General features: G+C 63.9%; 116 protein-coding genes (2 of these 116 only partly in view). 46 read left to right on the forward strand and 70 right to left on the reverse strand.

Features of this window, described 5'->3' with window-relative positions; genetic code table 11:
- The 6 genes from ahcY to N7E70_RS03605 all read right to left on the reverse strand — a co-directional run.
- Window positions 1-1,006 carry the 5' portion of an adenosylhomocysteinase gene (ahcY, locus tag N7E70_RS03580; protein WP_067955742.1) on the reverse strand. Its footprint begins 395 nt before the window's first position, so the window shows 1,006 of its 1,401 coding nt (coding positions 1-1,006); it begins with the start codon at window positions 1,004-1,006; its stop codon lies beyond the left edge, outside the window.
- A 152-nt stretch (window positions 1,007-1,158) separates the two neighbouring features.
- Window positions 1,159-1,461: an HPr family phosphocarrier protein gene (locus N7E70_RS03585; RefSeq protein ID WP_067955743.1), complete on the reverse strand. Its 303-nt coding sequence runs from the start codon at window positions 1,459-1,461 to the stop codon at window positions 1,159-1,161.
- Complete coding sequence (locus tag N7E70_RS03590) at window positions 1,458-1,859, reverse strand: PTS sugar transporter subunit IIA (protein ID WP_067955745.1); 402 nt, start codon at window positions 1,857-1,859, stop codon at window positions 1,458-1,460. Before N7E70_RS03590 ends, N7E70_RS03585 begins: the two co-directional genes overlap by 4 nt.
- Before the next feature lie 159 nt (window positions 1,860-2,018).
- A complete protein-coding gene (locus N7E70_RS03595) occupies window positions 2,019-2,465 on the reverse strand; it encodes an HPr kinase/phosphorylase (RefSeq protein ID WP_263005559.1) in 447 nt (148 codons plus the stop codon).
- 3 nt (window positions 2,466-2,468) lie between these two features.
- Window positions 2,469-4,229: a sensor histidine kinase gene (locus N7E70_RS03600; RefSeq protein WP_182574514.1), complete on the reverse strand. Its 1,761-nt coding sequence runs from the start codon at window positions 4,227-4,229 to the stop codon at window positions 2,469-2,471.
- A 28-nt stretch (window positions 4,230-4,257) separates the two neighbouring features.
- Complete coding sequence (locus N7E70_RS03605; RefSeq protein ID WP_263005589.1) at window positions 4,258-4,959, reverse strand: response regulator transcription factor; 702 nt, start codon at window positions 4,957-4,959, stop codon at window positions 4,258-4,260.
- A 357-nt stretch (window positions 4,960-5,316) separates the two neighbouring features.
- Between N7E70_RS03605 and N7E70_RS03610 the strand changes: the two genes are divergently transcribed.
- The 4 genes from N7E70_RS03610 to N7E70_RS03625 all read left to right on the forward strand — a co-directional run bounded on the left by N7E70_RS03610 (window position 5,317) and on the right by N7E70_RS03625 (window position 8,791).
- Window positions 5,317-6,927, forward strand: coding sequence for a phosphoenolpyruvate carboxykinase (locus N7E70_RS03610; protein ID WP_263005560.1), 1,611 nt, complete (start codon window positions 5,317-5,319; stop codon window positions 6,925-6,927).
- Between the two features lie 86 nt (window positions 6,928-7,013).
- Window positions 7,014-7,451: an alternative ribosome rescue aminoacyl-tRNA hydrolase ArfB gene (gene arfB, locus N7E70_RS03615; protein WP_192312825.1), complete on the forward strand. Its 438-nt coding sequence runs from the start codon at window positions 7,014-7,016 to the stop codon at window positions 7,449-7,451.
- Window positions 7,452-7,552: 101 nt separating this feature from the next.
- Window positions 7,553-8,068, forward strand: a complete 516-nt coding sequence (gene lysM / locus N7E70_RS03620; protein WP_263005561.1) for a peptidoglycan-binding protein LysM — start codon at window positions 7,553-7,555, stop codon at window positions 8,066-8,068.
- A 99-nt stretch (window positions 8,069-8,167) separates the two neighbouring features.
- A complete protein-coding gene (locus N7E70_RS03625) occupies window positions 8,168-8,791 on the forward strand; it encodes an alpha-ketoglutarate-dependent dioxygenase AlkB family protein (RefSeq protein ID WP_263005562.1) in 624 nt (207 codons plus the stop codon).
- Between the two features lie 12 nt (window positions 8,792-8,803).
- Here the strand turns inward: N7E70_RS03625 and coaA are convergent, their stop codons facing one another.
- From coaA to hisB, 8 genes are read right to left on the reverse strand one after another with little or no spacing between them, the layout of a single operon-like run.
- A complete protein-coding gene (gene coaA, locus N7E70_RS03630; RefSeq protein ID WP_263005563.1) occupies window positions 8,804-9,766 on the reverse strand; it encodes a type I pantothenate kinase in 963 nt (320 codons plus the stop codon).
- Between the two features lie 29 nt (window positions 9,767-9,795).
- Window positions 9,796-10,122 carry a phosphoribosyl-ATP diphosphatase gene (locus tag N7E70_RS03635; RefSeq protein ID WP_263005564.1) on the reverse strand — a complete coding sequence of 109 codons (327 nt, stop codon included), beginning with the start codon at window positions 10,120-10,122 and terminating at the stop codon, window positions 9,796-9,798.
- Window positions 10,123-10,141: 19 nt separating this feature from the next.
- Complete coding sequence (hisF, locus tag N7E70_RS03640) at window positions 10,142-10,927, reverse strand: imidazole glycerol phosphate synthase subunit HisF (RefSeq protein WP_263005565.1); 786 nt, start codon at window positions 10,925-10,927, stop codon at window positions 10,142-10,144.
- Entirely contained in the window at window positions 10,924-11,688 is a 765-nt protein-coding gene (gene hisA / locus N7E70_RS03645; protein WP_263005566.1) for a 1-(5-phosphoribosyl)-5-[(5-phosphoribosylamino)methylideneamino]imidazole-4-carboxamide isomerase, read from the reverse strand. The genes hisF and hisA overlap by 4 nt, the downstream gene beginning before the upstream one ends.
- Window positions 11,689-11,690: 2 nt before the next feature.
- Window positions 11,691-11,984, reverse strand: coding sequence for a DUF1330 domain-containing protein (locus N7E70_RS03650; protein WP_263005567.1), 294 nt, complete (start codon window positions 11,982-11,984; stop codon window positions 11,691-11,693).
- Window positions 11,981-12,631, reverse strand: coding sequence for an imidazole glycerol phosphate synthase subunit HisH (gene hisH, locus N7E70_RS03655; protein ID WP_263005568.1), 651 nt, complete (start codon window positions 12,629-12,631; stop codon window positions 11,981-11,983). The genes N7E70_RS03650 and hisH overlap by 4 nt, the downstream gene beginning before the upstream one ends.
- A gap of 1 nt (window position 12,632) precedes the next feature.
- Window positions 12,633-13,115 carry a DUF2628 domain-containing protein gene (locus tag N7E70_RS03660; RefSeq protein ID WP_263005569.1) on the reverse strand — a complete coding sequence of 161 codons (483 nt, stop codon included), beginning with the start codon at window positions 13,113-13,115 and terminating at the stop codon, window positions 12,633-12,635.
- Window positions 13,116-13,117: 2 nt separating this feature from the next.
- Entirely contained in the window at window positions 13,118-13,717 is a 600-nt protein-coding gene (gene hisB / locus N7E70_RS03665) for an imidazoleglycerol-phosphate dehydratase HisB (RefSeq protein WP_067955771.1), read from the reverse strand.
- Window positions 13,718-13,909: 192 nt separating this feature from the next.
- Here hisB and hslV point away from each other — a divergent pair, with 192 nt between their 5' ends.
- From hslV to N7E70_RS03695, 6 genes are all read left to right on the forward strand, one after another.
- Window positions 13,910-14,458 (forward strand): ATP-dependent protease subunit HslV, encoded by a 549-nt coding sequence (gene hslV / locus N7E70_RS03670; protein WP_263005570.1) that lies wholly within the window; start codon window positions 13,910-13,912, stop codon window positions 14,456-14,458.
- Between the two features lie 2 nt (window positions 14,459-14,460).
- Entirely contained in the window at window positions 14,461-15,564 is a 1,104-nt protein-coding gene (locus N7E70_RS03675; protein ID WP_263005571.1) for a glycosyltransferase, read from the forward strand.
- 9 nt (window positions 15,565-15,573) lie between these two features.
- Window positions 15,574-16,080, forward strand: coding sequence for a GNAT family N-acetyltransferase (locus N7E70_RS03680; RefSeq protein ID WP_263005572.1), 507 nt, complete (start codon window positions 15,574-15,576; stop codon window positions 16,078-16,080).
- Complete coding sequence (locus tag N7E70_RS03685) at window positions 16,077-17,138, forward strand: hypothetical protein (protein WP_263005573.1); 1,062 nt, start codon at window positions 16,077-16,079, stop codon at window positions 17,136-17,138. The genes N7E70_RS03680 and N7E70_RS03685 overlap by 4 nt, the downstream gene beginning before the upstream one ends.
- A gap of 29 nt (window positions 17,139-17,167) precedes the next feature.
- Entirely contained in the window at window positions 17,168-18,475 is a 1,308-nt protein-coding gene (gene hslU, locus N7E70_RS03690) for an ATP-dependent protease ATPase subunit HslU (protein WP_263005574.1), read from the forward strand.
- A 173-nt stretch (window positions 18,476-18,648) separates the two neighbouring features.
- Window positions 18,649-19,608 carry a DUF1402 family protein gene (locus N7E70_RS03695; RefSeq protein WP_263005575.1) on the forward strand — a complete coding sequence of 320 codons (960 nt, stop codon included), beginning with the start codon at window positions 18,649-18,651 and terminating at the stop codon, window positions 19,606-19,608.
- Between the two features lie 7 nt (window positions 19,609-19,615).
- Here the strand turns inward: N7E70_RS03695 and N7E70_RS03700 are convergent, their stop codons facing one another.
- From N7E70_RS03700 to N7E70_RS03715, 4 genes are read right to left on the reverse strand one after another with little or no spacing between them, the layout of a single operon-like run.
- Window positions 19,616-19,990 carry a helix-turn-helix domain-containing protein gene (locus tag N7E70_RS03700; protein WP_263005576.1) on the reverse strand — a complete coding sequence of 125 codons (375 nt, stop codon included), beginning with the start codon at window positions 19,988-19,990 and terminating at the stop codon, window positions 19,616-19,618.
- Complete coding sequence (locus N7E70_RS03705; RefSeq protein WP_263005577.1) at window positions 19,987-20,535, reverse strand: Smr/MutS family protein; 549 nt, start codon at window positions 20,533-20,535, stop codon at window positions 19,987-19,989. Before N7E70_RS03705 ends, N7E70_RS03700 begins: the two co-directional genes overlap by 4 nt.
- A complete protein-coding gene (gene mltA, locus N7E70_RS03710; protein WP_263005578.1) occupies window positions 20,532-21,638 on the reverse strand; it encodes a murein transglycosylase A in 1,107 nt (368 codons plus the stop codon). Before mltA ends, N7E70_RS03705 begins: the two co-directional genes overlap by 4 nt.
- A gap of 22 nt (window positions 21,639-21,660) precedes the next feature.
- Window positions 21,661-22,371 (reverse strand): Tim44/TimA family putative adaptor protein, encoded by a 711-nt coding sequence (locus N7E70_RS03715; protein ID WP_067955788.1) that lies wholly within the window; start codon window positions 22,369-22,371, stop codon window positions 21,661-21,663.
- Between the two features lie 217 nt (window positions 22,372-22,588).
- On the opposite strand from N7E70_RS03715, the gene N7E70_RS03720 reads away from it, so the two are divergent.
- Both N7E70_RS03720 and secB read left to right on the forward strand, forming a co-directional pair.
- A complete protein-coding gene (locus N7E70_RS03720) occupies window positions 22,589-23,062 on the forward strand; it encodes an FxsA family protein (RefSeq protein WP_263005579.1) in 474 nt (157 codons plus the stop codon).
- 111 nt (window positions 23,063-23,173) lie between these two features.
- Window positions 23,174-23,668: a protein-export chaperone SecB gene (gene secB / locus N7E70_RS03725; RefSeq protein ID WP_067955790.1), complete on the forward strand. Its 495-nt coding sequence runs from the start codon at window positions 23,174-23,176 to the stop codon at window positions 23,666-23,668.
- 67 nt (window positions 23,669-23,735) lie between these two features.
- On the opposite strand, the gene dnaQ is transcribed toward secB, so the two are convergent.
- From dnaQ to N7E70_RS03750, 5 genes are all read right to left on the reverse strand, one after another.
- Entirely contained in the window at window positions 23,736-24,449 is a 714-nt protein-coding gene (gene dnaQ, locus N7E70_RS03730; protein WP_263005580.1) for a DNA polymerase III subunit epsilon, read from the reverse strand.
- A 70-nt stretch (window positions 24,450-24,519) separates the two neighbouring features.
- Window positions 24,520-25,110, reverse strand: coding sequence for a dephospho-CoA kinase (gene coaE / locus N7E70_RS03735; protein ID WP_263005581.1), 591 nt, complete (start codon window positions 25,108-25,110; stop codon window positions 24,520-24,522).
- Window positions 25,107-25,946 carry a shikimate dehydrogenase gene (locus tag N7E70_RS03740; RefSeq protein WP_263005582.1) on the reverse strand — a complete coding sequence of 280 codons (840 nt, stop codon included), beginning with the start codon at window positions 25,944-25,946 and terminating at the stop codon, window positions 25,107-25,109. Before N7E70_RS03740 ends, coaE begins: the two co-directional genes overlap by 4 nt.
- Window positions 25,939-26,538 (reverse strand): Maf-like protein, encoded by a 600-nt coding sequence (locus tag N7E70_RS03745; RefSeq protein ID WP_263005583.1) that lies wholly within the window; start codon window positions 26,536-26,538, stop codon window positions 25,939-25,941. The genes N7E70_RS03740 and N7E70_RS03745 overlap by 8 nt, the downstream gene beginning before the upstream one ends.
- A 53-nt stretch (window positions 26,539-26,591) precedes the next feature.
- Window positions 26,592-27,413, reverse strand: coding sequence for a pyruvate, water dikinase regulatory protein (locus N7E70_RS03750; RefSeq protein ID WP_067955797.1), 822 nt, complete (start codon window positions 27,411-27,413; stop codon window positions 26,592-26,594).
- A gap of 400 nt (window positions 27,414-27,813) precedes the next feature.
- On the opposite strand from N7E70_RS03750, the gene hemE reads away from it, so the two are divergent.
- The 3 genes from hemE (at window position 27,814) to rho (ending at window position 30,811) form a co-directional block, all read left to right on the forward strand.
- Entirely contained in the window at window positions 27,814-28,848 is a 1,035-nt protein-coding gene (hemE, locus tag N7E70_RS03755; protein ID WP_263005584.1) for a uroporphyrinogen decarboxylase, read from the forward strand.
- Window positions 28,845-29,384 (forward strand): protoporphyrinogen oxidase HemJ, encoded by a 540-nt coding sequence (gene hemJ, locus N7E70_RS03760; protein ID WP_263005585.1) that lies wholly within the window; start codon window positions 28,845-28,847, stop codon window positions 29,382-29,384. The genes hemE and hemJ overlap by 4 nt, the downstream gene beginning before the upstream one ends.
- 161 nt (window positions 29,385-29,545) lie before the next feature.
- Window positions 29,546-30,811, forward strand: coding sequence for a transcription termination factor Rho (gene rho / locus N7E70_RS03765; protein ID WP_018430513.1), 1,266 nt, complete (start codon window positions 29,546-29,548; stop codon window positions 30,809-30,811).
- A 96-nt stretch (window positions 30,812-30,907) separates the two neighbouring features.
- Here rho and N7E70_RS03770 read toward each other — a convergent pair whose 3' ends face one another.
- Entirely contained in the window at window positions 30,908-32,926 is a 2,019-nt protein-coding gene (locus N7E70_RS03770) for a thioredoxin domain-containing protein (RefSeq protein WP_269441442.1), read from the reverse strand.
- 61 nt (window positions 32,927-32,987) lie between these two features.
- Here N7E70_RS03770 and mnmE point away from each other — a divergent pair, with 61 nt between their 5' ends.
- From mnmE to N7E70_RS03795, 5 genes are all read left to right on the forward strand, one after another.
- Entirely contained in the window at window positions 32,988-34,307 is a 1,320-nt protein-coding gene (gene mnmE / locus N7E70_RS03775; protein ID WP_263005591.1) for a tRNA uridine-5-carboxymethylaminomethyl(34) synthesis GTPase MnmE, read from the forward strand.
- A gap of 169 nt (window positions 34,308-34,476) precedes the next feature.
- The gene (gene mnmG / locus N7E70_RS03780) at window positions 34,477-36,351 is read left to right on the forward strand and encodes a tRNA uridine-5-carboxymethylaminomethyl(34) synthesis enzyme MnmG (protein WP_263005592.1); all 1,875 of its coding nucleotides are present in this window, start codon (window positions 34,477-34,479) and stop codon (window positions 36,349-36,351) included.
- Window positions 36,348-36,980 (forward strand): 16S rRNA (guanine(527)-N(7))-methyltransferase RsmG, encoded by a 633-nt coding sequence (rsmG, locus tag N7E70_RS03785; protein ID WP_263005593.1) that lies wholly within the window; start codon window positions 36,348-36,350, stop codon window positions 36,978-36,980. Before mnmG ends, rsmG begins: the two co-directional genes overlap by 4 nt.
- Before the next feature lie 39 nt (window positions 36,981-37,019).
- Window positions 37,020-37,817: a ParA family protein gene (locus tag N7E70_RS03790; protein WP_067955810.1), complete on the forward strand. Its 798-nt coding sequence runs from the start codon at window positions 37,020-37,022 to the stop codon at window positions 37,815-37,817.
- A gap of 33 nt (window positions 37,818-37,850) precedes the next feature.
- A complete protein-coding gene (locus N7E70_RS03795; RefSeq protein WP_067955812.1) occupies window positions 37,851-38,732 on the forward strand; it encodes a ParB/RepB/Spo0J family partition protein in 882 nt (293 codons plus the stop codon).
- Between the two features lie 130 nt (window positions 38,733-38,862).
- On the opposite strand, the gene holA is transcribed toward N7E70_RS03795, so the two are convergent.
- From holA to ccoN, 9 genes are all read right to left on the reverse strand, one after another.
- Window positions 38,863-39,912 carry a DNA polymerase III subunit delta gene (gene holA / locus N7E70_RS03800; protein WP_067955814.1) on the reverse strand — a complete coding sequence of 350 codons (1,050 nt, stop codon included), beginning with the start codon at window positions 39,910-39,912 and terminating at the stop codon, window positions 38,863-38,865.
- Between the two features lie 52 nt (window positions 39,913-39,964).
- Window positions 39,965-40,105, reverse strand: a complete 141-nt coding sequence (gene ccoS, locus N7E70_RS03805) for a cbb3-type cytochrome oxidase assembly protein CcoS (protein ID WP_067955816.1) — start codon at window positions 40,103-40,105, stop codon at window positions 39,965-39,967.
- A complete protein-coding gene (locus N7E70_RS03810; protein WP_263005594.1) occupies window positions 40,102-42,375 on the reverse strand; it encodes a cation-translocating P-type ATPase in 2,274 nt (757 codons plus the stop codon). The genes ccoS and N7E70_RS03810 overlap by 4 nt, the downstream gene beginning before the upstream one ends.
- On the reverse strand, window positions 42,372-42,869 hold the full coding sequence (locus N7E70_RS03815) for a FixH family protein (RefSeq protein ID WP_263005595.1): 498 nt from the start codon (window positions 42,867-42,869) through the stop codon (window positions 42,372-42,374). Before N7E70_RS03815 ends, N7E70_RS03810 begins: the two co-directional genes overlap by 4 nt.
- Window positions 42,866-44,422 (reverse strand): cytochrome c oxidase accessory protein CcoG, encoded by a 1,557-nt coding sequence (gene ccoG, locus N7E70_RS03820; protein WP_263005596.1) that lies wholly within the window; start codon window positions 44,420-44,422, stop codon window positions 42,866-42,868. Before ccoG ends, N7E70_RS03815 begins: the two co-directional genes overlap by 4 nt.
- A 171-nt stretch (window positions 44,423-44,593) precedes the next feature.
- On the reverse strand, window positions 44,594-45,457 hold the full coding sequence (gene ccoP / locus N7E70_RS03825) for a cytochrome-c oxidase, cbb3-type subunit III (RefSeq protein WP_263005597.1): 864 nt from the start codon (window positions 45,455-45,457) through the stop codon (window positions 44,594-44,596).
- Between the two features lie 3 nt (window positions 45,458-45,460).
- A complete protein-coding gene (locus tag N7E70_RS03830; protein ID WP_067955824.1) occupies window positions 45,461-45,610 on the reverse strand; it encodes a CcoQ/FixQ family Cbb3-type cytochrome c oxidase assembly chaperone in 150 nt (49 codons plus the stop codon).
- A 10-nt stretch (window positions 45,611-45,620) separates the two neighbouring features.
- On the reverse strand, window positions 45,621-46,352 hold the full coding sequence (gene ccoO, locus N7E70_RS03835; RefSeq protein ID WP_067955826.1) for a cytochrome-c oxidase, cbb3-type subunit II: 732 nt from the start codon (window positions 46,350-46,352) through the stop codon (window positions 45,621-45,623).
- A gap of 10 nt (window positions 46,353-46,362) precedes the next feature.
- Entirely contained in the window at window positions 46,363-47,979 is a 1,617-nt protein-coding gene (gene ccoN, locus N7E70_RS03840) for a cytochrome-c oxidase, cbb3-type subunit I (RefSeq protein ID WP_067955827.1), read from the reverse strand.
- 83 nt (window positions 47,980-48,062) lie between these two features.
- Here ccoN and N7E70_RS03845 point away from each other — a divergent pair, with 83 nt between their 5' ends.
- Window positions 48,063-48,611, forward strand: coding sequence for a hemerythrin domain-containing protein (locus tag N7E70_RS03845; RefSeq protein ID WP_067955829.1), 549 nt, complete (start codon window positions 48,063-48,065; stop codon window positions 48,609-48,611).
- Window positions 48,612-48,619: 8 nt separating this feature from the next.
- Here the strand turns inward: N7E70_RS03845 and N7E70_RS03850 are convergent, their stop codons facing one another.
- A complete protein-coding gene (locus N7E70_RS03850; protein ID WP_154387416.1) occupies window positions 48,620-49,345 on the reverse strand; it encodes a Crp/Fnr family transcriptional regulator in 726 nt (241 codons plus the stop codon).
- Between the two features lie 187 nt (window positions 49,346-49,532).
- Here N7E70_RS03850 and hemN point away from each other — a divergent pair, with 187 nt between their 5' ends.
- The gene (hemN, locus tag N7E70_RS03855) at window positions 49,533-50,882 is read left to right on the forward strand and encodes an oxygen-independent coproporphyrinogen III oxidase (RefSeq protein WP_263005598.1); all 1,350 of its coding nucleotides are present in this window, start codon (window positions 49,533-49,535) and stop codon (window positions 50,880-50,882) included.
- A 70-nt stretch (window positions 50,883-50,952) separates the two neighbouring features.
- The gene (locus tag N7E70_RS03860) at window positions 50,953-52,284 is read left to right on the forward strand and encodes a UDP-glucose dehydrogenase family protein (protein ID WP_263005599.1); all 1,332 of its coding nucleotides are present in this window, start codon (window positions 50,953-50,955) and stop codon (window positions 52,282-52,284) included.
- A gap of 52 nt (window positions 52,285-52,336) precedes the next feature.
- Here N7E70_RS03860 and scpA read toward each other — a convergent pair whose 3' ends face one another.
- Genes scpA through N7E70_RS03885 form a run of 5 tightly spaced genes read right to left on the reverse strand, consistent with a single transcriptional unit; the run spans window position 52,337 to window position 59,067 of the window.
- The gene (gene scpA / locus N7E70_RS03865) at window positions 52,337-54,478 is read right to left on the reverse strand and encodes a methylmalonyl-CoA mutase (protein ID WP_263005600.1); all 2,142 of its coding nucleotides are present in this window, start codon (window positions 54,476-54,478) and stop codon (window positions 52,337-52,339) included.
- Window positions 54,475-54,942, reverse strand: a complete 468-nt coding sequence (locus N7E70_RS03870) for a hypothetical protein (RefSeq protein ID WP_263005601.1) — start codon at window positions 54,940-54,942, stop codon at window positions 54,475-54,477. Before N7E70_RS03870 ends, scpA begins: the two co-directional genes overlap by 4 nt.
- A complete protein-coding gene (locus N7E70_RS03875) occupies window positions 54,939-56,942 on the reverse strand; it encodes an acetyl-CoA carboxylase biotin carboxylase subunit (protein ID WP_154386246.1) in 2,004 nt (667 codons plus the stop codon). Before N7E70_RS03875 ends, N7E70_RS03870 begins: the two co-directional genes overlap by 4 nt.
- Before the next feature lie 11 nt (window positions 56,943-56,953).
- On the reverse strand, window positions 56,954-58,486 hold the full coding sequence (locus N7E70_RS03880) for an acyl-CoA carboxylase subunit beta (RefSeq protein WP_067955836.1): 1,533 nt from the start codon (window positions 58,484-58,486) through the stop codon (window positions 56,954-56,956).
- Window positions 58,486-59,067, reverse strand: coding sequence for a biotin transporter BioY (locus N7E70_RS03885; RefSeq protein WP_067955838.1), 582 nt, complete (start codon window positions 59,065-59,067; stop codon window positions 58,486-58,488). Before N7E70_RS03885 ends, N7E70_RS03880 begins: the two co-directional genes overlap by 1 nt.
- Before the next feature lie 167 nt (window positions 59,068-59,234).
- On the opposite strand from N7E70_RS03885, the gene N7E70_RS03890 reads away from it, so the two are divergent.
- Complete coding sequence (locus N7E70_RS03890) at window positions 59,235-60,647, forward strand: helix-turn-helix domain-containing protein (protein WP_067955840.1); 1,413 nt, start codon at window positions 59,235-59,237, stop codon at window positions 60,645-60,647.
- Window positions 60,648-60,650: 3 nt separating this feature from the next.
- Here the strand turns inward: N7E70_RS03890 and N7E70_RS03895 are convergent, their stop codons facing one another.
- Window positions 60,651-61,007: a DUF423 domain-containing protein gene (locus N7E70_RS03895; RefSeq protein WP_154386249.1), complete on the reverse strand. Its 357-nt coding sequence runs from the start codon at window positions 61,005-61,007 to the stop codon at window positions 60,651-60,653.
- Window positions 61,008-61,210: 203 nt separating this feature from the next.
- On the opposite strand from N7E70_RS03895, the gene N7E70_RS03900 reads away from it, so the two are divergent.
- Window positions 61,211-63,514 (forward strand): Tex family protein, encoded by a 2,304-nt coding sequence (locus N7E70_RS03900; RefSeq protein WP_263005602.1) that lies wholly within the window; start codon window positions 61,211-61,213, stop codon window positions 63,512-63,514.
- Window positions 63,515-63,639: 125 nt separating this feature from the next.
- Window positions 63,640-64,860 (forward strand): argininosuccinate synthase, encoded by a 1,221-nt coding sequence (locus tag N7E70_RS03905; RefSeq protein ID WP_067955844.1) that lies wholly within the window; start codon window positions 63,640-63,642, stop codon window positions 64,858-64,860.
- Between the two features lie 130 nt (window positions 64,861-64,990).
- Here the strand turns inward: N7E70_RS03905 and N7E70_RS03910 are convergent, their stop codons facing one another.
- Both N7E70_RS03910 and N7E70_RS03915 read right to left on the reverse strand, forming a co-directional pair.
- Entirely contained in the window at window positions 64,991-65,509 is a 519-nt protein-coding gene (locus N7E70_RS03910; protein ID WP_263005603.1) for a hypothetical protein, read from the reverse strand.
- A 130-nt stretch (window positions 65,510-65,639) separates the two neighbouring features.
- Complete coding sequence (locus N7E70_RS03915) at window positions 65,640-66,458, reverse strand: lytic murein transglycosylase (RefSeq protein ID WP_067955848.1); 819 nt, start codon at window positions 66,456-66,458, stop codon at window positions 65,640-65,642.
- Window positions 66,459-66,626: 168 nt separating this feature from the next.
- On the opposite strand from N7E70_RS03915, the gene N7E70_RS03920 reads away from it, so the two are divergent.
- Both N7E70_RS03920 and N7E70_RS03925 read left to right on the forward strand, forming a co-directional pair.
- On the forward strand, window positions 66,627-67,880 hold the full coding sequence (locus N7E70_RS03920; RefSeq protein WP_263005604.1) for a flavin monoamine oxidase family protein: 1,254 nt from the start codon (window positions 66,627-66,629) through the stop codon (window positions 67,878-67,880).
- 110 nt (window positions 67,881-67,990) lie between these two features.
- Entirely contained in the window at window positions 67,991-68,602 is a 612-nt protein-coding gene (locus N7E70_RS03925; protein ID WP_067955852.1) for a DUF1236 domain-containing protein, read from the forward strand.
- 38 nt (window positions 68,603-68,640) lie between these two features.
- Here N7E70_RS03925 and N7E70_RS03930 read toward each other — a convergent pair whose 3' ends face one another.
- Entirely contained in the window at window positions 68,641-70,341 is a 1,701-nt protein-coding gene (locus tag N7E70_RS03930) for a putative bifunctional diguanylate cyclase/phosphodiesterase (protein WP_067965902.1), read from the reverse strand.
- Between the two features lie 393 nt (window positions 70,342-70,734).
- Between N7E70_RS03930 and ffh the strand changes: the two genes are divergently transcribed.
- The 4 genes from ffh (at window position 70,735) to N7E70_RS03950 (ending at window position 75,968) form a co-directional block, all read left to right on the forward strand.
- The gene (gene ffh, locus N7E70_RS03935; protein ID WP_067955854.1) at window positions 70,735-72,318 is read left to right on the forward strand and encodes a signal recognition particle protein; all 1,584 of its coding nucleotides are present in this window, start codon (window positions 70,735-70,737) and stop codon (window positions 72,316-72,318) included.
- Between the two features lie 8 nt (window positions 72,319-72,326).
- Entirely contained in the window at window positions 72,327-72,653 is a 327-nt protein-coding gene (locus N7E70_RS03940; RefSeq protein ID WP_067955860.1) for a chorismate mutase, read from the forward strand.
- 59 nt (window positions 72,654-72,712) lie between these two features.
- On the forward strand, window positions 72,713-73,105 hold the full coding sequence (gene rpsP / locus N7E70_RS03945) for a 30S ribosomal protein S16 (protein ID WP_154386255.1): 393 nt from the start codon (window positions 72,713-72,715) through the stop codon (window positions 73,103-73,105).
- A 343-nt stretch (window positions 73,106-73,448) separates the two neighbouring features.
- On the forward strand, window positions 73,449-75,968 hold the full coding sequence (locus N7E70_RS03950) for a putative bifunctional diguanylate cyclase/phosphodiesterase (RefSeq protein ID WP_263005605.1): 2,520 nt from the start codon (window positions 73,449-73,451) through the stop codon (window positions 75,966-75,968).
- 34 nt (window positions 75,969-76,002) lie between these two features.
- Here the strand turns inward: N7E70_RS03950 and N7E70_RS03955 are convergent, their stop codons facing one another.
- Window positions 76,003-76,179, reverse strand: a complete 177-nt coding sequence (locus N7E70_RS03955) for a hypothetical protein (protein ID WP_246790361.1) — start codon at window positions 76,177-76,179, stop codon at window positions 76,003-76,005.
- A 58-nt stretch (window positions 76,180-76,237) separates the two neighbouring features.
- On the opposite strand from N7E70_RS03955, the gene N7E70_RS03960 reads away from it, so the two are divergent.
- Window positions 76,238-76,570 (forward strand): cupin domain-containing protein, encoded by a 333-nt coding sequence (locus N7E70_RS03960; RefSeq protein ID WP_263005606.1) that lies wholly within the window; start codon window positions 76,238-76,240, stop codon window positions 76,568-76,570.
- Here N7E70_RS03960 and N7E70_RS03965 read toward each other — a convergent pair.
- The 5 genes from N7E70_RS03965 to N7E70_RS03985 all read right to left on the reverse strand — a co-directional run bounded on the left by N7E70_RS03965 (window position 76,561) and on the right by N7E70_RS03985 (window position 80,673).
- Window positions 76,561-77,466, reverse strand: a complete 906-nt coding sequence (locus tag N7E70_RS03965) for a bestrophin family protein (RefSeq protein ID WP_067955866.1) — start codon at window positions 77,464-77,466, stop codon at window positions 76,561-76,563. The genes N7E70_RS03960 and N7E70_RS03965 overlap by 10 nt on opposite strands.
- A 143-nt stretch (window positions 77,467-77,609) precedes the next feature.
- Window positions 77,610-78,773, reverse strand: coding sequence for a glycosyltransferase (locus tag N7E70_RS03970; protein ID WP_263005607.1), 1,164 nt, complete (start codon window positions 78,771-78,773; stop codon window positions 77,610-77,612).
- Window positions 78,774-78,914: 141 nt separating this feature from the next.
- Complete coding sequence (locus N7E70_RS03975) at window positions 78,915-79,391, reverse strand: GNAT family N-acetyltransferase (protein WP_067955870.1); 477 nt, start codon at window positions 79,389-79,391, stop codon at window positions 78,915-78,917.
- Between the two features lie 5 nt (window positions 79,392-79,396).
- On the reverse strand, window positions 79,397-80,431 hold the full coding sequence (locus tag N7E70_RS03980) for an aspartate-semialdehyde dehydrogenase (protein WP_067955871.1): 1,035 nt from the start codon (window positions 80,429-80,431) through the stop codon (window positions 79,397-79,399).
- Window positions 80,432-80,541: 110 nt separating this feature from the next.
- A complete protein-coding gene (locus N7E70_RS03985) occupies window positions 80,542-80,673 on the reverse strand; it encodes a hypothetical protein (protein ID WP_256438667.1) in 132 nt (43 codons plus the stop codon).
- A gap of 143 nt (window positions 80,674-80,816) precedes the next feature.
- Between N7E70_RS03985 and N7E70_RS03990 the strand changes: the two genes are divergently transcribed.
- Together N7E70_RS03990 and N7E70_RS03995 are read left to right on the forward strand one after the other, a co-directional pair.
- On the forward strand, window positions 80,817-81,203 hold the full coding sequence (locus N7E70_RS03990; protein WP_067955873.1) for a DUF6152 family protein: 387 nt from the start codon (window positions 80,817-80,819) through the stop codon (window positions 81,201-81,203).
- A gap of 13 nt (window positions 81,204-81,216) precedes the next feature.
- Entirely contained in the window at window positions 81,217-81,675 is a 459-nt protein-coding gene (locus N7E70_RS03995) for a hypothetical protein (protein WP_067955875.1), read from the forward strand.
- 12 nt (window positions 81,676-81,687) lie between these two features.
- Here the strand turns inward: N7E70_RS03995 and N7E70_RS04000 are convergent, their stop codons facing one another.
- The gene (locus N7E70_RS04000) at window positions 81,688-83,592 is read right to left on the reverse strand and encodes an ABC transporter ATP-binding protein/permease (protein WP_067955877.1); all 1,905 of its coding nucleotides are present in this window, start codon (window positions 83,590-83,592) and stop codon (window positions 81,688-81,690) included.
- 303 nt (window positions 83,593-83,895) lie between these two features.
- Here N7E70_RS04000 and N7E70_RS04005 point away from each other — a divergent pair, with 303 nt between their 5' ends.
- Window positions 83,896-84,618, forward strand: a complete 723-nt coding sequence (locus tag N7E70_RS04005) for a DUF805 domain-containing protein (protein ID WP_067955879.1) — start codon at window positions 83,896-83,898, stop codon at window positions 84,616-84,618.
- 67 nt (window positions 84,619-84,685) lie between these two features.
- Here N7E70_RS04005 and leuB read toward each other — a convergent pair whose 3' ends face one another.
- The 5 genes from leuB to leuD all read right to left on the reverse strand — a co-directional run bounded on the left by leuB (window position 84,686) and on the right by leuD (window position 88,796).
- The gene (gene leuB / locus N7E70_RS04010; RefSeq protein WP_067955881.1) at window positions 84,686-85,789 is read right to left on the reverse strand and encodes a 3-isopropylmalate dehydrogenase; all 1,104 of its coding nucleotides are present in this window, start codon (window positions 85,787-85,789) and stop codon (window positions 84,686-84,688) included.
- Between the two features lie 137 nt (window positions 85,790-85,926).
- Complete coding sequence (locus N7E70_RS04015; protein ID WP_067965904.1) at window positions 85,927-86,730, reverse strand: endonuclease/exonuclease/phosphatase family protein; 804 nt, start codon at window positions 86,728-86,730, stop codon at window positions 85,927-85,929.
- Window positions 86,731-86,747: 17 nt separating this feature from the next.
- Window positions 86,748-87,128 (reverse strand): RidA family protein, encoded by a 381-nt coding sequence (locus N7E70_RS04020; protein ID WP_067955882.1) that lies wholly within the window; start codon window positions 87,126-87,128, stop codon window positions 86,748-86,750.
- Between the two features lie 13 nt (window positions 87,129-87,141).
- On the reverse strand, window positions 87,142-87,969 hold the full coding sequence (locus tag N7E70_RS04025) for a hypothetical protein (RefSeq protein ID WP_246670828.1): 828 nt from the start codon (window positions 87,967-87,969) through the stop codon (window positions 87,142-87,144).
- 221 nt (window positions 87,970-88,190) lie between these two features.
- Window positions 88,191-88,796, reverse strand: a complete 606-nt coding sequence (gene leuD / locus N7E70_RS04030) for a 3-isopropylmalate dehydratase small subunit (RefSeq protein ID WP_154386259.1) — start codon at window positions 88,794-88,796, stop codon at window positions 88,191-88,193.
- Here leuD and N7E70_RS04035 point away from each other — a divergent pair.
- Window positions 88,795-88,956, forward strand: coding sequence for a hypothetical protein (locus N7E70_RS04035; protein ID WP_154386260.1), 162 nt, complete (start codon window positions 88,795-88,797; stop codon window positions 88,954-88,956). The genes leuD and N7E70_RS04035 overlap by 2 nt on opposite strands.
- Here the strand turns inward: N7E70_RS04035 and N7E70_RS04040 are convergent.
- Window positions 88,932-89,852, reverse strand: coding sequence for an ABC transporter substrate-binding protein (locus tag N7E70_RS04040; RefSeq protein ID WP_331461880.1), 921 nt, complete (start codon window positions 89,850-89,852; stop codon window positions 88,932-88,934). The genes N7E70_RS04035 and N7E70_RS04040 overlap by 25 nt on opposite strands.
- A gap of 116 nt (window positions 89,853-89,968) precedes the next feature.
- Here N7E70_RS04040 and N7E70_RS04045 point away from each other — a divergent pair, with 116 nt between their 5' ends.
- The 5 genes from N7E70_RS04045 (at window position 89,969) to N7E70_RS04065 (ending at window position 95,735) form a co-directional block, all read left to right on the forward strand.
- Window positions 89,969-90,958 carry a FecCD family ABC transporter permease gene (locus tag N7E70_RS04045; protein WP_246787019.1) on the forward strand — a complete coding sequence of 330 codons (990 nt, stop codon included), beginning with the start codon at window positions 89,969-89,971 and terminating at the stop codon, window positions 90,956-90,958.
- Window positions 90,955-92,007 (forward strand): FecCD family ABC transporter permease, encoded by a 1,053-nt coding sequence (locus N7E70_RS04050; protein WP_067955886.1) that lies wholly within the window; start codon window positions 90,955-90,957, stop codon window positions 92,005-92,007. The genes N7E70_RS04045 and N7E70_RS04050 overlap by 4 nt, the downstream gene beginning before the upstream one ends.
- On the forward strand, window positions 92,000-92,815 hold the full coding sequence (locus N7E70_RS04055; protein ID WP_067955888.1) for an ABC transporter ATP-binding protein: 816 nt from the start codon (window positions 92,000-92,002) through the stop codon (window positions 92,813-92,815). The genes N7E70_RS04050 and N7E70_RS04055 overlap by 8 nt, the downstream gene beginning before the upstream one ends.
- 152 nt (window positions 92,816-92,967) lie before the next feature.
- Window positions 92,968-94,515, forward strand: a complete 1,548-nt coding sequence (locus N7E70_RS04060) for a phospholipase D family protein (RefSeq protein ID WP_263005608.1) — start codon at window positions 92,968-92,970, stop codon at window positions 94,513-94,515.
- A gap of 32 nt (window positions 94,516-94,547) precedes the next feature.
- Complete coding sequence (locus N7E70_RS04065) at window positions 94,548-95,735, forward strand: chloride channel protein (protein ID WP_263005609.1); 1,188 nt, start codon at window positions 94,548-94,550, stop codon at window positions 95,733-95,735.
- A 12-nt stretch (window positions 95,736-95,747) separates the two neighbouring features.
- Here the strand turns inward: N7E70_RS04065 and N7E70_RS04070 are convergent, their stop codons facing one another.
- The 7 genes from N7E70_RS04070 to N7E70_RS04100 all read right to left on the reverse strand — a co-directional run bounded on the left by N7E70_RS04070 (window position 95,748) and on the right by N7E70_RS04100 (window position 102,139).
- On the reverse strand, window positions 95,748-96,104 hold the full coding sequence (locus N7E70_RS04070) for a potassium channel family protein (protein ID WP_067955894.1): 357 nt from the start codon (window positions 96,102-96,104) through the stop codon (window positions 95,748-95,750).
- 65 nt (window positions 96,105-96,169) lie between these two features.
- A complete protein-coding gene (locus tag N7E70_RS04075; RefSeq protein WP_263005610.1) occupies window positions 96,170-97,300 on the reverse strand; it encodes an aminotransferase class V-fold PLP-dependent enzyme in 1,131 nt (376 codons plus the stop codon).
- A gap of 30 nt (window positions 97,301-97,330) precedes the next feature.
- Window positions 97,331-98,008: an amino acid ABC transporter permease gene (locus N7E70_RS04080; protein WP_067955897.1), complete on the reverse strand. Its 678-nt coding sequence runs from the start codon at window positions 98,006-98,008 to the stop codon at window positions 97,331-97,333.
- A gap of 79 nt (window positions 98,009-98,087) precedes the next feature.
- Window positions 98,088-98,849 carry an ABC transporter substrate-binding protein gene (locus tag N7E70_RS04085; RefSeq protein ID WP_246670830.1) on the reverse strand — a complete coding sequence of 254 codons (762 nt, stop codon included), beginning with the start codon at window positions 98,847-98,849 and terminating at the stop codon, window positions 98,088-98,090.
- Window positions 98,850-99,344: 495 nt separating this feature from the next.
- Window positions 99,345-99,785, reverse strand: coding sequence for a glyoxalase superfamily protein (locus N7E70_RS04090; RefSeq protein ID WP_067955901.1), 441 nt, complete (start codon window positions 99,783-99,785; stop codon window positions 99,345-99,347).
- Between the two features lie 244 nt (window positions 99,786-100,029).
- Window positions 100,030-100,863: an aldo/keto reductase gene (locus N7E70_RS04095; RefSeq protein ID WP_154386264.1), complete on the reverse strand. Its 834-nt coding sequence runs from the start codon at window positions 100,861-100,863 to the stop codon at window positions 100,030-100,032.
- Between the two features lie 94 nt (window positions 100,864-100,957).
- Window positions 100,958-102,139, reverse strand: a complete 1,182-nt coding sequence (locus N7E70_RS04100; protein ID WP_263005611.1) for an MFS transporter — start codon at window positions 102,137-102,139, stop codon at window positions 100,958-100,960.
- A gap of 137 nt (window positions 102,140-102,276) precedes the next feature.
- On the opposite strand from N7E70_RS04100, the gene N7E70_RS04105 reads away from it, so the two are divergent.
- Together N7E70_RS04105 and N7E70_RS04110 are read left to right on the forward strand one after the other, a co-directional pair.
- Window positions 102,277-103,179 (forward strand): LysR family transcriptional regulator, encoded by a 903-nt coding sequence (locus tag N7E70_RS04105; RefSeq protein WP_154386266.1) that lies wholly within the window; start codon window positions 102,277-102,279, stop codon window positions 103,177-103,179.
- A 78-nt stretch (window positions 103,180-103,257) separates the two neighbouring features.
- A complete protein-coding gene (locus N7E70_RS04110; protein ID WP_246790364.1) occupies window positions 103,258-103,563 on the forward strand; it encodes a hypothetical protein in 306 nt (101 codons plus the stop codon).
- A gap of 26 nt (window positions 103,564-103,589) precedes the next feature.
- Here the strand turns inward: N7E70_RS04110 and N7E70_RS04115 are convergent, their stop codons facing one another.
- The 4 genes from N7E70_RS04115 to N7E70_RS04130 all read right to left on the reverse strand — a co-directional run bounded on the left by N7E70_RS04115 (window position 103,590) and on the right by N7E70_RS04130 (window position 107,136).
- Window positions 103,590-104,078 (reverse strand): SRPBCC family protein, encoded by a 489-nt coding sequence (locus N7E70_RS04115; RefSeq protein ID WP_067955911.1) that lies wholly within the window; start codon window positions 104,076-104,078, stop codon window positions 103,590-103,592.
- Window positions 104,079-104,104: 26 nt separating this feature from the next.
- Window positions 104,105-104,446 (reverse strand): ArsR/SmtB family transcription factor, encoded by a 342-nt coding sequence (locus N7E70_RS04120; RefSeq protein WP_067955913.1) that lies wholly within the window; start codon window positions 104,444-104,446, stop codon window positions 104,105-104,107.
- 183 nt (window positions 104,447-104,629) lie between these two features.
- Window positions 104,630-106,069: an FAD-binding oxidoreductase gene (locus tag N7E70_RS04125; protein WP_067955915.1), complete on the reverse strand. Its 1,440-nt coding sequence runs from the start codon at window positions 106,067-106,069 to the stop codon at window positions 104,630-104,632.
- A 194-nt stretch (window positions 106,070-106,263) separates the two neighbouring features.
- Complete coding sequence (locus N7E70_RS04130; RefSeq protein WP_263005612.1) at window positions 106,264-107,136, reverse strand: sigma-70 family RNA polymerase sigma factor; 873 nt, start codon at window positions 107,134-107,136, stop codon at window positions 106,264-106,266.
- 127 nt (window positions 107,137-107,263) lie between these two features.
- On the opposite strand from N7E70_RS04130, the gene N7E70_RS04135 reads away from it, so the two are divergent.
- Window positions 107,264-107,722, forward strand: a complete 459-nt coding sequence (locus N7E70_RS04135) for a carboxymuconolactone decarboxylase family protein (RefSeq protein ID WP_067955917.1) — start codon at window positions 107,264-107,266, stop codon at window positions 107,720-107,722.
- Between the two features lie 58 nt (window positions 107,723-107,780).
- Here N7E70_RS04135 and N7E70_RS04140 read toward each other — a convergent pair whose 3' ends face one another.
- Complete coding sequence (locus N7E70_RS04140) at window positions 107,781-108,566, reverse strand: DUF2189 domain-containing protein (protein ID WP_067955918.1); 786 nt, start codon at window positions 108,564-108,566, stop codon at window positions 107,781-107,783.
- Window positions 108,567-108,753: 187 nt separating this feature from the next.
- On the opposite strand from N7E70_RS04140, the gene N7E70_RS04145 reads away from it, so the two are divergent.
- The gene (locus N7E70_RS04145; protein WP_182574047.1) at window positions 108,754-108,996 is read left to right on the forward strand and encodes a DUF1127 domain-containing protein; all 243 of its coding nucleotides are present in this window, start codon (window positions 108,754-108,756) and stop codon (window positions 108,994-108,996) included.
- A gap of 71 nt (window positions 108,997-109,067) precedes the next feature.
- On the opposite strand, the gene N7E70_RS04150 is transcribed toward N7E70_RS04145, so the two are convergent.
- Window positions 109,068-109,742, reverse strand: a complete 675-nt coding sequence (locus tag N7E70_RS04150; RefSeq protein WP_263005613.1) for a permease — start codon at window positions 109,740-109,742, stop codon at window positions 109,068-109,070.
- Between the two features lie 75 nt (window positions 109,743-109,817).
- On the reverse strand, window positions 109,818-110,240 hold the final stretch of the coding sequence (locus N7E70_RS04155; protein WP_263005614.1) for a GlxA family transcriptional regulator. Its footprint extends 594 nt past the window's final position; 423 of the gene's 1,017 nt are visible here — the last part of the coding sequence; its start codon lies off the right edge, out of view; its stop codon occupies window positions 109,818-109,820.

Consider the following 110,240-nt stretch of genomic DNA (forward strand, 5'->3'; position numbering starts at 1 on the left):
CGATGTTGCCGACGATGACCATGTCCTTCATCAGGCGCATGTGATCGAGGGTGATGACGTCCTTGTTGCCGGTCGTGGTGATGACGATGTCGGCGGTCGGAGCGGCATCCTCGAGGGTTACGACTTCAAAGCCGTCCATCGCCGCCTGCAGCGCGCAGATCGGATCGACTTCCGTGACCTTGACGCGGGCGCCGGCGCCCTGGAGCGAGGCGGCCGAACCCTTGCCGACGTCGCCGTAGCCGCAGACGACGGCGACCTTGCCGGCCATCATGACGTCGGTGCCGCGGCGGATGCCGTCGACCAGCGATTCCTTGCAGCCATACTTGTTGTCGAACTTCGACTTGGTGACCGAGTCGTTGACGTTGATCGCCGGGAAGGGCAGCAGGCCCTTCTTCTGCAGCTGGTAGAGACGATTGACGCCGGTCGTGGTCTCTTCGGTGACGCCGCGGATCGCAGCCTTGTGCTTGGCGAAGAAGCCCGGCGTCTCGGCCATGCGCTTCTTGATTTGGGCGAAAAGGATTTCTTCCTCTTCGCTGCCCGGATTGGACAGCACGTTTTCGCCTGCTTCAGCGCGAGCGCCGATCAGGATGTACATGGTGGCGTCGCCGCCATCATCGAGGATCATGTTGGTGGCGCCACCATCGGTCCACTGGAAGATCTGGTCGGTGTACTGCCAGTATTCCTCGAGCGTCTCGCCCTTGACTGCGAAGACCGGGATACCAGATTCGGCGATCGCCGCAGCGGCGTGGTCCTGCGTCGAAAAGATGTTGCACGAGGCCCAGCGGATGTCGGCGCCGAGAGCCTTCAGCGTCTCGATCAGCACCGCGGTCTGGATGGTCATGTGCAGCGAGCCGGAAATGCGTGCGCCCTTGAGCGGCTGTGCTTCACCGAACTCCTCGCGGCAGGCCATCAGGCCCGGCATTTCGGTTTCGGCGATCTCGATTTCCTTGCGACCCCAGCCGGCGAGCGAAATGTCGGCGACCAGATAATCCTTGCTACCCGTCATGGCTTGCTCCGATTCCTGTTTGCTGCGCGCCGAAGCGGGAGGCTTGAGAGGGCGCGCGAAAGATCGGCCTGACTACCAGATCAGGCCGTCATCGACAATGGGACATAAAGAAATCTTTATTCGTGCATGTCACTGGGCAGATAACCCGGCGATCAGCACTCCTCGCCAAAACGCGCGGCAACGAGTGTCGCAAGCGCTTCCATCGCCTGGTCGGCCTCGGGGCCGCTTGCGGTCACCCGGATCGTGCAGCCGGGACTGGCGGCCAGCATCATCAGGCCCATGATCGAGGTGCCGCCAACGGAAATGCCGTCCTTCTCGACGCTGATCGAGGCTTCGAACTCGCCGGCGATCTGCACGAACTTCGCCGAAGCGCGCGCATGCAGGCCCCTCTGGTTGACGATGGCGAGGTCGCGGACGACGTGGCCCTTCTCGGGCGAGTAGGGCATGCCGCTCATTTGCCGCTCAGCACCTGGCTTGCAACGTTGATGTATTTGCGTCCTGCCGCCTGCGCTTCGTCGAGCGCGCCGGACATGTTGTCGGCCTTGCGAACGCTGGTCAGCTTGATCAGCATTGGCAGGTTCATGCCGGCGATGACCTCGACACGGCCGGCCTCCATCACCGAGATGGCGAGATTCGACGGCGTGCCCCCGAACATGTCGGTCAGGACGACGACGCCGGCACCGGTGTCGGCGCGGGCGACGGCGTTGATGATGTCGCTGCGGCGCTGCGCCATATCATCGTCGGCGCCGATTGAGACGGTCTCGAAATTCTCCTGCGGTCCGACGACGTGTTCCACGGCATGGCGGAACTCCTCAGCCAGTTGACCGTGCGTCACAAGCACGAGTCCGATCATTCTGTCATGGCTCCCGTCATGGCCCTTTCACAGCCGCGCAGTATTTTTGCCGCCTTGCGGGCGGGAGCGCTATCTTGTCGACGGCGAGGGCGTTTACAAGCCCCAATTTACGGCAAGACATGCCATTTTGACGCAATGCAGCAAAAATGTTGGGCAGCCTCAGGCTGGAAACCGGGCGCCGAGCAGCGCCAGCAGCGCGGGTGTGGCCACTGCGATTTCGCGCTCCGCGAGCATCAGTTTTGGCACTTTGCAACCCAAGAGAAGCTCACTTGCGTCCTCGGGCAGCCGCTCCACCGCGCCGGCCGGAACCAGCCTGACAAGCAGGTCGACCGTTGTCGCGGCCTCATGTTCGACGGGGATTGGGCCGCCGCCTCTGACTTCAACGAGACCGGCGATCGTTGACGGCGCATGGCAGACGAGCCGACCCTGATGGGCCGACAGGAAAACCTGATCGTCGGATACCAGCCGGGCAAAACGGTTGCCGGCGCGAAATTTTTCGACAAGCGCAAGAGCCAGTGACGATTTGCCTGAGCCCGACGGTCCGGCAATCAGCACGCCGCGATCGCCGAGTACTATCGCCGTCGCATGCATGTTGGTCGGCGCCACGGATCAGCTTTCGGCCGGGAAGGCGACAATGAAACGCGCACCCTTGAGTTCGCCCGGCTTGGTGCCGGTGATGTTCTCGGCCGTCAGCGTGCCGCCATGGGCTTCGACGATCTGGCGGCTGATCGAGAGGCCGAGGCCGGAGTTCTGGCCGAAGGCTTCGCTGGCGGGCCGGTCGGTGTAGAAGCGCTCGAAGATGCGGTCGATGTTTTCGGCGCGGATGCCGGGACCGTTGTCCTCGACAGTGATGACGTTGAACTTGCCGACGCGTGCAAGCGAAATGGCGATGTGGCCATGCTCGTCGGGCACGAAGGAGCGGGCATTCTCGATCAGGTTGGTGATGACCTGGCCGATGCGCAGATCGTGGCCGGCGACATTGTAGTTCTTCACGCCGGCCGGCAACTTGGCAGGGGTGAATTCGATCTCGACCGGCTTCTTGTGGCGGCCGCTCTCCCGCGACACCGAGACTAGGTCGCCGATGAACTTCTTGAGATCGACCCTGCTGGCGTCCTCGCGGGCCAGTTCGGCATCGAGGCGCGAAGCGTCGGAAATGTCGGTGATCAGCCGGTCAAGCCGGCGCACGTCGTGCTGGATGACCTCCATCAGGCGCGCCCGCGAACTTTCATTCTTGGCCAGCGGCAAGGTCTCGACGGCGCTGCGCAGCGAGGTCAGCGGGTTCTTGAGCTCGTGGCTGACGTCGGCAGCAAAGCTCTCGATCGCTTCGATACGGTTGTAGAGCGCGTTGGTCATGTCGCGCACGGCGACCGACAGGTTGCCGATCTCGTCCTGGCGATCCGAGAAATCGGGAATCTCGTCGCGGTTCTTGCTACCGCGCCGGACGCGATTGGCTGCAGCCGAGAGGCGGCGCAGGGGCGTGGCGATCGTCGAGGCCAGAACCATCGAAAGGATGGCGGTGACCAGTGCCGCGACACCGAAGACGCGCAGAATGGCCTTTTGCTCGGCCGCCACGATCTTGTCGATGTCGCCGCCTTCGGTCGACAGCATCAACACGCCGAGAACAGCGCGGAAACGCTGGATCGGAACGGCGACGGAGACGATCTGCTCGCCCTGCTCGCTGACGCGCACGATGGTCGCGGGACCGCCGGTCAGAGCCTGGACGACTTCCGGGAAGGCAGCGCCATTGCCGCCCGGCTGCTCCTTGTAGACCGGCAGGGAGCTGTCGACGAAGAAGTCGAAGATGAATTTCTGCGCCCGCTCGATCAGCGTCGGCTCTTCTTCCTCCACCGGCGGCAGGTCGTAGCGCAGGATCTGGTGGCGCGAGTCGAGCAAAAGGTTGGCGTCGCGGTCGTAGATGCGGGCGCGGGTGCGGGTCGGCGAGATGACCCGCCGCAGCAGCGGCGCGACACGCTCCGGATTGATCGGGAAATCGAGGCTGTCGAGCTGGTCGGTGCCGGGGCCAAGGCTTTCGCCGGCCTGCAGCTCGAGCAGCTTTTCCGGATCGATCCTGATGGCATCGGTTTCGACCGTTGCCGACGAGGCGATGGCGCCGGCAATGATGCCGCCCTGCGTCATCAGGCTTTCGACGCGTGCCTCGATCAACGCGCCGCGGAACGCGTTGAGATAGAAGATGCCCGCCACCAGCACCGCCAGTCCGGCGAGGTTGAGGAACAGGATGCGGCGGGTCAGGCTCGAGAAGAAATAATGGCCGAGCAGGCGGCTCAGGCGAATCCGGGTCCGGTCGAGAAACAGCAGACGCCCGCGCGGCCGCTTGGAGGCGGCCGCCGGCTTCCTGATCTCTGCGTCCATCGCCATGTGATCTCAGCCCTCGCCGATATCACGCTTCGCGGAATCTGTAGCCGACACCGTAGAGGGTTTCGATCATCTCGAAGTCGTCGTCGACAGCCTTGAACTTCTTGCGCAGGCGCTTGATGTGGCTGTCGATGGTGCGGTCGTCGACATAGACCTGCTCATCATAAGCCGAATCCATCAGAGCGTCGCGGCTCTTGACCACGCCCGGGCGCTGCGCCAGCGAGTGCAGGATCAGGAATTCGGTGACGGTGAGCACGACCGGCTCGCCCTTCCAGGTACAGGTGTGGCGCTCCTGGTCCATCACCAGTTGGCCGCGCTCGAGCGAGCGAGCCTGCTGCGCCGGCGCCTTGGTCGCCGCCTCGCGGGCGCTTGCCCGGCGCAGCACCGCGCGGACGCGCTCGACCAGCAGGCGCTGCGAGAACGGCTTGCGGATGAAATCGTCGGCGCCCATCTTGAGGCCGAAGAGTTCGTCGATTTCGTCATCCTTGGAGGTCAGGAAGATGACCGGCAGGTCAGTCTTCTGGCGCAGCCGGCGCAACAGTTCCATACCATCCATGCGCGGCATCTTGATGTCGAGGATGGCGAGGTTCGGCGGACGCGCGGCCAGCCCTTCGAGCGCAGACGCACCATCCGTATAGGTCTCGACGCGATAGCCCTCGGACTCGAGTGCGATCGAAACCGACGTCAAAATGTTGCGGTCGTCGTCGACAAGCGCGATCGTTGCCATTTCCAGCGGCTCCCTCATGAGCGGGTGTCCCTTCCTGCTTAGAGCAGGGCTTGTGCAGGACAAATTAGGTACAAAATGTGGCATAGCCTCCGTTCGAGGGGAGCGCAACCGCCATGCCTTGTGCTCGCCTTATATGGGGCGGCGGCGCCAAAGCTCGAACAAAAAACTGCCGATCTTGTGTGGACCGGCGGGCGCTTGCACACCTTTTAAACGATTTAGACAAATTTCAAAATTTTTAAATCGATTAATGATTTGATATCGCTGATCTTTTCTGTTTCAGCCTGCCTCAGTCCCGTTGGGACAGCGGCGTCCGGCCCGATGACCGGACACAGCGTCAAAGCTACGAGGCTTCACTAAATGACCGAAACCGGTAAGCGAAATCCCGCCTGCGGGATCGAAACGGCAGGGCTCAAAACGTCGGGCACCGTCCGTTACAACTTTGGCGCTGCATTTCTCACCGAAGAAGCCATTCGCCGCGGCGAGGCGAAGCTGACCGCCCATGGCGCGCTGGTCGCCGAGACTGGCCAGCACACCGGCCGTTCGCCCAAGGACAAGTTCGTCGTGCGCGACGAAAACACCGAAGCCCATGTCTGGTGGGACAACAACAAGCCGATCAGCCGCGCCCAATTCGACGCGCTGCACGCCGATTTCCTGGCCCAGGCGGCCGACAAGGACCTCTATGTCCAGGACCTGATCGGCGGCGCCGACCGCTCGCTCTGCCTGCCGACGCGCGTCGTCACCGAATTCGCCTGGCACTCGATGTTCATCCGCAACCTGCTGATCCGTCCGACGGCGGCAGAGCTTGCGACCTTCGTACCCGAAATGACGATCATCGACCTGCCGTCCTTCCGCGCCGACCCGGCCCGCCACGGCACCCGCACCGAGACGGTGATCGCCGTCGACCTGACCCGCATGATCGTGCTGATCGGCGGCACGGCCTATGCCGGCGAGATGAAGAAGTCGGTGTTCACCGCGCTCAACTACCTCTTGCCGACCAAGGGCGTGATGCCGATGCACTGCTCGGCCAATGAAGGCCCCGACGGCGACGCCGCCGTGTTCTTCGGCCTGTCGGGCACCGGCAAGACGACGCTGTCGGCCGACCCCAAGCGCACGCTGATCGGCGACGACGAGCATGGCTGGGGCCCGGACGGTATCTTCAACTTCGAGGGCGGCTGCTACGCCAAGACCATCCGCCTGTCGGCAGAGGCCGAACCGGAAATCTTCGCCACCACCCAGCGTTTCGGCACCGTGCTCGAGAACGTGGTTCTGGACGAGAATCGCGTTCCCGACTTCGACGACGGCTCGCGCACCGAAAACACCCGCTGCGCCTATCCGCTCGACTTCATCCCGAATGCCAGCGCCACCGGCCAGGCCAGCCACCCGAAGAACATCATCATGCTGACGGCCGATGCCTTCGGCGTGATGCCGCCCATCGCCAAGCTGACCCCGGCGCAGGCGATGTATCACTTCCTGTCGGGCTACACGGCCAAGGTCGCCGGCACCGAGCGTGGCGTGACCGAGCCGGAAGCGACCTTCTCGACCTGCTTTGGCGCGCCCTTCATGCCGCGCCACCCCTCGGAATACGGCAACCTGCTGCGCCAGCTGATCGCCGAGCACAATGTCGACTGCTGGCTCGTCAACACCGGCTGGACCGGCGGCGCTTATGGCACCGGCTCGCGCATGCCGATCAAGGCAACGCGCGCGCTGCTGTCGGCAGCACTCGACGGCTCTCTGAACGCGGTCGAGTTCCGCACCGATGCGAATTTCGGCTTCGCCGTTCCGGTCTCGGTGCCGGGCGTCGACAGCAAGATCCTCGACCCGCGTTCGACCTGGGCCGACGGCGCTGCCTATGACCGCCAGGCCAAGAAGCTGGTGTCGATGTTCGTCGACAATTTCGGCAAGTTCGAAAGCCATGTCGACGCTTCCGTTCTGGGTGCAGCACCGCAGGTGCGCGAAGCCGCCGAGTAACGCTGGCATCGACCGAACAAACATCGAAAGGCCCGGCCAAGCGCCGGGCCTTTTCTTTTGCGCAAAGGCACGGCATGACTTCACGCATGAGCGCCGACGACAAGATTTTCATCGCCAATGACGTGGTCATCCATCCCGATGACCTCGAGGAGAACTTCATCCGCTCCTCGGGGCCGGGTGGCCAGAACGTCAACAAGGTGGCGACAGCCGTGCAGCTGCGCTTCGACGCCGCCAACGCACCGGGGCTGCCCGAGCGCGTGCGCGAACGCACAATCAAGCTCGCCGGGCAGAAGGCGACCAAGGACGGCGTCATCGTCATCGAAGCCGGGCGCTACCGGACGCAGGAGCAGAACCGCGCCGATGCGCGCGCCCGGCTCACCGCGCTTGTCGCCAAGGCGGCCGAGCCGCCACCGCCGCCACGCAAGAAGACCAAACCGACCAAGGGTTCGGTCGAACGCAGGCTGAAAACCAAGTCCGGCCGCTCGACGGTCAAGAAGCTGCGCGGGCGGGTCGACGGCGACTAGGGCCTGCGTCTGACCGCGGAAACACAGCCTTCGGTTGCCGCTTCCAATTTGGTCCCGCAGATGCCAAGTTTCGGCGACTGCCATAGCAAGGGAGACCACGAATGGGCATGTTCGATTTCGTCAAGAATGTCGGCAAGAAGCTTGGCTTCGGGGACGACGAGGCACCATCAGCGGAGACGCTGAAGAAGGAGCTCGATTCGCACAAGCTCGGTACCGACAACGTGCAGGTCGTGGTCAAGGGCGACACTGCCGTGCTGACCGGCGTGGTCAAGGATCAGTCGATCTTCGAAAAAGCGGTCATCGCCGTCGGCAACACGCTTGGCGTGTCCAAGGTGCAGGCCGACGAGCTCAAGGTCGTGGCGCCGGACTCCGGCCTCAAGCTCGACGGCAATGTCGACATGACCGAGCTGGTCAAGGCTTCGACGCCAGCCAAGGCGCCGGTGTTCTACACCGTCAAGAAGGGCGACAATCTGTCGAAGATCGCCGAAGCTCAGTACGGCAAGGGCAAGGCGTCGAAATACACCGTCATCTTCGAGGCCAACAAACCGATGCTGACGCACCCCGACAAGATCTATCCCGGCCAGGTGCTGCGTATCCCCGATATCGCGACGGCCTGAGCCGAAGACACTCGGTTCATGCGAACGGCGGCTTTCGGGTCGCCGTTTTGCGTTTCAGCTGGCATTCTGGACGGCCAGATCGAACAAGGCAGCTTAGACGTGCTCGTATTGCCCAAAGGCGTCCGCCACATGCCAGGCTTTCTCACCCGCGAGGTGCAGGAAGGATTGGTCGAAAGCATCCGTGAGGTGGTGAAGGCAGCGCCGCTCTACACGCCCGCCATGCCCAGGACCGGCAAGGAAATGAGCGTGCGCATGACCAATTGCGGTTCGCTCGGCTGGGTCACCGACAAGGAGCGTGGCTATCGCTACCAGCCTGAGCATCCGGTAATGGGCGATCCATGGCCGCCGATCCCCGAGACCTTGCTTGCGCTGTGGCGCGAGGTTTCGGGCTACCCGCATCCGCCGGAAGCCTGTCTCGTCAATTTCTACACCGACGCGGCCAAGATGGGCCTGCACCAGGATCGCGACGAAAAAGAATTCGACGCGCCTGTCGTCTCGGTGTCGCTGGGAGATGCCTGCCTGTTTCGGGTCGGCGGTAGCAGGCGCGACGACAGGACGGTATCGTTCCGACTGGAAAGCGGCGACGTGGTGGTGCTTGGCGGGGAGGGGCGGTTGGCCTTCCACGGCGTCGACCGCATCTATCCGATGACCTCGGCGCTGCTGAAGCAGGGTGGTCGTATCAACCTGACGCTAAGACGCGTGACCAAGCCGGCTGCGGCGTAAGCGGCCGAACTCTCAAAGCTTGCGGATCGCCACTTCCTCGACCAGGTGGCCGGCGCCCTTCTTCAGGATCAGGTCGGCGCGCGGACGCGTCGGCAGGATGTTCTCGCGCAGGTTCTTCAGGTTGATGTTGGCCCAGAGCCCCTCGGCGATGGCACGTGCGGCATCTTCCGACAGCTGCGAATAACGATGGAAGAAGGATTGTGGATTGCGAAAGGCGGTTTCGCGCAGCCGCATGAAGCGGTCGATGTACCACTCGTGGATGATCTGTTCGTCGGCGTCGATATAGATCGAGAAATCGAAGAAATCGGAGACGAAGGGCACGAACTTGCCATCCTTGGGCAGTTCGCGCGGCTGCAGCACGTTGATGCCCTCGAAGATCAGGATGTCCGGCCGGTCGACGGTGACGAATTCGCCGGGCATCACGTCATAGGTCAGGTGCGAGTAGACAGGAGCGCGGACATTGGGCTGGCCCGACTTGATCGCCGAGAGGAAACGCAGCAGGGCGCCGACATCGTAGCTGTCGGGAAAACCCTTGCGCTCCATCAGATTGTCGCGGCGCAGCACCTCGTTGGGATGCAGGAAGCCGTCCGTCGTCACGAGGTCGACCTTCGGGCTCGACGGCCAGCGGGTCAGCAGCTCTTTCAGGATACGTGCCGTCGTCGACTTGCCGACTGCAACCGAGCCGGCCATGCCGATGATGAAGGGCGTCTTAGTGCCCTTCTTCTCCGAGTTGAAGAAGCGCTGGCGTTGGCGGAACAGCTGCTGGCTGGTCTCGACATGGGCCGAGAGCAGTCGCGATAGCGACAGATAGATGCGCCTGACCTCGTCGAGGTCGATCGGCTCGTACATCGAACTCAGCCGCTGGACCTCGTCGGCGGTCAGCGTCATCGACATGTCGGCGCCAAAGCCCGCCCAATGCTCGGCGGAGAAGAACCAGTAGGGGGAGTATTTGTCCGTCGGTGCGAGCTGATCCATCGACTGTTCCCTGCGGCGGCCGACCAAAGTCAGCCTTGGTTCTTGCGCGAGGCCTTTTCGGCAATTCCGGACTGCGAGGTGCGCCGCTCCAGTTCGGCCATCACCTCCGCCATCGGAATGCCGGCGACGGCCAGCACGACGAGCCAATGATAGAGGAGATCGGCACTTTCCGAAACGAGCCCGGCGTCATCGCCCTTGACCGCGGCGATGACCGTTTCGACCGCCTCTTCGCCAAGCTTCTTGGCCGCACGTTCCATGCCCGACTGGTAGAGCTTGGCGGTCCATGAATTGGCATCGCCCGAGCGGGCACGCTCGGCGACGATCTTTTCCAGGTCGGAAAGGGAGAATGCGCTCATCTTCGCCTCGGCAAAAAGGTCAGCCATTGGGGTCCAGCCGCATCGGCAAGCCCGCTTTTGCCATGTGCGCCTTGGCCTCGGCAATGGTGTAGGTGCCGAAGTGGAAGATCGAGGCGGCGAGCACGGCCGTGGCGTGGCCGTCGCGGATGCCCGCGACCATGTGGTCGAGGTTGCCGACGCCGCCCGAGGCGATGACCGGCGCACGCACCGCATCCGCCACCGCGCGTGTCAGCGCAATGTCATAGCCGATCTTGGTGCCGTCGCGGTCCATCGAGGTGAGCAGGATCTCGCCGGCGCCGAGGTCGACGACCTTGCGGGCAAACTCGACGGCGTCGATGCCGGTGCGCTCGCGTCCGCCATGGGTGAAGATCTCCCAGCGATCAGTCTCGTTGGCCTGCGATACCTTCTTGGCGTCGATGGCGACGACGATGCACTGGTTGCCGAACTTGTCGGCGGCCTCGGCGACAAAGGACGGGTTCTTCACAGCCGCCGTGTTGATCGACACCTTGTCGGCGCCGGCGAGCAGCAGCTTGCGGATGTCGGCAACCTGGCGCACGCCGCCGCCGACGGTCAGCGGCATGAAGCACTGCTCGGCAGTGCGGGCGATGACGTCGAAGATGGTCTCGCGGTTGTCGGATGAGGCGGTAATATCGAGGAAACAGAGTTCGTCGGCGCCGGCGGCGTCATAAGCCTTGGCAGCCTCGACCGGATCACCGGCATCGATCAGGTCGACGAAGTTGACGCCCTTGACGACGCGGCCGTCTTTCACGTCCAGACACGGAATAACGCGAGCTTTAAGGGTCATTTCCGTTCCTCGAAAAGGCCCGGCTCGGGCTTGAGCGTGCCGCGCAGAATGGCCAGCGCCTGGGCCGGGTCGATTCGGCCGTCATACAGCGCGCGGCCGGAGATGGCACCTTCGAGCTTCCTGGCGTCGGGCATGGTCATGCGGACGATATCGGCCAGCGAGGCGAGACCGCCCGAGGCGATGACCGGGATCGAGACGGCCTCGGCGAGGTCGATGGTCGAATCCCAGTTGATGCCGGCCAAAACGCCGTCGCGGTCGATGTCGGTGTAGATGATGGCGGCGACGCCGGCACCTTCGAACTTCTTCGCCAGTTCGACGACACCCAGGCTGGACGCCTCGGCCCAGCCCTCTACGGCAACCTTGCCGCCCTTGGCGTCAATGCCGACGGCAACCTTGCCGGGGAACTTTTTGCAGGCTTCCTTGACCAGCTCGGGATCGCGCACGGCGACAGTGCCGAGGATGACGCGGGCAAGGCCCTTGGAGAGCCAGCTCTCGATATGGGCGAGCGAACGGATGCCGCCGCCGAGCTGGACCGGGTTCTTCGTCGCCTTGAGGATCGCCTCGACGGCCGAACCATTGACGCTCTCACCGGCGAAGGCGCCGTTGAGGTCGACCACGTGCAGCCAATCGAAACCTTGGTCCTCGAAGGCTTTGGCCTGGGCGCCGGGGTCGTCGTTGTAGACGGTTGCCTGGTCCATGTCGCCGAGCTTGAGGCGCACGCACTGGCCGTCCTTGAGGTCGATGGCGGGGAAAAGGATCATGCTCAGACGCCTTCGACGATGACGAACTTGCCGACGGAGGCGGCGTGGCGAAGCTTCACCACCTCCTGGTAAGCGGGGGAGTGGTAGCAGGCGATCGCCTGCTCGTAGGATTCGAACTCGACCAGGACGTGGCGGTTGCCGGTCGGGCCTTCGGGCTGGTCGTACTGGCCGCCGCGCACCAGAAGCTTGGCGCCATAGGGCGCGATCGCGGCAAGGTTGGCGGCGACGTAGGCCGGATAGGCCTCAGGATCGGTAATCTCGATCATCGCCATCCAGTAGGCCTTCTTGGTCGTCATGGCTTCCACCTCAGGAAATTGGCAATAAGCCCAAGGCCAAGCGCCTGGCTCTTTTCGGGATGAAACTGAGTGCCGACAAGATTGTCGCGCGCGACCGCCGCAGTGACCCGGCCGCCATAGTCGGTCGTGGCCAGCACTTCTTTTTCGCGGCTGGCATCGAGATGGTAGGAGTGCACGAAATAGGCGTGCAGCCCTTGCGGCCCGGTGGCGATATCCTTGAACACCGGATGGTCGTGTTTCACGTGAATCGTGTTCCAGCCGATCTGCGGGATCTTGAGCGTCGGGTCGGTTGGCGTGATCTCCTTGACGTCACCCGCGATCCAGCCGAAGCCTTCGGTGACGGTCTTTTCCAACCCGCGCTCGGACATCAGCTGCATGCCGACGCAGATACCGAGGAAGGGATGCGCCTTGCGGATGGCGACCTCCTCGACCGCTTCCCACATGCCGTCGACGGCGCGCAGGCCACGAGCGCAATCGGCATAGGCACCAACGCCGGGAAGCACGATGCGGTCTGCCGAACGCACGCGGTCGGCATCGGCGGTCAGCTCTATCTCGGCCGCGATGCCGGCTTCGCGAGCGGCACGTTCGAAGGCCTTGGTTGCCGAGCGCAGATTGCCCGAACCGTAGTCGATGATGGCGACGCGCATGTCAGTTTCTTCCGGGATAGTGCAGGAGGCCGAGTGCTGCACCCGAGGTTTGCGGGCGCGGCGATGCGGTTGGGGAGATGGCGACGGCAGCCGGCTGTGGCTCTTCTGTCACGTCGTCGGCGGCATAGAGGTAGCGCATTTCGGCGTCCTCGATGGTGTCGGCCTCGATCACGCCCCATTGGCGCCAGCCGGCGCGACGCAGGGCGGCGACCCTGAGCGCACCGCCTTCGAGGCCGACATAAAGCGAGATGAGCAGCGACAGCAGCGGCACGGCTGCGATCAGCTCGGTCCACTCGCCGACAGCGCCGAGGGCAAGCGTGACCGCGAAGGTCAGTGCCGCAAGCACCCAGAGCCGATGCCACAGCATCCACAAAAGCGGAGCGATGAAGCCGAAGAAATAGAAGCCGTCGCGGACGAAGACGGCGCCTTCCGAGGCGTTTTTTCCTGCCGAGGCAGGCGGCTCCATGACGACATGGATGGCCATGGCTATCCCTTCAGGCTGCCCTTGGTCGAGGGTACTGCGTCAGGCTGGCGCGGATCGCTTTCAAGGGCCATGCGCAGCGCGCGCGCCACGGCCTTGAAGCAGGTTTCGGCGATGTGATGGTTGTTGGCGCCGTAATGGTTGGTGACGTGCAGCGTGATGCCGGCGTTCTGCGCCAGCGCCTGGAAGAATTCGCGCACCAGCTCGGTGTCGAAGGTGCCGATCTTGGGCGCCGAGAAATTGACGTTCCAGACCAGGAACGGGCGGCCCGACACGTCGATGGCGGCGCGCGTCAGCGTCTCGTCCATGGCGAGGTCGATCGAGGCATAACGCATGATGCCGCGGCGGTCGCCGAGCGCTTTGGAAAGGGCCTGGCCGATGGCGATGCCGCAATCCTCGACGGTGTGGTGATCGTCGATATGCAGATCACCCTTGGCCGAAACCTTCATGTCGATCAGCGAATGCCTGGAGAGCTGGTCGAGCATATGGTCGAAGAAACCGACGCCGGTGGCCATTTCCGAACGGCCGGTGCCGTCGACATGGACCGAAACCGAAATCTCGGTTTCCTTGGTCTTGCGGCTGACTTCGGCGGAACGGGGGGCCATTGGCGGATCCTTGTCCTCAAAAACGAGATGCTAATAACAGCATGTTCGGCCGGTTGCCAATCGCCGCGAAAGGGCATTTCGTGATGCGGCGTGACGATTTGCAATCCTTGCGCCGCGTCATACATAAGACGCCAACTTCCACTCGTAACGCGCAAGCCGCCATTGAGGGGCCGCGCGCCATCGGAGCAACATATGTCCAATGAACAGAGCATGCACGCCACGACCATCGTGACCGTGCGCAAGGGCAACAAGGTGGTCATCGCCGGCGACGGCCAGGTCAGCCTCGGCCAGACCATCATGAAGGGCAATGCCCGCAAGGTCCGCCGTCTCGGCAAGGGCAATGTAATCGCCGGTTTTGCCGGCGCCACCGCCGACGCCTTCACGCTTCTCGAAAGGCTCGAAGCCAAGCTCGAGCAGTATCCCGACCAACTGACTCGCGCCTGTGTCGAGCTCGCCAAGGACTGGCGCACCGACCGCTATCTGCGCCGCCTCGAGGCGATGATGCTGGTGGCCGACAAGAACGTGTCGCTGGCGCTGACCGGCACCGGTGACGTGCTGGAGCCGGAATTCGGCGTCATGGCCATCGGCTCGGGCGGCAATTACGCGCTCGCTGCGGCGCGTGCACTGATGGACACCGACAAGGACGCCGAGGAAATCGCCCGCAAGGCGATGCAGATCGCCGCCGACATCTGCGTCTACACCAACCACAGCTTCGTGGTTGAGACGCTCGATGTGGCATGAGCATGAGCGGCGTAACCTGTTCCGCGGGCGCAGCCCTGCCTCCGCGGCGCAGGGCGCTGCGACTGCCTGGCCGGTTAGATCTTGCGCCGGTCGACGACCGTAACTTCGCGGCATGCGAGCGGGTTGGGCAAGCGATCGATGCGATGGTCGCCGGGTGGCTCGCCAGCCGCGGCTACGACAGGCTGTTCGTAACGCTCGCCACGCCGGACTTCGCAAAGGGCCTGTCCGCGCTCGTTCGTTCGCTGCGGACGGTCAGCGACGTCCCCGTTCTTATCCTCACGCAGGGCAATTTCGTGCCCGATGTCGAGGCCGACGACGTGGCATTCCTCGAGGTGCCCCCATTGCTGCGCCTCGGCCACACCTTCCCCGCCGATGCGCAGCATCTCGCGGTAACGCTCAGCAAGTTATGGGTCTTTTCGCTGACCCGACCGGCGCGCGTCGTCTTCATCGACGCAGACTGCCTCGTGCTCCAGCCCATCGACGATCTCTTCGACGGTGAGGACTTCGCAGCGGTGCCCGATCTCTTCATCAACTACGAGACACCCGCCTTTAACGCGGGTGTCTTCGCCTTCACGCCATCCGCCGAAATCAGTCGCGGGCTCTTCCAGCGGCTGCCGGAGCTTTCGGTAGGGGACGGCGATCAGGGCATCCTTAACGCCTTCTTTCCCAACTGGCGGCAGTTGCCGCAGGGGTTCAACTTCCTGCGCGCCCATGCGCTCGTGCGCGCGCAGGCCCGGGACCAGGCGCTCAGGATCGTGCACTACACGCCCGCGAAGCCCTGGCTGCCCGCTCCCGTTTCGCCGCGCGACCCGGTGCTCGCCCCACTCGACGAGCTCTGGACAGAGCGGCTGACGCCCGTCGAGCATGTCGCGCTGGTGCGTGATTGGCGCGCACGCCTGGCCACGGCCGAAACCAACATCGCCTCGTGGATGGGGCCGGATGCCGCAAAATTGCGTCAGGACGACATGGGTTTTGCTGACGGAAGGAAGCGTCGCAGACACGAGCGGCGCTTGAAATGCTGGCTCGGCGCGCTTGTCGTCCTGCAGGTCGTGCAGGCGAGTTTTCTTGCCTGGCTGCTTCTCCACCAGGCGAATGCATGGAAGTGAGGAGATTGAATGCCGTCCTACACATTCCGATCCGTCGAGCTGGACGACCTGCCTATGCTTGCCAAGTGGCTGGCCGAGCCGCATGTCGCCGAATGGTGGGACGATCCGGAGACCGAGATCGCTGAGATCAAGGAACACATCGACAGCATCTCGGTCGAGCCGCTGATCATCGAACTGGACGGAAAGCCGATCGGCTACCTCCAGAGCTACGACCCGCACATGGAGGACGACCATCCTTACCAGGACCAGCCTTTCGGCACGCTCGGCGTCGACTTGACGATCGGCGTGCCTGAATTGGTCGGCAAGGGCCATGGCTCGGCGATCCTCGCCCAGTTCGTCGAGGAGCTGTTCGAGGAGGGCGTGCCACGCGTGATCATTGACCCGCACCCCGACAACAAGCGGGCGATCCGGGCCTATGAGAAGGCCGGCTTTGTGGCGTTCGACACGCGGACCTCCGAATATGGTCCGGCGCTGATGATGGCGCGCGATGCCGACGAGGAGGATTTCGACGCATGAGCAGTGCGCAGGAAATGCTCGCCATATCGCCGGATGTGCTGCGAACAGCGGTCGAGAGCGGATTGGTGACGGCCGAACAGGCGCAAGGCCTGCGCGAGCTGGAACAGGCCAGGGCACAGCTGAGGGAGGCGGAACCGCATGACGACGAAAAGTTCCGCTTCATCAGCGGCTTCTCCGACATCTTCGTGACCATTGGCCTCGGGCTTTTCCTCGGCGCCCTCGGCTACTTCTCCGGCGACGCACTCGGCAATGCCGGCATGTTCGCCGTCATCGCCGTGGCAAGCTGGCTTCTGGCCGAATACTTCACCCGCCGGCAGCGCATGGCGCTGCCCAGCATCGTGTTGCTTCTTGTCTATGCCGGGGCGCTGTTTTTCACGGTCGCGGAAGCCTTCAACCCCAGCCTCAGCTTTGGGATAGGGCTCGGCAACCATGGCGGCCTGCCGATCGTCATCGCCGGACTTGTGACCGCTGCAGCCACCGCATTGCACTACAGGCGTTTCCGGGTGCCGGTCACGATCGCGGCCGGCGTAGCCGCCCTCGTCGCCTCTGCCGTCGGCCTGCTGTTCATGCTGGCGCCCGACTTCGCCGAGCAGGCGGCCAAGCCATTGCTGCTGGCCTGCGGCCTGGCCGTTTTCACGCTCGCGATGCGCTTCGACCTGAGCGATCCGCAGCGCCAAACACGTCGTACCGACATAGCCTTCTGGCTGCACATGTTGGCGGCGCCGCTGATCGTGCATCCGCTGATCAGCGGGCTCGTCGGAGAGTCCGGTTCTGACGTCCTATCGGCCTGGAGCATCCTTGCTATCTTCGTCGGGCTGGCGTTTGTCGCGCTCGTCGTCGACAGGCGCGCCATCCTCGTTTCCGGCTTGTCTTATGCCGGCTTCGCCTTTGGCGCACTGGCCGTGAAGGCAGGGCTGTCGGACAGCGTCGTGCCGCTGACCATGCTGGTGCTTGGTGCGCTGGTGCTGCTGCTCAGCGCCGGCTGGCATACGCTGCGGCGTGCCCTTCTGTCACTGCTGCCCGGTGCCCTTGCGCGCCGGCTTCCAGCCCATACATAAGCCCCAACTGAGTATTCGAGAGTATCGACATGTCCACATTCTCCCCCCGTGAGATCGTTTCCGAACTCGACCGCTTCATCATCGGCCAGAAGGACGCCAAGCGCGCCGTGGCGATTGCCCTGCGCAACCGCTGGCGCCGGCAGCAGCTGGAAGGCCAGATGCGCGAAGAGGTCATGCCCAAGAATATCCTGATGATCGGACCGACCGGCGTCGGCAAGACCGAAATCTCGCGCCGCCTCGCCAAGCTGGCCGGCGCGCCCTTCGTCAAGGTCGAAGCCACCAAGTTCACCGAGGTCGGTTATGTCGGCCGCGACGTCGAGCAGATCATCCGCGACCTCGTCGAAATCGCCATCGGCCTGGTGCGCGAAAAGATGCGCGAGGACGTCAAGGCACGCGCCCACGTCAACGCCGAAGAACGCGTGCTTGAGGCCCTCGTCGGCAAGACCGCCAGCCCGGCCACCCGCGACTCGTTCCGCAAGAAGCTGCGCGACGGCGAACTCGACGACAAGGAAATCGAGGTCCAGGTCGCCGACGCCGGCAATGGCGGCATGCCCGGCTTCGACATTCCCGGCATGCCCGGCGGCAACATCGGCGTGCTCAACATCAACGACATGCTGCAGAAGGCGATGGGCGGCCAGCGCACCAAGTCGCGCAAGACCACCGTCAAGGAATCCTACGCGCTGCTGATCGGCGATGAGTCCGACAAGCTTCTCGACCAGGACGAGGTGGTTCGCCGGGCGCTGGAAGTGACAGAGAACGAAGGCATCGTCTTCCTCGACGAGATCGACAAGATCGCGCGCGGCGACGTCCATGGCGGCCCGTCGCGCGAAGGCGTGCAGCGTGACCTGCTGCCGCTCGTCGAAGGCACGACGGTGGCGACCAAGTATGGCCAGGTGAAGACCGACCACATCCTGTTCATCGCCTCGGGTGCCTTCCACGTCTCCAAGCCCTCGGACCTTCTGCCGGAACTGCAGGGCCGCCTGCCGATCCGTGTCGAGCTCCGTGCGCTGGAGAAGGACGACTTCCGCCGCATCCTGACGGAGACGGAAGCCAGCCTGATCAAGCAGTACATCGCGTTGATGGAGACCGAAGGCGTCAACCTCGAGTTCACCGACGACGCCATCGATGCGCTCGCCGGCATCGCCGTCGACCTCAACGCCAGCGTCGAGAACATCGGCGCGCGGCGCCTGCAGACGGTGATGGAGCGCGTGCTCGACGAGATCTCCTACGACGCGCCGGATCGCAACGGCACGACGGTGAAGATCGACGCCGCCTATGTGCAGAAGCATGTCGGCGACCTCTCGAGGAACACCGACCTGTCGCGCTTCATCCTCTAGGCCTGGTTCGGCCGGCTCGGGATACGGGCCGGCCATTCCTTGCGGCAGCTGCGGAAGATGTGGCCGAATGGTTCCATCCGGCCAGCTTTCGCCTGACACCGGAGACAATATCCTCGACTAAGCCGAGGGCATTTCCTAGTTTGCCCTGACAAAGCTTGGGCAAACAGCAGCACATGAAACGCGTATTTTTCTCGGCATTTCTTCTGGCGGCGGCTTTCGCCGCTCCTCAAGCATCGGCGACAACAGTCGTGGCGGCCGGCAACGTGAACGCCGAACAGCCCGACGTGCCGGGTGCCTCGTCCAAGCGCACCAAGGCCGGCAAGACCACCTTCGATGCCAAATACCGCAAGGTCTATGCGCTGCTGCAGAACGACGCCGAACTGCGCGGCAAGATCAAGACCGTGGCGCGGGCCTACGGCATCGACCCGATGCATATCGTCGGCGCCATCGTCGGCGAGCATACCTACAATGTCGACGCCTATGACCGGCTGCAGACCTATTACGTCAAGGCAGTCTCCTATCTCTCCAGCAAGCTGCGCTTCGCCTATGAAGGCGAGGACATCTCCGACTTCATCAAACGGCCGGAATTCGCCGATTGCGCCAGCAAGTCGGGCAGCTACGATCTGTGGGAATGCCGCGAGCGCGTCTGGAACCAGAATTTCCGCGGCAAGACCGTCGGCGGCACCAGCTTTCCCAATGACCGCTTCAGCGCCACCTTCTTCCAGCCCTTTTACGCTGGCCAGACCTTCGGCATCGGCCAGCTTAACCCGCTGACCGCACTGCAGATGAGCGACGAGGTCCACAAGGTCTCCGGCCTGCCCAGGCTCGACGAGAAAGATCCGAACGCCGTCTACAAGACGATCATGGATCCCGACCTGACGCTGCCTTACGTCGCCGCGACGCTGAAGACGTCGATCGACGCCTACAGAAACATCGCCGGCTTCGACATTTCGCAGAATCCGGGGCTGACGGCGACGCTCTACAATGTCGGCAGTCCTGAGGCCCGCGCCTACGCGCTGAAGGCCGAGAACGAGCGGCGCCAGGCGGCTGGTGAACCTGCCAAGGTTCCGGAAGAAAACTACTACGGCTGGCTGGTCAACGACCGCCTCACCGAACTCCAGGCGCTGTTTTAGGAAAAGCTTACCTGCGCTTCTTGCGCGCGATCGCTTCGCGGACCTGGGCGTTCAGCGCGGCGAGCTCGACATCGTTCAGCTCGTCGATCGCCGCGGCCATCAGGTTGGCAAGCTCTGTCGCTGCTGCCGACAATCCCGCGGTATCGACGACGACCCGCGGATGCGAGCCCTCGGCCAGCTTCTGCAGCTCCTCGGCATCGTCCCAGATGACGTTGAAGTAGCCGATGATTTTCTGGATCATCGCCCAGGTCGGCACGCCGCGATGGCCATGCTCGAGCGCCGAGAGATAGGCGGCGCTGACGCCAATGCTGGCTGCCATATCCTTCTGACTGACGCCGCGCTCGCGCCTGAGTTCGCGGATGCGTTCGCCCAGCGGCGTCATGCGCCAAGCCTCCGCCTGATCCTGATGTAGAGCGCGCCGGAGCCGCCATGGTGGCGCTCGGCATGATCCTGGCTCGAAACCAGCATGCGGAAAGGCGCGGTATCGAGCCAGGCCGGCACCATGCGCTTGAGAACGCCGTCGCCGCCCTTCGAATTGCCCTTGCCCGTAATGACCAGCACATAGCGCAGCCCACCGGCATGCGCGCGGCTCAGGAAGGCATAGAGCAGCGAATAGGCCTCATCCTGGGTCATGCCGTGGAGATCGACCCGACCCTCGATCGGCAGGCGGCCCTTGGAAAGCTTGTCGCGTGTCGGAACGTCGAGCGAGTGCGCGACATACTGCCGTTTCGGCGCCTTGGCTGGCGCCGGCGCAGGCAGCTCGGCGGCGATTTTTGCCGGCATGGCCTCGGCCTTCGGTGCCTCGACCTTGGCAACCTCGGGGATTTCAACCGCTCTCTTGCCCTTGAGCGGCGAGGTGGTGCGGGCGATGACGTTCCACAGCACACGTTCTTCATCGCTGAGCTTGCGGTCGCGGCGCGTGCTCATGGCTGGCCCCCGGCGAGCAGGGTTTTCGGCAGAAGTGCAAAGAAATCGGCGTCGTTGCGGACGACGCCGGCGATCTCGCCCGCCTCGAAGCCGGAACCGGCAAACAGGTCGCCACGCGCCGGGCCGGTGATCGCCGAACCGGTGTCTTGCGCGATCATCAGCCTTGCAAACGGCTTGCCGTCAAACGCAGTCAGGCCGGGGGCGGCGATGTAGAAAGGCGTGCCGAAGGTGTGCAGCAGACGATCGACGGCGACCGACCGGCCCGGCGTCAGCGGGACTTTCGCCGCGGCGATGGGACCAAGTGCCGGATCCTCGACTTCGGCGTGCCGGAAGAAGATGTAGGACCGGTTCTGCCACAGGATCTCGTCGACACGATCGGGATTGGCTTTGAACCAGGCCCGGATCGACTGCATCGTCACCTTTTCGAGCGGAATTTCGCCGATCCTGGCGAGAATTCCGCCTGGGCCGGTGAAACGCTGGCCGGATTTGGCGGCATAGGTCACGCGCCGCAGCGACCCGTCGGTCATATTCAGCCGCGCGGCGCCCTGGACATGGACGAAGAAGGCATCAACCGGATCGGCGACCCAGGCGATCTCCAGGCCCTGGCCGTCTAGGGCGCCCTGTTCGATCGCGGGGCGGTCGAAATACTCGACGAGGCCGTCGACGGTCTGCCTGGCAAAGGCGAGGTAAGGGTCCATGCCGGCAGGGCGATTGCTGTCGTCGACATCGACAAGATCGGCCGGGCGCGACAAAAGCGGCACGGCAAACGCGTCGGTGCGAACAAGGGACGCCTCGACGTCTGGTTCGTAAAAGCCGGTAACCAGGCCATGGTCGCTTCCTTTGGGTGCGACGAGGGCAGGCTGGAAGTGACGTTCGAAGAACGCACGGGCGTCAGCGGGATTGACGGCCGGTCTTTCGCGGGCCTCCGCATAAGCGGGGCCAAAAGCGTCAAACGCGACGCCGAGCGCGCCGCTGCGGTAGGGTTTGGTCAGTGCATGGAAGGCAGAACGGCGAAAGGCCTCGAAGGCGGCCAGCTGGTCATCGTCATGCCAGCCGGGCAGCTCGCCAAAGCCGACCTGGGTGAATGCGGGCGAGAGCAACACGGGCTTCGCCCGCCACGCGCGATCAGTCTTCTTCCTCGGTCGCGACGAGCTTCCAGTTCGGGTCACGCGAGCGGGTGTCGCGGGCAAACGTCCAGACGTCCTTGACCTCGGCCACCGTTTCCGGATCGCCGTCGATGACCTCGCCGGCCTTGTCGCGGGTCGCCGAAATCAGCTCCGAGACGATGCGCAGCGTAACATGAGCCTCGCCACCCTTCATCTCGGCCGAGACGATGTCTGCCTTGTCGATGCCGACGAAGGAGGATTGGATCTTCTCCGAGCGGCCCTCGCGGTCGGCGATAGCTGCGACGAAGCCGTCGAAGACTTCACGCGACAGCAGGTTCTTCAGCGTTTTGCGGTCGCCGTCGGCATAAGCCATGACGATCATCTCATAGGCCATCTTGGCGCCGTCGACGAAGCCCTTGGGCTCGAACGAGGCATCTGCGTCCTTGATGGCGCGCAGCCCCTTGTTCAGCTCGGTGCCCGGCTTGGCGAAAGCGTCGATGGCGACATAGGCTTCGTCGGCTGCCTCGCCCGGAGCGCGTTTGCGCTGCGGCAGCGACACGACGTTCTCCGGCTTGCCATTGGCGTCCTGCGGCTTGCTGCGGGCCGCGGTGTAGGGATCGAAGGGTGGACGTTCATTGCCCGTACGGCGTCCAAGCACGTTGCGCAGCTGGAAAAAGATCACCACCGCTGCGATCAGAAAGAAAATCGTGCCGAAATCGAAGAATTCCATATCTTCCGCCGATCCGTCCCTTGTTCGCGGCCGAAGCCAGCTTATGTGCCATTCGCCGGCGCCGCATCGGTGCCGCGCCCGTAGCCTTTGCATATAGAACGCATGCGCCGATCATTCAAATTAAAGGCGCAGCACCCTATCTAAAGATGTATGCACTATGCCTGTGACTGCATCTGGCTGTCACGTCAACTCTAACCGGAACGGAACGACGCCCTTCATGCTGCCCCTCCTGCTCCTTGCCCTGCCTTTGCTCGAGATTGCCGGCTTTGTGGTGGTCGGCAGCGAAATCGGCGTGCTTGCGACCATTGGTCTTATCCTGCTCAGCGGCATCGTCGGCTCGATCCTGCTCCGCGTCCAGGGTTTCGGCGTCATGACCCGGATCCGCAAGGAAATGGACGCCGGCCGCGATCCGTCCAAGGAACTGGCCAATGGCGCGATGATCGTGCTTGCCGGCATCCTTCTGCTGATCCCCGGCTTCATCAGCGACATCATCGGCATCCTGCTGTTCCTGCCGCCGGTGCGGGCGCTGGCCTGGCGCTTCCTCAGCAAGCGGGTGCGCTTCAGCACCGATTTCGGCGGCTTTGCTCGCCGTGGCGGCCCGGCCGGCGGCAAGACCATCGACCTCGACAAGGACGACTTCACGCGCCAGCCGAACCCGAATTCGCCGTGGCGCTCGATCCGCGACGAGTAGTCGAGCGGCTTCCAACGCCGGCAAAACCTTGTCTTGGCATGCCGAGCGTGCTAGCGAACCGCGGATTCCAATCCGGGCCGCGTCGCGGCCAAGCCAAGAGGACATGGGCTAATGGCCACGAATGAAGCGCCCGAAGGCGCCAACGGCAACGGTAATGCACAGCAGCCCACGCTCAACGTGCTGGCGCAGTATGTGAAGGATCTCTCCTTCGAAAGCCCCGGCGCTCCGAATTCGCTGCGCGGCCGCGACAAGGCTCCCGGCATCAACATCAACGTCAACGTCAACGCCAACCCGATGACGGACAAGCAGTTCGACGTCAACCTGACGTTGAGTGCGAAGGCTGCCTTCGACAAGGACGTGCTGTTCAATGTCGAGCTGGTCTATGGCGGTGTGTTCCGCATCGACGGCTTTCCGCAGGAGCACATGCTGCCGCTGCTCTTCATCGAGTGCCCGCGCCTGCTGTTCCCGTTCGCTCGCCAGATCATCGCCGAAGCGACCCGCAACGGCGGCTTCCCGCCGCTGATGCTCGACCCGATCGATTTCGCCCAGATGTTCCAGCAGAAGATCGCCGAGGAACAGGCCGCTTCCAAGGTCAAGGTCAGCTAAGACCGCGCCTTCAAGCGTTATCAATCGAAAGCCCGGCCTCAGCGCCGGGCTTTTTCGTTGTGGGGGATCAGTTCGGTTCAGCCGGTGAAAGCAGCTTGGCCCAGAGGGCCTTTTCGCCAAGGCCGCCGACAAGCTTGTCGTGGGCAGCGAGCTCGGCCTCGGTCAGACGCGGCGGCAACGGCTCGGGGCGCGTGGCGACGACGATCTCGATCTGCCTGGTGTTGCCGCCGCCATTGGCCGACGAAAAACTCTCGAGCACCAGCGCCGACTGCTTGCCGCCGATCAGCTCGATATAGACTTCGGCCAGAAGCTCGGAGTCGAGCAGGGCGCCGTGCTTGGTGCGGCGGCTGTTGTCGATGCCATAACGCCGGCACAATGCGTCGAGCGAATTCGGGCCCATCGGGTGCTTGCGGCGGGCCAACGCCAGCGTGTCGATCAGGCGATCGGCTTCGATCGCCTGTTGGTCGAGCCGGGCGAATTCGGCATTGATGAAACCAAGATCGAAGGTGCCGTTATGGGCGACAAGCTTGGCGCCATCGATGAATTCGAGGAATTCGTCGATGATCTCGGGGAAGGTCGGTTTGCCTTCGAGGTCGGCGTTGGAAATGCCGTGCACGTCCTGCGCGTCGGGGTGGACCTGGCGCCCCTGCGGGTTGATGTATTTGTGGAAGGTGTTGCCGGTCGGGAAGCGATTGATCATCTCGATCGCGCCGATTTCGATCACGCGGTCCTCGCGGTTGTCGAGGCCGGTGGTTTCGGTATCGAAAATGATCTCGCGCAACAGCTGATTCTCCTTGGCCGACAGCATGCCCTCCCGGGCCGCCGGCGAACAAGTGCGGCGATTCGCCTGTCTAGGGCTTTCCCACCATCAATTCGGCGATGATGGCCTGAACCGCGGCCCGCGCCGGCTCCAGGCCGTTGCCGGTGTCGACGATGAAGTCGGCAAGCTTGCGCTTTTCGGCGTCCGGGATCTGCTTGGCGAGGATCGCTTCGAATTTTTGCTCGGTCATCCCAGGGCGCGCCAGAACGCGCTTTCGCTGCACATCGGCAGGTGCGGTGACGACCACCACCTTGTCGACGCGGCCCCGGCCGTTGGTCTCGAACAGAAGCGGGATGTCGAGGACGGCAAGCGGCGCACCGGCAGCGCGGTTGCGCTCGAGGAAGGCGTTGGCATCAGTGCGGACCAACGGATGGATGATGCCTTCGAGCTTCTTCAGCGCCACCGCGTCGCCCAGCACTTGACGGGACAGCTCGGCGCGATCGACGACACCACCCGTCACAGTACCAGGGAAGGCGGCCTCGATCAAAGGAGCGGCCTCACCGGCATAGAGCCGATGCACCGCCTCGTCGGAATCGTGAACCGGAACGCCTGCGTCCGCGAACATTTTCGCCGTCGTCGACTTGCCCATGCCGATGGAGCCGGTCAGGCCGAGAACGATCATGTCTTGGCGTCCAGATCGGCGACGACAAGGGCACGCAAATCAGCAGTAACGTCAGGCCGGCGGCCGAACCAGCGTTCGAAACCCGGTACCGCCTGGTGCAGCAGCATGCCGAGCCCGTCGACGGTCTTCAGTCCGCGTGCCCTGGCCGCCGCAAGCAGCGGGGTTTCGAGCGGCACATAGACGATGTCGGTGACGATGGCGTGGCCGGGCAGGGTGGATGGGTCGGCGGGCAGGCCCTCATTGCCGTGCATGCCAAGTGCCGTCGTGTTGACCAGCAGCGACGCATCGCCAAGCAGCTCCGCGGTTGCCGCCTGCGGATGCGCGCTGACGCCGTCGCCGAACTGGTCGGCAAGTTCCACCGCACGCGCCACGGTGCGGTTGACGATATGGATGTCTTTGAAACCGCGCTGCTTGAGCGCGTGGATGATCGCCCGCGAAGCGCCGCCGGCGCCCAGGACCACGGCGACGTCGCCATTGGAAGCCCAGCCCGGCGCGAGATGGTCGAGATTGGCAGCAAATCCATAGGCGTCGGTGTTGCCGCCCCAGAGCACGCCGTCTTCGAGCCACACGGTATTGACTGCGCCGATCTGATCGGCGGCTTCATCGCGGCGCTGGACAGCAGCGAAGGCAGCTTCCTTGTGCGGGATGGTGACATTGCCACCACGCAATCCGGCCGCGGAAAGCCCAGCGAGGAAAGCTGCAAAATCCCCAGGCGCGACATCGATCGCGGTGTAGCTGCCGTCGATGCCGTAACTTTTCAGCCAATGGCCGTGGATTTTCGGCGAGCGCGAATGCGCGATCGGATGGCCGCAGACGAACGCCTTCAACTCAGCCATCGATGGTCCCGAGCTGGCGTAGTTCCTTGAGCACCGGCAACAGCGGCAGGCCGACAATGGTGAAATGGTCGCCCTCGACCTTGTCGAACAGTTGGATGCCTTCGCCTTCGATCTGGTAGGCGCCGACGCTTGACAGCACCTTCTTGCCGACGCGGGCGAGGTGGCGGCCGATGAAAGCCGGATCGAGAGCACGCATGGTCAGCGAGGCGATCGCCACATGGCGCCACACGGTTTCACCGTCGCGCACCAAGACCACGGCGCTGTTTAGCCGGTGGGTCTTGCCGGACAGCTTGAGCAGATGGCGGCGGGCACCTTCCATATCGTCAGGCTTGTGGAACACTTCGTCGCCGAGCGACAGCGTCTGGTCACAACCAAGGACCAGCCGACCGGGATGCTCCTCGCTGACCGCCACTGCCTTGGCTTCGGCCAGGACCAGGGCTACCTCCTCGGGAGTAGCCCCACTTTCGGCCAACGGCGCTTCCAACGCCCTTTCGTCGAGATCAGCCGGGATCGCATCGACTGGGACACCGGCATTTTCGAGCATGGCTTTGCGGAAGGGGCTTCCGGAAGCAAGGATGAGTTTTTCGGTCACGGGCTTTGCCTGAAAACGAACCGCGCAAGCGGCGTTGCTGGGTGCTTTTGGTCCTAGCGGCTCTTGTTGCGCAGGGCAACGATCGCGGCGGCCGTTTCCTCGATCGAGCGGCGGCTGACGTCGATCATCGGCCAATTGTGCTTGGTGCAGATCTTGCGCGCGTAGGCCAGCTCTTCTGTGATCGAGGCGCGATCGATGTACTCCTGGGCGTCGAAAGCCATCGTCGTGCCGAGGATGCGGTTCTGGCGCACATGCGAGATACGTTCGGCGGTAGCGATCAGGCCGACGACAAGCGGCTTCTCCGCCTTGACCAGGCTGTCGGGCACGGGCACGCCGAGCACGATCGGGATGTTGGCGGTCTTGATGCCGCGGTTGGCGAGATAGATGCTCGTCGGGGTCTTCGACGTCCTGGATATGCCGATCAGCACGACATCAGCCTGTTCCATGTCGGCAGGCAACTGGCCGTCATCATGCTCCATGGTGAAGTTGAGCGCGTCGATGCGGCGGAAATATTCGGCGTCGAGAACATGCTGGGCACCCACCCGGCGGCCCGCCGGCGCACCGAGATAGGACTGGAACACCGACAGCACGGGCTCGAGCACCGAGACGCAAGGCAGGCCCATCGAGGCACAGCGGCTGTCGATGATGCCGGCGAGGTGCTGGTCGACCACTGTGTAGAGCACGATGCCCGGCTCTTCCTCGATGTCGTCGAATACCTTCATCAGCTGCTTTTCGGTGCGGATCAGCGGGTAGATGTGCTCGATCGCGCGCGCATCCTTGTACTGCGCCGAAGCCGCGCGCCCCGCCGCCAGGAGAGTCTCGCCGGTGGCGTCGGAAATCAGGTGCAGATGGAAGAAGCTCTGGGGTTTGTTCACAGCGGGCGCCTGGGTCTGTGGTCAAATGTGGATAAACGGGCAGTTCGGCCCGAAGCGGTCGGCGCGACTGTATCAGATGCCGACTTGTCCACAATTCGCCCCGCTGTCTGTTTCGATTCAGCGACGGGGAGTATTGTGGGGATAGTTTTTTAGTCCCCGGCTGTCCACAGAATCAGCACTCGTGACGCGTTCAGCTAGATTCCTGATTCAAATCGACGAATCCGCTTGCTGCCCGGAGTTTTCCCCGCTGGCGAAAACGGCCGCGCGTCACTATGACAAGTGGATATCTGGAGCTGCCTATGGACAGGTCGGAATTCTCGATTCCAACAGACTCTAAGAATTAGAAGAATCCTTCAGAATAAATTTTTGTTTATAGAAGGCTCAAGGAAAGGCAGATCGGATGGCCGTGAAACGCGCCCTGCTCCAAGTCCTGAAAGGCGAGAGCCTGGAGGTTCCGCCGCTCTGGATGATGCGTCAGGCAGGCCGCTATCTCCCGGAATATCGCGAGAGCCGGAAGAAGGCGGGGAGCTTCCTGGACCTCTGCTACAATCCCGACTTTGCCGTCGAGGTGACGCTGCAGCCGATCCGGCGCTTCGACTTTGACGCCTCGATCCTGTTTTCCGACATTCTCGTCGTTCCGCACGCGCTCGGGCGCGACCTGCGTTTCGAAGAGGGTCGTGGGCCGCTGATGACGCCGATCACCGCCGACGGTGTCGCAGCACTCGATGGCGAAAAGTTTCACGTGAATCTCGAACCGGTCTACGAAACCGTGCACCGTCTGCGCCGCGAGTTGCCGGAGAAGACGACGCTTATCGGCTTCTGTGGAGCGCCGTGGACGGTCGCCACCTATATGATCGCCGGACACGGCACGCCGGACCAGGCGCCGGCGCGGCTGTTCGCCTATCGCGAACCGAAAGCCATGGCGCAACTGCTGCAGGTCCTCGCCGACCATTCGGCCGCCTATCTCATTCGCCAGATCGAAGCCGGTGCCGATGTCGTTCAGATATTCGATTCCTGGTCGGGCGTGCTCGACGAGGCGACTTTCGAGGCCTGCTGCGTCAAGCCGGTGGCCGAGATCGTGCGCAAGGTGCGCGCCGTCTATCCGGATGTGCCGATCATCGGCTTTCCGAAAGGCGCAGGCGCCCAGCTCGACAGCTACAGGCAGCGCACCGGCGTCACCGGTCTTGGCCTCGACTGGACGGTACCGCTGAGCCAGGCGCAGCGCCTGCAGACCGGGGGAGCCGTACAGGGCAATCTCGACCCGCTCAGGCTGGTTGTCGGCGGCAAGGCTTTGGAGGAGGGCGTGGATGCCATCCTGGAGGCGCTGGGCAATGGTCCGCTGATCTTCAATCTCGGTCACGGCATCACGCCCGAGACGCCGGTGGCGCATGTCGAGGCGATGGTGCGGCAGGTGCGAAAGGCGTCAAGGCAATGAGCAGCCAGAACGCAGAACAATCGAGCGGTACGACGGCGGCTAAACGAGCAGTGATCGCTATCGTCGTCCTGGTCGCGCTGACGGCCGCACTTTTTCTCGCCGCGCCTGACGGCTTTTATCCCTGGGCCAAGGCGATCCACGTCATTGCCGTGATCTCATGGATGGCCGGCATGCTCTATCTGCCGCGGCTGTTCGTCTATCATGTCGACGCCGAGAAGGGCTCGGTGCAATCCGAGACCTTCAAGGTGATGGAACGCCGGCTGCTGCGCGCCATCATCAATCCGGCGATGATCGTCACCTGGGTGTTCGGCCTGTGGCTTGCCTGGAAGGGTTTTGACTTCGCCGGCGGCTGGCTGCATGCCAAACTGGCGGCGGTGCTGCTGCTTTCAGGCGTGCACGGCTATCTCTCGGCGTCGGTCCGGCGCTTTGCCGAGGACCGTAACGAAAAGCCGTCGCGCCACTGGCGCATCGTCAATGAAATCCCGACGTTGCTGATGATCGTCATTGTCATACTGGTGGTTGTAAAGCCGTTTTGAGTTCCTAAATTTGCTGGACTGCGCCTTGCTCTTTCGTTTCGGGAGGGCTAAAAGGCTGTTCTTCCTTCCCGCCATGCGCCGCCCCATTTTCATTCCCTGGCCGCGCCCGGCGCTTATCGCAAAATGCCGATAGCCAACCTCCCCACGCTCAGAGTCCGTCCATGCAGGAAATGAAACTACAGGATTTCAAGAACAAGAAGCCGACCGACCTGATCGCGTTCGCTGAGTCGCTTGAAGTTGAAAATGCCAGCGTCATGCGCAAGCAGGAGCTGATGTTCGCGATCCTCAAGAAACTGGCGGCGCAGGACATCGAGATCATCGGCGACGGCGTCGTCGAGGTGCTCCAGGACGGCTTCGGCTTCCTGCGTTCGGCCAATGCCAACTACCTTCCGGGTCCGGACGATATCTACATCTCGCCCTCGCAGATCCGCCGCTTCTCGCTGAAGACTGGCGACACGGTCGAAGGCCCGATCCGCAGCCCCAAGGAAGGTGAGCGCTACTTCGCGCTGCTCAAGGTCAACACCATCAATTTCGACGATCCCGAAAAGATCCGTCACAAGATCCATTTCGACAATCTGACGCCGCTGTACCCGACCTCGCGGCTCAAGATGGAAGTGGAAAACCCGACTACCAAGGACATTTCGCCCCGCGTCATCGACCTGGTGGCGCCGCTCGGCAAGGGTCAGCGCGCCCTGATCGTGGCGCAGCCGCGTACCGGTAAGACCGTGTTGCTGCAGAACATTGCACACTCGATCACCACCAATCATCCCGAATGTTACCTGATCGTGCTGCTGATCGACGAGCGTCCGGAAGAAGTGACCGACATGCAGCGCTCGGTGAAGGGCGAGGTCGTGTCCTCGACCTTCGACGAACCGGCCGTCCGCCACGTCCAGGTCGCTGAAATGGTCATCGAAAAGGCCAAGCGTCTTGTCGAGCATGGCCGCGACGTCGTCATCCTGCTCGATTCGATCACCCGTCTCGGCCGCGCCTACAACACCGTCGTGCCGTCATCCGGCAAGGTTCTGACCGGTGGTGTCGACGCCAACGCGCTGCAGCGCCCGAAGCGCTTCTTCGGTGCCGCCCGTAACATCGAAGAGGGTGGTTCGCTGACCATCATCGCCACCGCGCTGATCGATACCGGCAGCCGCATGGACGAAGTCATCTTCGAAGAGTTCAAGGGTACCGGCAACTCGGAAATCGTGCTCGACCGGAAGGTCGCCGACAAGCGCATCTACCCGGCGATGGACATCCTCAAGTCGGGTACGCGCAAGGAGGACCTGTTGGTCCAGCGTCAGGATCTGCAGAAGATTTTCGTGCTGCGTCGCATCCTGGCGCCGATGGGAACAACCGACGCGATCGAGTTCCTCATCGACAAGCTCAAGCAGACCAAGACCAACGCAGATTTCTTCGATTCGATGAACACCTGACGCGTCAGCCCGAAAATCGTAAGCGATCTTCGGGACAGATGCGGAAACTCAGGTTTGGAGCGCCTCTTGGGCGGCGACGCACGGCGCTCCGATCGGTCAGCGACGACGAAGCGCGTCTTCAAGCTTCGCCGGATCGCTGATCACGGGCAGACAGATGAGGCCGGTGCAGAGATATGCGCCGGCCTTTTTCGTATCGGGAAGGATGTCGCCCGGCAGTTTCGCCCGCGCCGTGTCCTCACCGAGAGCCAGGAAGATGTCGACGCGGCGCGGATCCGGATTCCGATTCGCTACCGAAACAAGTGCTGGCCGCTCTGGATCCTCGACGACAATCAGCTTTGATGGTTCAATTGCCAGGATACAGGCGTTCACGATTCCGGCCTGGCCATATTGCTGGTTCTGGATGCGGCCGGCGGCGTGTTCGGCGATTGTCCAGGCGCGTCGCTGCAGTTCAATGTCGCCCGTGATGTTGGCCAGGCGCACAACAGCCTCGATGATCTGGCTGGTTGCCGAAGGAATGGCTTCGTCGATGTCGCCGCGAATGCGCATCGGCACGTCGGCGCTGTCGGATGCGGTGAGATAGTGCCCGGTTCTGTCGGCATCCGCGTGCCAGTTATCGAGCATATTCACGAAACGAGCACCGTGCTCGAGATATCGCGCATCCCTTGTTGCCTCGAACAGGGAGATGGCCGCGTTGACCATCGCCGCGTAGTCGCTCGACAGCGCGGGATAGAGCCGCTTTTCGCCCAGACTTGAATGCGGCAGTCGGCCTTCAGCTGTTGCTGACGCCAGAATCGCGCCGAAAGCACCTGCCGCGACAGCCACCCAGTCGCTTCTTCCAAGGCTTCGCCCGGCTTCTGCCAGCGCGACGATGGCCAAGCCGTTCCAATCCGTGAGCGCCTTGTCATCGCGGGCGGGGCGAATGCGCTGTTCTCGTTTAGTCAGCAGGCGTTTCGTCAGGCCTGAAACCAGCGCACGATCTTCGATGGCCTGGGCACTCTGGGCCGCGTTCTGGTGGATGATCGGGTCGCCTTCCCAGGCGTCTGGCTTACTGATCGTGAAGTATTTGAAAAATATAGATGAATCATCGCCAAGCACGTCGGCTATGTGTTGCCCCGCCCAGGTGTAGAACAGCCCTTCTTCACCCTCGCTGTCGGCATCGAGGCTGGAAGCGAAGGTTCCGTCGGGCAGTTGCATCTCGCGCAACAGCCAGTCGACCGTGTCTTCGATTCGTATCCGAAACAGTTCATTTCCTGTGGCGGCATAAGCCCAGTTCGCTTGGCGTATCAGCTGGGCGTTGTCGTAGAGCATCTTTTCGAAATGCGGCACCAGCCATTGCGTGTCGGTCGAATAGCGCGCCAGCCCGCCGCCGACATGGTCGTAGATGCCGCCAGCGAGCATATGCGCCATGCTTTCCGTCATTGCATCACGATGCTGCTCATTGCCGGAGCGCAGCCAGGACAGCCACAAGGTCTGCATGAAAGGCGCATTCGGGAACTTTGGGGCGCCGCGAAGCCCGCCCAGATCGCGGTCAAGCATATCGTAGATGCCGGACGCCAACGTCCTGGCCGTATCGGTCGAGATCGCGGAGCGCGGGCTGCTGCCGCCGAGGCGCTTGCCGACATGTTGGGCAAGCTCACCCGCGCTCTGCAGGATGCTGGCGCGCTTGCCGCGCCAGGCGGCGTCGACAGCACTGAGCACCTGGATGAACCCCGGCCGTCCATACCTCGCCTCGCGCGGAAAATAGGTCCCGCCCCAGAAGGGCTTGGCATCGGGGGTCAAGAACATCGTCAGTGGCCAGCCACCTTGTTCGCCCATGCTGGCGAGCGCCGCCATGTAGATCTGGTCGATATCCGGCCGTTCCTGGCGGTCGACCTTGATGTTGACGAAGAGCCTGTTCATGACTTCGGCGACTTCGGCGTTCTCGAAGCTTTCATGCGCCATGACGTGGCACCAGTGGCAGGCGGCATAACCGACCGAAAGCAGGATCGGCCGGTCGAGCCGCACCGCTTCTGCCAACGCCGCGGGCGACCACGGGCGCCAATGCACCGGGTTGTCGCCATGCTGGCGAAGGTACGGGCTACCTTCGTCTCGAAGCAGGTTTTCGTGCGGAAGCATGTGGCAAGCCCAAAACAGTGATATGAGGCGTCAACCTAGGGCGCTTCCAAGAGACCGGCAAATGCAATTCACCGATTCGATCGCCGCTTTGTCCAGCGGTCACCTGCCATCCGGCGTCGCGATCGTCAGGATTTCAGGTCCACATGTTCGATTCGCTCTCGAAACGATTGCAGGTAGCCTGCCGCAACCACGTCGCGCGCATTTCGGACCACTGAATGCAGTGGACGGGCGGAAACTCGACCAGGCGCTGACCTTGTTTTTTCCCGAGCCGCATAGCTTCACGGGGGAGGATTGTGGTGAATTCCATGTGCACGGCGGCCGGGCTGTGGTCACGGCACTGCTCGCGGAGCTCGGAAAGCTGCCGGGTTTCAGGCAGGCCGAGGCGGGAGAATTCACCCGGCGGGCATTCCTCAACGGCAAGATGGACCTTCTGGAAGCTGAAGCGCTTGCCGATCTCATCAACTCCGAAACTGAGGCGCAGCGTCAGTTTGCCATGATGAACTCCGGCGGTGCGCAAAGCGAGCTATATCTCACTTGGCGCAAGCGGCTCATTCACGCTCGGGCGATGATTGAGGCCGAGATGGATTTTGCCGACGAATCGGACGTACCAGGCTCGGTTTCCGCTCAGGTGTGGGACGACGTTCACCAGCTGATCGCCGACATCGGGCGACATGTCGATGGCTACAGCAAGGCTGAGATGATCCGTGACGGTTTCGACGTCGTGATCCTCGGTGCGCCGAATGCGGGCAAGTCGAGCCTGCTCAATGCGCTGGTCCGACGTGAGGCGGCAATTGTCACCGACGAACCCGGCACGACGCGCGACCTCGTTGAGGCAACACTCGATATCGGCGGCCTCAAGGTGCGCATTACCGATACAGCCGGGCTGCGCGAGCCTGCCGGCAAGGTTGAAGCCATCGGTATCGAACGCGCGAAGGAACGAGCGAAGGCCGCCGACCTGGTGTTGTTCCTGCAGGATATGTCGGCGCCAACCGAGCTGCCGCCGCCAGGCGATGCATCCGCAGTCATGATTGGCACCAAGCTGGACCGCATCAAAGGTGGTGATGCCGGGTCGAGCTTTGCCCTCGCCATTTCCACGGTGAATGGCGAAGGTATCGACGGGTTGATCGAATTGATTGGCGCGCGCGCCACGGCGGCGATCGGCCAGCGTGGCGATGTGCTGCCGTCGCGGTTGCGCCATGTGGAACTGCTGAACGACGCCAGCGAGTATCTGCGTGCCGCGTTAGCTGCGCCGGAGACTTTGCTGGAACTGAAGGCGGAGAACCTGCGCCTGGCGAGCGACCGAATCGGCAAGCTGTCTGGAGCCGTCGATGTCGAGGACCTGCTCGACGTGATCTTCTCGCAGTTCTGCATCGGCAAGTGATTCACGTGAAACATTAAGCGGTGGAATCAAAGGATTCACGTGAAACATCGGCATTGACTCGCTGCCGCGCGGCCAAGTTGTTTCACGTGAAACCACCACCGCGGCGATTCTCTTGACATGAGGCGGAGATGAGGACATCTGTCTCGCCAAATGTTTCCTGGAGACTGTGATGAGTGAGAGCTACGACGTCGTCGTGGTGGGCGGAGGCCATGCGGGCTGCGAAGCGGCCTCGGCAGCCGCACGGGCCGGTGCAAAAACCGCACTCGTCACCCTTCGTCGCGATACGATCGGCGTGATGTCGTGCAACCCCGCCATTGGCGGTCTGGGCAAAGGCCATCTCGTCCGCGAGATCGACGCACTTGACGGCCTCATGGGTCGGGTCGCCGATGCCGCTGGCATTCAGTTCCGCCTTCTCAACCGCCGCAAGGGCCCAGCGGTGCGCGGGCCGCGCACCCAGGCCGATCGCAAGCTCTATCGCCTGGCCATGCAGCAGGCGATCGCTGAACGGCCGAACCTCACCGTCGTTGAGGCAGAAGTATATGATTTTATTATAGATAACGACCGCCTGACCGGTGTTGTGCTGGGCGATGGACAAACGCTTTCCTGTGCCGCCGTGGTTCTCACGACAGGCACCTTCCTGCGTGGGCTGATCCACATCGGCGAACGCAAGTTCCCGGCCGGCCGGATGAACGAACAGGCTTCGATGGGATTGTCCGAGACGCTGAAGCGGGCGGGCTTGCGCCTTGGCCGATTGAAGACCGGGACCCCGCCGCGGCTCGATGGCCGCACCATTAACTGGACTTCGCTCGAGACGCAGGCGGCCGACGAGGAACCGGTTCCTTTTTCGCTGCTCACCGATAGGATCCGCAATCCGCAGATCGAATGCGGCATCACGCGGACGACCGACGCCACTCACAGCATCATTCGCGAGAATCTTGGGCGATCGGCGATGTATTCCGGGTCGATTGAGGGCATCGGGCCGCGCTATTGCCCGTCGATCGAGGACAAGATCGTCAAGTTTGGCGACCGGGAAGGCCATCAGATCTTCCTCGAGCCGGAAGGGCTCGACGATCACACAGTCTACCCGAACGGTATCTCGACCTCGTTGCCGGAGGACGTGCAGCTCGACATTCTGAAGTCGATTCCCGGACTGGAACGGGCAGTGATGCTGCAGCCGGGATATGCGATCGAGTATGACCACATCGATCCGCGCGAGCTGGAGCCGACGCTCGAGACCAGGCGTATTCGCGGTCTTTTCCTTGCCGGACAGATCAATGGCACGACGGGTTATGAAGAGGCCGGTGCACAGGGCCTGCTTGCCGGGCTTAACGCCGCGCGGTTTGCCGGCGGCAGCGAGCAGCTGATCTTGAGCAGGACACAGGCGTATATCGGCGTCATGGTCGACGATCTGACCAGCCGTGGGATCAGCGAGCCATATCGCATGTTCACGTCGCGTGCGGAATTCCGGCTTTCGCTGCGGGCCGACAATTCGGACGAGCGTTTGACGCCCCTGGCCATGGAACTGGGCATTGCTTCGGCCGAGCGGGAAAAGCGTTTTGGCGAGATGACGGGCCGCGTAACAGCCGCGCGCGAACTGACGAAATCGCTGAAGCTATCACCCAACGAGGCGCGCCGTTATGGCATCGAGGTCAATCTCGACGGTGTGAAACGGTCGCTTTACGAACTACTCGCTTACCCCAATATCCAGTTCATGCAACTTGTTAAGATCTTGCCGGAGCTGGCGTCGGTTGACGCCAAGACGGCGGAAGCCATTGAAACCGAAGCCAAATATGCCGTCTACCTTGACCGCCAGAAGGCTGACGCGGCGTTGATGCTGAAGGAAGAGGAGAGGGTGATCCCGGAAGCGCTTGATTTTGAGTCGGTTCCTGGCCTTTCCAACGAGCTTCGGCAGAAGATGCGCGTCCGTCGGCCGCGTTCATTGGCCGAGGCGCAGCGTATCGATGGCATGACGCCGGCGGCGCTGGCCATCATTCTGGCCCATGTCCGCAACTCAGAAGCTCAGTCACGTAGGGGCGCCGCTTGAACAATGACGCCTATGCCCGGTTGCAGGAAGTGGCCGGTCCCGTTTCACGTGAAACATTCGCGAAGCTGAAAGCCTTCGAGGCTGTATTCCGAAAGTGGGCACAGCGCATCAATCTGGTGGCGCCGTCGACGCTCAATGACGTTTGGGAGCGCCATATCCTTGACAGCGCCCAGATCGTGAAGCTTGGGGGCGCCGCAATGAAATGGCTCGACATTGGGTCGGGCGGCGGGTTCCCAGGCCTGATCATCGGTTCGATGCTCGCCGAACGGCCAGGCGCGACCATCGATCTGGTGGAAAGCAATCGCAAGAAATCCGGCTTCCTGCAGGCCGTGGTCGGTGAGCTCAGCTTGCCGGCTAAAGTGCACTCGAAGCGCATCGAAGATGTCCATGCGCTCATCAAGTCGCCCGAGATATTGAGTGCACGAGCCTTGGCACCACTACCGCTGCTCCTGGAGCTGTCGTGGCCATGGTTGGAGGCGGGCACCACAGCGCTTTTCCACAAAGGCCGGGATTACCGTCAGGAAATCGAAGATAGCGCTCACCAGTGGAGATTCGATCTGGTAGAACACCAGAGCCTGACCGACGCCCAGGGAGTCATTCTCGAGATTCGGAATCTGCGCCGCGCCTAGCTGCCGCGCTGTGACGAGACGGAAAACAGCAGTCGAGCCATGAAAACCACACCTAGAATCATCACAGTCGCCAATCAGAAAGGCGGCGTCGGCAAGACGACTACCGCCATCAATCTGGCGACCGCCCTTGCCGCCATCGGCGAGCGCGTGCTCATTATCGACCTCGATCCGCAAGGCAATGCCAGCACGGGCCTCGGCATCGATCGCAAGGACCGCAGCGTGTCGTCCTATGACGTGCTGACCGGCGAGCTGGAGATAGAACAGGCGGCGATGGAAACGGCAGTGCCGGGTCTGTCGATCATTCCGTCGACGCTCGATCTGCTTGGAATCGAAATGGAAATCGCCTCGGCGCCCGATCGCGTCTTGAAGCTGCGCAATGCCTTGCGGGCATCGGCTGAGCGGGCGGCCGGCTACAGTTACGTACTCATCGATTGCCCACCTTCGCTCAACCTCTTGACGCTGAATTCGATGGCCGCGGCTGATTCCGTCCTGGTGCCGCTGCAGTGCGAGTTCTTTGCGCTCGAAGGCTTGAGCCAGTTGCTTGAGACGGTGGATCAGGTACGCCGCTCGATCAATCCGGAGCTGACGATCCAGGGCATCGTGCTGACCATGTTCGATGGTCGCAACAATCTGGCCAACCAGGTGGTCGAGGATGTGCGCGCCCATATGGGAGAAAAGGTCTACGACACGGTGATCCCACGCAACGTGCGCATTTCGGAAGCGCCGTCCTATGGCAAGCCGGCGATCCTCTACGACCTGAAATGCTCGGGCAGCCAAGCCTATCTGCAGCTCGCCTCGGAAGTCATCAGGCGCGAACGTAAACTCCGGGCCGCATAAATCGATTCGGACTCGAAACAAGCTGGACTAGACATGAACGAAGACCTTTCCAGAAAGCGCCTTGGCCGGGGACTTGCTGCTCTCATCGGCGAGATGGACAAGCCGGCGGTCCCGGAAAAGCCGGCGGCGCCGGCCGACGGCCGGGTGCCGATCGAGTTCGTCAGCCCCAATCCGCGCAACCCTCGTCGCCATTTTGGCGAAGCCGAACTTGCCGACCTGGCGCAGTCTATCCGCGAGCACGGCCTGGTCCAGCCAGTCGTCGTCAGGCCAGCTGCGCAGGCCGGGCACTATGAAATCATCGCCGGCGAGCGCCGCTGGCGTGCAGCACAGCGGGCCGGCGTCAACGAGATTCCGGTCATCGTTCGCGACGTCAACGATCGCACGGCGCTTGAGCTCGCCATTATCGAGAACGTCCAGCGCTCCGATCTTAATGCCATTGAAGAGGCAATGGGCTACCAGCAGCTGATCGACGATCACAACTATACCCAGGCCGATCTCGGCCAGGTCATCGGCAAGAGCCGCAGCCATGTCGCCAACACGCTGCGGTTGCTGAAGCTGCCTGACGTTGTGCGCGACATGCTGGTCAATGGCGAGCTGTCGGCCGGTCATGCCCGGGCACTGATCACGGCTGCCGACCCGGCGGGCCTGGCCAAGCGGATCGTCGAAGAGGGCCTGTCGGTACGCCAGGCCGAGGCGCTGGCGCAACTTCCGGCCGATGCGCTGCTGGAAAAGCAGCCGTCGCGTCCTGTCGAGAAGGATCCGGACACGATCGCGCTGGAGAAGCTTCTCACCGATGTCGTCGGCATGAAGATCTCGATCGCGCACAAGGAAAAAGGCGGCGAGCTGCGCATCAGCTACCGCTCGCTGGAACAGCTTGACGATTTGTGCCGTCGCCTGAAGAGCGAACATATCTGATTGATTCTATTGACTCTTGCCTGAAAACGCCGGCCTCGCGCCGGCGTTTTTGCGCTTGCAGCAAATCCGGGAAAGGCATGCAGCCGATTTCGTTCGGACTGTATCAGAACGAGACGTGCGACGGCGTTCTTTAGCGTCGACCGGACGACAGGCGGGCGCCTTCGACGGCAATGCCGAGCATCGCCTGGCGCGCCAGCGCAACCGCAAGGTCGGGGCGGCGACGGGTCTGCAGCGTTGTCGATTGCAGCCGTGTCAATGCGCGGGTCAGCGCTGCCGCGCTCCAGCTCGATAAGGTTTTTTCCACGGCCCGGCGGCGGGAGAAGAACACCGGGGGGCGTGCCGCGGCGACGACCGCCGAGGCGTTGCGGCCGCCATTTTCCATCTCGCCGCGCATCAGATGAATGTTCTGGAGGTGGCGGGTTGCGGTCGCGAGAAGCTGTGCCGCCTGGCTTCCGGTCTGGCACTGCTTGGTGAAAGCGGCGTCGAACTCGGCGATGTTGCCGCCAAGGGCTGCGTCGATGGCGTCGTCCAGCGACAATGCCGAGACATCGCCAGTCATGTCCTTGACGTCTTCGAGCGAGATCTCGCCCTTGCCCATGGCATAGAGTGTCAGCTTCTGGATCTCGCCGCGTGTCGCAAGGCGGTCGCCGCCGAGGCTGCGGCGCAGTGCGTTGCGGGCGTCCATGGCCATGTTCAGGCCGGCGGTGCGCAGTTCCTCGTCGATGACGCTTTCGATATCGCGCGCCTCGTCGGCGTAGCAGGGCAGGGCCATGCCGGCAAAGGCGCCTTCGACGATCGTGCGCAACGGCGCGCCTTTCTTGAGATCCTGCGCCTCGATCAGGATGACGGCGTCGCGCGGCGGGTCGGCGGCCAGCGCCTTGACGTCGTCGGCAAGGCTCTTCTGGGCAGCGGCGTTGCGCACCCAGATCAGCCGGCGCGGCGAAAACATCGGCACGGTGCGGGCCTCATCGACGAGACGGCCGCTGTCGCGCTCGACATCGGCGGCGTCAATCTTGACGACGGAGAAGGGATCATCGAGCGGCAGGCCGGTCTTGGCGGCAAAGGCTGAAGCGCGCTCAGAAACGAGGCCCCGGTCGGGGCCGTAGATCAACACGATGACGGCTTCGGCAGCGGGCCGAGCCAGCCAGGAATCGACTTCGTGAGCTTTCTTCTGCGCCATGCCGTCCTGTTAGCACAGGCCCGGGTCCGGTCGCAGCCATTTTGTCGTCAGGCTAGTCGTCGTCGACCAGGATGCGTTCGGCGGCGCCGTCCATATCTTCATACTGGCCACTGCGCAGCGACCACAGGAAGGCAGCGAGGCCAAGGGCGCCGAGAAACAGCGCGATGGGCAGGAGGACGAGGAGACCGCTCATGATGCCATGACCTCCTTGGCTGGGAAGGGTTTTGTCGGTCTGATGGCAGCCTCTGCCGCGCTGTGTTTGCCGGCGCTGAGCCGCAGTCCGTTGGCGATCACGATGACCGAGGAGCCGGACATCGCCAGGGCCGCCACCAGTGGGGTGACGTAGCCCAACAGTGCGATCGGCACAGCGACGGCATTGTAGATGACGGCAAGCACCAGGTTCTGCCGGATCAACTTGTTGGCCTCACAGGAGGCGGCCAAGGCCAGTGGAATGGCAGAAAGGCCCTCGCGCAGGAAGACGAAGTCGGCGGCGCTGCGGCCAATGTCGGCGGCACCGGCAGGGGCGATCGAGACATGGGCGGCGGCCAGCGCCGGCGCGTCGTTGAGCCCGTCGCCGACCATCAGCACCTTGCGGCCTTCTGCCTTGAGTGCCTCGAGACGCTCCACCTTGCCGTTTGGCAGCACGCCGGCGGAGAAGGTTTCGACACCGAGAGCCTTGGCCACGGCAGTCACGGCTTCCGAGCGGTCGCCGGAGAGGATTTCGACGGAGAGGCCCTTGGCGCGCAAATCTGCAACTGCCGTTACGGCGCCGGTCCGCAATCTGTCCTCGAAGGCGAAGGCGGCGAGTTCGGCGCCGTTCTTTGAGAGGACGGTGCCAACGGCCGAGGCGGCATCATCCAGCGCCCAGGCTGAGCGGCCCAGACGGTAGGTGTCCGCGCCCAGCCGCGCCTCCAGGCCGAAGCCCGGAATTTCCTCGACGCTGTCGAAGTGCCAATCCTTGGCAGGCATAGCGGCCTGGGTCTCGGAGAGGGCGCGTGAGATCGGATGGCGCGAACGGAGTGCGATCGCGGCTGCCAAAGTGAGCGTCTCGGCTGATATTTCGTGGGCGTTCACCAGCCTCGGTCTACCAAGCGTCAGCGTGCCGGTCTTGTCGAAGACGACGGTATCGATCTCGGCCAGACGTTCCATGGCGGCGCCGTCCTTGACCATGATGCCGTTCTCGAACAGGCGTCGCGCGGCGGCAACCTGCACGATCGGCACGGCGAGACCGAGCGCACAGGGGCAGGTGATGATGAGGACGGCGATGGCGATTGTGATAGCTTGGTGCCAGTTTCCGTCGGCGACCATCCAGGCGACGAAGGTCAGGAAGGCGGTCAGGTGGAGAACGGGCGCGTAGAGTGCGGCGGCGCGATCGGCAATGCGGCGATAGCCGCCGCGGCTACTTTCGGCGGCTTCCATCAACCGCGCCATCTCGGCGAGGAAGGAATCCCGCGCCTTGGCCGTTGCCTCGATTGTCAGTACTCCAGTCAGGTTGAGTGTACCGGCACGCAAGGCGGCACCTGACTCGACCGCAACAGGCACGCTTTCGCCCGAGACGATGGAGCAGTCGAGCTCCGAGCGGCCATTGATCACCTTGCTGTCGACAGGCACGCGCTCGCCGGCGGCGAGAAGGATCCGCATGCCCGGCTCGATCTCCTGGACCGGAAGGTAGGCGTTGGCGCCGCCGGCCTGCAGCACGGTCGCGCCACGGGCCGCAAGTCGGGCGAGACCCTTGACGGCGACGCGGGCGCGCTCGCGCATGACGTGGTCGAGCGTACGGCCGATCAATAGAAAGAACAGCAGCGAAGCCGAGGCGTCGAAATAGGCATGCGGGCCGCTGTTGGCTGTATCGTAGAGGCTCATGCCGAAGGCGAGCAGGATGCCGATGGAGATCGGCACATCCATGTTGGTGCGGCCGTTGCGCAATGCGTCCCAGGCCGAGCGGAAGAAGATGCGACCGGAAAAGGCGAGCGCGGGCAGGGCGATCAGCGCGGAGATCCAATGGAACAGGTCGCGCGTGGCATCCGTCGCGCCGGACCAGACGGACACGGACAGCAGCATGATGTTGCCGGCGGCGAAGCCGGCAATGCCGAGCCCGCGGATGAGTTCGGCCAGCGTCTCGTCCTTGTCATCGGCCCCTTGCTCGAACAGATGGCTTTCGTAGCCGAGTCGCGCCAGGGCTTCCGAGATGGCGGGAACGCCTGCGTCCTCGCGCCAGCGCACGGAAACACGCTTCGTCGACAGGTTGACGCGTGCGTGCTCGACGCCGTCGAGCTTGCCGAGCGTGGCCTCGATATTGGCGATGCAGGCGCCGCAATGCACGCCTGGCACGGAAAGTTCGACCTGCCTGGCGCTGCCTGGCAGAGCGCGACTGGCAAGCAGCAGTTCTTCGCGCGGCGGTCCGCTTGCGGCAACCGGCTTGAAGCTGAGGGCAAATTCGGCTTCTGGACCGCAGCAATTCATCTTTCCGCTCCATCGAAAACGACGATCCGGCGCGCTTCGCGATAGGGCTCGCGGTTCGCAACCGAGGCTTCGGTGCTGACGATCCAGATGCCGTCGCGCAGCGGTGTGGCGATGGAAAACGTGCCGTCCGCTTCGCGCTGCAAGGACACCTGCCAGTCTTCGGCTTCATAGGCCGGACGGCGGAAGGAAGCGGTCACGCTGTCGATCGCGACCGGGGCGCCGGCGGCATCGGTCAAGCTGTAGTGGATCTCGCCATTGACGATGGTGAGCTTGCCCTTCCAGCCCAGCGCTGCCTGAGCACGCTGCTCGGCCACGCGCTCGTTGAACTGTTGGCTGGCGACATAGGTGTTCTGGACGACGAGCCCGGTCCAGCTCGTCCTGGCAAAGGTCGCCATGAGCAGATTGACTGCTATGATGACACCGAAAAAGGCAACCATGATGGCCAGCATATGCCGTCCGGTGAATGCTCTCGGCTGAAGGGCGCGCGTGCTCATCTCAAGGTCTCCGGAACGTTGAACTTTGCGGCGTAGACATCTCGTTCGGCGCCCGCCCTGTCGGCGACGACGAACGAGAAGCCCTGTCCCTGGCTGAGTTGGTCGCGCGGCTGGCGGACATAGACCCTGACGGTCTTGAGCTTGTCCGGCTCGGCCTCGATGGTGATCGAGCGCGTCTCCTGCTGGTCGATGCCGACCACGCTCATGACCGCACCGGGGAGGCCCTCGATGCTGAGCTCGAAGCTGCGCGGCTCGGGCACCATGTTGAGCAGCTTGACGGTGTAGCCGTTGCGGATCGAGCCGTCGGACAGGACGACATACTGCGGATTGCGGTCCTGCAGCACGTTGATGTCGAGCCGGTCGCGGCTAAGCAGCGCGATCAACAGGCCAAGGCCGACGAGGCCCCACGCGCCGGCATAGACGAAGGTGCGCGGCCGGAAGAGCCGGCGGATGTGGAAATGCGAAATGCCCTTGTCGAGCTTGCCGTCGGCATCGCGCACACGAGCGGGATCGATGGCTCTCGTGGCGGGGTCAATAGCGATTGTCATGTTGGACTGGTAGTCGGCAAGCGTGGCGTAGGAAATGAGGCCGCGCTCCTTGCCGATCTTGTCCATGACACCGTCGCAGGCATCGATGCAGAGTGCGCAAGTGATGCATTCGAGCTGCTGGCCGTCGCGAATGTCGATGCCCATCGGGCAGACCGCGACACAGGCATTGCAATCGACGCAGTCGCCGACCGAAAACCCCTCGGCGGCCGCCTTCTTGGCGTGGCGCGAGCGCGGCTCGCCGCGCCAGTCATTGTAGGTGACGGTCAGCGAGTTCTCGTCGAGCATCGCCGCCTGGATGCGTGGCCACGGGCACATATAGGTGCAGACCTGCTCGCGCATCAGGCCGCCGAAGGCATAGGTCGTGGCGGTCAGGATGCCGACAGTAATGTAGGCGACGGCTTCGGCCTCGCCGGTGATGAACTGGCCGAGCAGGGTCGGGGCGTCGGCGAAGTAGAAGATCCAGGCGCCGCCGGTGGCCACCGCGATGACCAGCCAGATCGCATGCTTGGTCATGCGCTTCCAGATCTTGGCAAACGACCATGGCGCGCTGTCGAGCTTGATGCGGGCATTGCGGTCGCCCTCGATGCCGCGCTCGACGACGAGGAACAGGTCGACCCAGACGGTCTGCGGGCAGGTGTAGCCGCACCAGGCGCGGCCGACGGTAGAGGTGACGAGGAACAGCCCGATTCCGGCCATGACCAGCAGGCCGGCGACATAGAAGAATTCCTGCGGCCAGATCTCGATGAAGAAGAAGTAGAAGCGTCGGTTGGCGATGTCGAGCAGCACGGCCTGGTCAGGCGCGAAGGGACCACGGTCCCAACGCAACCATGGCGTCAGATAATAGATGCCGAGCGTGACCAGCATGACCAGCCACTTGAACTGGCGGAACCGGCCCGAGGCCCGCTTGGGAAACACCTTCTGGCGTGCGGTGTAGAGCGGTTGGCGGGTCTTGGCAGAGTTGACCGCCGTGACCTCGAGCCTCTCCACCTGCCTCTCGTCGAGCATTCTCGTCTCCTGCTGGGCGCCAAGCCATTGCTTCGGCAGCGTCTCATCTCGCTTTTGCCGTGACCGTGCCCGGCGAACCTTGATTCAGGTCAAGCGAATGCAAAAAGAGGCCCGGCAGCGATGCCGGGCCTCTCCCCCACCCTTCGTCCATCGACCGTCGGCGATGGAGGGTTATTCGCCGCCGCCGAGCGAATGGACGAAGATTGCAAGTTCCTTGACGTTGACGTCGCCGAGCCGGGCGCTCCAGGCTGGCATCACGCCATGCTTGGGATGGCGCACCTGGCTGGCAATGGCGGCCTGGCCGGAGGCATAGAGCGCGATGGCGTCGGACAGGTCGGGAGCGCCAAGCTCCTTGTTGCCCTTGGCGTTGTCGCCGTGGCAGGCGGCACAATTGTCGGCGAACACCTTGGCACCGCCCGGAACAAGCTCCGGCGTGTCGGCCGTGCCCGACAGGCTCGCGACATAGGCTGCGACCTCGGTGATCTGTTTCGGTTCGAGAATGTCGGCGAAGGCCGGCATTTCGGACGCATGGGTGTTCTCGTCGCCGTCGAAGCGGACGCCATGGCCGATGGTCTTGTAGATCTGGTCGATGCTGCCGCCCCACAGCCACTCATCGTCATTGAGGTTGGGGAAGCCGGGCGAGCCTTGCGCTCCGGAGGCGTGGCACTGGATACAATTGACCTTGAAGGCGGCAGAGCCGGCGGCGGTGGCGAACTGGCGCAGCTTGTCGTCGGCCAGAATCTCGCCGACGCTCTTCGCCTTGACCGCCTGGACATAGGCGCTCTTGGCCTGTTCGGCTGCGGCCAGCTCGTTCTTGACGTCGGCGCGGCTGGAATAGCCGAGCACGCCTGTCGTCGCCGAGCTGATCATCGGCCAGGCCGGGTAGGCGATGGTGTAGGCCAGCGCCCAGACGACGGTGGCATAGAAGGTCCAGAGCCACCAGCGCGGCATCGGGTTGTTGAGCTCGGTGATACCGTCCCATTCGTGTCCGGTCGTCTCGACGCCGGACAGTTCGTCGATGTGCTTGTCGCCCACAGATCAGTCCTCCTTGAGCGGGATTTGGGCGGCGCGCTCGGCGGCCTGCTTGCCGCCGGGGCGAAGGGCGAAGAGAACCGCGCCGATGAAGAAGACAGTCATCGCCAGCAGCCCCCAACTGTCGGCGAAATGCCGCAACGTCGTGTAGTCCATCGCATATCTCCTAGCGGTAGCCGGTGGCCGGGTCGTAGGTCGAGAAGTCGACCAGCGTCCCGAGCATCTGCAGATAGGCGACCAGCGCATCCATCTCGGTCAGCGCTGCCGGATCGCCGTCGAAGTCGCCAAGCTTGGCCTTGGGATAGCGCGCCAGTACGCCCGACGTGTCGGCATTCGGATCGGCCTGCGCCTTGATGTCGGCATCGGCGCTGGCGATCATCTCGTCGCTGTAGGGTACGCCGACACGACGGTTGGCGATCAGGTCGTAGCTGATGGTCTTCACCGCCAAGGGCGTTTCCTTGAGGAAGGCGTAACTCGGCATGACCGATTCCGGCACCACCGAGCGCGGCTCGACCAGATGCTGGACATGCCATTCGTTGGAGTAGCGATTGCCGACGCGGGCGAGGTCGGGGCCGGTGCGCTTCGATCCCCACTGGAACGGATGGTCGTACATCGACTCCGCTGCCAGACTGTAGTGGCCATAGCGCTCGACCTCGTCGCGGAATGGCCGGATCATCTGGCTGTGGCAGGTGTAGCAGCCCTCGCGGATGTAGATGTTGCGGCCAGCGAGCTCCAGCGGCGAATAGGGCCGCATGCCCTCGACCTTCTCGATCGTGTTCTCGAGGTAGAACAGCGGCGTGATCTGGACCAGGCCGCCGATGCTGACGACCAGAAGCGTGCCGACCAGAAGCAGCGTCGCGTTCTTCTCGATTGTCTTGTGTTTGTCGAGCAGTGCCATTTCGGGCTCCTTACTGCGCAGGCTGGAGGGCGGGGGCTGAGGTGGGCATCGGCTCTTCCTGGCGCTGGTGGCCGCGGATCGTCATGTAGACGTTCCAGGCCATGACCAGCGCGCCGGCGAGATACATCAGGCCGCCAATGGTGCGGACGACGTAATAGGGCGCCATGGCCGCGACGCTTTCGGCGAAGGAGTAGACCAGGAAGCCCTGCTCGTCATACTCGCGCCACATCAGGCCCTGGCTGATGCCGGCAACCCACATGACCGCGGCGTAGACGACGATGCCGAGGGTCGCTAGCCAGAAGTGCCAGGTCACCAAACGCAGCGAATAGAGCCGCTCACGACCCCACAGGCGCGGCACCAGGAAGTAGATGGCGCCGAAAGTGATCATGCCGTTCCAGCCAAGCGCGCCGGAGTGGACATGGCCGATGGTCCATTCGGTGTAGTGGCTGAGCGAGTTGACCGCCTTGATCGACATCATGGGGCCCTCGAAGGTCGACATGCCGTAGAAGGCGATGGCCAACACCATCATGCGGACGATCGGATCGGTGCGGATCTTGTCCCAGGCGCCCGACAGCGTCATCAGGCCGTTGATCATGCCGCCCCAGGACGGCATCCAGAGCATGATCGAAAACACCATGCCGAGCGTCTGCGCCCAGTCTGGCAGGGCGGTGTAGTGCAGGTGGTGCGGGCCGGCCCAGATGTAGAGGAAGATCAGCGACCAGAAATGGATGATCGACAGCCGGTAGGAATAGACAGGGCGTTCGACCTGCTTGGGCACGAAATAATACATCATGCCGAGGAAGCCGGCGGTGAGGAAGAAGCCGACGGCGTTGTGGCCGTACCACCACTGGGTCAGCGCATCCTGCACGCCCGAGAACAGCGAATAGCTCTTCGAGCCGAGGAAGGATGCCGGCACCGCCAGGTTGTTGACCACGTGCAGCATGGCGATGGTGATGATGAAGGCGAGGTAGAACCAGTTGGCCACATAGATATGCGGCTCCTTGCGGTTCAGGATGGTGCCGAGGAAGACGGCGAGATAGGCGACCCAAACAATGGTCAGGAAGATGTCGACATACCATTCGGGCTCGGCATATTCGCGGCTCTGGGTGATGCCGAGCAGATAGCCGGTCGCCGCCATGACGATGAACAACTGATAGCCCCAGAACACGTACCAGGCGAGGTTGCCGCCGAAGAGCCGCGCCCGCGAGGTGCGCTGGACGACGTAGAACGAGGTCGCGATCAGCGCGTTGCCGCCGAAGGCGAAGACCACTGCCGAGGTGTGCAGCGGGCGCAGGCGGCCGAAGTTCAGCCAGGGCTCGATGTTGAGATCGGGGAATGCCAACTGGGCCGCCACGACGACGCCGACCAGGAAGCCGGTGACGCCCCAGAACACGGTGGCGATAACGCCGTAGCGTATTGGCCCGTCCATGTAGGGCGAGCTGTCCGCGGGCGCGGCAGCGGCCGGTGCGTAGTTGCCGGTGCGCAGCAGGACGGTGGCGCCACCGGCAAGGGCGAAGAACAGCACCCACATATGAGCGCCGAACTGGCTATCCTGCGCGAAGGCGGCGCCCAGCAAGGCGGCGAACGCCGCCAGTGCCAGCAGGACGATTTCGTTTCCATATTTCATGAGCGATCCCCGACTATGGTCGCGCGCCGACGGTTTCTGCCGACGCCAGACCGGACACATCCATGACATTGGCGGCTCGCGCCTTGATCTGGATCAAGGTCAAGCCGGCCGTGTCGGCCCAGCCTTGGCCTCAAAAAGGGAACCTCTGGGTAATGATCGCGCTCAATGACAGGCAAGCCGGATCGCAGGATGGTGCTGAGCGCGAGGCCGTCGAGGTGATGCGGCGCGCCCATACCGCCGAACTTGCGCTGTGCGACCGGCTTGAGGAGATTGCCGATTCACTGCCCAACGGGCTTGACCGGAGAAAATGCATCCTGGCGGCGCGGGCGCTTGGGCCGACAATGGCAAAAATCCACCGCTTCGAGGAGCAGCGGATCTTTCCGTGCTTTTGCCAGCGTCTGGGCCACAGCGTCGAGTCGGGCAAGACCATCGAGCGACTGAGGAACGAACATCTCGAGGATGAGGGCTACGCCGCCGAGTTGCGGGACGCCTTGCGCTTTGCCGCGCGGCAGGGCGAGGCCGACAGTCCGGAAACCCTGGGATTCATGTTGCGAGGCTATTTCGGCGCGGTGCGCCGGCACGTCGCTTTCGAGCGCGACCATGTCATGGCACTTCTGGCGCCCGCCGGTTGACGGCCTGCTCAGATATTGGCGCGTCGCTCCAGCCTGTCCAAGTCGAAGACCGTGATATGGCGGTTGTTTTCGACCGTGATCAGACCGTCCTTGCGCAGCTTGGTCAGCTGGCGGCTGACGGTTTCGATGGTCAGGCCAAGGAAATCGGCGATGTCGGCGCGGGTAAGCGGCAGGTCGAAGCTGATTTCGCCCGCGCTCTCGGCCTCTGGGTCGCCATGCCTGGCGATGAGGTGAAGGAACGAGGCGACACGCTCGGCGGCGGTCTTGCGTCCCAGCGTCAGCATCCAGTCGCGTGCCTCATCGAGCTCGTCGAGCGCCTGGAGATGCAGCCGGTGGCCGAGCTCCGGCGCCTGGTCGATCATACGGTCGAGCGAGGTCTTGGGAAAGGCGCAGACGCGGACGGCGGTTGCGGCTTCTGCCGTGATTGAGCTCTCCTGCTTGAACGGACGGCCGATGAAGTCGGGCGCGAACTGCAGGCCGACGATCTGCTGGCGGCCGTCGGGCAACGTCTTGACCAGCTTGACCACGCCGGCCAGCACGTTGGCGTAGCTGTCGATCGTGTCCGAGTCCGACACCAGCACGGTGCCCGGCTCGACCTTGCGTTTGGTGGTGTGTCGGCTGAGCTCGACAAGCTGTTCCGGCGTCAGCGCACCGCAAACGCCGCGATGCCGCGCCTCGCAGGAGCGGCACAACGCCGGTATTTCAGAATTGTGAATGTCCTGGCGAATGGCCATTTCTTCGTCCAGCACCCCGATTTGCCCAATCTAGGCATCGCGGCCGCCAAAAGGAACCGTGTCATTGTGTCCATCGCCCTGTGTTGCTTTTGATCCAGCTCGTTGCTTGATCCAGGTCTTCGCTTGATCCAGGTCAAGGCGATACCGGCGTCTCCGCAGCATGCTTCAGCAATTGATGGAGACGATCATGGACAGGACCCTCGTCGAGAAATACGCAGCGCCGGTGCCGCGCTACACCAGCTATCCGACCGCGCCGCACTTCAATGCGGCGGTGTCTTCGACGACCTATGGTGGCTGGTTGCGCGCGTTGCCAAAGGGGGCGAGTGCGTCGCTCTACATCCATGTTCCCTATTGCGACCGGCTGTGCTGGTTCTGCGCCTGCCATACCAAGCAGACCCGACGCTACGATCCCGTCGAACGTTATCTCAGGGCGCTGGAGTGCGAGATCGATACGATCTCCGCGCTGTGCGGAAGCCGGCTAAATGTCCGCAACTTGCATCTCGGTGGGGGCTCGCCGACGATGCTGACACCGAAGGACATGATGGCGCTCGGCAGCCGCCTGCGCGAAAAGTTCAGCTTTGCCGATGATGCCGAAATCAGTGTCGAGATCGATCCCAACGATATGGACGAGGCGCGTTTTGATGCGCTGGCGGCCGTAGGTCTGACACGGGCGAGCCTGGGCGTGCAGGATTTCGACGAGCGGGTTCAAAAGGCCATAAACCGAGAGCAAAGTTTCGAACAGACGAAGGCAGTGGTCAACGCCGTTCGCGCGCGCGGCGTGCGCTCGGTCAATCTCGACATGCTCTACGGCTTGCCGCACCAGACGCTCAACAGCATCGCCGCAACAACGGAAAAGCTGCTGTCGCTGCGACCCGACCGCATCGCGCTGTTCGGCTACGCCCATGTGCCGTGGCTGAAGAAGCACCAGACGATGATCGACGATGCGTTGTTGCCCGACGCTGTGGCGCGGTTGGCGCAGTCGGAAGTGGCCGCGCGGCTGATCCTGGACGCCGGCTACGAAGCCGTCGGCATGGATCATTTCTCCTTGCCTGGGGATAGCCTGGCCGTGGCGGCGCATGCGGGCACGCTGCGGCGCAATTTCCAGGGCTATACGACCGACCAGGCCGACGCGCTGATCGGCCTCGGTGCCTCGTCGATCGGCCTTCTGCCACATGGCTATGTCCAGAACATGCCGGCAACGGGAGAATATGAACGCCGCGTGCTGGCCGGTGGCCTGGCCGCGGTGCGCGGCTTCGCCCTGTCGAATGCCGACCGCATGCGTGCCTGGGTGATCGAGCGGCTGATGTGCGATTTTTCCTTCTCGCGCTGCGAGATGCTCAGCCGTTTCGGCGATGGCGCCCGCGGCGTCATTGCCGAGGCCGAGCTGCTTGCCGCCAACGACAGGGACGGCGTCTTCGTGCGCGCCGGCAACCGCTTCGTCGTCAGCGAACGCGGCAAGCCGTTCGTTCGATCGATCGCGGCTGTCTTCGACGCCTATCTCGGCCAGGGCACCGCGCGCCATTCCGTAGCCGTCTGAACTTCTGCGCGCTGTCAAATTCCTGTATCAAGCGCGTGCGAGACGCACGGCGCGAACGGGATCTGGATTCATGAATCTGACAGTATTTGGGATTGGCTATGTCGGTCTTGTTCAGGCGGCTGTTCTGGCCGAGGTCGGTCACGATGTCGTCTGCGTCGACGTCGATGCGGCCAAGGTCGAGCGGCTGAACCAGGGTTTCATCCCGATCTTCGAGCCGGGGCTGGAGGCGCTGGTGCGCGAGAACCACGCGGCGGGGCGTATCGTCTTCACGACCGATGCTTCGATGGCCGTGCGCCATGGCGCGATCCAGATGATCGCGGTCGGCACGCCGCAGGGCGAGGACGGCTCGGCCGACCTCAAATATGTGCTGTCGGTGGCCGATGCCATCGGCCGCGAAATGGCGGGACCGAAGATCGTGGTGACCAAGTCGACGGTGCCGGTCGGCACCGCCGACAAGGTGCGCGAGACGATTGCGGCTGCGCTGAAGACCAGAGGCCGCGAGGAGCTTGGCTTCGACGTCGTCTCCAATCCGGAGTTCCTGAAGGAAGGGTCAGCGGTCGCCGACTGCATGAAGCCCGACCGCATCATCGTCGGTACCGACAGCGAAGCGGCCGAGACGGTGATGCGTGAGCTCTATGCACCGTTCAACCGCAACCACGAGAAGATGATCGTGATGGACGTGCGTTCGGCCGAGTTCACCAAATACGCCGCCAACTGCATGCTGGCGACCAAGATCAGCTTCATGAACGAGATGGCGAACCTGGCCGAGCTGCTCGGCGCCGATATCGAGGAGGTGCGCAAGGGCATCGGCTCGGACCCGCGTATCGGCTACCACTTCATCTATCCCGGGCTGGGTTATGGCGGCTCGTGTTTCCCCAAGGATGTGCGGGCACTGATCCGCACCGCCGGCGATGTCGGTTTCGAGCCGGTGCTGCTGCACTCGGTCGAGGCGCGCAACAATGCCCAGAAGGTGGTGCTGTTCGACAAGCTGAAGGCGCATTTCAACGGCGACCTTGCCGGCAAGACCTTTGCGCTCTGGGGTCTGGCCTTCAAGCCCAACACCGACGACATGCGCGAGGCACCATCGAGGGTGCTGATGGAGGCGCTGTGGCAAGCCGGCGCCAGGGTGCAGGCCTATGATCCCGAGGCGATGAACGAGGCGCAGCAGATCTATGGCCAGCGCGACGACCTCACCTTGTGCGGTACCAAGGAGGCGGCGTTGCGCGGCGCCGATGCACTCTTGATCGCCACCGAGTGGAAGAATTTTAGGGCGCCGTCCTTCGAGCTGATCCGCGACCAGCTCAAGACCGCCGTCATCTTCGACGGCCGCAACCTCTACGACCCGGCAGTCGTCGCCCGCCACGGCATCCAATACGTCTCCATCGGCCGCAAGGCGTCATAACACCGGCAAAGAAAGGGCCCGCGCGAGCGGGCTCTTTTGTCTGATGCGGCGCTCACTGGTTGCGGCGCTTGCCTTCCATCAGGTCGAGCACCGCGCGGGCGGCGTCGAGCACATTGGTGCCGGGTCCGAAGACCGCCGACACGCCATGGTCAAGCAGGTACTGATAATCCTGCCGCGGAATGACGCCGCCGACCACCACGATGATATCCGCAGCGCCCTTGGCCTTGAGAGCCTGGACAAGCTGTGGGGCAAGCGTCTTGTGGCCGGCCGCCAGCGACGACATGCCGACGACGTGGACCCTGGAGGCGATCGCCGTGTCTGCGGCTTCGCCCGGCGTCTGAAACAGCGGCCCGGCAATGACCTCGAAACCGATGTCGCCAAAGGCCGAGGCGATAATCTTGGCACCGCGATCGTGGCCATCCTGGCCGAGCTTGGCCACCATGACACGCGGCTTTTCACCCAGTGAGCCGGCAAACTGTTCGAGCCGCGACACCAACGTCTGGAATTCCGGCTCGTCGTCATAGGCCTTGCCATAGACGTTTTCGACCACTTCCGGCACCGCCGCATGGTCGCCAAAGGCGCGGCGCATGGCATCGGAAATCTCGCCGACCGTGGCACGGGCGCGGGACGCGTCGACGGCCGCGGCAAGGATGTTGCCTTCACCTGAGCGAGCGACCTGTTCCAGCGCGGCAATCGTTTCGGCGACGCGCTTCGGGTCGCGCTGGCGGCGGGTGCGCTCGATACGGGCGATCTGCGACAGGCGCACGGCGGAATTGTCGATCTCAAGGATATCGAGATGATCTTCCTGCTCGAGGCGGTACTTGTTGACGCCAACGATGACCTCGTCACCTTTGTCGACGGCGGCCTGGCGCCGGGTCGCCGCCTCCTCGATCATCCGCTTGGGCAATCCGCTCGCGACAGCCTTGGTCATGCCGCCCATCGCCTCGACCTCCTCGATCAGCGCCCAGGCCTTCTCGGCGAGGTCGTTGGTCAGGGCCTCGACATAATAGGAGCCGGCGAGTGGGTCGACGACCTTGGTCACGCCGGTCTCATGCTGCAGGATCAACTGGGTGTTGCGGGCGATACGGGCCGAAAACTCGGTTGGAAGTGCTATCGCCTCGTCGAAGGAGTTGGTGTGCAGCGACTGCGTGCCGCCGAGGGCCGCCGACATCGCCTCGAAGGCGGTGCGGACGATGTTGTTGTAGGGATCCTGTTCCTGCAGCGACACGCCGGAGGTCTGGCAGTGCGTGCGCAGCATCAGCGACGAGGCCTTCTTCGGCTCGAACTCGGTCATGATGCGCGACCACAGCAAGCGCGCCGCCCGCAGCTTTGCCGCCTCCATGAAGAAGCTCATGCCGATGGCGAAGAAGAAGGACAGCCGGCCGGCGAAGTCGTCGACATTGAGCCCCTTCTTCAGCGCCGCACGAACATATTCGCGCCCATCGGCCAGGGTGAAGGCAAGTTCCTGCACCAGCGTCGAACCGGCCTCCTGCATGTGGTAGCCGGAGATCGAGATAGAGTTGAACTTCGGCATCTCTCTGGCCGTGTACTCGATGATGTCGGCAACGATGCGCATCGAGGGTTCCGGCGGGTAGATGTAGGTGTTGCGGACCATGAACTCCTTGAGGATGTCGTTCTGGATGGTCCCCGACAGCTTGTCGCGCGACACGCCCTGTTCTTCGCCCGCGACGATGAAATTGGCGAGGATCGGGATGACAGCGCCGTTCATGGTCATCGACACCGAGATCTGCTCGAGCGGGATCCCGTCGAACAGGATCTTCATGTCCTCGACGGAATCGATTGCCACGCCGGCCTTGCCGACGTCACCTTCGACGCGCGGATGGTCCGAGTCATAACCGCGATGGGTGGCGAGGTCGAAGGCGACCGACACGCCCTGCTGGCCGGCGGCGAGCGCCTTGCGGTAGAAGTTGTTGGAAGCCTCCGCCGTGGAGAAGCCGGCATATTGCCGGATCGTCCAGGGGCGGCCGGTGTACATGGTGGCGCGTGGACCGCGCAGGAACGGCGCGATGCCCGGCAGCGTGCCGAGATGGCCGATGCCTTGGAGATCATCCGCCGTGTAGAGCGGCTTGACCTCGATGCCCTCAGGCGTGTTCCAGGTCAGCGTGTCGGGCGATGCCTTGATCTCGCGCTCGGCGAGTTTTTTCCAGGAATCGATTGTTGGTTTGTCGGTCATTTGCTGCTTCCATTCGGCAACTCGGCGAGCGCCATCTTGTTGCGCGAGCCAGCGGCCGAGTCCCGCACAACCAGAAAGCCCGCCAGCAGATAGATCAGGAGAATCGTATTGGTGAGTGCGTTGAAGGAGAGTGTCCCCGTATCGACGAGCCAACCGCCGGTCGCAATGAATATCTCGCCGGCGAGGTAGAGCAGAGCGATCCTGCGGATACTGACGTAGCCATAGACAAGTTTCGTGACAATCGAGAAACCGGCAGCCGCCCAGATACCCCATACCATCGCATTGAAAAGATGGATGACATATGGCGCGCCGCCAGGTGTTTGCACACCGACCAGCAATTGGAGGCCGGGCGTATGGAGACCCCAGCTCGCAACGTAGGCTGTCTGAGACAGGATTGCGCCAAAGAGGCCGCCGAAAAGGCAGGCGGCGGTCTTCGCTTCTTCCCGGATCCTCTCTCTGGTCACTCGAACTCCATGATCAGCTCGTCGACTGCGAGGCTTTCGCCCGCTGTCGCCGCCACGCGCTTGACCGTGCCCTTGCGCTCGGCGCGCAGCACGTTTTCCATTTTCATCGCCTCGACGGTTGCCAGCGACTGGCCGGCCTCGACGGTGTCGCCTTGCTTGACGAGGATCGACGTCACCACGCCCGGCATCGGGCAGAGCAGCATCTTCGAGGTATCCGGCGGCAGCTTGACCGGCATCAGCCTGGCCAACTGGGCGACGCGCGGGCTGCGCACATGGGTCACCACGTCCATGCCGCGCCAGCGCAGGCGCCAGCCTGTGCCCGACCGCGACACCTTCACGCCGATGGACGTGCCATCGACGGCAAAGTTGGCGTGCGGGTGGCCTGGCAGCCAGTCGCTCGACACCGCAAGTGTGGTGCCGTCGTCGAATTCGACCATCATGCCGTCGGCTCCGTCCCTGACATGGAGCGGCAGGGTGAAGCCGGCAAGGGTGACCACCCAGTCGGCGCCGACGGGACGCTGGTGGTTGGCGAGCGAGCCCGAGATCTGGGTGCCGCGACGCTGGACGGACTGGTTGATAAGTGCCGCCACCGCGGCAAGCTTGCGGGCATCGGACTCGGAGGGTGCCACGCCGGCAAAGCCGTCGGGGAACTCCTCGGCGATGTAGGCGGTAGTCAGCGCGCCGGAGCGGAACCGCTCCTGGTCCATGACCGCCGAGAGGAACGGCAGATTGTGGCCGATGCCTTCGACCTCGAAATCGTCCAGCGCCCGGCTCATCGCCTCGACCGCCATCAGGCGATCCGGCGCCCAGGTGCAGAGCTTGGCGATCATCGGATCGTAATACATCGAGATTTCGCCGCCCTCGAAGACGCCGGTATCGTTGCGGACGATGGTGCCGTCGTCGCGCTTGCCCTCGACCGGCGGGCGGTAGCGGGTCAGCCGGCCGATCGACGGCAGGAAGTTGCGGTAGGGATCCTCGGCATAGAGGCGGCTTTCGACGGCCCAGCCGTTAAGCTTCACGTCGGCTTGCGCAAAGCGAAGCTTCTCGCCGGCGGCGACGCGGATCATCTCCTCGACCAGGTCGATGCCGGTGATCAATTCCGTCACCGGGTGCTCGACCTGCAAGCGGGTGTTCATCTCGAGGAAGTAGAAGTTCCTGTTGCCGTCGACGATGAACTCGACCGTGCCGGCCGAGAAGTAGCCGACGGCCTTGCCGAGCGCCACGGCCTGTTCGCCCATTGCCTTGCGGGTGGCGGCGTCGAGGAAGGGCGACGGCGCCTCCTCGATGACCTTCTGGTTGCGGCGCTGGATCGAACATTCGCGCTCACCGAGATAGACGAGGTTGCCGTGCTGGTCGCCCAGCACCTGGATCTCGATGTGACGCGGCTGGGTAACGAATTTTTCGATGAAGATGCGGTCGTCGCCGAAGGAGGACTTGGCCTCGTTCCTGGACGACTGGAAACCCTCGCGCGCCTCGGCGTCGTTCCAGGCAATGCGCATGCCCTTGCCGCCGCCGCCGGCGGAGGCCTTGATCATGACGGGATAACCGATCGAATTGGCGATCTTGACCGCCTCCTCGGCATCCTCGATCAGGCCCATATGGCCGGGCACGGTGTTGACGCCGGCGGAGGCCGCGATCTTCTTCGAGGTGATCTTGTCGCCCATCGCTTCGATGGCAACCGGCGGCGGACCGATGAAGGCGACGCCCTCGCCCTTCAGCGCCTCGGCGAAATTCGGGTTCTCCGACAGGAAGCCGTAGCCGGGATGCACCGCATCGGCGCCGGTTTGCCTGATCGCGTCGATGATCTTCTGGATGACGATGTAGGACTGGTTCGATGGTGCCGGTCCGATATGGACGGCCTCGTCGGCCATCTTCACATGCAAGGCCTCGCGGTCGGCGTCGGAATAGACCGCGACCGTTGCGATACCAAGCTTCTGGGCCGTCTTGATGACCCGGCAGGCGATCTCGCCACGATTGGCGATGAGGATTTTCTTGAACATGTTTGTCCTGCTCACAGCGGTATCGTGTCGTGCTTCTTCCACGGCGCATCGAGCTTCTTGCCGCGCAGGGCGGCGAAAGCGCGGGCGATGCGGCGGCGCGACGAGTGCGGCATGATCACCTCGTCGATGAAGCCGCGCTCGGCTGCCTTGAACGGGTTGGCGAAGTTGGTCTCGTACTCCTTGGTGCGCTCGGCGATCTTGCCGGCGTCGCCCAGTTCGGAGCGATAGAGGATCTCGGTCGCGCCCTTGGCACCCATCACGGCGATCTCGGCCGTCGGCCAGGCATAGTTGATGTCGGCGCCGATATGCTTGGAGGCCATGACGTCATAGGCGCCGCCATAGGCTTTTCGGGTGATCAGCGTCACCATCGGCACGGTGGCCTGGCTGTAGGCGAAGAGTAGCTTGGCGCCATGCTTGATGACGCCGCCATATTCCTGGGCGGTACCAGGCAGGAAGCCCGGCACGTCGACCAAGGTCAGGATCGGGATCGAGAAGGCATCGCAGAAACGGACGAAACGCGCAGCCTTGCGCGATGAATCGATGTCGAGACAGCCGGCCAGCACCATCGGCTGGTTGGCGACCACGCCGACGCTCTGGCCCTCGATGCGCATGAAGCCGGTGATGATGTTCTTGGCGAAGGCTTCCTGGATTTCGAAGAAATCGCCCTCGTCGGCGATCGCCAGGATCAGCTCCTTCATGTCGTAGGGTTTGGTCGCGCTGTCGGGGATCAGCGTGTCGAGCCGCATCTCCAGCCGGCTCGGGTCGTCGTGGAACGGCCGCACCGGCGGCTTCTCGCGGTTATTGAGCGGCAGGAAGTCGAACAGCAGGCGGACCTGCTCCAGCGCCTCGATGTCGTTTTCGTAGGCGCCGTCGGCAACCGAGGACTTCGCGGTGTGCGTGCGGGCGCCGCCGAGCTCTTCGGCGGTGACGATCTCGTTGGTGACCGTCTTCACCACGTCCGGGCCGGTAACGAACATGTAGGACGAGTCACGCACCATGAAGATGAAGTCGGTCATGGCCGGCGAATAGACTGCGCCGCCGGCGCAGGGCCCCATGATGACCGAGATCTGCGGCACGACGCCGGAGGCATCGACATTGCGCTTGAATACGTCGGCATAGCCGGCGAGCGAAGCGACGCCTTCCTGGATGCGGGCGCCGCCGGAGTCGTTCAGGCCGATGACGGGCGCGCCGTTGCGCATCGCCATGTCCATGATCTTGCAGATTTTCTGCGCGTGCGTCTCCGACAGCGAGCCGCCGAGCACGGTGAAGTCCTGGCTGAAGACATAGACCAGGCGACCGTTGATGGTGCCCCAGCCGGTAACGACGCCGTCACCCGCCACCTTCTGCTCGGCCATGCCGAAATCGGTGGTGCGGTGGGTGACATACATGTCGAACTCTTCGAAGGAGCCTTCATCGAGCAGCACGTCGATGCGTTCGCGCGCCGTCAGCTTGCCCTTGGCATGCTGGGCATCGATGCGCTTCTGGCCGCCGCCGAGGCGGGCCTCGGCGCGGCGGGCTTCCAGTTGTTCGAGTACGGCGCGCATCAGTTTATGCCCTTGTGAGAAAGCCATTTCCAGGCGGCGGGGAAGGCGATCGCGGCAAGCACGGCCTTCATGACGTCGCCTGATATGAAGGGGTAGAGGCCGAAGGCCAGCACAGGCTTGTCCCAGCCGACGACATTGCCGAGCCAGAGCAGGCCGGGCACATAGATGACGGCACCGGCAAGCAGTGCGGCCAGCATGGCGGTGGCAGCGTTGCGGTCCCAGCCGCGCTCGGCGAGCCAGCCGGCGAGTACTGCGGCAGGCAGGTAGCCGGCGAGATAACCGCCGGTCGGGCCCGTCATGTAGGCGAGGCCGATGCCCTTTTCGGGCGTGCCGGCAAAGACCGGCAGGCCAAGAGCGCCCTGCGCGAGATAGAGAGCAACGGCAGCAGTGCCACGTACCGGGCCGAGCGCCAGGCCGAGGCCGATGACGACAAGCGTCTGCATGGTCATGGGAACGGGGTAGAACGGCACCTGGATCTTGGCGGAGGCGGTCAGAAGCAACGAGCCCGCGACGACGGCCACGATGTCCATTGTGCTGAGCCGGCTGGTCCGCCTGTCGGCAACGGTCTGGTAGAGCGTCATGGGGCTTTCTCCCGCGCTACGAGGTTGAAAAACAATGGCCTCTCGCCGCGTCAGCGGCAAGCAGCGAAGTTGGCGCAATAGCCCCATGGCGCGCGCAGGAAAACAGTTGAAAGTGTGCAAAAGCGTAATATACAAATTCGAGAAATGTAAATTGCGAATTTGCAAACATGGCGACCCGTAAACTCTATATCGGCCGCAAGGTGCGCGAGCTGCGCGAGGCCAACAAGGCGACGCAGGCGAGCTTCGCCGAGCGCATCGGCATCTCGACCAGCTATCTCAACCAGATCGAGAACAACCAGCGTCCGGTTTCCGCCTCGGTGCTGCTCGCGCTCGCCGAAAAATTCCAGATCGACATCTCGGAGATTTCGCAGGGCGACAATGACCGGCTGCTGTCGGCGCTGACGGAGGCACTGTCCGATCCGATATTCGAGAACTACGCGCCCAACCTGCAGGAACTGAAGCTGGTGACGCAGAACGCGCCGGGCTTCGCCCGGGCGCTGATCTCGGCCCATCAAGCCTATCGCCGCAATTCCGAGCAGCTGGCGAGCCTTGACGACACACTGGGGCGCGGCACATCGGCCTCCGAGCCGACGCCCTATGAGGAAGTGCGCGACTTCTTCCATTTCGTCGACAATTACATCCACGCGCTCGACGTGGCGGCCGAGCGGCTGGCCGGGGAGCTCGGCATCGGCGAGCGCGACAGTTATGCGGCGATGGCGGGGCATCTGGACAGCCGGCACGGCGTCCGCATCGCCCGCGCCGATGCCGACGACGATGCGCTGAGGCGCTTCGACGCCAAGTCGGGGGTGCTGTTCCTCAACCCCTACTCGCCTCTGGCCACCCGCAGCTTCCAGATCGCCTTCCAGATCGCCGAGATGGAGATGGAGGCCGAGGTGGCACAGATCGCTCGTTCGGCCGAATTCCGTACCAGCGAGGCGCAGGAAATCTGCAAGATGGGGCTGCGCAATTATTTCGCCGGCGCGCTGACCCTCCCCTATCAGGCCTTCATGCGCGCGGCGGCGGAGCTGCGCCACGACCTCGAGCTGATGGCCGCGCATTTCGGCGCCTCGATCGAGCAGGTGGCCCACCGCCTCAGTACGCTGCAGCGGCCGGGGCACAAGGGCGTGCCGATCTTCTTTGCCCGCATCGACCGCGCCGGCAACATCACCAAGCGCCACAGTGCCGCCAAGCTGCAGTTCGCTCGTTTCGGCGCGGCCTGTCCGCTGTGGAACGTGCACCAGGCCTTCGAGACGCCGGGCCGGATCATCCGCCAGCTGGCCGAGACGCCCGACGGCGCGCGATATCTCTGCATCGCCACGGAAATCTCCAAGGGCGGCGGCGGCTTCAACGCGCCGCACCGGCGCTATTCCATCGCGCTTGGCTGCGAGGTCACTTACGCGCAGGATTTTGTCTATGCCGACGGGTTGGAGCTGGGTAGCAGAACCGCCTTCGATCCGATCGGCATTTCATGCCGCATCTGCGAGCGCACCAACTGCCTCCAGCGCGCCGTGCCGCCGCTCAAGCGCCGGCTGGTAATCGACAAGGACGTCCGTCACCCCCTTCCCTATCGAATCGGCTGAGGATCAGCCGTCTTGGCGGACCGTCAGCCCGCCAACCGCCAGCGTCAGCCAGCCCAGGATCATGCCGGTGCCGCCCAAGGGGGCGGCGAAGGGAAACAGGCGTTGGCCCAGGTAGTCGCGCGCCAGGAGATCGCCTGAGAACAGCAACACTGACAGGAGTAGAATGGCTGCTCCGACGTGCAGGGTGCGGCTGTGGGCTGCCATCAGCGACAGAGCGATCAGTACAGGCGCATGAAACAGCAGAAAATTAGCCGCAGTGGCGACATTTGCGCTGCCGCCATGGCTGGCCGCCGCCGACAGCGCCACGCCGGCTGCGCCGCACAGCGCCGCTGCGACAAACAGAAACCGGTCGAATTTCATTGATTTGCTCCTGAGGGCGCTTTCCCGGGAAGATACGCGGAAGCTGCGAAGATGCCTGCCAAAATTCCATCCGTTTGCCGCGCCGATTGCCGCAGCCCTGCCGCTTTTCTGTGGAGCTTGAGACGGCTCGGGAAAATGGTCGTTTGGCGTTCCGCCCGGCAGTCACTATGTTCGCGCACCCGTACAACAGGCACCAGGATTCCATGGCTGGCGACATCAGGAAAATTGCTGCGATCATTGCAGCCGAGATCAATGCGAAGGCCGAGCAGGTCATAGCTGCCGTCGGGCTGCTCGACGAGGGTGCGACCGTTCCCTTCGTCGCCCGCTACCGCAAGGAAGTCACCGGCGGCCTCGACGACACCCAGCTGCGCGATCTCTCCGAACGCCTCGCCTATCTGCGCGAACTCGAGGCGCGCCGCACTGCCATCGTCGAATCCATCACCAGCCAGGGCAAGATGACCGACGAGCTGGCGATCCGCATCGCCACCGTCACCACCAAGGCCGAGCTCGAAGACATCTACCTGCCTTACAAGCCCAAGCGCCGAACCAAAGCGGAAATCGCCAGGGAGCGCGGGCTTGGACCGCTGGCAGAAGCGATCCTCGCCGACCGTTCGAAAGTGCCCGCTGAGATCGCCGTGCCTTACGTCGTCGGCGAAGTGGCCGATGTGAAGGCGGCGCTGGAAGGCGCGCGCGACATCGTCGCCGAGGGCATTTCGGAAAACGCCGATCTCCTCGGCCGCCTGCGCACCCACATGAAGGAACGCGCCGTCATGCGTGCCCGCGTCGTCGACGGCAAGCAGGATGCCGGCGCCAAGTTCTCCGATTATTTCGACCATTCCGAGCGCTGGGCCTCCGTGCCGAGTCACCGGGCGCTCGCCATGCTGCGCGGCCGCAACGAGGACGTGCTGTCGCTCGACCTCGAGATCGATGCCGACGACACCTCGCCGGTCAAGCCGGTCGAGCGCATGATCGCCGCCGCCTACCAGATTGGATCGACCCTGCCCGGCGACCAGTGGCTGATGCAGGTCGCCGGCTGGACCTGGCGCGTGAAGCTGTCGCTTTCGCTGTCGCTCGACCTGATGCGCGACCTGCGCGAGGCGGCCGAGGAAGAGGCGATCCGCGTCTTCTCGCGCAACCTCAAGGACCTGTTGCTCGCCGCCCCTGCCGGCTCGCGCGCCACCATGGGCCTCGATCCGGGCATCCGCACCGGGGTCAAGGTTGCGGTCATCGACGCCACCGGCAAGGTGCTCGACACCACCACGGTCTACCCCTTCCCGCCGAAGAACGACGTGCGCGGAACCCAGGCTGAACTGGCCCGGCTTATCATCCGCCACAAGGTCGAGCTGATCGCCATCGGCAACGGCACCGGCAGCCGCGAAACCGAGCGCCTCGTCGCCGACATGCTGACTGACATGCCGGCACCCAAGCCGACAAAGGTCATTGTCAGCGAGGCCGGCGCCTCGGTCTATTCGGCCTCCGCCACGGCCGCGGCCGAGTTCCCCAATCTCGACGTGTCGCTGCGTGGTGCCGTATCGATTGCGCGCCGCCTGCAGGATCCGCTCGCCGAGCTGGTCAAGATCGAGCCCAAGTCGATCGGCGTCGGTCAGTACCAGCACGACGTCGACCAGTATCGCCTCGGACGTTCGCTCGAAGCGGTGGTCGAGGACGCGGTGAACGCCGTCGGTGTCGACCTCAACACCGCCTCTGCCCCCCTGCTCGCTCGTGTCTCCGGTCTCGGGCCGTCGCTGGCCGAGTCGATCGTCGCCTACCGTGACGCCTCGGGCGCCTTCGCCACACGTCGCGACCTGTTGTCGGTCCCCCGACTTGGCCAGCGCGCCTTCGAACAATGCGCCGGCTTCCTGCGCATCCGTGACGGCAAGGAGCCGCTCGATGCTTCGTCCGTCCATCCTGAAGCCTATGGCGTCGCCAAGAAGATCGTGGCGTCCTGCGGCCGTGACCTGCGCCAGCTGATGGGTGACAGTGCAGCGCTTAAGGCGATCGATCCGCGCGCCTTCGTCGACGAACGTTTCGGCCTGCCGACGGTGCGCGACATCATCGCCGAGCTGGAAAAACCGGGTCGCGACCCGCGTCCGGGCTTCAAGACCGCGACCTTCGCCGACGGCGTCGACGACATCAAGGATCTCAAGCCCGGCATGCTGCTCGAAGGTACCGTCACCAACGTCGCCGCTTTCGGCGCCTTCGTTGACATTGGCGTGCATCAGGACGGCCTCGTCCATGTCTCGCAGCTGGCCGACAAGTTCGTGAAGGACCCACATGAGGTGGTGAAGGCCGGCGACGTGGTGAAAGTCCGCGTCGTCGAGGTCGACATTGCGCGCAAGCGCATCGGGCTTACCATGCGCAAGGATGTCGGCGAGCCGGCGCCCCGCTCGGCCGCTCCCGCCAAGAGCCGCGACATGAAGTTCGCGTCATCGAAGCCGCAGCCAAACAAGGCGGACCAGCAAGGTGCGTTCGGCGCGGCCCTGCTCGAGGCGATGAAGCGCAAGTGAGCAAGCCTGGGCGATCACGCTGCTATCGCAGCGGCATGATCGCCCTTGCCCGCTTGCCCGTTCCTGCTTAGAAAGCCCGGGAAACGCGGCCCCAGCCGGCCGCTTGCAAAAGGTGCCGTGCTCAAATGTCCAAGTGGAAAGACGTCAAGAAGGTTGTGCTCGCCTATTCCGGCGGTCTCGACACCTCCATCATCCTGAAGTGGCTGCAGACCGAGCTCAACGCCGAGGTCGTCACCTTCACTGCCGATCTCGGCCAGGGCGAGGAGCTCGAGCCGGCGCGCAAGAAGGCCGAGATGCTGGGCATCAAGGAGATCTTCATCGAGGACGTGCGCGAAGAATTCGTCCGCGACTTTGTTTTCCCGATGTTCCGCGCCAATGCCGTCTATGAAGGCGTTTACCTGCTCGGCACTTCGATTGCTCGTCCGCTGATCTCCAAGCACCTCGTCGATATCGCCAGGAAGACCGGTGCAGACGCAATCGCCCACGGCGCCACTGGCAAGGGCAACGATCAGGTCCGCTTCGAGCTGTCGGCCTATGCGCTCAATCCCGACATCAAGATCATCGCACCGTGGCGCGACTGGTCGTTCAAGAGCCGCACCGACCTGCTCGACTTCGCCGAAAAGCACCAGATCCCGGTCGCCAAAGACAAGAAGGGTGAGGCCCCCTTCTCCGTGGATGCCAACCTTTTGCACTCGTCCTCCGAGGGCAAAGTACTGGAAGATCCGGCCGTCGAGGCACCCGAGTATGTGCACATGCGCACCATTTCGCCCGAGGCTGCGCCTGACAAGGCAACCATCATCAAGATCGGCTTCGAAAAGGGTGATGCCGTCTCGATCAATGGCGAGCGCCTGTCACCGGCGGCGCTGCTGGCCAAGCTCAACGACTACGGCCGCGACAACGGCATCGGCCGTCTCGACCTGGTCGAGAACCGCTTCGTCGGCATGAAGAGCCGCGGCGTCTACGAGACCCCGGGCGGCACGATCCTGCTTCAGGCGCACCGCGCCATCGAATCGATCACGCTCGACCGTGGTGCCGCGCATCTCAAGGATGAGCTGATGCCGCGTTACGCCGAGCTGATCTATTACGGCTTCTGGTTCTCGCCCGAGCGCCAGATGCTGCAGGCAGCGATCGACCTCAGCCAGAAGGACGTCGAGGGCGAAGTCACCCTCAAGCTCTACAAGGGCAATGTCATGGTCATCGGCCGAGAGAGCGCGAAGTCGCTCTACTCCGACAAGCTGGTCACCTTCGAGGACGACCAGGGCGCCTACGACCAGAAGGACGCCGCCGGCTTCATCAAGCTCAACGCCTTGCGCCTGCGCACGCTCGCCGCGCGTAACCGGCAATGACGAGCTTTTTCTTCTCCCCGTTCTACGGGGAGAAGATGCCGGCAGGCAGACAAGCCTCTCAGAATTACGCGCTGCCCCTTATTCAGCCTTTTGGGCCACATTCTCCCCGCAAGCGGGGAGAATGAAAGACTCACGCCCCACCTTCGCAATAATCCTCAAGATACGCCCGCTTGGCCGCCTCGTCGCGCGCTGAATAGAGGTACCGGCTGAAGGCCAGCCGCTCGTGGTTCACCGCGGCCAGCTCCCAGACACAGAAGGTGGCGCGGTGCGGGCCGGGCAGCGGAAACAGCGAGAAATCGGGGGCGTCCGATGTCTTGGCGTAGACCGTTTCCCACATCTCGTTGGCATTGCGCCACGAACTCACCAGCAGAAAATGAAAATCGCCGCCGCAGCGGTGCAGGATGACAAAGCCGAGCTCGCCCTTGAGCTTGAGTCGCCCGGTTGCCGTCTCCGCCGCCAGGAAACGCTGTGCCAGCGCACTGGTGTCGCGTGTCACCGGCGTCGCGGCTTCCGCGATGTCGTACCACTTCAGCAGGCCGCCGCCGGCGGGTGCCGGCAACCCCGGTGTCACGGTCTTTGGGTAATGGCTGTAGCCTTCGACATTGCCGAAGCGCGAGAGATCGGCGGGCAGGCCGCTCTGGCTGTTCATGACAAGATCCTCGTCCGCATTGAAAAAGCCCGGCGTCGCCACCGGGCTCTTGTCATTTTGCGTCCGAGGCCCTGGCTTTGCCAGTGCCTCGGAAATGTCTCCTGACAGGGTTGTATCAGGTCGTCAGGCGTCAGTTGCCGTCGATCTCGGCGCCGATGATGGCGATCGCCTGCTGGTAGACGCTGGCTGCGTTCCAGCCCTGCAGTGCGCCGAAATTGGCCTGGCCGGGCTGGTAGCCGCCGCCTGCGCTCCAGCCGTGGCCGCGCAGGAAGTTGGCGGTCGAGGCCAGCGCGTCGGCCTTGGAGCGGACCATGTCGATCTTGCCGTTGCCGTCGCCGTCAGCACCGTATTTCAGCACGTTGACCGGCAGGAACTGCGTCTGGCCGATTTCGCCATGAGCAGCGCCGATGGCGTTGGGCGCCAGCGTGCCGCTCTGGACGAGCTTGAGCGCTGCGTAGAGCTGGTCGGTGAAATATTCCGAACGGCGGCAGTCATAAGCGAGCGTGGCGACCGCCGACAGCGTGTGTTGGTTGCCCATGAAGCCGCCGAAGCCGGTCTCCATGCCCCAGATCGCGATCAGCGGGCCGGCCGGCACGCCATAGCGCGCCTCGATGCTCTGGAACAGCGCCGCGTTCTGCTTCTTGATCGTCTTGCCCTTGGAGGCAATCGCCTTGCCGCCGCGCTTGGCCATGAACTGGTCAAGCGAGAGCTTGAAGCTCTTCTGGTTGCGGTCGGCGTAGATCGTCTTGGTGGCATAGGTCGTCTTGGCGAGAGCGCTCAGCGCGTTGCCCTTGATGCCGTTCGCCGCCGCCTGGTCGGCAAATGCCGCCTTCCATGCTTCGAAGCCGCCCGCGTTGTTGCCGCATTCCGCCGCAATTGAGCTGCCTGCCGAAACCGCCAGCATGGCGGAGGCCGCAGCAAAAGTCTTCACCTTGGCAGTCAATGCCATGCCGTTCTCCTGATGCCTGAATCAAATGTCCCTGGGAGGGGTGTTGCCAGCCCAACGCTCGCTTTTTAGCATTAAGAAGGCGTTTACGTCCCCGTCTGCCTGCAATGGCAGGTGGCAAAATTGTCGCATAGGATCAAGCGGTGAATATGGCGAGAGCGGGGAAAAAACATGGATGATGTCGATGTTGTGATCGTCGGCGCCGGTTCCGCCGGCCTTTCGGCGGCAAAAGTCCTGCGTGCCGCAGGACTTAGCTTCAAAGTGCTGGAAGCCATGGATCGTATAGGGGGGCGCGCCTGGACCAGCAGCAAACACTTCGGTGCGCCCTTCGACATCGGTTGCGCCTGGTTGCACGCCGCCGATCGCAACCCCTATTTCCCGGAGGCCGAGGCCGCCGGCTGGACCATGCATCATCACGACATGAACATTGATCACCTCTACTATCGCAACCGTAAGGCGAGTGAGGCCGAGGAAGCGGAGGTCAAACAGGCGGATGCCGCCATGGCGGCCTTACTTGAAAGTCACGCCGACCCCGACGACCGGCTTGGCGCGCTCTTGGCCAAGGGACGCTCGTCGCGTGCCGCCGCCACCTTCTGCGGACCGATGGATTTCGGCGCCGACGAAGACGAGATTTCGATCGCCGACTTCAGGAATGCCGCCGATCTCGATCCCAATTACTTCACCCGGGAAGGGTATGGCGCACTGGTCGCGCGTTTCGGCGCGGATGTTCCGGTCGAGCTTGCCACGCCGGTGCGACGGATCGACTGGGATGGTGCAGGCGTCAGCTGCCACACCGATCGCGGCGTGCTGCGTGCCGGGGCTGCGATCGTGACGGCATCGCCGGCGGTGCTGGCCTTCGAGGAGATCGCCTTTTCGCCCGCGCTGCCGGAACACTATATGACGGCGTTTTTCGACCTGCCGATGGGCATGTTGACCAAGCTGCCCGTCGAAATCAAAGGCAGCCGCCTTGGTCTCAAACCCTTCGATGACCTGCTCATCGAGCGGTCCGCGCGTCACGACATCTACTTCCTCAGCTTTCCCTTCGATCTCGACCTGATGGTCGGCTTCGTCGGCGGCGATTTCGCCTGGGAGCTGTCGGCAGCCGGCGAGGCAGCCGGCGTCGATTTCGCCACCGACCGGCTGTGCGAGATCTTCGGCAACGACACGCGCAAGCATGTCGGCCGGGCGATGATGACGAATTGGGGCGGCGAACGCTATGTCAGGGGCGCCTATGCCGCAGCGCGTCCCGGTCGTTCCGAGGCGCGGTCGGTCCTGATGCAGCCGCTCGGCGAGCGCATCTTCTTTGCCGGCGAGCATCTTGCGGGGCCGCTGATCCAGACCTGCGGTGGGGCCCGGCTGTCGGGCGAAGCGGTGGCAGGACAGGTCGCTTCGCAACTGGCGACACATTGGAGGACATCAGCTTAGCGAACGTCAATCTGCTACAATTCGTGAGCGTTCCGGGCCATTTCGTCAGGAACCGATGACTGTCGGCTCCGTTTCGGCACCTTGAGGGACCAGGAAAACGGAGCGAAAAGATGAAAACGAAACTGTTGTTGCCCGCCATCGCGGGGGCGCTTCTCGCCTTCTCCGGCCCGTCATTTGCCGACGTTGCCGTGCAGGCTGCGACCGATCTCAACGTCCGCGCCGGCCCTGGGCCGCAATATCCGGTCATCGGCGTCATCGGTGCCGGACAGGGCACTACGCTTCGCGGCTGCCTTGAAGGCAGCAAATGGTGCAGCGTCGCCGATTCCGGCGGCGACGGCTGGGTTTACTCCGATTATCTCGTCGGCGATTTCGGCGGCCAGCAGATCGTGCTTTCGGCGCGTCCGGTCGATTCCGGCGTGATTGTCGTTGATCCGCCGGCTGCCGGTGGCGCCGGTGACGTTGTCATCGACGGCACGACAGGGGCGATCGTCGCTGGTGAAGTGATGCCGGCCATCGAGCCGCCCGGGGCGGTTCGTACCTATGTGACCGACCATCGGGTCGAGCCGGTCTATCTCGACGGCGAGGTCGTGGTGGGTGCCGGCCTGCCTGATACGGTCGAACTGACCGAGATACCCGACTACGAGTATCGTTATGTCAATGTGAACGGCCAGCCGGTGCTGGTTGAACCGTCGACTCGGCGCGTGGTCTACGTGGTCCGATAGCCTTGGAGGCCGCCGGGCAAGCTGTCCGGCGGCCGGTCCTAGAGCGGCGTGATCGACGTCTCGGAAGCATGTTCCGCCCGCTTCAGCATTTGCTCGAACTCTGCAGCCGGCAGCGCCTTGGAATAGAGATAGCCTTGGCCGACGCGACAGCCCATGGCGTAGAGTGCCGCCTCCTGTGCCCGCGTCTCGATGCCTTCGGCGATAACCGACAGCCCCATGTCACCGGCCATGCCGAGCACCGCGCGCACGATTGCCGCGTCCTGCGGATCGCGCAGCATGTCGCGGATGAAACTGCGGTCGACCTTGAGCACCGTGAGGGGAAAACGCTTGATAGTGCTGAGTGCTGCGTGGCCGGTGCCGAAATCGTCGAAGGCGAGGCCGACGCCCGCCTTGCCGAGTTTGCGGAACGGCTCCAGAGTACGCTCTTCATAATCGAGCGCGATGGTTTCGGTGACCTCGAGTTCGAGCGCGTCGGCAAGCAGACCGTGACGCGACAGCGTCGACGTCACGGTTTCGGCCAGGTTACCGGCGTTGACCTGAACGGCAAACAGATTGACGGCCATCGTGATGGGGGCAAAGCCTGAAGCCCGCCACGCGGCCGACTGTCGGCAGGCCTCATCAAGGATCCAGTTGCCCACCGTCAGCGCGCCGGAATGCGTTTCGAGCACGGCAAGGAAATCGGCGGGCGCGAGCAGCCCGCGTAACGGGTGGTTCCAGCGCAGCAGCGCCTCGGCGCCCATCACCCTGCCGCTCTCCAGACAGACCTGCGGCTGATAGTGCAGCACGAATTCCCGGGCCCTGATGGCGCGCAGCAACTCGTCCTGCAGCGCGCGCCGTACGGCCACGGCGTTGCGCATGCCAGGCTCGAATATGCGATAGCTGCCGCCTTGCTGCCGTGCGCGGTAAAGCGCCAGATCGGCGCTGGCCATCAGCTCTTCCGAGTCACCGCCATCGCGGGGCGCAACCGCGCCGCCAATGCTGACGCCGAGCTTGAGAAAGTGGTCGCCGATCTCGAAGGGCTGTTCGAACGAATGCAGCAGGCTGTTGGCGGCGGCAGCGACCGCCGCCGGCCTGTCGATACCGCGCAACAGCACCGCAAACTCGTCGCTGCCTAACCGCGCCACTATGGCATTGGCGTCGAGCGCTGCGGGCAGGCGCACGGCAAGCGCCTGCAAAAGCGTGTCGCCGGTGGCGTGGCCGAGCGTGTCGTTGACCTTCTTGAAGCCGTCGAGGTCGACAAGCAAAAGTCCGGTCGCCTCGCCTCTCTCAAGTGCATCCTCAAGCTGCATGTCGAACTGCAAGCGGTTGGGCAGGCCAGTCAGCGTGTCCTGATGCGCCAGACGATACAGGCGCATGTCGCGCTGCCTGCGCTCGGAAATGTCGCGGATGATGCCGCCCATGGAAACGCCGTTGGGCCCATCCCAGACCGACAGCGACAGTTCGATGGGGAATTCGCTGCCGTCGCGACGCAGTGCCGAGACCTCGACGGTCTTGCCGCTCAGCTTGGATGGAGTGCCGGCGGCGACGCGCGCGATGCCGGCATTGTGGGCGCCGCGTAGTCTCGCGGGAATGATCAGATCGAGGGTTTCGCCGACGAGTTCGGCCTTGTCGTAGCCGAACATGCGCTCGGCCGACTTGTTGACGAAGGAAATGTTGCGGCTGGCATCGATGACCACCAAGGCGAATTCGATATTCTCGACAAAGCCGGCAAGCGGCGAGGCATCTGCGGTCGGGGTCATGAAGTCACCACCGTCCATACATTTATGCGGATCAACCCGATGATCACACATGGTGGTAGAAGACTCTAAAATAGTACATGTATCCCCCCGGATGGCGCATATGGTAGCAGGGAAGTATTAACAGCCACTGATTTTCGTCCGAGAATCCGCCAACAATCGCCGTTCTCGGGCCCTTGCCTTGACTCGCCCGGCATTTTCCTGTCTACAGCCGTCAAATTCCGCGACGAGTTCCACTCCGAGCGGCCGACCGGGACACCCTTAGAGGTACAAAACGATCCCGGAGGCCAACACCCGGCAGCGCAATGCGCCCCCGGGTGCTTTTTGGTTTGGTTCAGGCGCGCAGAGGCATTACCTCTCGGTTCGACACCGGTTGGCTGAGAGAAGGGAAGTCGAATGTTTGAATCGCTGCAAGAGCGGCTTGGATCGATCCTTAACGGCCTGACCGGCCGTGGCGCACTGTCGGAGGCCGATGTCTCGGCAGCCCTGCGCGAGGTTCGCCGTGCCCTGCTCGAAGCCGACGTGGCGCTGGAAGTCGTCCGCTCGTTCACCGACAAGGTGCGCGAGAAGGCCGTCGGCGCCGCCGTCCTGAAGTCGATCAAACCCGGGCAGATGGTCGTCAAGATCGTCCATGACGAACTTGTCGAAATGCTTGGCGCCGAAGGCGTAGCCGTCGACCTCAACGCGCCCGCTCCGGTCGTCATCATGATGGTCGGCCTGCAGGGTTCGGGCAAGACCACCACCTCGGCCAAGATCGCCAAGCGCCTCACCGAGCGCCAGGGCAAGAAGGTCCTGATGGCCTCGCTCGACACGCGCCGCCCGGCCGCGCAGGAGCAGCTGCGCCAGCTCGGCGAGCAGACCAAGGTCGCGACCCTTCCCGTCATCGCCGGCCAGTCGCCGGTCGACATCGCCAAGCGCGCCGTTCAGGCGGCCAAGCTCGGCGGCCACGACGTCGTCATCCTCGACACGGCCGGCCGCACCCATATCGACGAGCCGCTGATGGTCGAGATGGCCGACATCCGCAAGGTGTCGGACCCGCACGAAATCCTGCTCGTCGCCGACTCGCTGACCGGCCAGGATGCCGTCAACCTCGCCAAGAATTTCGACGACCGCGTCGGCATCACCGGCCTGGTGCTGACCCGTATGGACGGCGACGGCCGCGGCGGTGCTGCGCTGTCGATGCGCGCTGTCACCGGCAAGCCGATCAAGCTGATCGGCGTCGGCGAAAAGATGGATGCGCTGGAGGAGTTCTATCCCAAGCGCATCGCCGACCGCATCCTCGGCATGGGCGACATCGTTTCGCTGGTCGAGAAGGCTGCCGAAACCATCGACGCGGAAAAAGCCGCGGCGATGGCCAAGAAGATGCAGTCGGGCAAGTTCGACCTGAACGACCTCGCCGACCAGCTTGGCCAGATGCAGAAGATGGGCGGCATGGGTGGCATCATGGGCATGATGCCGGGCATGGGCAAGATGAAGGACCAGATGGCCGCGGCGGGCCTGGACGACAAGATGTTCGGCCGCCAGCTTGCCATCATCTCGTCGATGACCAAGGCCGAGCGTGCGAACCCCGACGTTCTCAAGCACTCGCGCAAGAAGCGCATTGCTGCCGGTTCCGGCACCGACGCCGCCGAGATCAACAAGCTGCTCAAGATGCATCGCCAGATGGCCGACATGATGAAGGCCATGGGCGGCAAGGGCAAAGGCGGCGGCCTCATGCGCGGCATGATGGGCGGCCTGGCTTCCAAGATGGGCCTCGGCGGCATGATGCCTGGCGGCGGCATGCCCGACCTGTCCAAGATGGATCCCAAGCAGCTCGAAGCCCTGCAGAAGCAGGCCGAAGCCGCAGGCCTCGGTGGCGGGCTCAAGGGTCTTCCGGGCGGCATGCCTGGTCTCGGCGGCGGTGGCCTTCCCGGCCTGCCCGGCGGCATGAAGCTTCCCGGTCTCGGTGGTGGCCTGCCTGGCCTTGGCAAGAAGAAGTGAGGAGCGCGATGACCGACATCACCCCGCAGGCACAGCTTCAGGAATTGCGCGCTTCGATCGACAACATCGACGCAGCCTTGATCCACATGCTGGCCGAGCGCTTCCGCTGCACCAAGTCAGTCGGCGTGCTCAAGGCCACCCACGGCCTGCCGCCGGCCGATCCGGCGCGTGAGCAGACCCAGATCGCGCGCCTGCGCCGCCTGGCCGACGACGCCCATCTCGATCCCGATTTCGCGGAGAAGTTTCTCAACTTCATCATCCGCGAGGTGATCCGTCACCACGAAATGCTGGCTGCCGAACACAACGGCGCGTCAGACAAGACTACCTCCGCCTGACGGCGGAACAGACAGCAGACCAAGAACAACCCAAGACAGAACTATTCAGGAGTAAGACAATGTCCCTTAAGATCCGCCTGGCCCGCGCCGGCTCGAAGAAGCGCCCCTACTACCACATCGTCGTTGCCGACGCCCGCAGCCCGCGCGATGGCCGCTTCATCGAGGCAATCGGTGCCTGGAACCCGCTGCTGCCCAAGGACGGCGACCGCGTGAAGCTCGACGCCGACCGCGCCAAGCATTGGCTGTCGAACGGCGCCACGGCGACCGACCGCGTTGCCCGCTTCCTCGACGAGGCAGGCATCGTGAAGCGCGACGCTCGTTCGAACCCGACCAAGGGTGAGCCGGGCAAGAAGGCCCAGGAGCGTCTGGCTGCCCTGAAGAAGGCCCAGGACGACGCCGCTGCCGCCATCGCGGCTGCAGCTGCTGCCCCGGCTGAAGCTTCGGCCGAGTAATTTTTCGCCTTATCGGCGAAACAAGCAACGGCGGGCCGAAAGGTCCGCCGTTTTGCTTTTTCGGGGCGTGTTTCAGCCGTTTCGGCGACAGGGACCTGGCCCCGCCCGCGCCACCGCTGCTGCCCCTAAGTACATGACACTTATGTGACATTCGGCTTAAGCAGGCGGTAAGGCGGCAGCGGATAGCTTGCCCCTGACAGCGCGCGGCACGCCGCGCAGGCATGAGGCCGTGCTGTCGGCCGAGGGGGGCTTCGGCATGCCGACAATCGATGCGACGTGCCTGCGACCGGGCTGATCTGGTCCGGGCGGTCTCAGGCTGACAGGTGACCGGATGCTTTTGGCAATGCGAGCTTGGGACAGGGATCGGGCGCTTCCGTCGGAAATGCCGGGTGGTGCGGCGGAGCAGCCGGTCGCAAGGTGCGCCGCGGACCTGTCAGCTGGCGTCGACACCGAGTTCGACGACGTCAGGTTGGTTCTGCGGCGCTGGCAGGCGGCCTGCATCGACGGCGCCTTGCCGCCCTATGAAGAGCTGGCGCTCGGCAGCGTCGGCCGCTTCGCCGACGAGATGGCGGTTGTTCGTCTCCAGCCCGCCACGGACAGCTTCATCCTGCGCGCCGGCCCGCGCTTCGGCGCGATTGCCGGCCTCAGCGTGCCCGCGGCGGTGCTGTCGGTGCTGCCTTTCGCTTTCCAGCGCGCCATATCGGGCGCGATCGAATTGGCCCGCCTGGCGGCGCGTCCGCAATTGGCGCTGTGCCGCTCGATCGTCGACGGCATGGTCTCTACCGTCGAGGTTTTGGCGCTGCCGCTGTCGTGCCGCTGGCCGGGCGAGTATTTCCTGATCTTCGCGCGGCCGCGCAGGAGCCAGATCGACCTGGCTCGGCTGCTCATCAACTCGACCGACGAAGGTATATTAGCGCTCAGCGCGCTCGAATCCGCCGGTGGCGAGGCACGGGACTATCAGGTCCTCAGCATCAACAACGCCGCAGCGCGCCTTCTCGGGGTCTCGGCCGAAGACATGCGATTCAGGCTGCTGTCGCAGGCGAATGCCGCTTGCGGGCTGTCGCGCCTGCTCGACGAATGCGGCGTCGCCCGTGCGCATGGTGTCGCTGCGCCGTCGCTCGAACTGGAATACCAGCTTGGCGGCGAAACCGTCTCGCTGCAGGTCGGCGTCGCTGAAACCGACGGCCTGCTGGCGGTGACGCTGACCGACATACGCGAGATCCGCAACCGCGAAACGCTGTTTCGCTCGCTGTTCGACGACAACCCGGTCCCGATGTATGTGCGCCAGGCCGATGGCGGCGCGTTCCTGAACGTCAACACCGCAGCGCTCAATCTCTATGGCCGAGGCCGGGGCGAGTTCCTGGCGCTCGGCATCGCCGATCTGGAGCCCGGTGTCGCCGACCTGCCGGCGACGGGCGAGCGCTTCGTGCGTCACCGCACGGCGGCGGGCAGCGAGCTCGATGTCATCGAATATGCCAGGAACATTCAGGTCGGCACCGCACCGGCGACGTTGTCGACAATCGTCGACATCACCGAGCGCAAGCGCGCCGAGGATCGCATTTCCTACCTCGCCCACCACGATCCGCTGACAGGCGTCGGCAACCGCACCACCTTCTCGCAGGAGATCGAGGAGGCCGTCGGCGCTGCCGTCGCCGGCCACCAGCCTTTCGCGCTGTTGCTTGTCGACCTCGACGACTTCAAGGCGGTCAACGACACGCTCGGCCATGCCGCCGGCGATTCCCTGCTGGTCGAGACGGCATCCCGCATCCGCACGCTTCTGCGCCGCAGCGACCTCGTCGCCCGGCTCGGTGGCGACGAGTTCGCCATCCTGCTGCGCGGCGCGCTCAGCCGCGCCGATGTCCAGGCGCTTGCCAAACGCATCATCCAGGCGATCAGCGAGCCGCACGCCTATGAGGGCCACAAGCTGTCGATCGGCGCCAGCCTGGGTGCTGCGATCGCGCCGGCCGATGCGCGCGACGCCGGCACGCTGCTCAAATGCGCCGACCTGGCGCTCTATCGCTCGAAGCGCGACGGCAAAGGCGCGTTCCATTTTTTCGAACCGGAGATGGACGCCGAAATGCGCGATCGCCGCGAGCTTGAACTGGAGCTGCGCTGCGCCGACCTCGATCTCGAACTCGAGCTGCACTACCAGCCGATCATTTCGGTGAAGACGGGTGCGCTGCGCGGCTTCGAAGCACTTGTACGTTGGCGCAATCCCAGGCGCGGCATGGTCTCGCCTGCGGAATTCATTCCACTCGCCGAAGAGACCGGCATGATCGAGGCGATCGGGCGTTGGGTGCTCGACGAGGCCTGCCGGCGTGCCGCCACCTGGCCGGACGACCTCGTCATCGCTGTCAACGCGTCGGCTGTGCAGTTCCGGCAGGGTCAATTCGCGCAGACCATCGGCCAGGCGATTGCGCGGTCGGGGCTCGACCCGTCGCGGCTCGAGATCGAAATCACCGAGTCCGTTCTTCTGGCCGACACAGGCGCCAATCTCGCCGTCCTGCAGCAGCTCAAGCAGATCGGCGTGCGCATCGCGCTCGATGATTTCGGCACCGGGTACTCATCGATGAGCTACCTCCGGAGCTTTCCATTCAGCCGGCTGAAGATCGACCGTTCCTTCGTCCGCGATATCGGCTCGAGCCGTGAATCGATGGCGATCGTACGCGCCATCATCGGCCTTGGCGCCAATCTCGGCATCGACACGACGGCCGAAGGCGTTGAAACAGGCGCCCAGCTCGAGCTGCTCCGGCGGGAGCGCTGCGGCGAGATCCAGGGATTCCTGTTCAGTCCGCCGGTCGACGGGGCAGGAGCGGCCGACATCATCGCGAGCTATCGTGGCAACAAGGTTCAGGTGGCTTAGGGCGACTGCTTGACCGAACCGGATGACCGGCCACCTAAGCTGCAGCAAGGTTGCCGGAGGAAATGCCATGCCCGAGAAGATATCCGCACTCAACGCTGACGGTATCTCCGAGCTCTTTGCCGCCGAAGCGGCGCCACTCGAGGTCTTCTCGCATGGCGAGCGCTTCGGATCGAGCTTCCGCCATTTGTCCAGCTTTGGCGGCGGCGACCATGTCGGCGTCGCGCTGGAGGAACTCGCGCCGGGCAAGGAGACGAACCCGTCGCACTCACATGCTCGAGGAGGAGCACGCCTACATCCTCGAGGGCGCGCTGACACTGAAGCTCGGTGCGCGCAACTATGTCATGAAGGCAGGCGACTATGTCTGCTTTCCCGCCGGCCAGAAGGTCGGGCACTCGTTGTTCAACCACACCGATGCGCCGTGCCGTTATCTCATCATCGGCGAGCGCAATCCAAACGATGTCATCGTCTACCCGGAATCAGGCCGCGTCAGCGTCCGCCTGACCGGCGAAGGCTACAGCAAGGCGGCGACGATGGACTATTGGGAGGGCATCGATGCGAGCGCCTCCGATGCCAAGGCCCGGACCGGGCTAGCTCAGGAATAATAAAAATTCTCCGCCGGCAGCATCGGTGGCGGTGTTTCGCCCAGCGCCTCGAACACCGAGATCTCGCAGACCCGGCACAAGCCATCGAGGGCAAGGTCGTTGGCTTCCATGCCGAAGGGGTCTTCGAGTTCTTCGGAGAGCGCATCGAGGCCGAAGAATGTGTAGGCGATCAGCGCCGTGAACAGCGGCGTCACCCAGCCGGCCGAACCCGCCAGCCCGAAGGGCAGCAGCAGGCAGAAGATGTAGGCGGTGCGCTGCAGCAGCAACGTGTAGGCGAAGGGCAGGGGCGTGCCCATGATGCGCTCGCAGCCGGCCTGCAGCGCCGAGATCGCCGCCAGACGCTCGTCGAGGATGCGATAGTCCATCGCCTCCAGCACTTTCGCGCGCTTGAGCGCACCGATCTTCTCGCCCATCCGCCGCATCGCTGCGTCAGGCCTGTTGGTCGCGGCATGGATTTCGTCGACGGCATCGCCGATGAATGGGCGAGCCGCTTCCCTGGTGTCGACGCGGCGCAGTTCGCCGCGCAGGAAATGGCAGAAGGCGAGCGAATCCATCAGGAGCGGCCTGAGTTCGTCGCGGTCGGAGATCATCGCTGTTGCAGCGCGCGACAGGTTACGGATTTCGAAGACGAGCTGGCCCCATAACTTGCGGGCTTCCCACCAGCGGTCATAGGCGGCGTTGTTGCGGAAGCCGAGATAGACGGAGAGCGCGACGCCCAGCAGCGCGAAGGGTGCGACGCCGGCGTCGCCGAGATCGAGCTTGAGCAGCTTGATGGCGGCGACCACCGCGGCGCCATAGAGCGCGAAGCCGAGAATCTGCGGCAGGATGCGGGGCACCACGGAGCCGCGCATGACGAAGAACAGCTTCAAAAGGTTTGTGCGCGGGCGAACGATCATGCGGCGTGGTACCTGTTTCCAAAAGATAGTGCGCCGCCGGGCCTGCCGGTGTCATCTCCAATCACGAGATGAATAGCGATTGCGTTGATTTGTCCGATAAGGCAGCCGGCCCCGCCGCCCAATGGGGAGGCGCAAAACTTGGGTCAGTTCTCGTAGGTTCGCCCGGTCAGCTTGTCGACCAGCCTGCGGAGAATGCCGCCCCGCCTCAGCCGGCGGACCTCGTCCGCAAGCTCGGCTGTCTTGCTCGACAGCTCGCCGAGCTGGAACTGCAGTTCCTCGCTTGGGCCAAGACCCTCGCGCATTCTGACGAAGCTGCGGTCGTAGATCTGCTTCTGCTGCAGAAATCGTTCGATGATCGCGGCCATGGCGCGTTCGTCCTCGTTCGGCTCCCGCCTCGGCCAGGGCTTTTCCGCCAGCACATCGCGGTAGATCGCCTCGATCTGCTCGGCGCCCTTTTCGCTGGCGAAGTCACGCCGCACGCGTTGGGTGACCGCAATGGCATCTTCCGCCCTGTAGGCGGCAATTTCGCGGTCGAGCAGTTCGGGCGATGCTGCGTCGGACAATGCGCCATAGGCGAAGTTCACGGCGGCAAAACCGTCAAACCTGTCCGTCGTCACCAAGCCGCCAACGCCGAAGCGGTCGACATTGATCACGGTGCAGCCCCGCGCCATGGCTTCGAGCGCCATTCGGCCGCTGGCGAATGCCAGATCCGTGCCGCCCAGCCGCTTGACCACGTCGTCCGCTGCCTTGCCGACCAGCTCGCCGCGAAAGGCAATGCCATGGCGCTGGCAGGCTTCGGCGATCATACCGGTAAAGCGAATGGTCCCGGGGTGGGCGAAGATTGCAGCGGTTGCCAGCCTCGCGGGAGCCGGGGCAGCAGGTCCGACGCGCTGCAGGTCGATGGTGTTCGGCCAGAACCTTACCTTCGACGCAGCGATCCCGCATTCGTCCACCAGCCTGCCGCGCAATGCGGCCCGCACATGGAGATAGCGGCTGATCCTGGGATGAATGGGGGGCGCGTCGATCTCGCTGCTGAAGTCGTGGCAGACGTAGATTGCGGGCGTCCCGGGAAAGCGCGTTAGGGCGGCGATGGTTGGTCCGGTGTGATGGCCGTGAATGATGTCGGGCGCTTCGAGCGCCGCCAGCGATGTTGCCACCGGCGAACCCGTGGCACGGATTTCCGCTACTACAGGGCCTGTGATCGGCGCAAACGCGGTTACCGAATGGCCACGCCGCCGCAGTGCCAGCACCGTGTCGCGGACGAGCGTTTCGGTGCCGCTGCGCCCGGTCAGCACGGCATTTGTCATCAGGATCCGCAGCGGCCGGTGCACGCCGTCCTGACGGCTGCTGTCGCTGGCTAGACTATCGCGCGCTATCGTCCTGCCTCCGGTACCTCAGCCCCGCTGCCTCCCTGCGACGGACCCAGTCTACCGTAGCAATGTCCGGAATCAACCTTGAGGGGATTGTGGCCGAGCCGCCGGCATGCCGCGGCGGACGTAGAGAATGTCGGGCAAGCCTTCTTCGTTGGACGAGCCGTCGCCGAAGGCGTCGGCAACAAAGCCGTGGCGCTCGTAGAAACGGCACGCGCCTGCGTTGGCTTCGAAGCAGAAAAGTTTCACGTGAGTCATTGCGGCCGTCACATGGTTCAAAAGCCGGGCGCCAATGCCGCGAGCGGTCCAGTCGGGATCGAGATAGAGCTGTTCGATCCACTCATTCTTGGTGGCGGCAAAGCCGACAATCCTGTCCTCGATCGTAGCGACGGTGACGGTCTGCTCGGCGAGGAGGACGTGCCTGACAAAATACAGGTCTTCGTCGGGTGTATGCAGCTGGGGCATCCAGTTGAAGGCGGCGAGTGCCGCCCTCAGGATGCGGGCGATGTCGTGTGCGTCTTCGGCCTCGGCCGGACGCAGCACGACATCGGGCATTGGTGTCAGGCCGCCTTCTTCTTCGGCGAGATCAGGCCACGCTCGACAAGAAGCTCGGCGATCTGGACGGCGTTGAGGGCAGCACCCTTGCGCAGATTGTCGGAGACGATCCACATCGACAGGCCGTTGTCGACGGTCTGGTCCTCACGGATGCGCGAGATGTAGGTCGCGTCTTCGCCGGCCGAGTCGAGCGGGGTGGCGTAGCCGCCGTCCTCGCGCTTGTCGATGACCAGGCAGCCTGGCGCCTCGCGCAGGATATCGCGTGCCTCATCGGCGGTGATCGGCTTGTCGAACTCGATGTTGACGGCTTCCGAGTGGCCGATGAACACCGGCACGCGCACGCAGGTGGCGCTCAGCTTGATCTTGGGATCGAGCATCTTCTTGGTCTCGGCGACCATCTTCCACTCTTCCTTGGTCGAGCCGTCTTCCATGAAGACGTCGATGTGCGGAATGACGTTGAAGGCGATGCGCTTGGTGAACTTCTTGGCTTCGACCGGGTCGGCGACGAAGACGGCGCGCGTCTGGGTGAACAGCTCGTCCATGCCTTCCTTGCCGGCGCCGGAAACGGACTGGTAGGTGGCAACGACAATGCGCTTGATGGTCGCGGCGTCATGCAGTGGCTTCAGCGCCACAACCAGCTGGGCAGTCGAGCAGTTCGGGTTGGCGATGATGTTCTTCTTGGTGAAGCCGGAGATCGCGTCGGGGTTCACTTCCGGAACGATCAGCGGCACGTCCTGGTCGTAACGGAAGGCCGACGAGTTATCGATGACGACACAGCCCTGCTTGCCGATCTTCGGAGACCACTCCTTGGAGATGTTGCCGCCGGCCGACATGATGCAGATGTCGGTGTCGGAAAAGTCGTAGGTGTCGAGAACCTTGACCTTCAGCGTCTTGTCGCCGAACGAAACCTCGGTGCCGAGCGAACGGCGCGAGGCAAGCGCCACGACCTCATCGACCGGAAAGCCGCGTTCCTCGAGGATGTTGAGCATTTCCCGGCCGACATTGCCCGTGGCGCCGACGACTGCAACCTTGAATCCCATATCGAAAATCTCCTGTCCCTCTCCGCTCGCTTTTTGGAGAAAACCCGCTGGCCGTTGCGGGCTTCATCCCCCGGGCCGGACCCGGGAGAGGGTGAGCAGGCCAAGGGAAATCACACCATTTTGGTGGTGGTGGTTTTGGCCATGGTTTTGGTCGAAAGCAGGGAAACGGCTCCGCGCCCGGCACGATCTCTGTCGTGGCCGGGAAAGTCGAATGCGAAAAGCGCCATCAAGAGGCCGCGCATCGGAGGGATCCCTGTTCGCCGCCGCTTTTATCCGGTTTGTATGGAGAGTCAATCGGGGACCGGTGGGCTCCGGCTGATGTGATTTGACCTTTGTCGCTTGCCACCTAGGCTTCTGCGCGGATCGATTGACGGAGGAACCCCAGATGGAAGTCCTGCCGAAAAGCATCTCCCTCGCCGCGACCCTTGCCGTGGCTGCGTTGTTTGCGCTGCCGGCACTTGCTCATCACGGCTGGTCCTGGACCCAGGACGGCTTCTTCGAGCTCAAGGGCGTGATCGCCGACATCTACATCGGCAACCCGCATGCGACGCTCGACGTAGACGTCGAAGGCGAGCTGTGGCGCGTGGAGCTGGCGCCGCCGGCGCGGACCATTGCCGCCGGTTTCACCGATGAGGTCGCCAAGAAGGGTGACGAGGTCGTCGCCATCGGCAACCGCTCGCGCGACGAAACCGAAAAGCGCATGAAAGCCGTCCGGATCATCATCAACGGCAAGACCTATGACGTCTATGCGGACCGCGTGCCGCCGAGCTGACCGGGATTGTACGGTGGAGCCCCTGCAGGCAGTCGAACAATGGGATTTGGTCAGGCAACTGAAGACCTCGTTTGTCGCCTATCCGGTCGTCAACGCAGTGCACATTGCCGCGATAGGCGCTTTGCTGACGTCGGTCGCGCTTCTCGATCTGCGCATCCTCGGCGCCTTCGGCAGCCTGCCGGAACGCCCCTTTGTCATGTTGCTGCGGCGGCTGGCATTGATGGCCTTCTGCCTCGCCGTGCTGAGCGGCCTCGCCCTGTTTTCCGTGCGGGCGTCGTATTATGCCGGAATGCCGGTCTTCCTCGGCAAGATGGGGCTTATCGCCTTGGCAGGTGCAACCTTTGCCCTGTTCGCTGCGATCGAAAGCGACAAGCAGCGTCGATGGTCTTCGTTGCGGCGCCCGCTTGCTGTGATGTCGGTGGTGATCTGGTGCACGGTCCTGTTGTGCGGCCGCTTCATCGGATTCCTGTAACGCGAGCGCGTTCTACTTCTCCTTCAGCTTGACGCGCGGGAACCTGAGCGGCGGCCATTCTTCCTCCGGCTGCTGCGGCTGGGCCAAAAGCGTGGTGAGTTCGGCCGGCAGGCTGGCCAGTGCCTTCTTCGATCCGATGCCGTCTGAAATGCTGAGGATGCTGTCGTAGAACTCGACGCCTTGCGCCGATTTTGGCGGCACGGCCTCATGCATGACGCTGATGACGGTGACATCGGGGCAATTGTCCTTGATCACCTGATGAAAGGCGATCTTGGCCTCGAGATCGAGGGCAGCGGTCGCCTCGTCGAGGAACAAAAGCCCCGGCTGCAACAGCAGGATGCGGGCCGCGACCAGTTTCTGCTTCTGGCCGCCCGACAGCAGCTGATCCCAGCTCTTGCCCTGGCGGGTTTCGTCGTCGAGATGATCGATCAGGTCGCCAAGGCCGGCCTTGTGCATGGCCACCGCCACCTTCGCCTCGGAATGGTTGCCTGGGTGGTCGGGCAGGCAGACCAGCTGCTTGAGCGAAACCTGTGGCAGCTTGACGTCCTGGGTGGCATAGAACGACCTGATGCCGTCGGGAAAGTCGATGGAGCCGCGGCCATATGGCCACAGTCCGTTGATCGCCTTGACCAAAGAGGTCTTGCCGCAGCCGGACTGGCCCGACACGAAGGTCCATTCGCCGCGGCGGAAGCGCAGGTTGGTGACGGTCAGGAAGGGGCTGGCTTCAACACCCTGGTGCATCAGTTCGAGATTGCGGACGGTCAGGCCGAACAGCGCGTTCTGGCTGCCATAGCTGAACTCGGACTTTCCAGTCGCGGCATAGAATGACGGCGGCCGCTGCACGTTCTCAATCGCCTTGGCGAGATCGGTGACACGTTCGCTGTTGGCTCTGAGCGTGGCGATCGCCGGCATCACCTGGATGAACCACGAGCACTGGCTGATCAGCGAGTTCACCAGTTCGGCGCCTGTTATGTAGCCCTTCAGGTTGATGTGGCCGTGCATGTAGGGCACCAGCCCCGGCCCATAGGCGACGATGCGCGCGGCGATGAAGCCATAGATCGACTCGAACGACATGTAGCCGGCATTGACGATGTTGAGGCGCGACCAGGTCTTGTCGATGTCGACGTAGAGGCGGTCATGCATCGAGCGCTGCACGTTTTCGCCGTGCGATGCCGCGACATGGAAGCTGCGCCGCAAAAGCACCGTCAGCTCGCCGCGATAGCTGCCCTCGGCCTGCTGCATGCGGATGCTGAGACGCTCCATCATGCCGCCGAGCTTCATGGCAATATAGGTGTTGAGCGGCACGTAGGCGGCAACGGCGGCAAAGGCCAGGATGACGCTGCCATAGGGGCCGAGAAATTCAAGGCCAGGAACGATGGTCGAGGTTTCGAGCAGCTTCTGCCCGACGAAGAACAATGAGGTGGTGACGCCCATCACACCCATGGCGAGGCCGATGGCACCGCCGGTCATGCCCTTGATCGAATCCTGGACGCGTTGGTCGATGTTGTCGGGCGCCGTGCCCGGGCCGTCGCCGGCGCTTGCGTTGTGCTGCACGTGGAAATGGGTGTGGTTGGCGTCGAGCAAGGCGGCGTTGAAGCGGTTGTTCAGCCAGCCGCGCCATTTGCGATGCAAAGTGGTGGAGAAAAGGTGCCGGATGCCGATGAAGCCTGCATCCTTGATGACGACGAGAAGAAGCAATGTGCCGGCACTGGTCAGCAGCGACGCCAGGGGCGCCATGTTGGCCGGGTCATGGAAGAAGGCGATCGAATTGACCAATTCGCCTGAAGCCTCGGCCATCCAGACGCTGGCCTTGCTGGAAAGTGCGGTGAGGAGCGCGATCACCAGCGTCAGCCCCCAGGCTTCCTTCCAGCGATCCGAGAACCAGTAGGCCCGCATCAGGCCCCAGAAGCTTCGCATCGTGGAAACCGGCGTCAGGGGAGGCGGCCTGGCGGCGCCGCGACGCCATCTGTTCGACGATGGATCTCGAGGTCTATCGACCCGAATCACAGTTCCTTACCCCATGCCCTTTGCCTATCGAAAGGGTAACACGAGTTGAACATTTCACAGTCAACATATGGTTACCGGCTAATCAACGCGCCGCGAGCGTTGCGTGAGGGCAACGTTTGGCGGCGAGCTCGATGACCTGCGCCGGCTACCCCTGGAGCTTGCGGCCCAGGGCAAGTTGGAACACTGTCTGGTTGGCAATTCACGAGGCGACAGATGCGCGGCGAAGTACTGCATTACGATCAGGCTCAGGGTTTCGGCTTCGCCGCCGCGGTCGACGGCAACCGCTACACCTTTGCCCGCGAGGATTTGAGGGGCACGGCGATTCCGGGCAAGGGCACCGAGATCGAGTTTCAACCGAGCGGCAGTCAGGCCCGTGACGTGTTTGTAATCCACGCCCAGGTCGGCGCTGCGCAAATGGCTGCTGCGGCGCCCGCTGCCGCAACATCGGTACCCCAGTTCGGCCGCCGCGGATCCGATCAGGAGGGAGCCGCCTACAGCGGCGTGGTCGCAACGACCGGGCTGTGGTCGTATTTCCGGCGTGCGCTGACCACCGACTATGTGAACTTCCGCGCCCGCGCCCGGCGTAAGGAATATTGGGGCTACTATCTGTTCTGGACGCTTTCCGCTGTCGCGCTGGCAGCGATCGGCTTCGGTATCGATGGCGCACTTGGCAATCTCGATGCGGAACCGATTGTCGGTTTCGTGCTGCCAGGCTTGTTCATCCTGGCAACGCTGTTGCCCAGCATCGCCGTCACCATCCGCCGTATTCATGACCTCGGTCTGTCGGGATGGTTCTATCTGCTGATCCTGCTGCCTTATGTCGGCAGCCTGATCATCTTCGTGTTCACTTTGATTCCGTCCCAGAAGCACGACAACAAATGGGGCCCGGTGCCGGTTGGGGTGAACGTTCCGCCGCCTTACGTCCCTGTCGGATAGGGCAACTTCAGAAGCGCAAAAGAAAACGGCGCCGCGTGGGCGCCGTTTTGGTTTCTTCGACCTGGTATCAGGCGAAGAACTTCGTGATGATGGCGTCGCCCATCTGGGTCGTGCCGACCTCGGTCTTGCCTTCGGACATGATGTCCTTGGTGCGCAGGCCGTCTTCCAGCACGGCGGCGATCGCCGCCTCGAGGCGGTCGGCCTCGGCCACCATGTTGAACGAGTAGCGCAGGCACATGGCAAACGACGCGATCATGGCGATCGGGTTGGCGATGCCCTTGCCGGCGATGTCGGGGGCCGAGCCGTGCACGGGCTCGTAGAGGGCCTTGCGCTTGCCGGTCAGTGCGTCCGGCGCGCCGAGCGAGGCGGAAGGCAGCATGCCGAGCGAGCCGGTCAGCATGGCTGCGACGTCCGACAGCATGTCGCCGAACAGATTGTCGGTGACGATGACGTCGAACTGCTTGGGCCAGCGCACAAGCTGCATGCCGCCGGCATCGGCCAGCATGTGGTCGAGCTTGACGTCGGAATACTTGGCCTTGTGGGTGGCGGTCACCACCTCGTTCCACAAGACGCCCGACTTCATGACGTTGCGCTTTTCCATCGACGTCACGCGGTTCTGGCGCGTGCGGGCGAGTTCGAATGCGACGCCCGAGATGCGCTCGATCTCGAAGGTGTCGTAGACCTGGGTATCGATGCCGCGCTTCTGGCCGTTGCCGAGGTCGATGATCTGCTTGGGTTCGCCGAAATAGACGCCGCCGGTCAGCTCGCGCACGATCAGGATGTCGAGGCCCTCGACAACTTCCTGGCGCAGCGAAGACGACGAGGCGAGCGCCGGGTAGCAGATCGCCGGACGCAGGTTGGCGAACAGCTCCATGTCCTTGCGCAGGCGCAGCAGGCCGGCCTCGGGGCGCACCTCGTAAGGCACGGCATCCCACTTCGGGCCGCCGACTGCGCCGAACAGCACCGCGTCCGCCGCCATCGCCTTGGCCATGTCGGCATCCGAGATCGCCTGGCCATGCGCGTCATAGGCCGAGCCGCCGACGAGACCCTCCTCGGTGGTGAAGCCGCTGCCGAGTTTCTCGTTCATTGCGGTGATCAGCTTGCGGACCTCGGCCATGGCCTCGGGGCCGATGCCGTCGCCGGGCAGGAGAAGAAGATTGCGCGTCGCCATGGAAAGCCTTTCCGAAAGATGCGTGAACCGCGGTCTTGCTAGCCTTGGAGGGGCGCCGGTGCAAGCAGGAAAGGACGCTCCAGAGCGCGCAAATGGCTCCGCCGGCGCCTGTTTGACCGGATTCCTATCCGGATCATCTAGCCGATCTCCAGAAGCAGGGCGCGGTGGTCGGAGACTTCGGGCTGGCCCACGACCTCGAAGTTGCGCACATCGACGTTGTCGCTGACCAGCATGTAGTCGGCGAAGCGTGGCGCTTTCAGGTAGTGCGAGGTGCGGGTGTCGGTGAAGCCGCCCTGTGTCACCAGATCCGTCAGCCCGATGCTGCGTAGTTCGGTGAGCATCCGGCTCTCCGGCAGCACGTTGAAGTCGCCGCAGACGACGAGGCGGTCGCCCTTGCGGCGGATCCTGCCGATCAGCTCGACAAGCCTTGCAGTCTGCGCGTCGCGGGCCGGGGTGTCGCCCTTGCCGTCGAGTTCGCGCAGGCCGTGGAGATGGGCGACGAGAACAGCGTTGCCGGTCACATAGTCATGCAGTCTTACCGCGTGGGCGTTGCGCGAGCGCGGGTGCTCGCCGAAGTCGTCGGCCGAGAAGGCGCCGTGGATGAAGTCCTGTAACTGCCCGATGATCGGCAGCGAGCGCCTGACGAAGGTTGCCAGTCCCCATTCCGACCGCAGCGTCCGGTCGCTGTCATAGAGCGGGCCGCGCGCGGCTGGGCAGAAAAAGGCCTGGTGGCCGGGCAGGGCGTCGGCGACCTCGCCAAAAAGGTTGGCCCGTTGCAACAGCTCGCCGCCGCCGTCGCGATAGACCAGCCACGGCGACGTCGCCGCGGGCGTTCTGGTCGCCTCCTGGAGGCAGAAAAGGTCGGGATCCGTGCTGCTGACATAGGCGACGAGCTCCTCGCCGAGCCTGCCGCCCCAGCCGTTCAGCGATAGGATGCGCAAGCGGCCCCCCTTCGCGGTCACGGACGCTTCAGTGCAGTGACTTCGATCTCGATCTTCATCTCCGGCTTGTTGAGCTGGCAGACGATCATCGTCGCCGCCGGGCGGATGTCGCCGAAGGTCTCGCCGAGGATCGGGAACACTGCATCCACATAGGACTGGTCGGTGATGTAGTAATGCGCGCGCACCACGTCGGCCATTTCGAAGCCGCCGTCGTCAAGCGCCTTGGCGATGGTCGCCAGGCAATTGCGCGTCTGTGCTTCCACGCTGTCGGGCATGGTCATGGTGGCGTAGTCGTAACCCGTCGTACCCGAGACGAAGCACCAGTCGCCCTGGACCACGGCGCGCGAGTAGCCCGCGGTCTTCTCGAAGGGCGATCCTGTCGAAATCAGCTTGCGCATTGTCACCTCTCCCTCATTCGTTTGCCAGCGCCTTGGTCAGGGCGTCCCTAAACTCGGCCGGCCATGTCGCCAGTGCCGGCCAGGCCTTGGGCTCAGCCTCCGTCTGCTGTGCCAGATAAAGCTTCCTGGCCTTGGCATCGATCGCTATGAAACCGTCGCTGACACCGCAGGCATGCGGGACACAGCCGCTGGCGTAGAAGGCCCCTGACGGCAACGGTTCCGTGCCGCCATTGATCAGCAGGCTGGTGGCGAAGCCAGGCAAGTCGTCGCCGAGCAGTTGCTGAGCAGCATTGTAGACCGCCTCGTTCTTGAAGGCCGCGACGATGCCGTCCTCGTATGTCTTCGGCGTCAGATCGGACCAGTCGGTGCCCGGCTGCGGCGCGTAAGCGAGATTGCCGTGCATTGTCAGGCCGCTTTCCGGATCCCATGTCGTGACCGGCAGAGTCTCGCCGGGGAGCGGATAGGGGATGAAGAAGATGTTGTACGCCGTCACCGCCGGCGACGGCGTATCGCATTTGCCGGCGCCGATGGTCGTCGACTGGATGCCCGCCTCGGTCTTCCAGGCAAGTACAGTTTCGGGACTGCAGGCGTTGCCGCCGTCGCCGACCGCGAAAATGGCGACGTTGGTATCGCTCACCTCGACCGTACGGTCGTGGAAGGCGACATAGTTCCTGGCCAGTTCCTTGCCCTCATAGGCAAGCACCTTCTCGCCCTCGGCGTTTTCGACGATGGTGAAATTGCCGCCTTCGAACGGAATGGTCTGCGGCTCGCTGTCCTGGGCGATGGCAAGGTTCGGCAAAAGCGCGATCGATGCGGTGGCGAAGAGGGTGGATGGTTTCATGCGGCGCTCCATTGTCCGGGCGTGAGCGATGTGCCGAGGCCCTGTCGTGCGCATGCCCCGAATCCCGAGGCGGGACAATGGCATGCCCCAGTTGGCCTGTCAGCTTCAGGTGGCTGGGCCAGCATTTGCGCAGCCGCTAATGCATTCCGGCCGGAGATGAAAAAAGGCCCCGAACCTTGCGGAACGGGGCTTTCGAAACTCTGAGATATGAAGCCGAGCGATCAGGCCCAGGGGCGGCTCTCGGCGACCTTCTTTTCGTAGCTGTCGATCGACGCGGCCTTCTCCATTGTGAGGCCGATGTCGTCGAGGCCGTTGAGCAGGCAGTGACGACGGAAGTCGTCGAGGTCGAAGGTGACCACGCCGCCGTCGGGGCCGCGGATCTCCTTGGCTTCAAGATCGACCGAAACGGTGGCGTTGGCGCCACGTGAGGCGTCGTCCATCAGCTTGTCGAGGTCTTCCTGGCTGACGGTGATCGGCAGGATGCCGTTCTTGAAGCAGTTGTTGTAGAAGATGTCGGCGAACGACGTCGAAATCACGCAGCGGATGCCGAAGTCGAGCAGCGCCCATGGCGCATGCTCGCGGCTCGAGCCGCAGCCGAAATTGTCGCCGGCGACGAGGATCTCGGCCTTGCGATAGGCCGGCTTGTTGAGCACGAAGTCGGGGTTCTCCGAACCGTCCTCATTGTAGCGCATCTCGGCGAAAAGCCCGGTGCCAAGGCCAGTGCGCTTGATCGTCTTGAGATAATCCTTGGGGATGATCATGTCGGTGTCGACATTGACGATTGGCAGGGGGGCGGCGACGCCCGTGAGCTTGGTGAATTTTTCCATGGCTTTTGCCCGTCTGGCTGTTGCGGGGATTTTGGCTTGCCCCGCTTTACACAAGCTTGGCCGGGAATCAAAGCGTTTCGACGTTGGGGAAGAAGCCGTGGGCATCATGCGCGGCGGCGCGAAGCCCGGTGCCGGTTACTTCGTCGGCGTCACGCCGTAGACGCGGGCGATGTCGTCGAGCAGGAGATTGGCGGCGATCACGCCGCCTGCGGTGTTCCACACCGCATCGTCCACCGCGATGGCCTTGCCGGCCTTGACCACCGGCAGGTTCTGCCACAGCGGCTCGGACAGCCACTCTTCCGACTGTTTGCTCGCCTTGCCGTTGCCGGTCTCGTAGACGAAGTAGAACAGGTGGTCGCCGTCGAATTCGGGGATGCGTTCCTTGGTGACGTCGTCGGCGAAGCCCGGCTTGTCCTGCACGGCGGGACGCTGGATGCCGATCTGGCTGAAGATCATGCCGGGAAAGGTGTCCTTGTAGTAGATGCGGGTCAGGCCCGGCATGAAGCGGATCAACGACACCTTCTCGGCCTTTTTGTCGCCGAGTGCCTCGCCGAGCTTGGTCGCCTTGTCGTCGAAGGCCTTGAGTTGTTCCTCGCCTTCGGCCTTCTTGCCGAGCGCGTCGGCATAAAGGGCGAAGTTTACCTTCCAGTCGCCGCGCAGGCGTTCGGACATGACGGTGGGCGCGATCGCCGATAGCTGATCGTAGATCTTTTCCTGGCGCGTCTTGTTGCCGAGGATCAGGTCCGGCTGAAGGCCGGCGATGAGCTCGAGATTGACGGCTGATTCCTCGCCGACAACCTCGACGCCGTCCATCTTTTCGACGATGTGCCTGTACCAGGGCGAGCCGGTCCAGGAGCGCACGGCGCCGACAGGCTTGAAGCCCAGCGACAGCACGGCTTCGGTGCCTTCGTTGGTCAGCACCACGATGCGCTGTGGATTCTCGGGCACGTCGGTCACGCCCATGGCGTGTTTCACTTCGTGGGCGAAGGCGGAACTGGCGGCGAAAGCGGCCAGTGCGAGGCCGAGTGCGGCTTTGGCGATGAGCTTCATGGTCATGGCTCCAAACTTGACGGGGGCAAGAAGGTTTGGCAAAGGGTCAGAACAAACCCTGACTGTCAAGCTCATATTAAGGCTGCCGCGTGCCCCTCGCTTCGTCGAACACGAGCATCCGAGTGCATCAGCGCATCGGTCGGCGCGCGCTGTTCTCAGGGCTTGCGGCGATGCTGCTGATCCTGATGTATCTCAGCCTGGCGATCGGCTATCGCCTCTATTCGCCCGGCGAGATCTGGCGCGCAGTGACCGCCTTCGACGGCAGCGAGGCGCATGTCGTGATCCGCGATCTCCGTCTGCCGCGTGCGCTGATGGCGCCGCTTGTCGGCGCAGCCCTCGGCATATCAGGCGTGCTGGTCCAGACCCTGTCGCGCAACCGCATCGCTTCGCCCGACACGCTCGGTCTCAATGCCGGTGCCGCTTTCGCCGTGGTCATGGCAAGCGGGCTGTTCGGCGTCGCATCCTTGCCTGGCTTGTCGATGGCCGCCGCCGCGGGTGCGCTGGCCACCAGCCTGCTGGTCTTTGGTCTCGCTGCCGCCGCCGGCGGCATCTCGCCGCTCAGGATCGTGCTCGTCGGCGTCACCTTCGCCGGCCTGTTCGACAGCTTCGTCAACGTCGTGCTGACGGTCAACGAGACGATGCTCGACCAGCTCTTGTTCTGGCTCGCCGGCTCATTTGCCGACCGCAAGCTCAGCCTGGGGCTCAACGGCCTGCCCTTCGTGCTGATCGGCGGCGGCATCGCCTTCTACCTCACCCGTTCGCTCGACATCCTGCAGACCGACGATTCCACGGCGCGCGGACTCGGCGTGCCGCTCGGCGCCGTGCGCGGACTGAGCTTCGTTGCGGTTGCCTTGCTCAGTGGCGCCTCGGTGGCCATGGCCGGTCCGGTCCTGTTTGTCGGCCTCGTCGTGCCGCATGCGGCGCGCGCGCTTGTCGGCCTCGAGCATCGTCTTCAAATCGTGGCAGCAGCTCTTGTCGGCGCGGTCTACACGACGCTTGCCGACATCGTCGCCCGTTTCGTCATCTTTCCGCGCGAGGCACCCGTTGGCGCGGTCACCGCGATCGTCGGCGGCTGCCTGCTTCTTGTCCTGCTCAGAAGGCGCGCGGCATGAGTGTTGTCGCTCCACGCCTGTCGCCGGCATTGGCCCGCGTCAATCGCCGCGCCTGGATATTCGTCGCAATCATTGCGGTCGTCACAGTCGTGCTTGCGTTGTGCGGCATCGGCTTCGGTTCGACCTGGATCGATCCGCGTCGCATCGTCGAGATCCTGATGGGCGAGGGCACGCGCGGCGAGCGTGTCGTGGTGTTGCAGTTGCGCGCGCCGCGCGTCGCCATTGCCGCGCTCGCCGGCGGCGCCATGGCGGTATCCGGCTATCTGCTGCAGAAGGTGACGCGCAACGAACTGGCTTCACCAGGCGTGCTCGGCGTCATCGGCGGTGCCGGACTGGGCGTGGTCATCTTCCTCGCGCTGCTCTCGGACGAGAGCAATTCGCTCGTCACCTCGATCGTCTGGCAGCCGGTGGCGGCGATGATCGGCGCAAGCCTGGCTATCGCGGCGGTGTTCCTGCTCTCCGGCCAGCAGGCCTCGTCGGCGGTGCGGCTGCTCCTGTTCGGTATCGCCGTAGGCGCTGTCTGCAAAGCCGCGACTTTGATCCTGATGATCGTCGGGCCGATCTACCGCACCACCCAGGCCAGCCGCTGGCTTGCCGGTGCGGTCAACGAGATCAACTGGGGCGAGGTCCAGGTCGTGGCCATCGGGCTCGCCATCGCCATGGTCGGCGTCGTCGCGGTGGCGCGGCGGCTGCCGCCGACCGACCTCGACGAGGTCTCGGCGCGCGGACTCGGCCTCAACCTGCCGGTGTTCCGTATCCTGATCTTCGCACTGGCCTCCGCCTTGACCGCGCTTGCCGTCGCCTTCGCCGGCGGCGTCGGCTTCATAGGCCTGATGGCGCCGCACCTGGCGCGGCTGATCGTCGGACGCCCGGTGCTTGCCGGCATCGCCGCCAGCTTCCTGTTGGGCGCCATCATGCTGATCGGCGCCGATCTCATCGTACGCGTGCTGTTCGCGCCGACCGAGGTGCCCGCCGGCACCGTGACGGCGGTGATCGGCACGCCCTATTTCCTCTACCTCGTGCTGCGCAGGGGAAGCACCAATGGATAAGGCCATCAGCGTCCAGGCGCTCACCATCGCTTATGGGGCGGCGACAGCGGTCAGCGCCGTCGACCTCGACATTGCCAGGGGCAAGGTCACCGTGCTCGCCGGGCCCAACGGCTGCGGCAAGTCGACCTTGCTGCGCGCCATCCGTCGGCTCCACCAGCCGAAATCGGGTGAGATCCGGCTCGGTGACCTGCCAATATCAGGCCTCAAGGAAAAGGAGCTGGCGCGCCATATCGGCCTTCTGGCGCAGAGCCCGTCGGCCCCCGACGACATGAGTGTCGAGGAACTCGTCCGGCTCGGCCGCTATCCGCACCAGACCATGCTGCAGCCGTGGAGTGCTGCCGATTCCGACGCCATCCAGGCGGCGATGTTCGGCACCGGCGTTTCGCATCTTGCCGAGCGGCGGCTGGGCTCGCTGTCGGGCGGTCAGTTGCAGCGTGTCTGGATCGCCATGGTGCTGGCGCAGGAAACCGACATCATCTGCCTCGACGAGCCGGTCAACCATCTCGACATGGCCCATCAGATCGACTGCCTCGATCTCGTCAGCCGCCTCAACCGCGAGCATGGCCGCACCGTGGTCCTGGTGCTGCACGACCTCAATCTCGCAGCGCGCTACGCCGACCGTCTGGTGTTCATGAAAGAAGGCGGTCTGGTCGCCGATGGTGCGCCGGCAGAGTTGATGCAGGAAGCGCTGATCGAGAATGTGTTCGGTATCAGCTGCCGCGTCATCGAGGATCCGGTGCATCAGCGTCCGCTGTGCATCCCGATCCGTAATTCGTCGCCGCGCTTCGGGACGGCTCCGCAAGTCTGAGCCGATACTCCGCACCCATCCGGGTAACAGTCTTCGCCTTGTGACGAATCCCGTTTGCGCGGCTTGTCATCGGGTGCATGCGCGCGCTTTAACTGGCGGGGATGTCTGTGTGATGCGCGCATGATCCTGCTACCAGGCGAGGGACTGGCCGAATGAGAATGATCAAGGCAGTCCTTGTCCTGCTCCTGGCTGCAGCCGTAGCCATCCTTGTTGCCCGTATGATCTTCCCGTTGCCGTCGATCAAGGACAGGCCCGTCGAGACGGCCCTGCCGCCGGTCACCGAGGGCGCACTTGCCACGATGGTCGCGCAAGGCAGCGCCGAAAATCCCGGCAAGAGCGGCGTCGTGCCGATCGCCGCCGGTCACGACGCCATTGCCAGCCGGCTGTTCCTCGCCGGCATCGCTCAGCGTTCGATCGACGTGCAGTACTATATCTGGCACGACGACACCTCCGGCCGGCTGCTGCTCCGGGCGCTCTACGAGGCGTCAAAGCGCGGCGTCCGCATCAGGTTGCTGCTCGACGACAACGGCATTCCTGGCCTCGACCCGACAGTGGCAGCCCTCGACGCGCAGCCCAATTTCGACATCCGCCTGTTCAATCCCTCGATGATCCGCTCGCCCAAGCTGCTTGGCTATTCCTTCGACTTCTTCCGCATGAACCGGCGCATGCACAACAAGTCGTTCATCGTCGACGGCCTCGCCGCCATCGTCGGTGGGCGCAACATCGGCGACGAGTATTTCAAGGTCGGCGACGGCACCTATTATCTCGACCTTGACGTGCTGGGCGCCGGTGCCGTGGTCCAGGACACGTCGACGGCTTTCGACCTCTACTGGAACAGCGCGTCTGTGTTTGCCGCCGACAAGATCGTCGATCCGTCCGCCGGCACGCTGGAGGCGTTCGTCCAGGGCACCGACGAGGCTGCGAAGCGCCCTGCCGCAGCCGATTTCGTCCGGCCGGATGCGCCGGCCTACAACAGGTTGCGCAGCGGTGGGCTTGGCCTCGAATGGGTCGACGTCAAGCTGGTGGTCGACGACCCGATCAAGGGAGAAGGCAAGGCAAGCAAGGACCAGCTGATGATCAGCCGGCTTGCCCAGGTGGTCGGGCCGGTGCGGCAGGGCCTCGACCTGGTTTCCGCCTATTTCGTGCCGGGCAAACCTGGCGTCGACTACTTCGCCGATCTGGTGAAGGGCGGTGCCAAGGTGCGGATCCTGACCAATGCGCTCGAGACCACGGATGTTGCGATGGTCCATGCCGGCTATTCGAAATATCGCCGTGAGATGCTGGAAGACGGCATCGAGCTGTTCGAGCTCAAGCCGATGGCCGATGCCGTCCGGGGCGAAGAGGAACTCAACCTCACAGGTTCCTCCGGCTCCAGCCTGCACGCCAAGACCTTCGCCGCCGATGGCGACCGGGTCTTCATCGGCTCGTTCAATTTCGACCCGCGCTCGGCCCTGCTCAATTGCGAGATGGGCTTCCTGATCGGCAGCCCGACCATCGCCAAGGCGATGTCGCAAGGTTTTGATACCAAAGTCGCCGAGGGATCCTACAGGGTCTCGCTTGGCCCGGATGACGGCATGCAATGGTCGAAGAACGAACCCGGCAAGCCCGTTGTCACCGTCCACGACGAACCGAACGCCTCGGCGCTCAAACGGCTTATGGTGACGGTGTTCGGCTGGCTGCCGATCGAATGGCTTCTTTAGCAAGGACCGCATATGACGGAGAGGGGCCAGGCATGAGCAATCGGCAGGTGATCAGGTTGGTGCTGCTGGCCGCCGGTGTCGGCCTGCTCGCCGGCATATCAGCGGCGCTGACGCTGTGGCTGATGCAGCAGGTCAGCCATGCGGTCTGGTCGATCAGCGATGCCATCTGGTACATTCCGCTGGTGACTGTCGCCGGTGGTGCGCTGATCGGCCTGACCCGGCTGCACGGCCCCAGCCCCGACCTCGACCAGCAGATCGCCGAAGCGCAGGATCCGGTCCATCTGCACAGGCGCAAGGCACTGTTCATCGCGCTTGCGGCAATCGTCGCGGTCGGCTTCGGTGGCGCCATCGGGCCGGAGGCCGGGCTGCTGGCCGTGGTTGCCGAAATGACCGCGGCAATTGCCATCGTGCTTGGCCGCAGCCATGCCGACCAGCGTGTGATCGGCGAGGCAGGTGTCTCCGGCGCGCTCTCTGGCCTGTTCGGCTCGCCTCTTGGCGGAGCTGCCTACGCCGACGACAAGCCACAGGCACCGCGCGCCCTGCTCCTGCTCGCCGCCCTTTGCGGCCTGCTCGGCTTCCTGCTTGCCGGCCGTCTGCTGTTCGACGGCGGTCTGCACCGCCTCGCGCTGCCGGCCTATGCGCCTGCAGGCGACGGTACCGACCTGTTGATGGCAATCGTTCCGGCGATCCTCGGCGCCGCCGTCGGCATGGCCTTCCTGTTCCTGCATCCGATGCTCAAGCGCGCGGTCGAGATCCGCGCGCCCTGGCCCTTCTGGCAGCCGGTCATCGGCGGAGCCATGTTCGGCCTGCTCGCCATGGCGTTCCCGATCCTCAGGTTTTCAGGACACCATGAAATCGAGCCGATGCTGGCCTGGGCGGGCGGCGTCGGCATGGCCGCGTTGCTCCTACTTGGTGTGCTCAAGGTGCTGGCACTGAGCATCTGCCTGTCGACCGGCTGGCTCGGCGGGGCAATGTTCCCGCTCATTTTCGCCGGTGCCGCCGCAGGGGCGGCAGCGCTTGCCGTGATACCCGGCATGGAGGTGTCGGTGGCGATCGCGGCGGGCATGGGAGCCGCCACCGCGGCGGGCCTCGGCCGACCGATCGCGGCGGTGCTGATCATGCTGTTCATCGTCGACCCGGCGCTGTTCGGGCCGCTCTGCGTCGGCGCGCTGTTCGGCTATGCCGGCGGCATGCTGGCGCCGAAACCGGTGGCTCACTGACGCTGTCGCGTTCTATTCGTTTTCGTCGTCCGTGACGCGAAAGATGATCTGCTTGGCGACGGATGAGCACAGCACGACAAACAGGCCGATGCCGACCAGAGCGAAGAAGATGGTGAAGAGCTTGCCGAGTGCCGTGTGCGGCGCAAGATCGCCATAACCGACGGTAGCCAGCGTCATGACCGAGAAGTAGATCGCGTCCAGATAGCTCCAGCCTTCGATCCAGACGTAGACGACGGACGCAACGGCGACGAGTGTCGAGGTGACGACCAGCAGGGTGCGGACCTGCGGATCGGCGAACGCATCGCGCATGCCACGTGCAAGCGAGGTCAGATGCCATCCGGCGTGGTGCTTCTTGGGGTGTTGGTCCACCGCTTGCCTCCGCCCAAGCGGGCATCAAAGCAAGCCGGCCGGCTCCCGTCCAGTGCGTCGGCCGACTACAACAGCGCGTCCAGCCCGGCGAACAGCCGCGCGATACCAGCTTCCGTCGTGACGGTGCCGGGCGACAGGCGCAGGATGCGGCCACGGCAATCGGTGAAAACACCATTTTCGCGCAGGCCGTTGACGATCGTCGCCGTGTCGGTTTGCTCGGGCAGGCGCAGCATGATGCTGCCGCCGCGCCGCGTTTCGTCGCGCGGGCTGGCAAGCGTCAGGCCCATCTCGTCGGCCTTGGCGATGATCGCGGCGCCGAGCTTGCGGTTGTGCGCGAGCAGTGCTGTCTTGTCCTGCGCCGCGTGCCATTCCAGCGCCGGCACCGAGCCGATGCAGGCCAGTGCCGACGGCGTACCGTGGTCGAAGCGACGGGCATCCGGCGCATAGGCGAAGGCGTCGAGATCCCAGGAGAAGATGTTGTCCTGGCTGAACCAGCCGCGCAGTTCGGGCCGGCATTCCCTGAGCAAGGGCTCTGCGACATGGATGATGCCGGCGCCTGGCGTGCCGCAGAGCCATTTGAGGCTCGTCGACAGGGTAAAATCGACCGCCGGTGCGTCGACGTTGAACGGGATCAGCCCGACGCCCTGGGTGATGTCGACGCCGACGAGGCTGCCCATCTCTCGGCCATGGGCCACCAACCGGTCGAGGTCGCAGCGGTGCGAAGAAGTCGAGGTCACCTGCGTCAGGAGCGCCAGGCCGACGTCCGCGCCCCATGACGCGATGACGTCGTCGTCCTGCACCCAGCTTTCGCCGTCCCGCATTGGCACGGTATCGAGCGTGAAGCCGAAGCGCGGCGCAAGACCGGCGAGCAAGAAATGCAGGCTCGGAAAGCAGTCTGCCGTCACCAGCACGCGGCGACCGGCAAGATGAGGGGCTGAAAGCGCTCCGATCAGGCTGTAGAGCGCGGTGGTGACGTTCTCAGCCGAGGTCAGCGTTCCCTTCGGCGCTCCGATCAGATCGCTCCAGAGGTCGATGAAGCGCTGGCGCTTGCCGAGCGCCCGCATCCACTGACCGTCGTCGAAGGCGCCCCAGCTGGCGGCGAATTCGGACAACCCAGCCGTCATGGCTTCGGCCTTGCCGGGATACATGCCGATCGAATGGTAGAGGAAGTAGGCGGAGCCGTCTGGCGTTGTCATGGTGCGGATTTCCGTATTGCTTTCGCGGGCTCAGCGCGCCGTCATCTGGCGCTTGCCGCGTTCCTCGAGGAAGCTCACCAGCCTGACCAGCGGCAGCAGGAAGACGAGATAGAGTGCGGCAGCACCGATCAGCGGGGTCGGGTTGGCCATCAGCGCCTGTGCGTCCGTCGCCTGCTTCAACAGGTCGGGCATGGCGACGACCGAGGCGAGCGCCGTGTCCTTGAAGATCGAGACGCAGTTGCTGGTCAGCGGCGGGATGATGACACGCAGCGCCTGCGGCAGGATCACCGTGCGCATCGTCGTCCAGAAGCCGATGCCCAGCGCAGAGGCCGCCTCAAACTGGCCCTTCGGCACGTTTTCGATGCCGGCGCGGCAGACCTCCGCGGTAAACGCCGAGAGCACCAGCGACAGTGCCAGCGTCGCTGCGGTGAAAGACGAGAAGCGGATGCCGACGAAGGGCAGCGCGTAATAGATCAGGATCAGCAGCACCAGGATGGGCATCGCCCTGAGGAAATCGACATAAGCGATGGCGACGTAGCGCACCGGCTTCGGCCCGTAGAGCCGCATCAGGCAGACGAGCAGCCCGGCCGCGCCGCCGAAGACGATGCTGGCGACGCCGAGAAGAATGGTGTTGCCGACACCCCGCATGAGCATCGGAAAACTGCGGACCAGTATGTCCCAGTTGAAGAAGGTGGTGATCAGGTCCATGGCGAGGTCCGGGCGCGGGACGCCGCGGCCTTGGGGGGCCGCAGCGTCGTTTCAACGGTTTGCGGGTCGAGCCGTCGGCTCACTCGGCCTTGGGCAGCGGCATCGAGGTTGTCGTGCTGGTGCCCGCGTCCGGTTCGACGCCGAACCACTTCTTGTGGATCGCGGCCATCGTGCCGTCGGCCTTCATCGCCGAGACGGCGTCGTTGGCGGCGACGATGGCAGGATGGTCCTTGCGCGCCATCATGGCGAAGCGCTCGCCGGTCGGAATGCGCACCAGCACCTTGAAGCCCGGCGTCTTGGTCATGGCATACTGGAAGCCGGCGAGTTCACCGGCACCGCCATCGACGCGCTGGGCCTGGATGTCGAGCAGAAGGTCCTGCTGGGCGTTGTAGCTGCGTACTTCGGCGAGGCCGAGTTTCTCGGTGTTTTCCTTGGCCCAGGCTTCGCCCGTCGTGCCGGCGACGACGCCGATGACCTTGCCCTTCAGCCCGTCTAGGCCGGTGATGTCGGACGCTTCGCGGCCGATGACCGTGCCGTCGCCGTCATAATAGGGCTGGGTGAAGGACTGGTTCTGCAGGCGCTCGTTATTGACCGAGATCGATGACACGGCGAAGTCGATGCGGCCCGAGCTGGAGGCGGCGAAGAGCGCCTGGAAGCCCATGTCCTGGAATTCGACCGGACGCCCCAGGCGCTTGGCGACCTCTGTCGCGACATCGATCTCGAAACCCTCGAAGCTGCCGCTTTCGGTCTTGAACTCCCATGGCGGATTGGCCGGATAGGCGCCGACGACGAGCTTTTCCTGGGCGCTGGCCGGTGCCGAGAGCGCGAGGGCAAATGCCATGGCCATGCCGGCCGCTAGTTTAGAGAATGCCAATTTTCTTCCTCCCTTTGATCGATCGACGCTGACAGGCGATCCAGTCGCCAGTCACATGTCGCTGCTTCAAGCCTGTAAGTATGCATGGGCATATGGCGAGCGACGGGTTCTGTCCGCCGCCGGCACCACCGCACTTTCCGTGGCTGGCCATGTTGGCTGCCTCTGAATCTGGCGATCCGTGCTTTGCTTCGTTCGCGTACGAGGGTTTCGGGCAAGTGTTCCGTGTACGCCATCGTTGCCGATGCGCGAGCGCGAAATCTCGATCCTACCCTTGTGCCTCCTCCGTCCTCCACAGCAAGATATTTGCATTTGCATTTAAATTTGTCCAGATAGTTGTTCTCAGGGTGCCCGAGGTGACTCAGCGTTGATCCTGGTCGGCGATCGACGCGCCGACGCAAACGAAAACGGCCGCGGATCGTGTCGACGATCCACGGCCGCTTGAGTGCGGAGAGGGTAATGAGGTCAGGCGCGGCTGAGCGCCATCACGCCTGTTTCGGTGCCGGTCAACCGACGCGAACGACCGTCGGCGCCGACGACCATCTGGATGCGGCGTCGCTCCGACGAAAACAGCTTCGACGTCGACACGTCCACCGGCGGATTGAAGGCGACGGTGACACGCCAGAGATCCGGCTTGATCGTCTCCTCTAGGCCGATGACGCGTCCCTTCGCCGGGTTGCCGTTAAAGGTGCCCGACACCGTCTCGCCGACGGCGAAGGGGACGCCGCCCGGGGTCTCTTCGGCCCTGGTGTCCTTGGGACGCGCGGCCAGTGTGTTCCAGTCGCGCACGCCTTCCTGACGGGCGACGAGTTCAAGCGCCTTGGCGTGGCTGATGGCGATGCCTTCGCTGGCCAGCGCGTCGCGCAGCCTGCGGGCATTGGTTTTGTAGTCGGGACCTGTGGTCATGGTTTCGCTCCTTCGCGATGCGCGAACGGCGTGGTGAAAGTCGGGAGCCCGCATTGCCGCTTCGGCCGTCGCATCGACAGGGAAACGAAATTTATGAAGGGAAGCTTCACCGGGGCCTTGCGGCTGCGGGCGGCAGGGGCTCCCCGCCCTTGACCGCCCTCAGATAGGAAGTACAAGGCGCGCCGTCAATGAGGGCGCGGCCGGAGGCCGGAGGTCAGGCGGCCCCTGTTCAGGCGGCCCCTGTTCAGGCGGCTTTGTCCCACACTGGGGCCAGCCCGCCGGGACTGACGATGCGCCCGCCAGGTGTGGCCAGGGCATGGATCGCCGCCATCTCGTCCGCCGACAGGTCGAAATCGAAGATGGCGAAATTCTGGGGCAGGCGCGACAGCGTCGACGTCTTGGTCAGTGTCACGACGCTGTCCTGCTGCACCAGCCAGCGCAGCACCACCTGAGCTGCAGTCTTGCCGTGGCTGGCGCCGATCGCTTTCAGCACGGGATCGGAGATCACCTTGCCGTCGGCCATGGCGTAGTAGGCGGTGACCGACATGCCGGCCTTGCGCGCGGCTTGGAGCACCGCGGTCTGGTCAAGATAGGGGTGGTATTCGACCTGGTTGGTCACCAGCTTGGCGTCACTCAGCTTCACTGCCTCGGCCATCAGTGTGGTGTTGAAGTTGCTGACGCCGATATGGCGTACCTTGCCGGCCTTTTTCACCTCGTTCAGCACGCCGATCTGCTCGGCCAGCGGCACCGCGTCGTTCGGCCAATGCAGCAGCAGCAGGTCGACATTGTCGGTGCGGAGCTTCTTCAGGCTGTCGTCGACCGATCTGACGAAGGCATCGCGCTGGTACTTGTCGACCCAGACCTTGGTGGTCAGGAAGATGTCCGAACGTGCCACGCCCGAGGCGGCGATAGCCTGGCCGACTTCGGCCTCGTTGCCATAGATCTGGGCGGTGTCGATGTGGCGAAAGCCCTTGCGGATCGCTTCAGGCACCACTTCGAGGACTTCTGCGCCGGGCATGCGGAAGGTGCCGAAGCCCAGGGCAGGGATTGTCGCGCCATTGGCGGTAACGAATTTCATGATGTTCTCCTTGAGAGGAAATTGGGGGCGGTGGGAAATTCGGACGGATGGCTCCGCCCCTTAGGTAGGTCGGCACTGAAACCGGTCAATCAACTTAAGCCGGTTGGCACAGCGGTTCCTGGCGCCGGTCGAGCGCGCCACTCCATACCGTCAGCACGAAGGCACCGGCCACCAGCACAGCACCCACCCATGGCGTGGCGCCAAGGCCGAGCGGCGAGGCGACAACCAAGCCGCCGATCCAGGCGCCCAGTGCGATGCCGAGATTGAAAGAGGCGATGTTGAGCGCCGAGGCGACGTCGACGGCGCCCGGGCGATGCTCCTTGGCCAGTTGCACGACGTAGAGCTGCAGGCCCGGCACATTGGCAAAAGACAGGAAGCCGAGTGCTGCCAGCGTTGCCAGCGTCCACACGGGCGAAAGCGCGGTGAAGGAAAACAGCACCAGCACCATAGCCTGCAATGCAAACAGCACCGTCAGCGCCTTGACCGGGTTGCGGTCGGCGATGCGTCCACCGGCAATGTTGCCGATGGCGATGGCGAGACCGTAGAGCACCAGGATCAGGCTGACGCTCGAAGCCTGGAAGCCGGTGATCTGTTCGAGGATCGAGGCGAGATAGGTGAAGGTGACGAAGGTGCCGCCATAACCGAGCGCGGTCATCGCAAACACCAGCAGCAGCCGGCCGGAACCGAGCACGCGGACCTGGTCGAGCAGGCTGGACGGTGCGGCCTTGTTGAGGGTCGAGGGCAGCAGGGCAGCGATGGAGACGAAGGCGATGACGCCGAGCAGCGAGACGCCCCAGAAGGTGGCGCGCCAGCCGAAGGTCTGGCCGATGAAAGTGCCGAGCGGCACACCGGTGACGATCGCCACCGTCAGGCCCATGAACATCATGGCGATCGCCGAGGCGCGGCGGTTTTCCGGCACCAGATCGGCGGCAATGGTGGCGCCCACCGAGAAGAACACGCCATGGGCAAAGGCCGACAGCACGCGCGCGACAAGCAACAGCTCGTAGCTGGGGCTCAGCGCCGCTGCCGTGTTGCCGACGACGAACAGCGCCATCAGCCCGAGCAGCAGGGGCTTGCGTTCGATCCGGCCGGTAAGCGCCGTCAGCACTGGCGCGCCGAAAGTGACGCCCAGCGCGTAGACGCTGACGATCAGGCCGGCGAGCGGCAGAGTGATGTGAAGATCCTGGGCCACCGTCGGCAACAGCCCGACGATGACGAATTCGGTCGTGCCGATCGCATAGGCGGCGATGGTGAGCGCGAAGATGGCTAGGGGCATGTCGTGCACCGTTCCCGAGTTGAATGGGCGGCCTGCGCCGCGGTTGATCCGTGGGCTGCATATGGGGCAAGGGCACTTGCGCAATAATGCGCGATGATGGACGAATACTTGTGAATTTGATTCACAAGAGGCCAGTCATGGACAATCGCGCCGGTGAGATGGAGGTCTTCGTCCGGGCCGTCTCGCTGAAGAGCTTCTCCGCCGCCGGCCGGCAGCTCGGCCTGTCGCCTTCGGCGGTCAGCAAGCTGATCACGCGCATCGAGGACAGGCTGGGCACCCGCCTGGTCGTGCGTTCGACGCGGAGCCTGCAGCTCACCCCGGAAGGTGAAGTCTATCTCGAGCGCGCCGCCCGCATCCTCGGCGAGATCGAGGAGGCCGAACGTATCGTCGCCGGAGGCGCCAACGCGGTGCCGCGCGGCCTGCTCAGGGTCAGCGCCTCGGTCGCTTTCGGCGCCAGCCACGTCGTGCCCCACATCGCCGCGTTTCTGGCGCTTTATCCCGAGGTCGAACTCGACCTGTCGCTGACCGACAGCGTCATCGACCTCTACGAAGAGCGCGCCGACGTCGCGATCCGGTCCGGCAAGCTGCGCGATTCATCGCTGAAGGCGCGCAAGATTCTGGAAATCCGCCGCGTCGTCGTTGCCTCGCCTGCCTATCTGGAAAGGCATGGCGTGCCGGAAAGACCGGCCGATCTGGTTGGCCACAACTGCCTGCGCTTCAACTTCCTGCGCAACCGCGACGAATGGATGTTTCGCGACCCGGCAACCGGTGAGACCTTCGCACAGCGCATCGGCGGCAACCTGCTTGCCAATAACGGCCCAAGCCTGCGCCGGCTCTGCCTCGACGGCGTCGGCCTGATCCGCAGCGGCCGCTTCCAGGTCCAGGCCGACATCGACGCCGGCACGCTAGTGCCGGTGCTCGAAGCTTACAACCCCGAGGACATAGAGATGATCCACGCCGTCTTCGCCGGCCATGGTCACCTTGCCGCGCGCATCCGCGCTTTCATCGATTTCCTCGCCGATAAGTCGCGCACAGGCTAACGCCATTGTTTCGGCGGATAGGCGCACTACCTTCGTGAGGCGCGGTTGTTTCGCGCGGAAAATGTGCTGGTGGCGAAGATGGCGAGATCGAAACGGGCTCTGATGGTGGCGGGCATTCTGCTTGCCGGCGCAATGCAGGCGCATGCCATCGACCTGCCCGGCCAGCCCGACCAAAACCAGCTTGCCCGCGAAGGCCGCATCAACGAGCTGCAGATCCTGCAAAGCCGGCAGGGCCGCGCCGATTTCCAGGCCGAGCAGCAGCGGCTGCGTGAGCAGGACCGCCAGATCGTGATACCGCAGATGCAGCGGCCCGAGGTGCGCGTGATGAAGTCGAACTGCCAGATCGAGCTCTACGGCAACATCTATCGCCGCGTCTGCCGTTGAGCGACCGTCGCCCGTCAGCCCCCGAGCTACCGCGCTGCCACTTGCTCGGCCAGCACCCCGTCGAGCCTGTCGTATCCGGCCTCGACGCCCCTGGCCATGCCGATGGCGATCGCGCCGTCCCTGGCCTCGCGGGAGCTGTAGAGCACGGTGTTGACCGAAATGGTGCGGCCGTCCCTTTCGGTCAGCACCAGGGTCGAGCGCGCCTCGCCGTCGGTCCAGTCCATGTCGAACAGCTCGACGCTGACGATTCTTTCCGGCCGGGCGATCTCGCGATAGGTCCCGGTCATGCCCATGTCGCGGCCGTCGTCATGGCGCCAGACGAAGCGATACGTGCCGCCGACGCTGAGGTCGATCTCGCAGACGGCAAACGACCAGCCGTCGGGCCCGGTCATCCAGCGTTTCAGCAATGCGGGAATCGTCCAGCAGTCGAACACCAGCTCGCGCGGCGCGTCGAACACACGCGTCATGGCGATCTCACGGTCGCTCGGCGTCGTCACTTCCAGTCTGTGGCTCATCGTCGTTTCTTCTCCTCGCTTCCGCTTCAGGCTTTGCCCTGGTTCGCTTGCAGATCAGCGAGCAGCGCGTCGAGACGCTTGTAGTTGCCCTCCCAGACCTTTCGGTACTCGTCGAGCCAGCCGGTCACTTCTGCCAGCGCCTCGCCCTCGATGCGGCAAGGCCTGCGCTGGGCGTCGCGGCCGCGCGAGATCAGCCCGGCGCGCTCCAGCACCTTGAGATGTTTTGAAATCGCCGGCTGGCTCATGGCAAAGGGTTCGGCCAGCTCCATCACCGAAACCTCGCCCGTCATCAGTCGCGCCAGGATCGCCCGCCGTGTCGGATCGGCCAGTGCGGTAAAGGTCGCGTCAAGGCGTTCGGACGGGGTCATGGCGCTGCTCTCTCATTCTATAACTGAAAGGTTATATAGAATGAGAGAGCCCGTCAAGCTTGGCCGAGAAAAGGCAGGCGCAACGCTGACCTATCCCTCCCCTTTTTTGGGGAGGGATCCAGCGTGGGGGCCTCGTCGAGCACGTCCGTGCCGTGGGCTCTCAGCACAGGCGGCAGAAACGCGTCACGCCGCCTTGCGCGTCTTCTTGGCGTGAACGTTCTGGTTCATGCGGAACATGTTGTCGGGGTCGTATTTGCGCTTCACTTCGAGCAGCCTGGTGTAGTTGGCGCCATAAGCCGCCTCGACACGATCGGCCTCATCAGCCGGCATGAAGTTGATGTAGGCGGTGCCGACAGCCTGCGGCCGCGTCGCTTCATAGATGTTGCGGGCCCAGCCGATGCAGGCCTTGTCCATCGACGCTTCGCGCCAGCGCGCATGCACGTTCATGACGAAGTGCGAATTGCGCTGCGGAAATGCCGTCGCATCGGTCGCCACCCGCCCGGCAGCGCCGCCGACATGGCCGACGAAGATTTCGCATTCCGGCCCCGGCAAGGCACGGATCGCGCTGTCGAGCATGTCGATGGTGGTATCTTCCAGATCGATGAAGTCGTGGCTCTTCCAGTAGTTGCGCGCGCCGGGCGCAAGCAGCGGATCGAACGCCATCTGCCATCCGGCGAACGGGTTCGGCCCGACGACGTCGACGATTGGCTGGCCGATGCCGCGCAAGGCAGCGGTCGCCTTCTCGCCGGCCTCGAGCTCGCCGCACCAGCACATCGCCAGCACCAGCACCTCCTTGCCGTGCCATTGCGCCGGCAGGAACGGCAGCGGCGGCGCCTGCCGCATCACCGTCCAGCAGGTCAGCTCGTCGGGCGCGTCCTCGAGCGCTTCGCGATATTGCCGTAGCACCGACTTGGCCTCGTCGAACGGGTGCACGACCAGCCCCGACAGCACCTGCGGGCCGAGCTTATGCAGCTTGAACTCGAAGGCGGTGACGACGCCGAAATTGCCGCCGCCGCCGCGTATCGCCCAGAACAGGTCGGGATGCTCGGCCGTGCTTGCCCGCACCAGTTCGCCATCCGCAGTCACCACGTCGGCCGACAGCAGATTGTCGATGGTCAGGCCGAGCTTGCGTGTCGTCCAGCCGAAGCCGCCGCCCAGCGTCAGTCCTGAAATGCCCGTCGTCGAGTTGATGCCGGTCGGAACCGCAAGGCCGAACGCCTGCGTTTCCTTGTCGACGTCGGCGAGGATGGCACCCGGCTCGACCCAGGCTCGCCGTGCCACCCTGTCGACGCGAACCGACCTCATCTGCGACAGGTCGATCATCATGCCGCCGTCGCACACGGCGCTGCCGGCGATGTTGTGGCCGCCGCCGCGTACCGAGACGAGCAGCTTGTTGTCGCGCGCGAACTTGACTGCGGCGATAACGTCGCTGGCGCCGGCGCAGCGCACGACAAGGCCGGGGCGACGGTCGATCATGGCGTTCCAGACGGTACGCGCCTCGTCATAGCCGGCATCGCCGGCATTCAGCACTTGGCCGCGCAGGCTTGCTGCGAAAGCATCGAGGACAGGCGCGCTCACCGTCGCCAGCCCACCGTCAAGGGTCGTGAGGTTCAGGTCGTTCATGGAGCTTTCCTCCGCTCAGAGAAAAGGCCTCCTCATCCGCCGTGCCAGGCAATTCTGCGCCTGCGATCCGGCGGCAGCAAGGCAAGAGTGCCTATGTTGCGGGAATGTGATGGGCTTTGCCGGACGGCCGGCATCGGCCGCGCGCCTTGTGGCACGCGCGGCCCACCGATCTTTGGAAGGCAGGGTTCTACCGACTAGTCGAGCAAAGCCAGATCCAGCTTTGCCAGCCGGTCCGGATCGGCGACGGCGTCGATGCCGACGATCCTGTCGCCGTTGAGCCTGAGCATCAGCACGACACGGAGCTTGCCCATCGGGGCGACCAGCAGGCCGATCGCGCCGTCGACAAGCGCCGGCAGCGCGCCCTGCGCCCGGCCCTTGAAGCTTTGCGCCACGGCCTGCGCGCCGCGCAGTTCGGCAACGGCACCGAGATGTGCGGCGACGGCATCGGCGCGGAACACGACGTCGGGATCGAGCACGGCAAGCAAGCCGGCGAAATCGCCGCCGCGCGATGCCGCGAGAAACGCGTCGACAACCTGCCGCTGACGCGTCCGGTCGGGCGCGCGCGCCTCGTCGCTGCCCTGGACCCGGCGCCGGGCCCGGCTCGCCAGCTGCCGCGCCGCGACCGGCGTCCGCTCGACGACGGGGGCGATGTCATCGAAGGACAGGTCGAACATGTCGTGCAGCACAAAGGCGATGCGCTCGGCCGGTGCCAATTTCTCCAGCACCACCAGCAGTGCCAGGCCGACGGCGTCGGCCATCGCCAGCTCGCGTTCGGGATCGACGGCAGGGGCATCGTCGGCAATTTCGTCGGGCCCTTCGGTGTCGAGCTGCTCCTCGCGCCGCGACTTGCGCCGGCGCAGCATGTCGAGGCAGACGCGCGCCACCACCGTCGTCAGCCATCCCGAGAGATTGTCGATGTCGTCGGTGTCGGTGCGCGCCAGGCGCAGCCAGGTCTCCTGGACCGCGTCCTCGGCCTCGCTGGCCGAGCCTAGCATGCGGTAGGCGACGGCGCGCAGATGCCCGCGCTTCTCGGCGAATTTTTCGGCCAGAAAAATTTCTTCGTTCATAGGTCACATTCCCTGCTGCTGTTCCGTCAAGGCCATGACGAACGAATCCCGGCCGATGTGACAGAGACTGTCGCGGGGCCGGCGCCGTCAAGATCGAATGGACCCGAACCCGACAAGGAAGACTCACATGCAAGCTCGTATGACCAACCCCGCCATCCTGCTTCCCGATGCCATGCAGGCGCTGTTTGCGCTCAACAAGGCGACCGAGAGGGACGGCCTGCCCGAGGTGACGCGCAAGCTGGTCCATTTGCGCGCCAGCCAGATCAACGGCTGCAGCGTCTGTGTTCACATGCATTCGCTCGAACTCAGGAAGCTCGGCGAGAAGGACGACCGCATCTTCGCCGCCGCCGCCTGGCGCGACACGCCCTGGTTCACGCCGGCCGAGCGCGCAGCCCTTGCGCTGACGGAAGCCGTGACCCGCATCGCCGACAAGTCCGACCCGGTGACGGACGACGTCTGGGAAGAGGCGACGCGCTACTACGACGAGAAGGCGATTTCGGCGCTGCTGCTATGCATTGCGGCGATCAATGTCTGGAACCGCCTCAACGCCGCGGTCCGCCAGGTCGCGGGTGCTGCCTGGAACTGACGATCCACGTCGTGCGCTCCCTCATCCTGCGCCTGTCGAAGGATGAGGGACAAGTACGCTAAACTACCGCGCGGCGATAAAGATGCCAGGTAGCATGGCCCAGCACCGGCAGCACCACCAGGAGGCCGAGAAAAAAGGGCAAGCAGGCTGCCAGCACCGCAACCGTCACCACCAGGCCCCAGCCGAGCATGACAAGCGGGCTCGCCAGCACCGCGCGGATCGATGTCAGCATGGCGGTGACGAAGTCGATTTCGCGGTCGAGCAGTATCGGGATTGAGATGACCGTGATGGAATACAGTACCAGCGCCAGTGCCGCGCCCTCGATATGGCCGATACCGAGGAAGATCCAGCCCTGGTTGGTGGTCAACACAAGATCGGCGAAGCGGTCGAGCGTGGCGTAGGACATGCGGCCGAGAATCAACGCCATCAGCAGCCTGATCTGGTACATCCAGACCCAGAACACGAACAGCATGACGAAAGCCATCCACGACACTTCGCGTCGGCGCTGGGCCCAGATCAAGTTGAGGACCTGTCCAAGCGTTGGCTTATGCCCGGCCTCCATTTGGCGGCTTACCTCATAGAATCCGACGGCGGCGAAGGGCCCGACCAGCGGGAAGCCGATCGCGAACGGATAGATCAGCCATGGGGCGTGCAGCACCAGCAGGGACGTTGTAATTGCCAAGCCGATCACCACGAAGACCAGCGCAATAGCGAGCCCGATGCGCGGGCTCCGGGCGAAGTCGGCGGCGCCCTCCGCCAGGCTCTGCCTGATGTCGGCTACGGTCAGTGCGCGCACTTCCGGCGGCCTAGCCGGTCGCCTCGCGTAGGTGTCCATATCCGCCATTCGTCCTCCCTCGCCCCGCGCTGCATCCGACCGCAGCGCTCTATCTGCGCGGCAACGCGACTTCCCGCATTGATCGAGATCAAGCGGGAGTGTTTCCGCATTAGACGTCTCGTTCACGCGTCGAACACGCTGGACTCACGCCTGCATGGCAAGCTCGCCGGGTCATGTCAGGAGACGGGAGGCCGAGATGGCTTACTCAGTGCATTCCAGCCACGGACATCAGACGGCGGATCTGACGATCCGGCTCCTCCAGGCCACTGCACGCCGTATCGCGGCAGCCGAGATGTGGTATCGCCGTGCCCAGAGCAGGCGGATCATCGCGGCACTCAGCCCGGAGCAGATGAAGGACATCGGCTACCCTGCCGTTGATGCCATTCCCAGCCTCGACGTCGAGGCTGGTCTCATGTCCAGATTGCAATCGATGCGATAACGAACCGTCGCGGGCAACACGCCGCGGGGTGGCGGTCGCCGGGGCATGCCGCGACGGCGATGGCCGTTGCGTTACGTCCCTGGCGCCTGCGTCAGGGCGATGGCCGTGCCGACGATCAGCATGGCTGCCACGCCTTGCAGCACGCTGACAACGACGCTGAGCAGCGCGCGGCCGAGACCAAGGTCGAGATTGCGGGCAAACCAGCGCGTTTCCACCGCCACGTACCAGACGATGGCAACGACCAACAGCAGCAGTGCCGCGACGCTCGCGGTGCTGTTGTGGACGCGCCACACCACGCCCGCCAGGCTGACGCCGAGGGCGAAGGGTGCCGCGACATAACACTGGCTGTAGAACGGCGGCTTCAAGGTTGCCCTGTCGATCCGGGCGCCGCGAAAGCGCAACAGCTTCACCGCCATCAGCAGCGGGAAGACGCTGAAGACGACGGCCCGAAAGATCAGAAGGTTGGAGTCGCTGGCGAGCATCGACGGCGCCACCCAGGAACGATCGCTGATGAAGCCGAGCTCCAGGCCATGCACGATCAGCAGCGTCAGCAGCAGGAACATCGGCGGGCTCATCGTGTCCTGGTACTGCTCGTCCACGTCGTCGGACAGCTCGACATTGGCATAGCGCATCATCTTGTCGGGGTCGCGCAATGCTCGCCACATCGTCAGCGGGTAAAACAGCAGCCACGACACGACCTCGTAGAGCAGTTCCTCGATCGATTTCAGCAGTCGCATGAAGTCCATGCGTCGCTCCTTCGCAGAGTGGTCCGCGCGGCATGATGACGGCGGGAATGGGTGAAGGGAAGGGCCGGGTGGCCGCTACAACCGCTTCAGGCGAAACCGCTGCCGGTATTGCGCCGGCGTAATGCCGGTATGGCGCCGGAACAGCCGGCGGAAGAACGCCGGATCCTCGTAGCCGACTGTCTCGGCGATTTCGTCCGTCGCGTCAGCGGTGGCCTCCAGCATCTGCTTGGCCTCCTCGATACGCAGGCTTTGCACATAATCGACAGGCGTGTAGCCGGTCGCCGCCTTGAAGCGGCGCTTGAAGGTGCGCTCGGGCAGACCGCTTTCGGCGACCATGCGCGTCACCGGATTGGCGCAGGCGTAATTGTCGGCGATCCAGAGCTGGCAGTTGCCGATCGCCGCATCCTCGTGGCGCCTGGGCTTGGCCATCGCGGCGAAAGGCAACTGGCCGTCGCTGCGGTCGCCGAGCAGGAACACTTTTGCGATGCGCGCTGCTTC

Origin of the sequence: Aminobacter sp. NyZ550, from assembly GCF_025628925.2 — a bacterium.
Classification (GTDB): Bacteria; Pseudomonadota; Alphaproteobacteria; order Rhizobiales; family Rhizobiaceae; genus Aminobacter; species Aminobacter ciceronei.

Bases quoted from the DNA above. Each gene is read 5' to 3' on its own strand.
- ccoN (WP_067955827.1), bottom strand. From the start codon at position 47,979: ATGAAATATGGAAACGAAATCGTCCTGCTGGCACTGGCGGCGTTCGCC.
- N7E70_RS03635 (WP_263005564.1), bottom strand. From the start codon at position 10,122: ATGAGCGCATTCTCCCTTTCCGACCTGGAAAAGATCGTCGCCGAGCGT.
- N7E70_RS03985 (WP_256438667.1), bottom strand. From the start codon at position 80,673: ATGCGCGGCCTCTTGATGGCGCTTTTCGCATTCGACTTTCCCGGCCAC.
- N7E70_RS04130 (WP_263005612.1), bottom strand. From the start codon at position 107,136: ATGAACGAAGAAATTTTTCTGGCCGAAAAATTCGCCGAGAAGCGCGGG.
- N7E70_RS04150 (WP_263005613.1), bottom strand. From the start codon at position 109,742: ATGGACTTCATGCGACTGCTGAAATCGATCGAGGAACTGCTCTACGAG.
- N7E70_RS04035 (WP_154386260.1), top strand. From the start codon at position 88,795: ATGGCTTTTGCCCGTCTGGCTGTTGCGGGGATTTTGGCTTGCCCCGCT.
- hisA (WP_263005566.1), bottom strand. From the start codon at position 11,688: ATGATCCTTTTCCCCGCCATCGACCTCAAGGACGGCCAGTGCGTGCGC.
- N7E70_RS03695 (WP_263005575.1), top strand. From the start codon at position 18,649: ATGAAACGCGTATTTTTCTCGGCATTTCTTCTGGCGGCGGCTTTCGCC.
- N7E70_RS04145 (WP_182574047.1), top strand. From the start codon at position 108,754: ATGGCTTACTCAGTGCATTCCAGCCACGGACATCAGACGGCGGATCTG.
- hemN (WP_263005598.1), top strand. From the start codon at position 49,533: ATGGACAGGACCCTCGTCGAGAAATACGCAGCGCCGGTGCCGCGCTAC.
- leuB (WP_067955881.1), bottom strand. From the start codon at position 85,789: ATGGCGACGCGCAATCTTCTTCTCCTGCCCGGCGACGGCATCGGCCCC.
- N7E70_RS03680 (WP_263005572.1), top strand. From the start codon at position 15,574: ATGCCGTCCTACACATTCCGATCCGTCGAGCTGGACGACCTGCCTATG.
- N7E70_RS03830 (WP_067955824.1), bottom strand. From the start codon at position 45,610: ATGGACTACACGACGTTGCGGCATTTCGCCGACAGTTGGGGGCTGCTG.
- hemE (WP_263005584.1), top strand. From the start codon at position 27,814: ATGGCCGTGAAACGCGCCCTGCTCCAAGTCCTGAAAGGCGAGAGCCTG.
- hisF (WP_263005565.1), bottom strand. From the start codon at position 10,927: ATGACCCTTAAAGCTCGCGTTATTCCGTGTCTGGACGTGAAAGACGGC.
- mnmE (WP_263005591.1), top strand. From the start codon at position 32,988: ATGCAATTCACCGATTCGATCGCCGCTTTGTCCAGCGGTCACCTGCCA.
- hisB (WP_067955771.1), bottom strand. From the start codon at position 13,717: ATGGCCCCCCGTTCCGCCGAAGTCAGCCGCAAGACCAAGGAAACCGAG.
- arfB (WP_192312825.1), top strand. From the start codon at position 7,014: ATGAGCGCCGACGACAAGATTTTCATCGCCAATGACGTGGTCATCCAT.
- N7E70_RS03715 (WP_067955788.1), bottom strand. From the start codon at position 22,371: ATGGAATTCTTCGATTTCGGCACGATTTTCTTTCTGATCGCAGCGGTG.
- N7E70_RS04125 (WP_067955915.1), bottom strand. From the start codon at position 106,069: ATGAACGACCTGAACCTCACGACCCTTGACGGTGGGCTGGCGACGGTG.
- N7E70_RS04095 (WP_154386264.1), bottom strand. From the start codon at position 100,863: ATGAAATTCGTTACCGCCAATGGCGCGACAATCCCTGCCCTGGGCTTC.
- lysM (WP_263005561.1), top strand. From the start codon at position 7,553: ATGGGCATGTTCGATTTCGTCAAGAATGTCGGCAAGAAGCTTGGCTTC.
- N7E70_RS03885 (WP_067955838.1), bottom strand. From the start codon at position 59,067: ATGACGCTCTACCAGACCGTTGCCGACAGGCGGACCAGCCGGCTCAGC.
- N7E70_RS04135 (WP_067955917.1), top strand. From the start codon at position 107,264: ATGCAAGCTCGTATGACCAACCCCGCCATCCTGCTTCCCGATGCCATG.
- N7E70_RS04085 (WP_246670830.1), bottom strand. From the start codon at position 98,849: ATGGCATTTGCCCTCGCGCTCTCGGCACCGGCCAGCGCCCAGGAAAAG.
- N7E70_RS04140 (WP_067955918.1), bottom strand. From the start codon at position 108,566: ATGGCGGATATGGACACCTACGCGAGGCGACCGGCTAGGCCGCCGGAA.
- holA (WP_067955814.1), bottom strand. From the start codon at position 39,912: ATGGCGCAGAAGAAAGCTCACGAAGTCGATTCCTGGCTGGCTCGGCCC.
- ccoO (WP_067955826.1), bottom strand. From the start codon at position 46,352: ATGGCACTGCTCGACAAACACAAGACAATCGAGAAGAACGCGACGCTG.
- N7E70_RS03705 (WP_263005577.1), bottom strand. From the start codon at position 20,535: ATGAGCACGCGCCGCGACCGCAAGCTCAGCGATGAAGAACGTGTGCTG.
- N7E70_RS04060 (WP_263005608.1), top strand. From the start codon at position 92,968: ATGAGAATGATCAAGGCAGTCCTTGTCCTGCTCCTGGCTGCAGCCGTA.
- N7E70_RS03810 (WP_263005594.1), bottom strand. From the start codon at position 42,375: ATGAATTGCTGCGGTCCAGAAGCCGAATTTGCCCTCAGCTTCAAGCCG.
- N7E70_RS04005 (WP_067955879.1), top strand. From the start codon at position 83,896: ATGCGCGGCGAAGTACTGCATTACGATCAGGCTCAGGGTTTCGGCTTC.
- N7E70_RS03980 (WP_067955871.1), bottom strand. From the start codon at position 80,431: ATGGGATTCAAGGTTGCAGTCGTCGGCGCCACGGGCAATGTCGGCCGG.
- hisH (WP_263005568.1), bottom strand. From the start codon at position 12,631: ATGCGCGTCGCCATCATCGACTACGGTTCGGGCAATCTGCGCTCGGCA.
- N7E70_RS04065 (WP_263005609.1), top strand. From the start codon at position 94,548: ATGAGCAATCGGCAGGTGATCAGGTTGGTGCTGCTGGCCGCCGGTGTC.
- N7E70_RS03590 (WP_067955745.1), bottom strand. From the start codon at position 1,859: ATGATCGGACTCGTGCTTGTGACGCACGGTCAACTGGCTGAGGAGTTC.
- N7E70_RS03815 (WP_263005595.1), bottom strand. From the start codon at position 42,869: ATGAGCACGCGCGCCCTTCAGCCGAGAGCATTCACCGGACGGCATATG.
- N7E70_RS03975 (WP_067955870.1), bottom strand. From the start codon at position 79,391: ATGCCCGATGTCGTGCTGCGTCCGGCCGAGGCCGAAGACGCACACGAC.
- N7E70_RS03675 (WP_263005571.1), top strand. From the start codon at position 14,461: ATGAGCGGCGTAACCTGTTCCGCGGGCGCAGCCCTGCCTCCGCGGCGC.
- N7E70_RS03790 (WP_067955810.1), top strand. From the start codon at position 37,020: ATGAAAACCACACCTAGAATCATCACAGTCGCCAATCAGAAAGGCGGC.
- N7E70_RS04055 (WP_067955888.1), top strand. From the start codon at position 92,000: ATGGATAAGGCCATCAGCGTCCAGGCGCTCACCATCGCTTATGGGGCG.
- hslV (WP_263005570.1), top strand. From the start codon at position 13,910: ATGTCCAATGAACAGAGCATGCACGCCACGACCATCGTGACCGTGCGC.
- N7E70_RS03585 (WP_067955743.1), bottom strand. From the start codon at position 1,461: ATGAGCGGCATGCCCTACTCGCCCGAGAAGGGCCACGTCGTCCGCGAC.
- N7E70_RS03955 (WP_246790361.1), bottom strand. From the start codon at position 76,179: ATGGTCGCCGCCGCCAAAGCTGGACAAATGGCGGAAGCTCGATCCGAA.
- N7E70_RS03950 (WP_263005605.1), top strand. From the start codon at position 73,449: ATGCGAGCTTGGGACAGGGATCGGGCGCTTCCGTCGGAAATGCCGGGT.
- N7E70_RS04020 (WP_067955882.1), bottom strand. From the start codon at position 87,128: ATGCGCAAGCTGATTTCGACAGGATCGCCCTTCGAGAAGACCGCGGGC.
- N7E70_RS04120 (WP_067955913.1), bottom strand. From the start codon at position 104,446: ATGACCCCGTCCGAACGCCTTGACGCGACCTTTACCGCACTGGCCGAT.
- N7E70_RS04025 (WP_246670828.1), bottom strand. From the start codon at position 87,969: ATGAAACCATCCACCCTCTTCGCCACCGCATCGATCGCGCTTTTGCCG.
- N7E70_RS03900 (WP_263005602.1), top strand. From the start codon at position 61,211: ATGGCTGGCGACATCAGGAAAATTGCTGCGATCATTGCAGCCGAGATC.
- N7E70_RS04100 (WP_263005611.1), bottom strand. From the start codon at position 102,139: ATGCCCCTAGCCATCTTCGCGCTCACCATCGCCGCCTATGCGATCGGC.
- N7E70_RS03685 (WP_263005573.1), top strand. From the start codon at position 16,077: ATGAGCAGTGCGCAGGAAATGCTCGCCATATCGCCGGATGTGCTGCGA.
- mnmG (WP_263005592.1), top strand. From the start codon at position 34,477: ATGAGTGAGAGCTACGACGTCGTCGTGGTGGGCGGAGGCCATGCGGGC.
- N7E70_RS03990 (WP_067955873.1), top strand. From the start codon at position 80,817: ATGGAAGTCCTGCCGAAAAGCATCTCCCTCGCCGCGACCCTTGCCGTG.
- N7E70_RS04115 (WP_067955911.1), bottom strand. From the start codon at position 104,078: ATGAGCCACAGACTGGAAGTGACGACGCCGAGCGACCGTGAGATCGCC.
- rpsP (WP_154386255.1), top strand. From the start codon at position 72,713: ATGTCCCTTAAGATCCGCCTGGCCCGCGCCGGCTCGAAGAAGCGCCCC.
- N7E70_RS03940 (WP_067955860.1), top strand. From the start codon at position 72,327: ATGACCGACATCACCCCGCAGGCACAGCTTCAGGAATTGCGCGCTTCG.
- N7E70_RS03905 (WP_067955844.1), top strand. From the start codon at position 63,640: ATGTCCAAGTGGAAAGACGTCAAGAAGGTTGTGCTCGCCTATTCCGGC.
- N7E70_RS03795 (WP_067955812.1), top strand. From the start codon at position 37,851: ATGAACGAAGACCTTTCCAGAAAGCGCCTTGGCCGGGGACTTGCTGCT.
- N7E70_RS03965 (WP_067955866.1), bottom strand. From the start codon at position 77,466: ATGATCGTTCGCCCGCGCACAAACCTTTTGAAGCTGTTCTTCGTCATG.
- N7E70_RS04110 (WP_246790364.1), top strand. From the start codon at position 103,258: ATGGCGAGATCGAAACGGGCTCTGATGGTGGCGGGCATTCTGCTTGCC.
- ccoG (WP_263005596.1), bottom strand. From the start codon at position 44,422: ATGCTCGACGAGAGGCAGGTGGAGAGGCTCGAGGTCACGGCGGTCAAC.
- hslU (WP_263005574.1), top strand. From the start codon at position 17,168: ATGTCCACATTCTCCCCCCGTGAGATCGTTTCCGAACTCGACCGCTTC.
- N7E70_RS03605 (WP_263005589.1), bottom strand. From the start codon at position 4,959: ATGGCAACGATCGCGCTTGTCGACGACGACCGCAACATTTTGACGTCG.
- N7E70_RS03610 (WP_263005560.1), top strand. From the start codon at position 5,317: ATGACCGAAACCGGTAAGCGAAATCCCGCCTGCGGGATCGAAACGGCA.
- N7E70_RS03660 (WP_263005569.1), bottom strand. From the start codon at position 13,115: ATGGCCATCCATGTCGTCATGGAGCCGCCTGCCTCGGCAGGAAAAAAC.
- leuD (WP_154386259.1), bottom strand. From the start codon at position 88,796: ATGGAAAAATTCACCAAGCTCACGGGCGTCGCCGCCCCCCTGCCAATC.
- N7E70_RS03880 (WP_067955836.1), bottom strand. From the start codon at position 58,486: ATGCGCGCCGTACTCGAACAACTGGAAGCCCGCCGCGCCGAGGCCCGC.
- N7E70_RS03890 (WP_067955840.1), top strand. From the start codon at position 59,235: ATGGCGACCCGTAAACTCTATATCGGCCGCAAGGTGCGCGAGCTGCGC.
- N7E70_RS03600 (WP_182574514.1), bottom strand. From the start codon at position 4,229: ATGGACGCAGAGATCAGGAAGCCGGCGGCCGCCTCCAAGCGGCCGCGC.
- N7E70_RS03770 (WP_269441442.1), bottom strand. From the start codon at position 32,926: ATGCTTCCGCACGAAAACCTGCTTCGAGACGAAGGTAGCCCGTACCTT.
- secB (WP_067955790.1), top strand. From the start codon at position 23,174: ATGGCCACGAATGAAGCGCCCGAAGGCGCCAACGGCAACGGTAATGCA.
- N7E70_RS03915 (WP_067955848.1), bottom strand. From the start codon at position 66,458: ATGGCATTGACTGCCAAGGTGAAGACTTTTGCTGCGGCCTCCGCCATG.
- N7E70_RS04000 (WP_067955877.1), bottom strand. From the start codon at position 83,592: ATGCGAAGCTTCTGGGGCCTGATGCGGGCCTACTGGTTCTCGGATCGC.
- N7E70_RS03740 (WP_263005582.1), bottom strand. From the start codon at position 25,946: ATGGCTGAGTTGAAGGCGTTCGTCTGCGGCCATCCGATCGCGCATTCG.
- coaA (WP_263005563.1), bottom strand. From the start codon at position 9,766: ATGGATCAGCTCGCACCGACGGACAAATACTCCCCCTACTGGTTCTTC.
- N7E70_RS03720 (WP_263005579.1), top strand. From the start codon at position 22,589: ATGCTGCCCCTCCTGCTCCTTGCCCTGCCTTTGCTCGAGATTGCCGGC.
- N7E70_RS03850 (WP_154387416.1), bottom strand. From the start codon at position 49,345: ATGGCCATTCGCCAGGACATTCACAATTCTGAAATACCGGCGTTGTGC.
- N7E70_RS04080 (WP_067955897.1), bottom strand. From the start codon at position 98,008: ATGGACCTGATCACCACCTTCTTCAACTGGGACATACTGGTCCGCAGT.
- ffh (WP_067955854.1), top strand. From the start codon at position 70,735: ATGTTTGAATCGCTGCAAGAGCGGCTTGGATCGATCCTTAACGGCCTG.
- N7E70_RS03895 (WP_154386249.1), bottom strand. From the start codon at position 61,007: ATGAAATTCGACCGGTTTCTGTTTGTCGCAGCGGCGCTGTGCGGCGCA.
- N7E70_RS03925 (WP_067955852.1), top strand. From the start codon at position 67,991: ATGAAAACGAAACTGTTGTTGCCCGCCATCGCGGGGGCGCTTCTCGCC.
- N7E70_RS03960 (WP_263005606.1), top strand. From the start codon at position 76,238: ATGCTCGAGGAGGAGCACGCCTACATCCTCGAGGGCGCGCTGACACTG.
- N7E70_RS04050 (WP_067955886.1), top strand. From the start codon at position 90,955: ATGAGTGTTGTCGCTCCACGCCTGTCGCCGGCATTGGCCCGCGTCAAT.
- N7E70_RS04040 (WP_331461880.1), bottom strand. From the start codon at position 89,852: ATGACCATGAAGCTCATCGCCAAAGCCGCACTCGGCCTCGCACTGGCC.
- ccoS (WP_067955816.1), bottom strand. From the start codon at position 40,105: ATGAGCGGTCTCCTCGTCCTCCTGCCCATCGCGCTGTTTCTCGGCGCC.
- N7E70_RS04105 (WP_154386266.1), top strand. From the start codon at position 102,277: ATGGACAATCGCGCCGGTGAGATGGAGGTCTTCGTCCGGGCCGTCTCG.
- rho (WP_018430513.1), top strand. From the start codon at position 29,546: ATGCAGGAAATGAAACTACAGGATTTCAAGAACAAGAAGCCGACCGAC.
- N7E70_RS04090 (WP_067955901.1), bottom strand. From the start codon at position 99,785: ATGACCACAGGTCCCGACTACAAAACCAATGCCCGCAGGCTGCGCGAC.
- N7E70_RS03650 (WP_263005567.1), bottom strand. From the start codon at position 11,984: ATGACGACCAAGAAGGCCTACTGGATGGCGATGATCGAGATTACCGAT.
- scpA (WP_263005600.1), bottom strand. From the start codon at position 54,478: ATGACCGACAAACCAACAATCGATTCCTGGAAAAAACTCGCCGAGCGC.
- N7E70_RS03970 (WP_263005607.1), bottom strand. From the start codon at position 78,773: ATGACAAATGCCGTGCTGACCGGGCGCAGCGGCACCGAAACGCTCGTC.
- hemJ (WP_263005585.1), top strand. From the start codon at position 28,845: ATGAGCAGCCAGAACGCAGAACAATCGAGCGGTACGACGGCGGCTAAA.
- N7E70_RS03910 (WP_263005603.1), bottom strand. From the start codon at position 65,509: ATGAACAGCCAGAGCGGCCTGCCCGCCGATCTCTCGCGCTTCGGCAAT.
- N7E70_RS03920 (WP_263005604.1), top strand. From the start codon at position 66,627: ATGGATGATGTCGATGTTGTGATCGTCGGCGCCGGTTCCGCCGGCCTT.
- N7E70_RS03860 (WP_263005599.1), top strand. From the start codon at position 50,953: ATGAATCTGACAGTATTTGGGATTGGCTATGTCGGTCTTGTTCAGGCG.
- N7E70_RS03700 (WP_263005576.1), bottom strand. From the start codon at position 19,990: ATGACGCCGCTGGGCGAACGCATCCGCGAACTCAGGCGCGAGCGCGGC.
- N7E70_RS04075 (WP_263005610.1), bottom strand. From the start codon at position 97,300: ATGACAACGCCAGACGGCTCCGCCTACTTCCTCTACCATTCGATCGGC.
- coaE (WP_263005581.1), bottom strand. From the start codon at position 25,110: ATGATCGTTCTCGGCCTGACCGGCTCCATCGGCATGGGCAAGTCGACG.
- N7E70_RS03930 (WP_067965902.1), bottom strand. From the start codon at position 70,341: ATGACCCCGACCGCAGATGCCTCGCCGCTTGCCGGCTTTGTCGAGAAT.
- N7E70_RS03875 (WP_154386246.1), bottom strand. From the start codon at position 56,942: ATGTTCAAGAAAATCCTCATCGCCAATCGTGGCGAGATCGCCTGCCGG.